The organism is Ideonella oryzae, from assembly GCF_024055665.1.
Taxonomy (GTDB): Bacteria; Pseudomonadota; Gammaproteobacteria; order Burkholderiales; family Burkholderiaceae_C; genus Ideonella; species Ideonella oryzae.
In genome coordinates this window covers 53960-165873 of the sequence record NZ_JAMXMC010000006.1, presented here as the reverse complement: position 1 = coordinate 165873, position 111914 = coordinate 53960, and the positions used below count along the sequence as shown (strand labels likewise).

General features: G+C 69.8%; 102 protein-coding genes (2 of these 102 running past the window's edge). 56 read left to right on the top strand and 46 right to left on the bottom strand.

Annotation, left to right across the window (positions count from 1 at the left end; genetic code table 11):
* The 20 genes from M0L44_RS11560 to M0L44_RS11465 all read right to left on the bottom strand — a co-directional run.
* Positions 1 to 3667, bottom strand: partial view of an eCIS core domain-containing protein gene (locus M0L44_RS11560; RefSeq protein ID WP_252769861.1) — the 5' portion only. Its footprint begins 356 nt before the window's first position; 3667 of the gene's 4023 nt are visible here — the first part of the coding sequence; it begins with the start codon at positions 3665 to 3667; its stop codon lies beyond the left edge, outside the window.
* Positions 3668 to 3677: 10 nt separating this feature from the next.
* Positions 3678 to 5132 (bottom strand): eCIS core domain-containing protein, encoded by a 1455-nt coding sequence (locus M0L44_RS11555; RefSeq protein ID WP_252769860.1) that lies wholly within the window; start codon positions 5130 to 5132, stop codon positions 3678 to 3680.
* A gap of 21 nt (positions 5133 to 5153) precedes the next feature.
* Positions 5154 to 8069 carry a DUF6519 domain-containing protein gene (locus tag M0L44_RS11550; RefSeq protein ID WP_252769859.1) on the bottom strand — a complete coding sequence of 972 codons (2916 nt, stop codon included), beginning with the start codon at positions 8067 to 8069 and terminating at the stop codon, positions 5154 to 5156.
* 32 nt (positions 8070 to 8101) lie between these two features.
* Positions 8102 to 9763 (bottom strand): phage tail protein, encoded by a 1662-nt coding sequence (locus M0L44_RS11545; RefSeq protein WP_252769858.1) that lies wholly within the window; start codon positions 9761 to 9763, stop codon positions 8102 to 8104.
* The gene (locus M0L44_RS11540) at positions 9760 to 12732 is read right to left on the bottom strand and encodes a baseplate J/gp47 family protein (protein WP_252769857.1); all 2973 of its coding nucleotides are present in this window, start codon (positions 12730 to 12732) and stop codon (positions 9760 to 9762) included. The genes M0L44_RS11545 and M0L44_RS11540 overlap by 4 nt, the downstream gene beginning before the upstream one ends.
* 4 nt (positions 12733 to 12736) lie before the next feature.
* Complete coding sequence (locus tag M0L44_RS11535; RefSeq protein WP_252769856.1) at positions 12737 to 13945, bottom strand: baseplate J/gp47 family protein; 1209 nt, start codon at positions 13943 to 13945, stop codon at positions 12737 to 12739.
* Between the two features lie 77 nt (positions 13946 to 14022).
* A complete protein-coding gene (locus M0L44_RS11530; RefSeq protein ID WP_252769855.1) occupies positions 14023 to 14409 on the bottom strand; it encodes a GPW/gp25 family protein in 387 nt (128 codons plus the stop codon).
* 35 nt (positions 14410 to 14444) lie between these two features.
* Entirely contained in the window at positions 14445 to 15263 is an 819-nt protein-coding gene (locus M0L44_RS11525; RefSeq protein WP_252769854.1) for a phage baseplate assembly protein V, read from the bottom strand.
* Positions 15263 to 16411 carry a phage late control D family protein gene (locus tag M0L44_RS11520; RefSeq protein WP_252769853.1) on the bottom strand — a complete coding sequence of 383 codons (1149 nt, stop codon included), beginning with the start codon at positions 16409 to 16411 and terminating at the stop codon, positions 15263 to 15265. Before M0L44_RS11520 ends, M0L44_RS11525 begins: the two co-directional genes overlap by 1 nt.
* Positions 16412 to 16431: 20 nt before the next feature.
* Complete coding sequence (locus tag M0L44_RS11515) at positions 16432 to 16722, bottom strand: LysM peptidoglycan-binding domain-containing protein (RefSeq protein ID WP_252769852.1); 291 nt, start codon at positions 16720 to 16722, stop codon at positions 16432 to 16434.
* Positions 16722 to 17375, bottom strand: coding sequence for a hypothetical protein (locus M0L44_RS11510; protein WP_252769851.1), 654 nt, complete (start codon positions 17373 to 17375; stop codon positions 16722 to 16724). Before M0L44_RS11510 ends, M0L44_RS11515 begins: the two co-directional genes overlap by 1 nt.
* 15 nt (positions 17376 to 17390) lie before the next feature.
* On the bottom strand, positions 17391 to 17675 hold the full coding sequence (locus M0L44_RS11505; RefSeq protein WP_252769850.1) for a hypothetical protein: 285 nt from the start codon (positions 17673 to 17675) through the stop codon (positions 17391 to 17393).
* Positions 17665 to 19011 (bottom strand): ATP-binding protein, encoded by a 1347-nt coding sequence (locus M0L44_RS11500; protein WP_252769849.1) that lies wholly within the window; start codon positions 19009 to 19011, stop codon positions 17665 to 17667. The genes M0L44_RS11505 and M0L44_RS11500 overlap by 11 nt, the downstream gene beginning before the upstream one ends.
* Before the next feature lie 13 nt (positions 19012 to 19024).
* A complete protein-coding gene (locus tag M0L44_RS11495; RefSeq protein WP_252769848.1) occupies positions 19025 to 20047 on the bottom strand; it encodes a Pvc16 family protein in 1023 nt (340 codons plus the stop codon).
* Positions 20048 to 20063: 16 nt separating this feature from the next.
* Complete coding sequence (locus tag M0L44_RS11490; RefSeq protein ID WP_252769847.1) at positions 20064 to 20609, bottom strand: hypothetical protein; 546 nt, start codon at positions 20607 to 20609, stop codon at positions 20064 to 20066.
* Positions 20610 to 21139: 530 nt separating this feature from the next.
* Positions 21140 to 21991 (bottom strand): hypothetical protein, encoded by an 852-nt coding sequence (locus M0L44_RS11485; protein ID WP_252769846.1) that lies wholly within the window; start codon positions 21989 to 21991, stop codon positions 21140 to 21142.
* A 26-nt stretch (positions 21992 to 22017) separates the two neighbouring features.
* Complete coding sequence (locus M0L44_RS11480) at positions 22018 to 22527, bottom strand: phage tail protein (RefSeq protein WP_252769845.1); 510 nt, start codon at positions 22525 to 22527, stop codon at positions 22018 to 22020.
* Between the two features lie 68 nt (positions 22528 to 22595).
* A complete protein-coding gene (locus M0L44_RS11475; RefSeq protein ID WP_252769844.1) occupies positions 22596 to 24509 on the bottom strand; it encodes a phage tail sheath subtilisin-like domain-containing protein in 1914 nt (637 codons plus the stop codon).
* Between the two features lie 326 nt (positions 24510 to 24835).
* Positions 24836 to 28342, bottom strand: a complete 3507-nt coding sequence (locus tag M0L44_RS11470) for a response regulator (RefSeq protein ID WP_252769843.1) — start codon at positions 28340 to 28342, stop codon at positions 24836 to 24838.
* Positions 28339 to 29139: a transporter substrate-binding domain-containing protein gene (locus M0L44_RS11465; RefSeq protein WP_252769842.1), complete on the bottom strand. Its 801-nt coding sequence runs from the start codon at positions 29137 to 29139 to the stop codon at positions 28339 to 28341. The genes M0L44_RS11470 and M0L44_RS11465 overlap by 4 nt, the downstream gene beginning before the upstream one ends.
* A 408-nt stretch (positions 29140 to 29547) precedes the next feature.
* Here M0L44_RS11465 and M0L44_RS11460 point away from each other — a divergent pair, with 408 nt between their 5' ends.
* The 13 genes from M0L44_RS11460 (at position 29548) to M0L44_RS11400 (ending at position 42871) form a co-directional block, all read left to right on the top strand.
* On the top strand, positions 29548 to 30390 hold the full coding sequence (locus tag M0L44_RS11460; protein ID WP_252769841.1) for a hypothetical protein: 843 nt from the start codon (positions 29548 to 29550) through the stop codon (positions 30388 to 30390).
* Between the two features lie 14 nt (positions 30391 to 30404).
* Entirely contained in the window at positions 30405 to 30764 is a 360-nt protein-coding gene (locus M0L44_RS11455) for a hypothetical protein (RefSeq protein WP_252769840.1), read from the top strand.
* A 2-nt stretch (positions 30765 to 30766) separates the two neighbouring features.
* The gene (locus M0L44_RS11450) at positions 30767 to 31279 is read left to right on the top strand and encodes a GNAT family N-acetyltransferase (protein WP_252769839.1); all 513 of its coding nucleotides are present in this window, start codon (positions 30767 to 30769) and stop codon (positions 31277 to 31279) included.
* Positions 31280 to 31384: 105 nt separating this feature from the next.
* Positions 31385 to 32824 carry a sensor domain-containing diguanylate cyclase gene (locus tag M0L44_RS11445; protein WP_252770041.1) on the top strand — a complete coding sequence of 480 codons (1440 nt, stop codon included), beginning with the start codon at positions 31385 to 31387 and terminating at the stop codon, positions 32822 to 32824.
* 113 nt (positions 32825 to 32937) lie between these two features.
* Positions 32938 to 33687, top strand: a complete 750-nt coding sequence (locus tag M0L44_RS11440) for a YkgJ family cysteine cluster protein (protein ID WP_252769838.1) — start codon at positions 32938 to 32940, stop codon at positions 33685 to 33687.
* Positions 33688 to 33760: 73 nt separating this feature from the next.
* The gene (locus M0L44_RS11435) at positions 33761 to 34069 is read left to right on the top strand and encodes a 4a-hydroxytetrahydrobiopterin dehydratase (protein ID WP_151122625.1); all 309 of its coding nucleotides are present in this window, start codon (positions 33761 to 33763) and stop codon (positions 34067 to 34069) included.
* A complete protein-coding gene (gene phhA, locus M0L44_RS11430) occupies positions 34066 to 34974 on the top strand; it encodes a phenylalanine 4-monooxygenase (protein ID WP_252769837.1) in 909 nt (302 codons plus the stop codon). The genes M0L44_RS11435 and phhA overlap by 4 nt, the downstream gene beginning before the upstream one ends.
* 51 nt (positions 34975 to 35025) lie before the next feature.
* The gene (locus M0L44_RS11425; protein WP_252769836.1) at positions 35026 to 36105 is read left to right on the top strand and encodes a CE1 family esterase; all 1080 of its coding nucleotides are present in this window, start codon (positions 35026 to 35028) and stop codon (positions 36103 to 36105) included.
* 240 nt (positions 36106 to 36345) lie between these two features.
* On the top strand, positions 36346 to 38364 hold the full coding sequence (locus M0L44_RS11420; RefSeq protein WP_252769835.1) for a TonB-dependent receptor plug domain-containing protein: 2019 nt from the start codon (positions 36346 to 36348) through the stop codon (positions 38362 to 38364).
* A gap of 13 nt (positions 38365 to 38377) precedes the next feature.
* Positions 38378 to 39742, top strand: coding sequence for an ABC transporter substrate-binding protein (locus tag M0L44_RS11415; RefSeq protein WP_252769834.1), 1365 nt, complete (start codon positions 38378 to 38380; stop codon positions 39740 to 39742).
* Positions 39743 to 39769: 27 nt separating this feature from the next.
* A complete protein-coding gene (locus M0L44_RS11410) occupies positions 39770 to 41161 on the top strand; it encodes a di-heme oxidoreductase family protein (RefSeq protein ID WP_252769833.1) in 1392 nt (463 codons plus the stop codon).
* A 32-nt stretch (positions 41162 to 41193) separates the two neighbouring features.
* The gene (locus M0L44_RS11405; RefSeq protein WP_252769832.1) at positions 41194 to 41559 is read left to right on the top strand and encodes a TfoX/Sxy family protein; all 366 of its coding nucleotides are present in this window, start codon (positions 41194 to 41196) and stop codon (positions 41557 to 41559) included.
* Between the two features lie 316 nt (positions 41560 to 41875).
* Entirely contained in the window at positions 41876 to 42871 is a 996-nt protein-coding gene (locus M0L44_RS11400) for an isopenicillin N synthase family dioxygenase (RefSeq protein ID WP_252769831.1), read from the top strand.
* 40 nt (positions 42872 to 42911) lie between these two features.
* Here M0L44_RS11400 and M0L44_RS11395 read toward each other — a convergent pair whose 3' ends face one another.
* Positions 42912 to 44447: a methyl-accepting chemotaxis protein gene (locus M0L44_RS11395; RefSeq protein WP_252769830.1), complete on the bottom strand. Its 1536-nt coding sequence runs from the start codon at positions 44445 to 44447 to the stop codon at positions 42912 to 42914.
* Positions 44448 to 44629: 182 nt separating this feature from the next.
* Here M0L44_RS11395 and M0L44_RS11390 point away from each other — a divergent pair, with 182 nt between their 5' ends.
* Positions 44630 to 45046 (top strand): GFA family protein, encoded by a 417-nt coding sequence (locus M0L44_RS11390; RefSeq protein WP_252769829.1) that lies wholly within the window; start codon positions 44630 to 44632, stop codon positions 45044 to 45046.
* Positions 45047 to 45065: 19 nt separating this feature from the next.
* Here M0L44_RS11390 and M0L44_RS11385 read toward each other — a convergent pair whose 3' ends face one another.
* The 14 genes from M0L44_RS11385 to M0L44_RS11320 form a co-directional block, all read right to left on the bottom strand.
* Positions 45066 to 45530 (bottom strand): hypothetical protein, encoded by a 465-nt coding sequence (locus M0L44_RS11385; RefSeq protein WP_252769828.1) that lies wholly within the window; start codon positions 45528 to 45530, stop codon positions 45066 to 45068.
* The gene (locus tag M0L44_RS11380; RefSeq protein WP_252769827.1) at positions 45527 to 45922 is read right to left on the bottom strand and encodes a nuclear transport factor 2 family protein; all 396 of its coding nucleotides are present in this window, start codon (positions 45920 to 45922) and stop codon (positions 45527 to 45529) included. The genes M0L44_RS11385 and M0L44_RS11380 overlap by 4 nt, the downstream gene beginning before the upstream one ends.
* Before the next feature lie 28 nt (positions 45923 to 45950).
* Positions 45951 to 46511, bottom strand: coding sequence for a hypothetical protein (locus M0L44_RS11375; RefSeq protein WP_252769826.1), 561 nt, complete (start codon positions 46509 to 46511; stop codon positions 45951 to 45953).
* Between the two features lie 76 nt (positions 46512 to 46587).
* Complete coding sequence (locus tag M0L44_RS11370; RefSeq protein ID WP_252769825.1) at positions 46588 to 46854, bottom strand: DUF6156 family protein; 267 nt, start codon at positions 46852 to 46854, stop codon at positions 46588 to 46590.
* Entirely contained in the window at positions 46851 to 48242 is a 1392-nt protein-coding gene (locus M0L44_RS11365) for a (Fe-S)-binding protein (RefSeq protein WP_252769824.1), read from the bottom strand. Before M0L44_RS11365 ends, M0L44_RS11370 begins: the two co-directional genes overlap by 4 nt.
* 23 nt (positions 48243 to 48265) lie before the next feature.
* Positions 48266 to 48706, bottom strand: a complete 441-nt coding sequence (locus tag M0L44_RS11360) for an OsmC family protein (protein WP_252769823.1) — start codon at positions 48704 to 48706, stop codon at positions 48266 to 48268.
* A 12-nt stretch (positions 48707 to 48718) separates the two neighbouring features.
* Positions 48719 to 48967, bottom strand: a complete 249-nt coding sequence (locus M0L44_RS11355) for an FmdB family zinc ribbon protein (RefSeq protein ID WP_252769822.1) — start codon at positions 48965 to 48967, stop codon at positions 48719 to 48721.
* Between the two features lie 3 nt (positions 48968 to 48970).
* Positions 48971 to 49435 carry an ArsC/Spx/MgsR family protein gene (locus M0L44_RS11350; RefSeq protein WP_252769821.1) on the bottom strand — a complete coding sequence of 155 codons (465 nt, stop codon included), beginning with the start codon at positions 49433 to 49435 and terminating at the stop codon, positions 48971 to 48973.
* A gap of 11 nt (positions 49436 to 49446) precedes the next feature.
* Complete coding sequence (locus tag M0L44_RS11345) at positions 49447 to 50286, bottom strand: ankyrin repeat domain-containing protein (protein WP_252769820.1); 840 nt, start codon at positions 50284 to 50286, stop codon at positions 49447 to 49449.
* On the bottom strand, positions 50283 to 51974 hold the full coding sequence (locus M0L44_RS11340; RefSeq protein WP_252769819.1) for a nitroreductase family protein: 1692 nt from the start codon (positions 51972 to 51974) through the stop codon (positions 50283 to 50285). Before M0L44_RS11340 ends, M0L44_RS11345 begins: the two co-directional genes overlap by 4 nt.
* A complete protein-coding gene (draG, locus tag M0L44_RS11335; protein ID WP_252769818.1) occupies positions 51967 to 52917 on the bottom strand; it encodes an ADP-ribosyl-[dinitrogen reductase] hydrolase in 951 nt (316 codons plus the stop codon). Before draG ends, M0L44_RS11340 begins: the two co-directional genes overlap by 8 nt.
* Positions 52910 to 53758, bottom strand: a complete 849-nt coding sequence (locus M0L44_RS11330) for an NAD(+)--dinitrogen-reductase ADP-D-ribosyltransferase (RefSeq protein ID WP_252769817.1) — start codon at positions 53756 to 53758, stop codon at positions 52910 to 52912. Before M0L44_RS11330 ends, draG begins: the two co-directional genes overlap by 8 nt.
* Positions 53759 to 53776: 18 nt before the next feature.
* Complete coding sequence (locus tag M0L44_RS11325) at positions 53777 to 54367, bottom strand: hypothetical protein (protein ID WP_252769816.1); 591 nt, start codon at positions 54365 to 54367, stop codon at positions 53777 to 53779.
* Positions 54364 to 54924, bottom strand: coding sequence for a group II truncated hemoglobin (locus M0L44_RS11320; RefSeq protein ID WP_354004124.1), 561 nt, complete (start codon positions 54922 to 54924; stop codon positions 54364 to 54366). Before M0L44_RS11320 ends, M0L44_RS11325 begins: the two co-directional genes overlap by 4 nt.
* Positions 54925 to 55376: 452 nt before the next feature.
* Between M0L44_RS11320 and nifH the strand changes: the two genes are divergently transcribed.
* The 7 genes from nifH (at position 55377) to M0L44_RS22100 (ending at position 65157) form a co-directional block, all read left to right on the top strand.
* On the top strand, positions 55377 to 56258 hold the full coding sequence (nifH, locus tag M0L44_RS11315; protein ID WP_252769815.1) for a nitrogenase iron protein: 882 nt from the start codon (positions 55377 to 55379) through the stop codon (positions 56256 to 56258).
* 87 nt (positions 56259 to 56345) lie between these two features.
* Positions 56346 to 57812 carry a nitrogenase molybdenum-iron protein alpha chain gene (gene nifD, locus M0L44_RS11310; RefSeq protein ID WP_252769814.1) on the top strand — a complete coding sequence of 489 codons (1467 nt, stop codon included), beginning with the start codon at positions 56346 to 56348 and terminating at the stop codon, positions 57810 to 57812.
* Positions 57813 to 57862: 50 nt separating this feature from the next.
* Positions 57863 to 59422, top strand: a complete 1560-nt coding sequence (gene nifK, locus M0L44_RS11305) for a nitrogenase molybdenum-iron protein subunit beta (protein ID WP_252769813.1) — start codon at positions 57863 to 57865, stop codon at positions 59420 to 59422.
* A gap of 69 nt (positions 59423 to 59491) precedes the next feature.
* Entirely contained in the window at positions 59492 to 59812 is a 321-nt protein-coding gene (locus M0L44_RS11300; RefSeq protein ID WP_252769812.1) for a hypothetical protein, read from the top strand.
* A 13-nt stretch (positions 59813 to 59825) separates the two neighbouring features.
* The gene (locus M0L44_RS11295) at positions 59826 to 60311 is read left to right on the top strand and encodes a hypothetical protein (protein WP_252769811.1); all 486 of its coding nucleotides are present in this window, start codon (positions 59826 to 59828) and stop codon (positions 60309 to 60311) included.
* Between the two features lie 121 nt (positions 60312 to 60432).
* A complete protein-coding gene (locus M0L44_RS11290; protein WP_252769810.1) occupies positions 60433 to 63513 on the top strand; it encodes a ligand-binding sensor domain-containing diguanylate cyclase in 3081 nt (1026 codons plus the stop codon).
* Between the two features lie 99 nt (positions 63514 to 63612).
* Positions 63613 to 65157, top strand: coding sequence for a methyl-accepting chemotaxis protein (locus tag M0L44_RS22100; protein WP_290429050.1), 1545 nt, complete (start codon positions 63613 to 63615; stop codon positions 65155 to 65157).
* Positions 65158 to 65183: 26 nt separating this feature from the next.
* Here the strand turns inward: M0L44_RS22100 and M0L44_RS11275 are convergent, their stop codons facing one another.
* Positions 65184 to 65810, bottom strand: a complete 627-nt coding sequence (locus M0L44_RS11275) for a hypothetical protein (RefSeq protein ID WP_252769809.1) — start codon at positions 65808 to 65810, stop codon at positions 65184 to 65186.
* 286 nt (positions 65811 to 66096) lie between these two features.
* On the opposite strand from M0L44_RS11275, the gene nifE reads away from it, so the two are divergent.
* Positions 66097 to 67542, top strand: a complete 1446-nt coding sequence (gene nifE / locus M0L44_RS11270; protein ID WP_252769808.1) for a nitrogenase iron-molybdenum cofactor biosynthesis protein NifE — start codon at positions 66097 to 66099, stop codon at positions 67540 to 67542.
* 317 nt (positions 67543 to 67859) lie between these two features.
* Here the strand turns inward: nifE and M0L44_RS11265 are convergent, their stop codons facing one another.
* Positions 67860 to 69035 carry a GGDEF domain-containing protein gene (locus M0L44_RS11265; protein ID WP_252769807.1) on the bottom strand — a complete coding sequence of 392 codons (1176 nt, stop codon included), beginning with the start codon at positions 69033 to 69035 and terminating at the stop codon, positions 67860 to 67862.
* Positions 69036 to 69276: 241 nt separating this feature from the next.
* Here M0L44_RS11265 and nifN point away from each other — a divergent pair, with 241 nt between their 5' ends.
* From nifN to modD, 10 genes are all read left to right on the top strand, one after another.
* Entirely contained in the window at positions 69277 to 70710 is a 1434-nt protein-coding gene (gene nifN, locus M0L44_RS11260; protein ID WP_252769806.1) for a nitrogenase iron-molybdenum cofactor biosynthesis protein NifN, read from the top strand.
* Positions 70711 to 70741: 31 nt separating this feature from the next.
* On the top strand, positions 70742 to 71137 hold the full coding sequence (gene nifX / locus M0L44_RS11255) for a nitrogen fixation protein NifX (protein ID WP_252769805.1): 396 nt from the start codon (positions 70742 to 70744) through the stop codon (positions 71135 to 71137).
* A 4-nt stretch (positions 71138 to 71141) separates the two neighbouring features.
* The gene (locus M0L44_RS11250; RefSeq protein ID WP_252769804.1) at positions 71142 to 71630 is read left to right on the top strand and encodes a NifX-associated nitrogen fixation protein; all 489 of its coding nucleotides are present in this window, start codon (positions 71142 to 71144) and stop codon (positions 71628 to 71630) included.
* On the top strand, positions 71623 to 71823 hold the full coding sequence (locus M0L44_RS11245) for a CCE_0567 family metalloprotein (protein WP_225864774.1): 201 nt from the start codon (positions 71623 to 71625) through the stop codon (positions 71821 to 71823). The genes M0L44_RS11250 and M0L44_RS11245 overlap by 8 nt, the downstream gene beginning before the upstream one ends.
* Before the next feature lie 14 nt (positions 71824 to 71837).
* Positions 71838 to 72143, top strand: a complete 306-nt coding sequence (fdxB, locus tag M0L44_RS11240) for a ferredoxin III, nif-specific (RefSeq protein WP_151122677.1) — start codon at positions 71838 to 71840, stop codon at positions 72141 to 72143.
* Between the two features lie 3 nt (positions 72144 to 72146).
* Positions 72147 to 72599: a nitrogen fixation protein NifQ gene (locus M0L44_RS11235; RefSeq protein ID WP_252769803.1), complete on the top strand. Its 453-nt coding sequence runs from the start codon at positions 72147 to 72149 to the stop codon at positions 72597 to 72599.
* A 75-nt stretch (positions 72600 to 72674) separates the two neighbouring features.
* Positions 72675 to 73352 carry a molybdate ABC transporter permease subunit gene (gene modB / locus M0L44_RS11230; protein WP_252769802.1) on the top strand — a complete coding sequence of 226 codons (678 nt, stop codon included), beginning with the start codon at positions 72675 to 72677 and terminating at the stop codon, positions 73350 to 73352.
* A 30-nt stretch (positions 73353 to 73382) separates the two neighbouring features.
* Positions 73383 to 74162 carry a molybdate ABC transporter substrate-binding protein gene (modA, locus tag M0L44_RS11225; protein WP_252769801.1) on the top strand — a complete coding sequence of 260 codons (780 nt, stop codon included), beginning with the start codon at positions 73383 to 73385 and terminating at the stop codon, positions 74160 to 74162.
* Between the two features lie 36 nt (positions 74163 to 74198).
* Entirely contained in the window at positions 74199 to 74987 is a 789-nt protein-coding gene (locus tag M0L44_RS11220) for an ABC transporter ATP-binding protein (protein WP_252769800.1), read from the top strand.
* Complete coding sequence (gene modD, locus M0L44_RS11215; protein WP_252769799.1) at positions 74984 to 75862, top strand: ModD protein; 879 nt, start codon at positions 74984 to 74986, stop codon at positions 75860 to 75862. Before M0L44_RS11220 ends, modD begins: the two co-directional genes overlap by 4 nt.
* A gap of 6 nt (positions 75863 to 75868) precedes the next feature.
* On the opposite strand, the gene M0L44_RS11210 is transcribed toward modD, so the two are convergent.
* The 3 genes from M0L44_RS11210 to M0L44_RS11200 are packed head-to-tail and all read right to left on the bottom strand — an operon-like array spanning position 75869 to position 77096.
* A complete protein-coding gene (locus tag M0L44_RS11210; protein ID WP_252769798.1) occupies positions 75869 to 76465 on the bottom strand; it encodes a globin family protein in 597 nt (198 codons plus the stop codon).
* Positions 76466 to 76504: 39 nt separating this feature from the next.
* Complete coding sequence (locus tag M0L44_RS11205; RefSeq protein WP_252769797.1) at positions 76505 to 76876, bottom strand: hypothetical protein; 372 nt, start codon at positions 76874 to 76876, stop codon at positions 76505 to 76507.
* Positions 76869 to 77096 (bottom strand): hypothetical protein, encoded by a 228-nt coding sequence (locus M0L44_RS11200; protein ID WP_252769796.1) that lies wholly within the window; start codon positions 77094 to 77096, stop codon positions 76869 to 76871. Before M0L44_RS11200 ends, M0L44_RS11205 begins: the two co-directional genes overlap by 8 nt.
* 157 nt (positions 77097 to 77253) lie before the next feature.
* Between M0L44_RS11200 and M0L44_RS11195 the strand changes: the two genes are divergently transcribed.
* The 3 genes from M0L44_RS11195 to M0L44_RS11185 are packed head-to-tail and all read left to right on the top strand — an operon-like array spanning position 77254 to position 81546.
* The gene (locus M0L44_RS11195) at positions 77254 to 78852 is read left to right on the top strand and encodes an ATP-binding protein (protein WP_252769795.1); all 1599 of its coding nucleotides are present in this window, start codon (positions 77254 to 77256) and stop codon (positions 78850 to 78852) included.
* Positions 78849 to 79592 carry a response regulator gene (locus M0L44_RS11190; RefSeq protein ID WP_252769794.1) on the top strand — a complete coding sequence of 248 codons (744 nt, stop codon included), beginning with the start codon at positions 78849 to 78851 and terminating at the stop codon, positions 79590 to 79592. The genes M0L44_RS11195 and M0L44_RS11190 overlap by 4 nt, the downstream gene beginning before the upstream one ends.
* Before the next feature lie 52 nt (positions 79593 to 79644).
* On the top strand, positions 79645 to 81546 hold the full coding sequence (locus M0L44_RS11185) for a potassium transporter Kup (protein ID WP_252769793.1): 1902 nt from the start codon (positions 79645 to 79647) through the stop codon (positions 81544 to 81546).
* A 10-nt stretch (positions 81547 to 81556) separates the two neighbouring features.
* On the opposite strand, the gene M0L44_RS11180 is transcribed toward M0L44_RS11185, so the two are convergent.
* From M0L44_RS11180 to ilvA, 4 genes are all read right to left on the bottom strand, one after another.
* Positions 81557 to 82543, bottom strand: coding sequence for a zinc-dependent alcohol dehydrogenase family protein (locus M0L44_RS11180; protein ID WP_252770040.1), 987 nt, complete (start codon positions 82541 to 82543; stop codon positions 81557 to 81559).
* A 72-nt stretch (positions 82544 to 82615) separates the two neighbouring features.
* Entirely contained in the window at positions 82616 to 83236 is a 621-nt protein-coding gene (gene mobA / locus M0L44_RS11175; protein WP_252769792.1) for a molybdenum cofactor guanylyltransferase MobA, read from the bottom strand.
* 10 nt (positions 83237 to 83246) lie between these two features.
* Positions 83247 to 84341, bottom strand: a complete 1095-nt coding sequence (apbC, locus tag M0L44_RS11170) for an iron-sulfur cluster carrier protein ApbC (RefSeq protein WP_252769791.1) — start codon at positions 84339 to 84341, stop codon at positions 83247 to 83249.
* 115 nt (positions 84342 to 84456) lie between these two features.
* Positions 84457 to 86043: a threonine ammonia-lyase, biosynthetic gene (gene ilvA / locus M0L44_RS11165; protein WP_252769790.1), complete on the bottom strand. Its 1587-nt coding sequence runs from the start codon at positions 86041 to 86043 to the stop codon at positions 84457 to 84459.
* A gap of 337 nt (positions 86044 to 86380) precedes the next feature.
* On the opposite strand from ilvA, the gene M0L44_RS11160 reads away from it, so the two are divergent.
* Positions 86381 to 86806 carry an OsmC family protein gene (locus tag M0L44_RS11160; RefSeq protein ID WP_252769789.1) on the top strand — a complete coding sequence of 142 codons (426 nt, stop codon included), beginning with the start codon at positions 86381 to 86383 and terminating at the stop codon, positions 86804 to 86806.
* Between the two features lie 15 nt (positions 86807 to 86821).
* On the opposite strand, the gene coq7 is transcribed toward M0L44_RS11160, so the two are convergent.
* Complete coding sequence (gene coq7 / locus M0L44_RS11155; RefSeq protein WP_252769788.1) at positions 86822 to 87451, bottom strand: 2-polyprenyl-3-methyl-6-methoxy-1,4-benzoquinone monooxygenase; 630 nt, start codon at positions 87449 to 87451, stop codon at positions 86822 to 86824.
* Positions 87452 to 87783: 332 nt separating this feature from the next.
* Here coq7 and M0L44_RS11150 point away from each other — a divergent pair, with 332 nt between their 5' ends.
* Both M0L44_RS11150 and cyaY read left to right on the top strand, forming a co-directional pair.
* Complete coding sequence (locus tag M0L44_RS11150) at positions 87784 to 88764, top strand: porin (protein ID WP_252769787.1); 981 nt, start codon at positions 87784 to 87786, stop codon at positions 88762 to 88764.
* Between the two features lie 337 nt (positions 88765 to 89101).
* On the top strand, positions 89102 to 89452 hold the full coding sequence (gene cyaY, locus M0L44_RS11145) for an iron donor protein CyaY (protein ID WP_252769786.1): 351 nt from the start codon (positions 89102 to 89104) through the stop codon (positions 89450 to 89452).
* 14 nt (positions 89453 to 89466) lie between these two features.
* Here the strand turns inward: cyaY and M0L44_RS11140 are convergent, their stop codons facing one another.
* Positions 89467 to 91827 carry a penicillin-binding protein 1A gene (locus tag M0L44_RS11140; protein WP_252769785.1) on the bottom strand — a complete coding sequence of 787 codons (2361 nt, stop codon included), beginning with the start codon at positions 91825 to 91827 and terminating at the stop codon, positions 89467 to 89469.
* 296 nt (positions 91828 to 92123) lie between these two features.
* On the opposite strand from M0L44_RS11140, the gene M0L44_RS11135 reads away from it, so the two are divergent.
* From M0L44_RS11135 to M0L44_RS11050, 18 genes are all read left to right on the top strand, one after another.
* Complete coding sequence (locus tag M0L44_RS11135) at positions 92124 to 93161, top strand: pilus assembly protein PilM (RefSeq protein ID WP_252769784.1); 1038 nt, start codon at positions 92124 to 92126, stop codon at positions 93159 to 93161.
* The gene (locus M0L44_RS11130) at positions 93158 to 93802 is read left to right on the top strand and encodes a PilN domain-containing protein (protein ID WP_252769783.1); all 645 of its coding nucleotides are present in this window, start codon (positions 93158 to 93160) and stop codon (positions 93800 to 93802) included. Before M0L44_RS11135 ends, M0L44_RS11130 begins: the two co-directional genes overlap by 4 nt.
* Positions 93803 to 93809: 7 nt before the next feature.
* The gene (locus M0L44_RS11125; protein ID WP_252770039.1) at positions 93810 to 94520 is read left to right on the top strand and encodes a type IV pilus inner membrane component PilO; all 711 of its coding nucleotides are present in this window, start codon (positions 93810 to 93812) and stop codon (positions 94518 to 94520) included.
* Positions 94517 to 95047: a pilus assembly protein PilP gene (locus M0L44_RS11120; RefSeq protein ID WP_252769782.1), complete on the top strand. Its 531-nt coding sequence runs from the start codon at positions 94517 to 94519 to the stop codon at positions 95045 to 95047. The genes M0L44_RS11125 and M0L44_RS11120 overlap by 4 nt, the downstream gene beginning before the upstream one ends.
* Positions 95044 to 97206, top strand: a complete 2163-nt coding sequence (locus M0L44_RS11115) for a type IV pilus secretin PilQ (RefSeq protein WP_435526411.1) — start codon at positions 95044 to 95046, stop codon at positions 97204 to 97206. The genes M0L44_RS11120 and M0L44_RS11115 overlap by 4 nt, the downstream gene beginning before the upstream one ends.
* Before the next feature lie 38 nt (positions 97207 to 97244).
* Complete coding sequence (locus M0L44_RS11110) at positions 97245 to 97964, top strand: hypothetical protein (protein WP_252769781.1); 720 nt, start codon at positions 97245 to 97247, stop codon at positions 97962 to 97964.
* A gap of 3 nt (positions 97965 to 97967) precedes the next feature.
* Positions 97968 to 98555 carry a shikimate kinase gene (locus M0L44_RS11105; RefSeq protein WP_290429049.1) on the top strand — a complete coding sequence of 196 codons (588 nt, stop codon included), beginning with the start codon at positions 97968 to 97970 and terminating at the stop codon, positions 98553 to 98555.
* 10 nt (positions 98556 to 98565) lie between these two features.
* Positions 98566 to 99669, top strand: a complete 1104-nt coding sequence (gene aroB / locus M0L44_RS11100) for a 3-dehydroquinate synthase (RefSeq protein WP_252769780.1) — start codon at positions 98566 to 98568, stop codon at positions 99667 to 99669.
* 6 nt (positions 99670 to 99675) lie between these two features.
* Positions 99676 to 100821, top strand: a complete 1146-nt coding sequence (locus tag M0L44_RS11095; protein WP_252769779.1) for a deoxyguanosinetriphosphate triphosphohydrolase — start codon at positions 99676 to 99678, stop codon at positions 100819 to 100821.
* A 35-nt stretch (positions 100822 to 100856) separates the two neighbouring features.
* Complete coding sequence (locus tag M0L44_RS11090; RefSeq protein ID WP_252769778.1) at positions 100857 to 101555, top strand: transposase; 699 nt, start codon at positions 100857 to 100859, stop codon at positions 101553 to 101555.
* Positions 101556 to 101675: 120 nt separating this feature from the next.
* A complete protein-coding gene (locus tag M0L44_RS11085) occupies positions 101676 to 106430 on the top strand; it encodes a glutamate synthase-related protein (protein ID WP_252769777.1) in 4755 nt (1584 codons plus the stop codon).
* A 27-nt stretch (positions 106431 to 106457) separates the two neighbouring features.
* Positions 106458 to 107924, top strand: coding sequence for a glutamate synthase subunit beta (locus M0L44_RS11080; RefSeq protein ID WP_252769776.1), 1467 nt, complete (start codon positions 106458 to 106460; stop codon positions 107922 to 107924).
* Between the two features lie 142 nt (positions 107925 to 108066).
* Positions 108067 to 108876: an ABC transporter ATP-binding protein gene (locus M0L44_RS11075; RefSeq protein WP_252769775.1), complete on the top strand. Its 810-nt coding sequence runs from the start codon at positions 108067 to 108069 to the stop codon at positions 108874 to 108876.
* The gene (mlaE, locus tag M0L44_RS11070) at positions 108873 to 109655 is read left to right on the top strand and encodes a lipid asymmetry maintenance ABC transporter permease subunit MlaE (protein ID WP_252769774.1); all 783 of its coding nucleotides are present in this window, start codon (positions 108873 to 108875) and stop codon (positions 109653 to 109655) included. Before M0L44_RS11075 ends, mlaE begins: the two co-directional genes overlap by 4 nt.
* A gap of 28 nt (positions 109656 to 109683) precedes the next feature.
* A complete protein-coding gene (gene mlaD / locus M0L44_RS11065) occupies positions 109684 to 110172 on the top strand; it encodes an outer membrane lipid asymmetry maintenance protein MlaD (protein WP_252769773.1) in 489 nt (162 codons plus the stop codon).
* Positions 110169 to 110954 (top strand): MlaA family lipoprotein, encoded by a 786-nt coding sequence (locus M0L44_RS11060; protein ID WP_252769772.1) that lies wholly within the window; start codon positions 110169 to 110171, stop codon positions 110952 to 110954. Before mlaD ends, M0L44_RS11060 begins: the two co-directional genes overlap by 4 nt.
* A gap of 102 nt (positions 110955 to 111056) precedes the next feature.
* Positions 111057 to 111692: an MlaC/ttg2D family ABC transporter substrate-binding protein gene (locus tag M0L44_RS11055; protein ID WP_252769771.1), complete on the top strand. Its 636-nt coding sequence runs from the start codon at positions 111057 to 111059 to the stop codon at positions 111690 to 111692.
* 1 nt (position 111693) lies between these two features.
* A protein-coding gene (locus tag M0L44_RS11050) for an STAS domain-containing protein (RefSeq protein WP_252769770.1) crosses the window boundary here: on the top strand, positions 111694 to 111914 show its 5' portion. The gene runs 64 nt beyond the window's last position; only the first 221 of its 285 coding nucleotides appear in the window; it begins with the start codon at positions 111694 to 111696; its stop codon lies off the right edge, out of view.

Sequence of the window (111914 nt, the reverse complement as noted above, 5' to 3'; positions counted from 1 at the left end):
TCACCTGCTTCTCGAAGCCGTGCAGCATCGAGTCGTCGCGCCGGTTGTTGGCGCCCTGGGACAGGGGCACCAGGTTCTGCCAGGTGGTGCCGGGCCCACCCAGGTTGTGGTTGAGCAGGTGGCCCAGCACGTAATAGCTGCCGCTGCTGCCCAGGCGGTAGCGGCGCTGGTTCAGCCGGGTGTAGGCCTCGGTGTGCAGCCCGCGGTCGGGCCCGCTGCCCTGGAAGCTGCGCTGGCGCGTGAGCCGCAGCACGGTGGCGCTGCTGCCGTAGCCGGCGGTGTTGGTGCCGCCATAGACCGGCAGGGTGGAGGCCGCGCCGTCGCCCGCGGGCATCAGCCGGGCCGTCACCTGGGCCAGCTCGGCCAGCTTGGCGTCGATCACGGCGGCGTGGTCCACCGCGGCCGCGCCACCGGCCGGGGCCGCAGCGCTGGCCGCACCCACCGGGGCGTTGGCCGCCGCCTGGATGGCCGCGTCCAACTCGCCGGCCAGGCGGGTGGCCAGGCTGCGGTCGGCCTGCGAGGCGTGGCTGGCGCGTTCGCTCAGGCGGGCGATGAAGCGCGCATAGCTCATCTCCTCCGAAGCCACCATCAGCTGCGCGCCCCGGCCGCTGCCCTGGATGAACACATGGTGTTCCTGGCCATCGGCCGAGCGGAAGGCCTGGCGGGCCCGCCACCAGTCGCGCAGCCGGCCCACGGCCCCCCGCACCGCGCTGGCACCGCGGCGGGCCAGGTCCAGCACCGCGCGGCCGGCGCGCAGCGCGCGCTCGATCAGCCAGTCGATGGCGGCGTTGACCCGGCTTTGCACCCGCTCGATCATCTGCCCGATGCGCCGGCCCAGGCCGTCCAGGCCCAGCTGGTGGGCCAGGAAGCCGATGGCCACCGGCATGGCCCGGCCCAGCGCGTTCTCCAGGAAGCCGGCGGCCGTGTCGATGCTGCCGCGGGCGATGTCCAGCACCCCGTCCAGCACCCGGCTGACGATCTCCAGCATCTCGCGCAGGTACTGGAAGAAGGACTCGATGGCGTTGTAGAGCGCCACCAGGCTGTTGACCACGGCCATGATGCCGGTCGGGTCCAGCAGGGCGGTGAGCCAGCGCTGCGCGCGGGCGATGACGACCTCGGTGATCCAGCCGCCCACGCCCTGCAGCACCTGGTCCCACAGCCCGCTCAGACGCTCCTGCAGCTCGCGCCACAGCCCGGCCACGCCCTCGGTGGCCAGCACCGAGACGAAGCGCCAGACGCCGGTGGCCAGGTCCAGCATGCGGCGCAGCCGGGCCACCACCTCGGGGCCCACCCGCTCGGCCAGGCGACGGAAGATGTTCTCCACCGTCAGGCCCAGCACCTCCAGCACAAAGCCCAGGATGGACCGCAGCGAGAAGTCGGCCGGCGGGCGGATGCCGGCCTCCTGCAGCTGGCCGAAGAGCCAGCCGGTGACGCCGCCCAGCAGGTGGGTGCCGATGTTGGAGAAGAACAGTAGAAAGCCCGCCTTGGCCGCGCGCAGCAGGTTGAGCAGGAAGCCGATCGGGTTGGTGAGGATGTCGCCGATGGCCCGCGCGGCCTTGGCCAGCACCTGCACCACCAGCTGGGCCGGCAGGCCCAGCACCCGCAGCACCGCCTGGAAGAAGGCCCAGGCCGCGCCCGCCAGGTCGCCGTCGACGAAGATGCGGCGCAGGATGCCCAGCGCGGTGGCCTGCACGCGGGGCCAGAGCTCGGGGTCGCTGAAGAACTGGCCGAAGACCGGGATGCGGGCCAGCACCTGTTCTTGGATGAAGCGCTCTATGGGCTCGCGGATGCAGGCCGGCACCCGTCGCCACACCCCGCCCAGGATCAGCAGCGGCAGCTGCATCAGGTCACCGGCCACGGTGATCAGCTTGTGCACCGTCTCCAGCACCAGGGTGAGGAAGGGCGAGAGCGCGTCGAAGCCCTGCAGCAGGCCGGCGAACAGCGCGGCCACCTGGTCGCGGGCCCAGGCCAGCAGGGTGTCCAGCGCCTCGGTCAGCCAGCCGAAGGCGCTGGCCAGCCAGGACAGCCATTCGCTGGCCTGCAGCCGCCCCACCAGGCCGGTGATCACCCCGGCCACGCCGGCGATACGTTCGCCCAGCCAGGCGCCGGCCCCCTGGATCAGCCCGCGCAGCGCGGCCACCACCGTCTGGATGCCCGGCAGCACCGCGGCCAGGGATTGGCGCGCCGCGGGCACGCCGTCACCGCCTTCCATGCCGGCGGCCGCGCTGTCCAGGCCACCGGCCAGCTGTTGGGCCCGCTCGCCCATCTGCCGCACGAAGGCCGGCGGGATCAGCGCCGCCACCCGCTCGGCCAGGGCCGCCACCGGCTGCCAGACCGGGCGGGTGCGCTCGCGCACCGCATCCCAGGCCGCGCCCGCCTTGGCGCTGAGCCAGCCCACCACGCCGCCGGCACTGCCGGTGGTCTCGTCGCCGGTGGCGGGGCCGAACAGCAGCTCGGAGAACCAGTTCCAGACGCGGGCCGCGGCCTCGCGCACCGGGCGCACCCAGTCCCACAGCCGCCGGCCCAGATCCTGGATGCCTTCCCACACCGCGCCGCCGAAGTTCTGCAGCCACTGCAGGGCCGGCGCACCGAAGTCGGCCCACAGCCGGCTGAAGAACTCGCCGATGGGGCGCAGGAAGTCGCTGAGCTTGTCCCAGGCCACGCCCACCGCCTCGGTGACGAAGGTCTTGAGCTCGCCGATGGCGGCCATCAGCGGTTCGCAGCGGCCGGCGACCAGCGCCGCGGCGATGCCCGCGGCCCGCCGCACCAGGCCGTCGAACAGGGTGATCAGCTGGCGCGGGCCCTCGAAGGGCACCAGGGCCCGCAGGCCGCCGATGAAGCCGTCCCAGGCCCGCGCCACCTGGCGGCCCAGCCAGTGCAGCAGGCCCTCGTCGACGATGGCGCGCACCGTGCGCGCGAACTCGGGCGAGATGCTCTCCAGCAGGCGCCAGCCCAGCTCCTGCACCTTGTCGATGGCCCAGTCGGCAATGTCGCCCAGGGTGCCGGACACGCTGTCGTAGAGGTCGCCCCAGAAGCCGCCGCGCACGGTGGCGGGTGCGTGGGCGGCGGTGCCGGTCGGGGCGTCGCCCGCGCCGCGCTGCTGTGCCACATGGGCCAGCTCATGGGCCAGCAGGAAGCGGCCGGCCGGCTCGCCCGGCTGGAAGCGGCCGCTGTCGAAGGCGATGTGCTCGCCCAGCGCAAAGGCATGGGCGCCCAGGGCCTGGTTGATCCGCGCGGCCCGCGCGCCGGTGTGCAGGCGCACGCCCGACAGGTCCATGCCGAAACGGGCCTCCATCTCGGCCCGCAGCGGGGGCGGCAGCGGCTGGCCACCCGCCTGCAAGGCGTGGAGCTCTCGCTCCAGGGCCTCGGGCAAGGCGGCGTCCTCGTCCGGCGCGGGCGCGTCGGCCGCCGGCGGGGTGGGCTGAGTCGACTGCGTGGTGGCCCGCGGGGCGTGGCCCAGCACCTGGCGCAGCGCCGCCCGCTGGGCCTGGGCATCGCCTGCGGGCAAGGCCACCGGCCCGGCCAGACCCAGGGCGCGCGCGGCCAGGCGGTCGGCCTGGTGTTCGGCCTCGTCCTGTGCGTGGCCCAGCCGCAGCTTGGGTCGCAGCGCCGCCAGGGCCGGCGCGCGTGCGGCGGACACCGGGGGCAGGCGGGCCAGCGTCTGCATGGGGCCCCGCTCAGGGCTGGGGTGCGGGTGCGGGGCTGGGCGCGGGGGCAGGCGACGGTGCCGGGGCCGCGGGCGGCACAGGCCCCGAGGCGTGGGCCGGCGCCGTGGTGGCCGCGCCGCCTCCCGCGGTGTTCTGCTGCCGCCAGGCGATCAGCTCCTCGATCGTCATGCGCCGGCCCTTCTTGTCCAGCGCATAGGTCTCGGCCGGCACCCGCTCGCGCTGGAAGTGGCGGAAGACCTTGACGATGCGGTAGCCCTCGCGGCTGCCGAACACCACCCGCCAGGTGCCCGGCGGGTTTTCCTCCGAGTAGCGGTAGGTGAGGGTGTTGTCGCCGATCTCGTCGCGCAGCACCCGGGTCTCGGCCTGGTAGGCCCGCCCGTGGGCCCGCTCGTACTCGGCCAGGGTGAAGGTGGACGAGCCGATGCGGGCCGCGTAGTTCCGCGTCTCGGCCCGCTCGGTCAGGATGTGGACCATCTGGGTCTTGAAGCCCAGGGCATCCGAGGCCAGCAGGTCGTCCAGGTCCACATAGGCCCGGGTCCAGGTGTCGTGCACCACCGGCTGGAAACCGCTGCCGGGGCTGTCCTCGGTGCGGCCGGCCGAGGTGATCAGGCGCATGGGCAGCACCGCTTCCAGCCCGATCAGGGCCTGCATCTGGCGGTCGAATTCGTTGAGGCGGCCTTCGTCCAGCACCTCGCAGCGCAGCACGCGGCCGTCCAGCGTGTAGTGCAGGGCCCGGGTCAGGCTGTTGAGCCGGTCCACCAGTTCGCCAGCCCGGGCGAAGGCCGAGGCCTCGCCGCGGCCCGGCGGGCGCAGTTCGATGACGCGGCGCAGCGTCTGGCCGGCCCCGCGGCCTTGCTGCAGCACATGGGTCAGCTCGTGGGCCAGCAGGCGGCGCCCTTCCAGCGTGCCGGGGCGGTACTGGCCGGCACCGAAGACCACGTCCGGGCCCACGGCGAAGGCCCGGGCCGACAGGCTGCCAGCCAGCCGGGCGGCCGGGGTGCCGGTGTGCAGCCGCACCTGGGACAGGTCGGCCCCCAGCCGGGGCTCGAAGAACCCGCGCTCGCCCGCGGGCAGCGACTGGCCCTGGCCATGCAGGCCGTGGATGGCCTGGGCCTGCGCGCCGGCCAGCGTGGCCGTGGCGGCGGGCGATGTCCCTGGCGTCTCGCGCCGCCGCAGCGTCTCGTCATGGGCTTCCTCGGCGCAGGCCGTGCATTGGCGTCGCACCGTGGCTTGCGGGCTGGGCGGGGCGGAGCGCGGGGCCATCACCTGCCGGGCCACGGCCTCGGCCTCGCGCTCGTGGGCATCGTCCGGGCTGCCCAGGGTGAGCTGCAGTCGCACCGGGCGGCCCAGGGCTTCCTGCAGGGCGGCGCGTTGCTCTGGCGCCGGGGCGAGCGCAGCGGGACGGCCCGGGCGCCCGGCCGGTCGACCGCGCGCCGGCCGGCGCTGCCATTGGAACTGGCTCATGGGGACCTCCGGATCAGAGGGTCACTGGGGCGGGTTCAACTCGATCAGTACATTCAGGCCGCTTTGGTAGTCGCGGGCCGTGCAGGTGATGTGCGTGTTGTCGGTGTAGCCCTCCAGCACATTGCCGGTGAAGGTGGCGCGCTCGCACAGGGCCATGCCGGGGCGCACGCTGTCGTAGACGTCGAAGTCCCAGGTGTTCCCCTGGCCGATCCAGCTGCCGGCGGTGAAGACGCTGCCGGGCAGCTCGAAGCGGCTCTGGTCCAGCAGCAGCCGGCCCAGGCCGGCCAGGCTCTGGTTCAGCGTGCCATTGGCGTCCACCGCCTTGGGGGGCAGGGCACTGCGCACGCCGCTGAGGTTGACGTCCGCGATCTGCAGGGTGGCGCCGCCGGGCAGCACCACCGGGCTGGCCTTGACCGCGTGCAGTGTGGGTGGGGCGGTGGGCGTGCCCTCCTTCTGGCCATTGAGCATCAGCAGCCAACCCTGCAGCCGGCTGTGGCGGATGCTGCCGCCCACCTGCGTGTCGGCCAGGGCCAGCACGTGGTCCGGCTGGCCGGCGGCCACCAGGCGGGCCAGCCCGTCCAGAGCGGTCTGGATCTGCTCCGCCGAGGCAGTGCCGCCACTGCCCAGGAACTGCGGCAGCTGGCTCAGCTGGGCCACCTGCGGCTCGCCCTGGGCCAGGTAGCGCACCCGCGCGATCAACGGTGCCTTGGGGACGGCCGCCGACCAGGCGCGCCAGCGTTCCACGCCCAGCGCCTTCCAGGCCTCCGCCAACTGGGCCAGGCTCTTGTCCAGCGCCTCGGGCGGAGCCTGTTGCAGCAGGCTCTCCACATGCTTCTGCAAGGTCTTGAGGAAGTCCTTGTCGGATGCACCGGCTCCGCTGGGCTTCCAGCTGAACTTCAGATCGGGGGCCACCCAGGCGGTCCAGTCGCTGGCTTCCCAGTGCAGGGTGGCTGTCTGACCCTCGGCCGAGGCCACCTGAACCAAGGGTGGCCCACCGGGCTGTTCGGCCTGGCGCAGGCCGGTGCAGTCACGCACCGTCACCGTGGCGCCCTGCAGGCCCAGCTGGGCCGCCGGCTGCTTGAAGGTCCAGCCCAGATCCTCCAGCACGATTTCCCCGGCCTGCCAGCGCAGCCGCTGGGCGCCGACGATGATCTGGCTGGCCGCGGCGCTCTCGCCGCTCAGGCGCAGGCTGGTGAGACCGCTGAGGCTCAGGTCCTCGGCGATCTCGTAGGTGCCGGCGCAGAGCTTGAGCCACAGGCTGCCCTTCTTGTCCTCGGCCGCCTGCTTCAGTCGCTTCATCAGCTGATCGCTGTCGCGCACGACGACCTCGCAGCCGCCGCTGTGCAGGCACAGGGCCTTGAGCGCGTCCTGCACCGTCACCACCGAGGCGGCCTTCAGATCGCTGCACAGCGCGGCGTCGCTCTTGTCCAGCGGCACATCGTTGGCGCGCAGGCCGCACAGCAGGGCGTCCAGCACCACATCCACGGTGCTGGGGCTGTTGGCCAGGCCCAGCAGGCTGCGCACGCTGGGCTCCACCGCGCAGGCCGGCGGCGTGTAGTGCACGTTCTGCGCGCCCAGGTTGCACAGCGCGTCCAGGGCCTGCTGCACGTTCTGCGCGCCGTGGAACAGGGTGTTGCACTGCTCGGTGAAGCCCACGTCGGCGGCGCGCAGGTCGCTCAGCGGCGGGAAGGCCAGGCGCCGGCGTTCGGCGTCGGTGGGTGGCTGCAGGCTGCCGTCGTCCAGCAGGGTGCCCAGGCGCAGGAAGTGGTGGCGCACGCCGTGCGGCGGGGCCTGGTGGAGCACCACGTCGCCGCTGGCCTGCACCGCCTCGCGGATGGTGGCCAGCCAGTGGTCGCCGGGCACGAACTGGCGTCCTTTGACGCTCAGGCGCAGGGCCAGGTTCTCGAGGTTGACCAGCAGGTCGTTGCCCACCACCCAGCAGCTGCCGTGGGCCGGGTCGTCCGCCGCCGCGGTGGCCAGGGTCACGCCGCGGTCGCGGCCCTTGACCAGGGCGCCGGTGTCGGTGCGGAAGATGCCGTAGCCGTCCCACTGGCGGGCGAAGGCCTGGGGTTCGTTGGCGCCGGTGGGCACGTTCCAGGCCTCGCGGATCAGCCCGCGCAGCTTGGGCGTGGCGCCGCCCAGGTGCAGGCCCAGCAGGCGCTCGGTGTCGGTGTCGAAGTACTCCCAGACCCAGTCGCCCTGGTCGAAGCCGGGCGGCGGCGTGGCGCTGGCGCAGGCCTCGGCGCCGTTGTCGCGTGACCACTTCAGCGTCACCGTCTTGGCGCCCGGGTCCACATCGTGCACCTCGACGCGGAAGAGGTAGTTGCCCAGCCGGTCGTTCACCGCCACCTGGGCGGCGCAGGGGTTGCAGGGATCGCCGCCGCTGTCGATCTTGCGCAGGGTCAGCGTGGCCAGGCCGTTGCCCATCGGCGGGTTGACGGCCGGGTCCAGCGGGTCCAGCGTGTTGGCGCACCACTTGACCTGCAGCAGGGTCTGGCTGCGGGTGGCGGTGTCGGCCCCGTGCAGGGCCGGGTCCATCAGCTCGGGCCGCTCCAGCGCGGTGACCGGACGGTCCCACACATCGGCATAGAGCACCAGCTTCTTGCCCGGGTAGGGGCCGGCCCAGGGATAGTCGGGCTGGGCCGTCAGGGCGGTCAGGGCACTGCCGGGGAAGCGCGCCAGAACCCCGTCCACGTACAGCACGCCGGGCTGCACCTTGACCTTGCCGCCGTCGCTGGCGTCGGCCACCAGGGCCAGGCCGCCGCTGCGCGGGGCGCCGCTGGCGATGGCGTCGCGCAGGGCCTCGGCCAGCCGGTTCTTCTGCAGGTCGCTGAGCTCGTTCCAGTCGGCGTCCAGGATCATCCGGCCCTGTTGCAGGTAGAGGCCGGAGTAGCGCTGCTCCGGGGCGAAGCTGTCTCGGGAGATCTGGGTGGTCATGGTGTTCGTTCCCTGCGGTGGGGCGGCTGCGTTCAATGGCCCTGCGGGGGCAGGCAGGCCAGCGTGGGGTCGAGGATCAGCAGGGCCTCGGTGCCGGCGGGCAGCACCTCGGCGAGCTTGTCGAGCACGGCGCGGCGGCGCAGCACATGGCGGTCTTCGTGGTACGCCCCCAGCTCGCCGCCGTCCTCGGCCCCGCCCTGGATGGCCGCCGGCGAGGCCGGGTGCAGCACACCGCAGCCGGGCTGGCCGAAGTGGGTGTTCAGAAAGACCGGGTGGGCGGTGGTGCAGTTCGTGCGGATGGCGCACAGGGCCGAGCGCAGGCCCTGGGCCAGCCAGTTCGGGTCGTTGGGGCTCTCGGGGTCCAGCGGGTCCGCGTCCAGCGGCAGGTACCCCAGCCGGCTGTGGCGCACGCAGCCGGCCTCGGGCACGTCGTTGTCCGCCAGGTCCTTGCGCAGCGGCGGCATCAGGATGCAGTCGCTGGCGTTCAGGCGCTCGGCCAGCAGGGTGTCCAGCACGGTCACGTACTCCAGCTGCACCAGGCCGCGGGCGGCTTCCAGCTTGCGCAGCAGGCTGGCGCGGGCATCCACCACCGGGGCCAGGCGCTCGGCGGTGCCGATGTGCAACTGGCGGGCGGCGCAGTGGTCCAGCTCCACCGCGCCCTGGCTGACCTTGAGCTGGTTGTCCAGCCAGAGGTTCTCGAAGCGGTAGACCGCGCGCTCGTCCAGTTGCATCACGCCGCGCAGCTTGACGGGCACGCCGTCCAGCCCGGTCCAGACGTGGCGCACCACCGTCTCGCCGTTCCAGCGGTAGCCCTCTTCGCGGCGGTAGCGCAGCTTCTCGTGCGTGAAGCCGTCCCAGCTGGCCGCCGGTGGCCAGTTCAGGCTCAGCGCATGGGCCGAGCAGTGGCCCTCGGGCGGCGGCAGGAACAGCGGCACGCGGCGCGGGTGGTAGGGGCCGATGCCCAGCTCGGGATCACCCGGCGGACGGCGCAGGTCCACCGTGCGGCGCGAGACATCCTGGTAGCTGCCGGGCAGGCAGGGCACGCCGTGGCGGTGGGCCTGCCACCAGCTGGCGCTTTGCCCACCAAAGGTGCTGGTGTGGGCGGCCGGGTGATCGGGGCCGCAGCGCAGCGCGCGCGAGCCCTGGCGAAGGTCCGGCGTGGTGGCGGGCAGGCCCGGGTGGCCGGCGCGCAGCGCGGGCGTGGCGGGTTCGGGCACGGGGGCCTCGCCATAGCTGCTTTCGGGCAGCAGCGGGCGGTCCACCCGCGGGGTCAGGGCCACGCGCTTCCAGCCCTCGTGCACCTCCACCTCGAACTGGCCCACCGCCTCGGCGATCTGCTCCACCGCCACCCGGGTGCCCTTGCGCTGGCGCCAGGCCACGGCCGAGGCCAGCTCGGCCCGGCGCCCGGCCTCGTCCGGCGAGACCAGGCGCACGTCCAGCAGGTCGGCGATGTAGGGCAGCAGCCAGGGCTGGCAGTGCCGGCCATCGGCCTGGGCATCGGGGAAGGGGTCGACCCGGCGCTGGGCGATGGTGGCCCGGAAGGCATCGAGCAGGCCGCCGAAGGCGCCCAGCAGCTTGTCCAGGTCGCCTTGGCCGCTGCTGTCGGCGGTCTCGGCGTCGCGTTCGCGCCAGACGGCGGGCAGCCAGGCGCGCAGCAGCTCGGCGTAGCGGGGATCGGAGGTGGGATCGCTCACAGGCTGTACTCCTGGTGTTGCAGCGTCAGGGCGGCCAGGTCCAGCAGCAGGCACTGGCGCGGGGTGGGCGTGACCACCATGGGCACGCCGCCCACCTCGACCACCCGGTCCAGCGCGGCGCGGGTGGCGGCGTCCACGGTGATCAGCGCATCGGCGTTCTCCACGCCGGTCACCGACTCGACCACCTGGTAGACCTCGCCGCGGTAGAGCGGCTGGCCCAGGGCGCGTCGGCGCGGCGAGAAGGCCTCGCCCAGCGCGGCGCGCACGGCGGCCTTGACGGCCTCGGGGTCGAAGGCGTCGCTGCGCACCCGCACGGTGACGTCCAGGCCGAAGCGCTGGGTCTGCACGCCGCTGACGTTCAGGGCCACGCCGGGCAGGGCGCGGGCGGCCAGAAAGGCCTGCAGCTCGGCGGCCAGGGCCGGCGTGGGCGGCTCGCCGCCGGCGGCCATCACCACCAGCTCGATGCGTTCGCTGCGCCCGCGCCCGGGCGGCAGGCGAAAGCTCGCCGCCTGCCAGACGCTGGCATGGCCGCGCGCCAGCTGGGCGAAGTCGTCCAGCGAAACGGCTCGGTCCAGGGCCAGCAGGGTGGAGGGGCCGCGCTGGCGCAGGTCCTCGGGGGCCTCGCGGTCGGCCCCGCCGCTGCTGGGCAGGGCCTGCACCAGGCCATCGATCAGCGGGTGGGGCTTGACCAGCTGGGCCAGGGCGCCGGCCGGTAGGTTGCCCGCCAGGCCCACGCCCTGGCGGTAGCGCACCCGCACATTGTTGGCCCCGCTGGGCAGGCGCCGGCCGTGGCGGCCATCGCCGAACTGCAGGCTCAGAAAGCCGTCCTGGTCCAGCCGCACCTGGTAGCGGGCCTCGGCCGGGCCGGCGTCCTTGAGGTTGGCGATGGGCTGCCAGGTCTCGCCCGCCACGGAGAGCTGCAGGTCGGCCCGCACGCCAGCGGCCATCAGCGGGTCGGCCACCCAACTCACCTCGGCCACCGCCAGCGTGAACTGCTGCAGGTTGCGGGTGGCGTCGCCGCTGCCCAGCACGCGCTCGGGACGGGCCACGCCATGGCCGGTCTCCACCACATTGGCGTAGACGACCAGGTTGCCGGCGGTGCTGCCGGTCGGCAGGGCGTCGGCCAGGCGCAGGCGCTGGCCATCGGGGGTGATCTCCTCGACCGTGGTGGCCACGGCGGCGCTGCCGTTGGTCACCACCACCCGGCGGTGCAGGGGCAGGCCGGGTGGCAGGGGCTCGGTGTCCAGCCAGGTGCCGCTCAGCGGCGTGGTGTTGCGCTGCCAATCCTGCACCCGGGCCTGCAGCTTGAAGTGGGCGAACACCGTGCTGCGGCTGAGGAACCAGGGGCCGCCGCCGCGGTCCTCCCAGGTCTTCTCCGCAGTCAGCGTGGCCTGGGGCCGGTCCGGGTCGGCGGCCACGCTGGCCAGCCGGGCCCAGGCCAGCTGGCCGGCGCGCATCACCACCGCCAGGTCGCCGGCGGCGGCCTGCTTGCTGGCGCTGGTCAGCAGCGCGGGGGGCAGATGGCCCTGCACGCTGGCGTTCAGGAAGCTGTCCACCGCCCAGGCGCCGGCACCGGGCGGCGGGGCCAGCAGGGTCTGGGGGTTGAGGAGCTCGAGCTTGGCGTCGCCGGGCACATCGTCGGTGTCGGGGTGCCAGGTCACGCTCAGGGCGGTGTAGCCCGGCCGGTCGTCGGTCTGCAGGCGCTCGCGGCTGGTGTCCACCGGCACGTACTTGGCGTGCAGGCAACGGTAGGTGGGCCAGACCTCGCGGGTCTGCGGGCCGCTCTGCAGCTGGCAGGCATGCGAGAGCCATTGCCCGGCCAGGCGCGACCAGTCGCCCGCCGCATAGACCAGCAGCACCACCGTGCCGTCTTCCTGCACGGTGCGGCGGCGGGTGGCTTCGGCCATGTCGGTCAGCGGCACGGTGACGGGCCGGTCCACCGTGGCACCCAGCAGGCGCAGCGCGCCCAGGGCCTGGGTGAAGACCAGGCGGTCGTCGTGCACGGCCTTGATGCGGCGGTAGCGGGGCTTGTCGTCCACCGCGCGCACCAGCACCAGGTCGCCCGGGGCCAGGGTGCCCGAGGGCACGGCCAGCTGCAGGCTGTGGCCGGCCTCGGCCACGCCTTCGCTGGCCGGGCCGCGCGGGGCCAGCCGGTCCTTGGGTAGCAGGTGGACGAGGGTGTGGCCGGCCGTGAAGTGCAGGGCCGCGGTCTTGGGCACGGCCGGGCTGATGCTCACGCGGCTGCGCCCGTCGGGCAGGGTGAACACGCCTTCGATGCGATGGGCCGACAGGCGATGGAGCTGCGTGTCCTCCAGCACCAGTGGCTCGCCGGCCTTGAGCTCGTCCACGCCGCGGTCCAGCTCCAGCGTGCTGCCGGCCAGCCAGGCCGGGTTGGCCAGGTGGTCGCGGGCGTAGAGGGTGTTGAAGGCGGCGTCGGCGGCCAGGTCGGCCAGGGTCTCGAAGACCCGCGGGGCGCCGCTGGCGGGCAGGTGCTGCACCTGCAGGCCGGCGGCCACCGTGCCGACCAGGCCGGGCTTGAGCTGCAGGGCCAGCGGGGTGGCGGCCGAGGCCGGCGGGCGCGGCGCCTCGTCCAGCACCGCCAGCAGGCGGCGCAGGCTGTCCCACTGGCTGGCTGTGCGCAGATAGCCCTCGTTGGCCTGGGCGTCCAGGTGCACGCCCAGCACATGGGCCGAGCGGGCGAACTGCCGCACCAGCTGCCAGAGCAGGTCGTCGGGGTCGGCGGCGTAGAGCGCGGCCAGGCGCTGCAGCCGTTCGTCCTCGGTCTCGGTGGACGGGTCGGCCGGTGGCGCGGGCAGCTGGGCCCACACCGGCCAGGCGGGGAAGGCCTGGGCCAGGTCGTGGCGCAGCCGTTCCAGCCAGGCGGCACCGTGGCCGTCCAGGTAGTCGAAGCGCGAGAGGCCAGCGCGGTTCCAGCGGGTCAGGTCCGGGGGCAGGGGGTTCGGGGTCATGGCCTCAGCCCTTGCGCCCGCCGTTCAGGCGCAGTGTGTAGAAGCCGCGCTGCGGCCGGTTGGGCAGGTTGTCGCAGACGGCGATCTCCAGCCCCTCCAGCGCGATGCGGCCGCTGGCCGATTCGTCGGGGTAGCGGTCGCCCAGGCGCTTGAAGCGGTTGATGCAGACGTTCTGTACTCCGTCCAGGGCCATCAGCACCTGGTAGAGGTCGCTGGCCCAGAGGTCCTCGCCAAAGCGCAGCCGGCCCGGCGCGAAGAAGCCGCCCGGGCCGGTGCCCAGGGCCCGCTCCACCGCGCGCCGCAGCTCGGACTGGAAGTAGTCCGGGTCGACCTGGATGGCCAGGCCCAGCACGATGCCCACCTCCACCGCGCGTTCCAGCACCACCTCCTGGCCCACCATGCGCCAGTCCTCCAGGTAGGGGTAGAGCACGCTGCGCACGCTGGGCCGCAGTGCCCGCGCGGGCAGGGCCAGGCCCAGCTCGGCGTGGAAGGCCACCGTCTCGGCCCAGACCGCGTCGTTGAGCGCATCGGTGGCCACGCCCTTGTCGATGGGCTCGTCCAGGTCCAGCAGGGCCCAGGGCACCACGGCCACGTGCACGGTGGTCCAGCTGCCGTCCCAGCGCTCCCAGGCATGGGCGCGCAGCACCAGGGGGTGGTCCTCCAGGCGGGCGGCGTAGTCGTCCACCGTGACCATGCGGTGCTGGTCGTGCACCGCGCGCGGGCCGTCCAGCCGGGCCTGGTCCATCTTCTCCGGGTGGTCCAGCCACCAGGCGTCGAAGCGCTGGGCGTCGCTGCGGGTGTCGCCCGCGGCCGGCGGGGCGTCGAAGGGCGGCAGGCCCAGGCGCTGGGCCCGGCCCAGCACGTCATCGCCGATCAGGCTCAACCAGCGCCTCACCGAGGCGGGTTGGCGGGCGGTTTCCAGCCAGCCCTCGGCGGCGGCGCGGTCCATGGCGTCGGAGAGCTGGTCCAGCGCACAGGCCAGCACCTCCACCAGGGCCACCTCCACATCGGCCGGGGTCCAGCGGCTGCGCTCGGGGTAGCGCGCGGCCAGCTCCTGCAGCATGAACAGGCGAAAGCCGTCGTAGTCGCGCTGGTCCCAGTCGAAGTCGTCGCCCAGCGCGGGCAGCAGGTCCGGCAGGTCCACCTGGCGCTGGCCGCAATCCGGGCAGCAGCCCAGGCCGTACTGCACGACGGGGGTCGGGTCCTGGGCCATGTCAGTCCCGCACGGCCGTTCCGAAGGGACTGAGCGCCCCCTCGGGGGGCAGCGAACGCAGTGAGCGTGGGGGCATTTCAGACTCCTCCCAATGTGAAAGTCTGGCTGTCGCGGTGGCCGATGGCCGCCAGCGTGTAGGCCACCCGGATCTGCAGCGTGGCGTCCTCGCCGTCGACCTCGACCTCCAGACTGCGCGGATCGACCTCGCCATGCAGGGCCTCGGCCAGCGAGGCGAGCAGGCGCCGCCGCGTGACCTGCCACATCGGCGAGTCGTTGGGCTCGAAGACCAAGGCCTTCACCCCGGCGCCGAACTCGGGCCGGAATACCCGCTCGCCCGGCAGCGTGAACAGCACCTGCTCGATCTGGTGGCGGATGTGGGCGCTGCGGTCGGCCAGCACGGGGCCGGCCGTGCCCACCCTCAGCGGGAAGGCCAGGTAAGGTGGGTCGACCAGTCGGCGGGCCATGGTGGGTGTCTCCTGGGGTGCTGCGGTGCCGCCGCTCAGGCGGTCATCACCTTGGTGGACAGGCTGCTCATCTCGCCCTGCGGGATGGGCGGGCCCGAGGGACCCATCGCGGTGGGGTGCACATGGGTGGCGAACAGGGTGAGGAAGCTGGTGCCCTTGATGACGGGCTCACCGCCCGAGCCACCGAGCGTGACCTGGTTGGCCTCCAGCGTGACGACGGCGCTGGAGCTGACCTTGACGCCCGAGGCGCTCATCTCGACGGTGTTGCCGTTGGCGTCCTCCAGCTTGGCGCCGCTGCTGTCCAGGGTCAGGGTGTTGCCGTTGGCGTCCTGCAGCACCACCTTGCCGTTCTTGGCGTCCAGCGTCAGCGTGGCGCCGGCCTGGTCGGTCAGGGCCAGGTTGCCGTCCTTGTTCATCTCCAGCTGGGCGCCGCCCAGGTGGGCCAGCAGCACGTCCTCGTCGCCGGACTTGTCCTCCAGCAGCAGGGTGTGGCCCTGGGGGCTGCGCAGCAGCGTGGTGGTGGGCGGGTCCTGCACTTCTTGCGGGATGTCGCCCGCAGCCTGCCAGAAGGTGCCGGTCCAGATCGGGTGGTCCAGGCTGCCGCCTTCGAACTCCACCCAGAGCTGGGCGCCCACCTGGGGTACGGCGAAGAAGCCCTGGTTGGCCAGGCCGCCGCAGGGCAGGCAGGGCAGGGCCCAGTCGGTCTCGGCCTCGCCCAGCAGGGCCGGCACGCGCAGCTTCACGCGGGCCATCTTCTGCGGGTCCTGGTTGTCCACCACGAAGCCGCGGTACTTGCCCCAGGCGCGGCGCTGGGCGTCCCGCTGGGCGATCTGTTGCAGCAGCGCGTCTTGCATCACAGCACCCCGGCCAGCACGCCGCCCAGGCCGGGCAGCGCACCGAGGTTGTCGCCCAGCGCGTTGCGCAGCAGCGTGAAGCGCTGGCGGTAGCCCTGGGCGTTGAAGGTGTGGGTCACGGTGTCCACGTAGTAGGTGCCCGAGAGCCAGTCGCCCAGCCCGTCCACCCCCACCGGCAGGCCGGCCTGCAGCACATGGCCGTAGAGCGTGCCGTCGAGCTCGCCTTCGGCATGCACGCGCTGGATGTCGAGTTCGTTGGCCTTCTGCTGCGCCAGGGCCTGCAGGCGGTTGGCGTCGGCCCCCGCCTCGGCCTGCAGCCGCCAGACGAAGGGCTCCAGCCCGGCGGCGCGGCTGTCGGCCCGCCGGCGGCCCAGCAGCGGCAGGCTCGGGTCCACCGTGGTGGGGCTCACGCTGTCGCCGCTCTCGGCCGGCGCGTCGTAGGCCACCGCGTCGGCCTGGTGGCCGTTGACCTGGGCGGTCAGCGACAGGCAGTTGGTGTCGGCGCCGGCGTAGACCAGCAGCGTGTCCTGCGGGTCGGCCTCCAGCCGCATCGGGCCGAAGTACACCAGGCCTTCGCGGAAGATCAGCTCGTAGCCGTTGAACTCGGCGCGCGACTTCAGGAACTTGATGTCGGTGTCGTCCTGGGCGATGCCCACCAGCCGGTCCTGTCCGCCCTTGGTGTCCGGGTGGGGCAGGAGACCGTAGCCGGAGAGGATCTCCATGAGCAGCAGGCGATCGCTGCTGGGCAGGGTGCTGCTGCCCCAGGTCTTGCGGTGGTGTTCGCGGTCCAGGCGGATGGAGTCGTCCTGGCATTCCACCCGCACCTGGGCGGCGCCGGCGTCCTGCGGCGTGTCGAGCTTGACCTCGCGGATGTAGCCGCGCATGACCTCCTCGGTGCGGTGGCCAAAGGCGGCGTGGATCTCCACCGGGGCCCAGGGCGTCAGCAGCTCGGCGTCCTGCACCGTCCAGCGGCCCAGCTCGTCGCGCCGGGTCTCGAAGGTGAGCGAGGCGGTGGCGGCCTCGGCGCGGCCGCACTGCACCGTGATCTCCAGCAGGAAGGGGTAGAGCGCGCTGATCTCCTGGCCGTTCACCTTGACCAGGCACTCGGCGGGCGCGCGTTCCTTGGCGGAGAGAAAGTCGAGCAGCATGGCCGGCTCCGTTCCCGCCCTCAGTCCCGCGCCCGCGGGATCAGGATGACCTCGCCGGCGCGGGCGGCCATGGACAGCACCGCGGCGTCGTCCAAATCGGGGTTGGCATCCAGGATGCGCCACCACAGCCGCGGGTCGTTGTAGTAATGGCCGGCCAGCAGGTCCAGGCGGTCGCCCTCGCGCACCACATGCTCGATCACGCCGGGGGCCGGGCCGATCTCGCGGGCGCGGGTGCCCTTGCAGCGCAGGCTGCCGTCGGCCGCGGGCTCGAAGCGGCGGGCGTCCTGGTAGCGGGAGTGTTTCAGGAACATCAGAACAGCCCTCCGATGGCGGCGCCGGCGGTGCGGCCGGTGTTCAGGCCCGAGCCGATGAACTGCTGCAGCTTCTCGGCCTGGTAGAAGGGGTTGTTGCCCTCGATCACCTGCAGGCCCAGCTTGAGCGTGGCGCGGTAGGGCACCAGGTTGGGCAGGTGGGCCGATTCGGTGACCTCGATGCTCTTGAGGAAGACCGGCAGGATGTGCCGGCCCCAGACCCACAGCAGCACCGAGGCGCATTGGGCGCGCTGGAAGGCGCGCTGCCCGCCCAGGCCCAGGCTGGCCAGCACCTGCAGGCCGCCGGGGCCCTGGGTCTTGGGCTCGACCATGCTGCGCAGGGTGTCCAGCTCGGGCTGGATGCCGAACTCGGTGGCGATGGGCTCGCCGTCGTTGAGCCGGTCGGTGGCGTCCAGCAGGATCTCCAGGTCGAAGCTCTCGGGTTCCACCGCCACGCCCTGGGCCACACGGGCAGTTTCGGTGGGCAGGGCGAAGTCGTAGCCGCCGCGGGTGGCCGGGGTGCTGCCCAGGGTCAGCGTGACGCTGCGGTTGCGGGTCAGCGTCTGCGGGTTGAAGTCGAAGGCCAGCACCAGCGGGGGCAGGGCCAGTGCGTACTCGACCAGGAAGCCGCGGGTGGGGGAGAGCAGGGGCATGGGGCGGGCTCCGGGTCAGCGGGCGGGGCCGCCCGCAGGGGATGAGGCTGCCAGGGCGGTGTGCACCTGGGCCGTGACGGCCTGCGCCAGGCGCTGGGCAATGGCGGCGTCACTGTGCCCCGCCTGCACCGGCAGGGCGGGCAGCCGCAGGGCAGGCAGGGCCGCGTCGCGCGCCAGGGTCAGGCCGCCCAGGTGCTCGGGCCGGGCCAGGGCCTCGCCCAGCAGGCGGGCGATGCGCGGCGCGCGGGCCTCGAAGCCAGCGGGCAGCTGCAGCGCCAGGTGGTCGATCTCAAGCCTCATCGCGCAGCTCCGGGGGCAGGTGGCGGGCCAGCGGGCCCAGGTCCTGCGGCGAGAGTTCGCGCCCCTCCTTGGCCAGCTCGCGCCAGACGGCATGTGCCACCTGGCCCAGGCCGATGGGTTGGCCCTGGGCGGCGGCCAGGAAGGCCGCGTGCAGGGCCGCGTTGCGGATGCTCCCGCCACTGAGCGCCACGGCCTCGCCCAGCAGGGCCGGGTCCAGGTCGGCGCTGCGCGGGGCCTGCGGCGGCAGCAGCCGGCGCCACAGCTCGGCGCGCGCCGGCGCATCGGGCCGGGGGAACTCCACCACCATCTGGAAGCGGCGGGTGAAGGCCGGATCCAGCTGCTTGCGCAGGTTGGTGGTCAGGATGCAGGGGCCGTCGTGGGCCTCGATGCGGGTCAGCAGGTGGCTGACCTCCAGGTTGGCGTAGCGGTCGCGCGCCTCCTTCACCTCGCCGCGCTTGGCGAACAGCGCATCGGCCTCGTCGAACTGCAGCACCATGGCCTGGCCCTCGGCGGCGTCGAACAGGCGGTTGAGGTTCTGCTCGGTCTCGCCCACGTACTTGCTGACCAGGCGGCCCAGGTCCACCCGGTACAGGCGCCAGCCCAGGGCGCTGGCGATGACGCTGGCGGCCAGGGTCTTGCCGGTGCCCGAGGGGCCGGCGAACAGGGCCACCGGCCCGCCGCGGGCCCGGCCCCCCCAGCGGCCCACCACGGTGTCGCGCTGGGTGATCCACAGCAGGAACTCCTGCAGCATGGCCAGGCGGCTGGCCGGCAGCACCAGGTCGTCCCAGCCGGCGTGGCCGGGCACCGGGCTGGCGCCGGGCGGGGGCGTGGGCTCGGCCGGCCGGCCGCAGACCCGGGCCAGCAGGGCCGGCGCGGCGCGCAGCGGCTGGTAGGGGTCGTCCGCCTCCAGCCGCAGCCAGCCCAGGCGGCGCAGCGGGGCCTCGGGGGCCAGGGCGCGGCGCAGCCATTCGGCCTGGCTGGCGTCCAGGGCCAGCAGCTCCTGCACCAGGGCGCGGCTGGCCCAGGGCTGGGTGGCGCCGGGCTGCAGGCCCTGGAAGGCCCAGCCCAGTCGCGGCTCCAGCTCGGGGGCCAGAGCGCAGACCAGGGCGTCCAGCGCCACCGGCTCCAGGGTGTGGCCCAGCAGGGCGGCCCAGGGGCCGTCGGGCGCGCGCAGCGCATCCACCTGGGCCTGCTGGGCGCGCAGCGGGGCCAGCTCGGCCTCACCCAGGGTCTGGCCGGCGCGCTGGCGCGACAGGCAGGCCACCAGCGTGTCCAGGCGCTGCCATTCCGGGTCCAGCACGGCCAGCAGGGGCAGGTCGGGGCGCGGGGCGTTCATGGTCGGACTCCGCTCAAGCCGCCGAGAGGCTGATCAGCAGCGGGTTGGAGCGCAGCGTCAGCGGCGCGCCGTCGGCCGGCCGCAGCCAGGTGCGTTCGGCATGCAGGGCCCACTGGCCGGGCTGGCTGGTGTCCGGCAGCGGCAGGGCCAGCAGCGGCGCGCCGGCGGCCTGCTCGGGCCAGATGCCGGGGCTGGCGATGCGGGCCTCGGTGACGGCCGGGTGGTCCACCCAGCCCTGGGTCCGGCTCCAGTGCTGCCAGTGCAGCGTCACCGGCATGCCGGGCTGGCCGGCCAGCCACAGCTGCGGGGTGAAGGCCGCCAGCGCCGGGCTGCCGACGACGAAGCCCAGGCTGAGTGCGCACTGCCCGTCCTGCACCCAGGCCAGGGCGGGGGCCCAGTCGGACTGACGCAGGTCCGGCACCATGGCTGGCACGGCGGGGCCGCGGGCGCTGGGAACGGCGGTCTCTGCCGTCAGGGGCGCCTGCACGCCCAGGCCCAGGGCGCCGGCCCAGGGGCCGGCCAGGGTGGGCTGGGCCGGGATGACGGGCAGCAGCGAGACCTCGAACAGGGCCGAGGGGCGGTAGACCGCGTCGCCCTGGGTGGACCAGAGCTGGTTGAGCGCGTCCAGGCCCAGGGGCTGCAGCATGACCTGCAGCTGCACGACGGTGTCGTCCACCGGCACCTGCAGCATCGGCTGCTCGTGGGCCAGGCGCAGCACTTCGCCCAGCAGGCGCAGGTCGTTTTCGCCTTCGCCCACCGAGTCCTCGCCCACCGCGAAGGGCGTGACCAGGCAGAAGCCGCGCACCCAGGCGGTGTCGCCGGGCAGCGTGTCGGGGAAGAGGCCGGCCGGCTCGAAGCGGTAGAAGAAGAGGTTGACCTGGTGGTGCGGGCTGCCGTCGCCCGCGGCGCTGGCCGCACCGGCGGGCGTGCCCAGCACGACGTTGACCTTGCTGCGGTCCGGGCCGTTGAGCGCGCTGTCCAGGTGGGCGCGCCAGGCCTTGCAGACCAGGGACAGCGGGGAGGTGGCCAGTGCCATCGTCGCGTCCTCGGTCTCAGAGCCGCCGCAGGTAGTGGCGGCTCAGGTAGGCGCTGTCCGCCACGGAGGCAGGGCTGCGGGCGGGCGCACCCGCGGCGGGGCCCTGCACCGTGATGTCGATGCGGCCGATGTGCAGCGTGGCGGGGGCGGGCGGCACTGCGCTGCGGGCCGCTGAAGTGGCCGCCGCCGAACTGGCGCCTGGGCCGGTGGGCCGTTGGCGGTCCGTCATCGTCGGCATGTCCTTCAGTGCCTGCGGCGTGACCGGCCACGGGGCTGTCGGTTGGCCCGCCCCGGCCGCGTGGGCGGTGGCCTCCGGGGAGGGCGCCACGTCTGTCGTGGCGATGCGGGCTGCGTGCGCGGCGCCAGGACCATCGAGGCCCTCGGTGCGGAGGGGGCCACCCCGCTCCTGCTGCAGCTCGGCCCAGGCGGCACGCGTGCGCTGCTGCCGTGCCGCGAGCCAGGCCTGCGCGGGGATGGGCCCCGCCGGGGTGGTGGCATCCGGCGGGGCCTCGGATGCCGAGATGAATTCAGAAGGGGCGCCCCGACCCGGAACCCGGCTCAAGTCCGACACATCATGTCTGCTCGACTTCATTGGCGATGCTTCTGCTTCAGAGAGGCTCGTCGACGCAGGGGAGACCTCAGACCTCGGACCGGACATCCAGGATGACCGGCGACCGTGAACTGCGGACCCTGCACGGGCATCCGTCACATCAGACTCTCGTGGCAATGCGGTCATCCCTGTTTCCAGGGTGCTTTCACTTTGTTCATCCTTCACGGAATGCATTGCAGACGACCTCGGTGTGCCCACCTCGGTGCCTGCCGACCAGGGGTCGCCAGTCGGCGGTTTTCCATCCGCTTTCTGGTGTGACGCCTCCCGGAGGTCTGCCGCAGCCACGGCAGCCCCCGCCTTCTGAAACCGGAACACCGTCTGCAGGCCGCCCTCGGGCGGGGCCGGCGGTTCGATGGGGGACTCCTCGGGCGTTTCGCCCTCGGGCAGTGCGGCCGCGCGGCGCACCCAGCCGCCCCGGTCGGTGGACAGGGGGCGGCGCGCGTCGCGCAGGGTGTCGTGGAAGAGACCCATGGTGCGTGCCCTCAGGCCGACAGGCCGCGGGTCTGGTCGATCAGCTGCAGATAGCGCAGGCGGCGCGGCCGGGGCAGGGCCAGGATCTCGGCCTCCGACCAGTGGTAGTGCCAGGCCAGGCGGTGCACCTGCAGCAGCAGGGCGTCGGGCGCTTGGCGCAGAGCGCCGTAGGGGTCCAGGTCGACCGCATGGGCGGTGCCGCATTCGGGGCAGGCGGCCTGCACCTGCAGCACCAGGGCCGGGGCGATGGCGTCCAGCGCGGCTTCGACCCGCGCCGCCCAGGCGCCGATCTGCGCGGGGTCGTGCAGGGGCAGGGTGTCGGGCGCTTCGGCCAGGCGCCGCAGCAGCCAGGCTTCGACCGTGTCGTCGGGTTGGCGGGCCAGCTCCGACAGGTCGGCGCCCACCGGCAGGCGAAAGCGCCGCAATACGCCGTCCTCGCCGGTCAGTTCGGCCCAGGGGTAGCCGGGGCCGGCCTCGGTGACGGGCAGGGCGGCCGTGTCCAGCGCGAAGTCGAAGCGCGCGCCGCAGGCCGGGCAGCGGCTGCTGAGCCACTGCGGGGTGGGTGCGCCGAGGTCCTCGTCCAGGTGCTGGGCGAGCTGGCGCATCAGGAACTGGCGGTCGGCCAGGCACAGGGCCGCCACCCGGCCAGGCAGGGGCGATTCGCCCGCCAGCCGGGCCAGGGCCTGGCTGAGCACCGCGGTCACGGCGCCGGGGGTGTCCTGGGCACCTTCACTCGCCTCGGCCAGGGCCAGCTCCAGCGCCCCGGTGAGCGGATGGAAGGCCCAGTCCCGCCGGCGCTGGCCGTGCTCGACCAGCCCGCCAGGCAGCGGCGGGAGATCGGTGGGGGCAGCCAGCGCATTCATGACGGGAGACGGTCGGGTCCGGGGGCTCAGCTCTCGACCGGCTCGGCCACCGCGGTGTCACGCTGCCAACCTTCGTGCTGCAGCGTGAGGGTCTGGATGCCCACGGTGTTCATCGCGCCGGCGTCCAGCTCGGGCAGGGCCTGGTACTCGGACACCCAGGCGCGGAAGAGCTTGTAGGACAGCGCGACCTGGCCCTGCAGGTTCAGCACGTTGATGACGATGTCCTTGCGGAAGTTCTTCAGGGACATGGCCGCGTCGCCCTCGACGTTGTTGACCAGGTTGGCCCAGCCCTCGAACACCGGGTCGTGCGACAGGCCCTGCTCCAGCGTGACGGGCTCGTAGCTGGTGCCGCCGGGCAGGATGCGTTCCTTGCTCGGGTCCCCGGCGGTGCGCCACTTGATGGCCTCGGTCTTGCGCTTGAGCGCGCCCATCTTCTTGAGCCCGGCCACGGGCTTGCCGTCGATGAGGATCTGGAACTTGAAGGTGCGGTAGGGGTCGTGCCGGTGCGCGTTGACCGGGAACATCGGAGCGGCCATGGGAGGGTCTCCTCAGGGAAAGGACAGGGGCCAGGATCGGCGCGGGTGGGGTCGGCGGGGCGTGTCCCTCAGGACTGGCCCACCTTCTGCTGGATGCGCACGATCACGAACTCGGCCGGCTTGAGCGGGGCGAAGCCGACGATGGCGATGACCATGCCGCGGTCGATGTCGTCCTGGGTCATGGTGTCACCCAGGCCGCAGCGCACGAAGTAGGCGTCCGAGGCCTTCTGGCCCTGGAAGGCACCGGCGCGGAACAGGCCGTCCATGAAGGCGCCGACATTGGCGCGCAGCGAGGACCAGAGCCGGTGGTCGTTGGGCTCGAACACCGCCCACTGGATGCCGTTGTAGATGCTGCTCTCGATGTAGAGCGCGGTGCGCCGCACCGGCACGTAGCGCCACTCGGGGTTGGCCTTGGTGGACAGGGTGCGGGTGCCCCACAGCACCGCGCCGTAGCTGGGCAGCTTGCGCAGGCAGTTCACGCCCTCGGGGTTGAGCTGGTCCTGCTCGCCGTCCTCGACCTGGAACTCCAGGCCGGCCATGCCGCGCACGGTGGCTTCCACGCCGGCCGGGGCCTTCCAGACGCCGCGGGTGCCGTCGGTGCGGGCCCAGATGCCGGCCGCAAAGGCCGAGGGGGCGGCCAGCAGCGTGGTGGACGCGGTGGGGTGGGTGTCGCGGTTGTAGAAGGGGTTGGCGATGCGCACCCAGGGGTAGTAGAGCGCGGTGTAGGTGGAGGTGGGCGGGCTCAGGGCCTGCACCTTGCCGGCGGTGTCCAGCTCGGTGCCGGCCGGCGGGTCCACCAGCAGCATGCGGTTGGCGGTGCTCTCGCAGTGGGTGATGGCCTGGTCGATCACCGGGTTGGCGGCGCCGCTGGGGTCCAGCGTCTGGCCGGGCAGCAGCACGATGTTGACGTCGCGCACCTTGGCCAGGCGGGTGAAGAAGCTGGCGTAGGTGTCGGCCGTGGGGGCGTCGCCATCGCTGCCCAGCGTGAACGCCTGCAGCCCGTTGTCGCGCGGCACCACGTCGCGGGCGCCGTGCAGTTCGGTGCCGCCGTTGCCCGTGCCCAGCTTCAGCAGGGTGGCCAGCGGGCCGGGACGCACCACCACCGCGGAGAAGGCCGTCTTGCTGCCGGAGGCCAGGTGCAGCTTGTTGTCGCCCCCGAAGGTGCAGGCAAAGCCGGTGTAGGCACTGCCCAGGGCCAGCACCTTGGCGGTGATGGCCTGGGTCACGTCGCTGGCGCTGCTGTAGGCGCCGTCGGCGGCCGGGCCCAGCGTGAGGGTCTGCGGGCCCAGGTTGTCGATGTTGAGCGTCAGGCTCATCGTGGGCAGCACGGTGGACCAGTCCAGGCCGGAGAGATCGCCGCTGACGCTCTCGCCGGCCAGATAGTAGGTGCCCGGGTTGTTCTGGAGCTCGGTGGCCAGCTCGGCCCGCAGGTAGCGCGACCCGCCGTTGATCACCACGGGGGCGTAGGCCGGGTCCGAGCTGTCCATCGACAGGGTGGCAAAGCTTTCCAGCAGGGTGTCGGTGTTGCTGGCGCTGTCGTGCAGCAGCACGTCGAGCTTGAAGCGCACGCCACTGGCGGCGGGCGTGGCCTTCACGCGCAGCGCGTTGCCCCAGACCCCGGCGCTGGTGGCGCTCAGGCTCAGCACGCTGGTGGCGGTGGCCGTGCCGCCGCTGCGGCCGGGCAGGGCGCCGGCGGGCAGCGCGGCGGTGTGGGCGTTGTCGGCGAGGCGGGCGATGTAGGCGTCGCGCCCGCCGTTGAGGAAGAAGTTGAAGGCGGCGATGGCCAGGGCGTCGGTCTCGCTGTGGATGCCGCCGAACCGGGCCTTGTAGTCGTCCCAGCTGTGCACCAGCACCGGCTCGCCGATGGGGCCTTCGGTGGTGCCGCCGATCAGCGCGGCGATCGAGGTGGACACCCCTTCGATCGGCTTGGCGCCACTGGGGATCTCTTCCATGTAGACCCCAGGGTGCAGGTAGCTGGGCATGCTGTGTCTCCTGGCAATGGGCAGGGCCTCCGGGACCCGGGGCCGTGCCGCGGTGGATCGGGACGGTGGGTACTGCATGCCGCCAGAAGAACTGCTGGAGCAGGGCGAGCCAGTTGAAGGCGCGTGCTGCTCGTTCTGCTCGTTCCGGCTGACAGGGGGAGATTAGGTGCGCCGGGCCGTGCTGTGGTCTACCCCCGCTTGGGGGGCTGTCCTGTGTTCAGGGGACACACCCGGGATGCTGCAGTGCAGCGTCCTCGTGGGACGGCTTCTTCAGTGGATGACAGGCTCGGCGAATGAGCCTGTTTGGATCACCTTCTGTTACCGCTTCATGTGGTGCCGGTGACGCCGGCGGCGGGCGAGGGGGGCGCAGGGAGCCACTGAAGAAGGCAGCGGTAGAGCTCGTCCGGGGCCACGGGCTTGCCCAGGTGATCGTTCATGCCTGCGGCCAGGCAGCTCTCGCGGTCCTCGTCGAAGGCATTGGCCGTCATGGCGATGATGGGCAGCGCGGGGCCCAGCGTCGAGCGGATTCGGCGGGTCGCCTCCAGCCCGTCCATCTCGGGCATCTGCATGTCCATCAGCACCAGGGCATGGCCGCCTTGCAGGGCCTTGTGCACCGCCTGCGCGCCGGTGGCCGCGAGGTCCACCTGCAGGCCGGCGCTGGTCAGCAGCTCGGTGGCCACTTCCTGGTTGACCTCGTTGTCTTCGGCCAGCAGCACGGTGAACCCCGGGGCCCGCTGACGCAGCAGATCGAGCAGCTGGGCCCGGTCTGGCGCTGGATCGAGGCGGCGGCGCATGTCCTCGGCACAGAGCGCACGGGCCAGCGTGTCGTGCAGGGCCGAGGGGGTCACCGGCTTGGGCAGCACGAGGGTCGGCAGCCCGGCCTCGTCCAGGGCCCGCCGGGCGTCGTCCTCGTCGAAGGCTGTTACCAGGATGCTGGGGGGCAGGGCGTGGGCCATCTCACTGCGCAGGGCCTGCAGGGTGGCGATGCCGTCCATCCCCGGCATGCGCCAGTCCACCAGCAGCACGTCGTGGGGCTGCCCGGCCCGCATGGCCACCACGGCGCGCTCGACCGCATCGCTGCCATGGGTGCTTGCGTCCACCGTCAAGCCCATCAGCGAGAGCTGTGCGCTCAGGGCCTGGCGGGCCTCGTCCAGATCGTCCACCAGCAGGGCGTGCAGCGATGGGCGCGGCAGGCTCGGTGGCTCGCCCAGCGGGGCGCTGGCGCGCGCCAGGCGCGCCGTGAACCAGAAGGTGCTGCCCTCGCCCTCGGTGCTCTCCACGCCGGCTTCGCCACCCATCAGGCGGGCCAGATGGCGGGTCAACGCCAGGCCCAGGCCGGTGCCGCCGTAGCGCCGCGTGGTGGAGCTGTCGGCCTGTTCGAAGGCCTCGAACAGATGGCGCTGCTGGGCCAGGCCGATGCCGATGCCGGTGTCGGTGACCGCAAACCGCAGCAGCAGCGCGCCATCCTCCTCGCCCTCCAGCTCGGCCCGCAGGCGAACCCAGCCCCGCTCGGTGAACTTCACCGCGTTGGACAGCAGGTTGATCAGGGCCTGGGCCAGGTGCTTGGGGTCGCCACGCAGCTGGGCGGGCAGGTGGTCGGTGTCCACGATCAGTTCGAGCCGCTTGGCCGCCGCGGCGGCGCCCACCACCGAGGTGACCCGGGCGATCAGGGCGTCGCGCGCGAAGTCCACCTGTTCGAGCTGGAGCTTGCCGGCCTCGATCTTGGAAAGGTCCAGGATGTCGTTGATGACCTGCAGCAGGTGGTGGGCCGCCACGTCGATGCGGTGCAGACGGTCACGCTGGTGCGTGTCCTGCAGGTCGCGCTCGATCAGGTGGGTCAGGCCGATGATGGCGTTCATCGGGGTGCGGATCTCGTGGCTCATGTTGGCCAGGAAGGCGCTCTTGGCCCGCGTGGCGGCCTCGGCCTGGTCGGCCCGCTGGGCCAGGGCCTGGTTGGCCCGGGCCAGTTCCTGCTCGGTCTGCTTCAGGCGTGAGACATCGGTCACCACCACGATGAAGCCCCGCACCTCGTCGCTCATGCGGTGCGGCACATAGGTGCCCAGGGTGTGGACGGCGGTGCCGTCCGCGCGCGTCAGGGTGCGCTCCAGATCCTGGCGCTCGCCCCGCAGGGCGGCCTCGACGAAGGATTGGTTGCGGGTCAGGAACGCCTCGCCCAGCACCTCGCGCATGGTGTGGCCGATCACCGCCTCGGCCGGCCGGCCCATCCAGTCCAGGTAGGCCTGGTTGGCGAAGCGGCAGCATTGGCTTTGGTCCCAGTAGGCGATCATGCTGGGCACGCTGTCAGCCAGGCGACGCAGGAACTGCTCGCCGCGGCTGAGGGCTTCGGCCAGGCTCTCGGCCCGTTGGCGGGCCAGGGTCAGTTCGGTGATGTCTGTGCAGGCGGCCATGAAGCCGGCATCGGGGATGTCCGGCCGGCGGTCCGGCACCCGCACCACCAGGAAGTGGCCACGGTGACCATCGTGGCGGGTGAGATCAAGCTCGTCCTGCACGGTGTCGCCAGCCAGGGTGCGTTCGATCTGCCGTTGCTGCTGCTCGCGCATCGACGGCCCCATGACCTCGTCGTAATGGCGTCCGATCAGACCGTCGCGCGGACTGCCGAACCACTCGGCAAAGGCCCGGTTGGCAAAGGCCAGCCGCAGGTCGCGCGTCCAGTAGGCCAGCAGCGTGGGCTGGTGGTCGCTCATCAGCTGGGCGAAGGATTCCAGTGCGAGCTTGGCCTGCAGGGCTGCGCTCAGTTCCTGCGTGCGCTGGGCGACCAGGTCCTCCAGGTGGGTCTGGTGGAGCTTGAGCTGCAGGGCCTGCTGACGCAGCTCGGTCACATCGGTGAAGGAGACCACGGCCCCCACGGGCAACGGCTCGTGCGGCTCGAACAGAGGCTCTACATTGGTGCTGATCCAGCGCAGAGGCTGGCCGGGCCGGGTGATGCCCAGCAGACGGTCCCGCTGGGCCTGGCCGCTTTCCAGGGAGACCTGCAGCGGGTTGAGCGCGTCGGGCAGGGGACTGCCATCCAGCTGGACCAGCTGGAACCCGGGCTGCGCCAGGATGGAGTCGGGCCCTGGCTCGGCCGCTGGGCCCAGCAGCTGCACGGCCGCAGGATTGCTGTCGAGCACCCGGCCTCGCGCGTCGCAGACGAAGACGCCTTCGGCCATGGCGGACAAGGTCGAGCGCATGCGGCTCTCGCTCTGCACCAGGGCCCGTCCGGCTTCGCGCCGCCGCTGCTCGGCCCGCAGGGCACCCAGGCACAGGCCGCAGAACAGCAGCCCGGCCACGGCTACCGAGAGCAGGCCGATCTGCCGCAGGTGCAGCGTGCGCTCGGCGTCGGCGGCACGCACCTCCGCACTGAGCGTGTCCAGGCGGGTGCTCAGGTCATGCATCAGCTGGCGGGCCTGCAGTTCCTGGTCGGCCTGGGCCGACTGCCCGCTGTTCCAGATGGTCAGCAGTTCCTCGACGATGGCCTGCAGGGCGCGGGTCTCCTCGGTGCTGTGGCTCAGCTGGGACAGCGGGGCGAGCTCCTCCTGGGCCTGGCGCAACAGGGCCCGCCCCTGCTCCTGCTGCCAGGGGCTGTCCGGCGCTCCGCCCAGGCGCAGGTGCATGGCGCCCAGGAAGAGATCATCGGTGGCCCGCTTGATGTGCAGCAGGCTGTTCGTGGTGCGATGGGCCTCGTTCTGCTGGGCGCGGTCCAGCAGCAGCAGGGTGACCATGACCGCGATCGCTCCCAGCACGGTGGCCAGCAGCCACCGGCGCCCCGCCGTGGTGGCCAGGTCGTGGGGGGTGCTGCGACGAGAGGGCAGGGACGGTTCGAGGGACGTCATGGGGATGTCGGGAGATCCTCGGGGCCCAGGCCGAAGCGGGCCAGCAGGTCCAGATGAGCGGGGCTGCCCAGGTAGCCGGCCAGGGCCTGGTCGATGGCATCGGCCAGCGCGGTGTCGGTCCGGCGCAGGGCCAGGGCGACCTGCTCGGTCGGCGTGCCGGGGCCCATGGCGGGGCGGGCGGCCAGGCGCCCCTCCGAAGACAGGGCCATGGCCCGCACCGTGGGCAGCGACAGGGCCAGGGCGCTGGCCTGCCCCAGCAGCACGGCCGTCTGGCCACTGCGGGCATCGGCCACCGACAGCAGGCCGGCCTCCGGCACCCGGCGTTGACGGAACAGCGTCTCCTCGGCCGAGCCCTGCAGCACCGCAATGCGGAAGCTGGCGCTGGGCTGGACCGCCGAGTAGTCCAGGGTCAGCGACCGGCTCGACAGGGTCAGCCAACCGGGCCGTACCCGCAGGGTGGGGCGGGAAAAGCGCAGCAGGCTGGACCGCTCCGGGGTGATGAACATGCCCGCGGCGATCAGGTCGAAGCGATCGGCCAGCAGGTCGGGAATGAGGTGGTCGAAGCTGGTGAGGATCCACGCCGTGCGCAGGCCCAGATGCCGGGCCACGGCGCGCGCTACCTCCGGCGATTCACCGGTGGGCTGCCCCAGGGGATCGAGCAGTGCATAGGGGGCTTCCAGCGCGTAGCCGACGCGCAGCACGCCGGCTTGTCGCACGCGGGCCAGGGAGTCGTCCTGGCCCAGGTACTCCCACCAGGCCACGGCGCCGCCCGTGGCCAGCACGGCGAAGGTTCCCAACAGAGCTCGTCGTCCGATGCGCGGCATGTGGATCTTGGGCGCTGGGCACAGCGCCTGGGTCTTGGGGGACGCGGCGCCGACCGTCGGCTGCAAGGGCCTGGTCTCGGACGCCGGCCACCCAGGGGTGGCTCATGACCGAGTCTGGGCCGTCAGACGGGGGCTGCGCAGGGGGGGCCTCCTCTATCGGGGGGATGTCCTGCGCGTTCATCGCACATGTGATGCGGCCGGGCCACGAACAGCCTCACTTCTGGCGCGGTTTCTGCTTGGTGGCTGCTGCAACTGCGGACCGGGGGCGCCCCCGAGGCCGCGGTGTGCGGAATGTGGCCAAGCCGACAAGAAGAAGACCCTGCCCATGTCACGCCCGCTTCTTCCCACCTGAAGCGTTGCGCCGGTCCGGCGGCTCCTGTCATGACCTCTTCTTCCTGGCCTTTCCTGCTGTGGCGTCTGGCGCTGACTGCGGCACACCGGGATCCGCCCGGCATTCCCGCGCAGGAACGACCCGCCTGGGCCGAAGTGGCGCTGGGCCTGTCGCTGCAGCCCCTGTCACCCGAGCAGGGCTGGGCCCTGCTGGCCGAGGGCCTGATGGCGCCGCAGCCCGGGCATTTCGTGCAGGCCTTGCGCGAGGGCGGGGTGCTGCGCCAGTGGCTGCCCGAGGTGAACGCCTTGTTCGGCGTGCCCGAGCTGTGCGACCTGCCCACCCCGGTGGATGCGGGCGAGCACCTGCTGGCCCTGCTGAGCGAGACCGCGCGGGCGGACGCGCCCTTGTCCGTGCGCCTGGCCGCGCTGCTGGTGCCCCTGGGCAAGCCTGGCAGCCCGCGCGAGATCTGGCCCAGCCACTACAAGCACGAGCAGCGCGCCCAGGCGATCGTGGACGACCTGTCGACCCGACTGGCCTGGCCCGGGGCCACGCTGGACCTGGCCCGCCTGGCCATCGACGAGATGGAGCGGGTGCACCGGGCCAGCGACCTGCGGGCCGGCGCCATCACGGCCCTGCTGGAACGGCTGGACGCGCTGGGGCGGCCCGAGCGCTTCGAGGACCTGCTGCTGCTGTGCACCTGCGACTTCGCGGCCTACCCCGGCCATCGGCCGCAGGACTACCCCAAGGCCGAGCGCTTGCGCCGGGCGCTGGCCGCCTGCCGCGCCACCCCGGTGGCCGGTCTGGATGCCGAGGCGGCCCAGCTGCGCCGCGCCCAGGCCGTGCACCAGGCCCTGAGCGGCGGCCTGACCGCCACCCTGCCTCCCCAGTCCTGAGATCGGAGCCCCCCATGTACGCCAAGGCCCTGTTCGACATCGTGCACACCAGCGGGCAGCAGGCGCTCAAGCTGGTGGTGGCCCTGGAAGGCGGGGCCGACGAGCTTTTCGCCAGCCCCAACACGCTGGCCGCCATCGAGGACCACCTGCTCAACGTGGCCACCACCCTGGCCCACCTGCCGCCGGTGGTCATGCTGCGCCTGCCCCAGGTGGACTGGACCGGCTGGGGGGCGCTGCTGCAGGCCCTGCGGCAGCGCGACCCGCAGCGCCGCGACATCGTCTGGTACGCCGTCTGCGGTCTGTTGCCCGCCACCCTGGTGCTGCTGGACCAGCTGCGAGCCCAGGAGCCCGACTGGTTCGAGATCCAGTACTGACCTTGGCGGAGGCCGCGCCCTCGACCCCCGCCTGGACGCTGGCGCCGGCGCAGCCGGCCGACCGTGCCGCACTGGCGGCGCTGATCGACACCGTGCTGGCCGCCAGTCCGGCCCTCACGCGGGCCCAGCAGGCCCTGCTGCGCGCCCATGCCGAAGACCACCTGCACGGCTGGCTGGATGCCGCCCAGGCCGGCGGGGTCAGCTGCCACCTGCTGGCCCGCGGTCCGCAGGGCGAGGTGGTGGGCATGGTGCTGGTGCGTGAGCACTGGCAGCTCTGCAGCCTCTATGTGGCGCCGGACTGGCAGGGCCGGGGCCTGGGCCGTGCCCTGGTGCAGGCGGCCTGGCGGGCCAGCCACGGCCGCACCGACCGGCCGCTGCTGCGCCTGGTGGCGGCGCCCGGGGCCGAGGGCTTCTACCGCCGCCTGGGCTTCCGGACGGTGCGCAGCCTGCAGGCCCTGCCGGAGGGCTTTGTGGCGATGGGACGGCCGCTGGACGGTGGCGATCCCTTCACATGAACATGCGAGACTGTTGGCCCGCTGCGCCAGCCCGGTGCGGCACCGTGCTGATGCCTCGCCGTGACCTCTGCTGAATCGCCTGTTGCCACCCCCGAAGACGCCCTGATGTTCGAGCTGGCGCCGGTTTCGCTGTGGCTGGAGGATTTCAGCGGCGTGGCGGCCCTGTTCACCCAGTGGCGGGCCCAGGGCGTGAGCGACCTGCGCGCCTGGCTGCGTGCCGACCGTTCGCGCGTGGCGGTCTGCACCCGCGCCATCCGGGTGCTGCGGGTCAACCGCCGCACGCTGGACCTGTTCGGCGCGGCCAGCCAGGACGAGCTGCTGAGCCAGCTGGGCCGCGTCTTCCGCGACGACATGCTGGACCACCACATCGAGGAATTGGCCCAGCTCTGGGCCGGTGCGCTCAGCTACACCAGCCAGACCGTCAACTACACGCTGGACGGCCGCCGCCTGGACGTGGCGCTGCAAGTGCGGGTGCTGCCCGGCCATGAGCAGGACTGGGCCCGGGTGCTGTTCTCGCTGGAGGACATCAGCGCCCGCGAGCAGGCCCTGCAGGCCCGCCAGCACAGCGAGCGCTACGCCCAGGGCCTGTTCGAGCACTCGCCGGTCTCGCTGTGGGTGGAGGACTTCAGCGCCGTCAAGCGCCTGATCGACGACGTGCGGCTGCAGGGCATCACCGATTTCCGCGTCTTCACCGACGTGCATCCCGAGTTCGTCGAGCGCTGCATGGCCGAGATCCGCGTCGTCGACATCAACCGGCAGACCCTCACCCTGTTCCGCGCGCCGGACAAGGCCACGCTGCTGCACCGCCTGCCCGACATCTTCCGCGACGAGATGCGACGACCCTTCACCGAGCAGCTCATCGAACTCTGGGAGGGCAAGCTCTACCAGCAGCGCGAGACGGTGAACTACGCGCTGGACGGCGAGATGCTGCATGTGCACCTGCAGTTCGCGGTGCTGCCCGGGCATGAGCACGACTGGTCGCTGGTGCAGGTCTCGCTGACCGACATCACCGCCCGCAAGAAGGCCGAGGCCTATCTGGAGTTCCTGGGCAAGCACGACGCGCTGACCCGGCTGCGCAACCGCTCCTTCTTCGACGACGAACTCAACCGCCTGGAGCGCAAGAACGTGCAACCGGTGGCCCTGCTGCTGCTGGACCTCAATGGCCTCAAGCAGATCAACGACGAGCAAGGCCACCGCGCGGGCGACACCCTGCTGCGCCGCGTCGGTGAGGTGCTGAGCCAGGCGGTCGAGGCCCCGTCCACGGCGGCCCGCATCGGCGGTGACGAGTTCACCGTGCTGATTCCTGGCGGCGACCAGGCCGCGGCCGATGCGCTGATCGCCCAGCTGCAGGGCCTGGTGGACATCAACAACCAGTTCCATGCCGGCACGCCGCTGGCCTTTTCGGTGGGGGTGGCCATCTCCCGACCGGGCGAGCGGCTGGAGGCTGCGCTGCACCGGGCCGACAAGCAGATGTACCAGCAGAAGAAGGCCTACTACGAAGGCCTGCCGCACGACCGCCGCGGCCAGGACGCCACGCCGGGCTGAGCTTCGTCCCCGCCTGCCGCAGGGGCTTGCGTCAGATCAAGCCGGGGCAGGGGGCGCGCCACCAGACTTGCCGGCTTGGGCGGGCCAACGGGGGTCCGCGCGGAGCGTTGTCGATGAACACCCCCCACGCGGCCGCCGGCGGGCCGCAGGACTTCTACCAGGATCTGCACCGGGCTTTTGACGCCACGCTGGCGCTGCACCAGGGCCGGCCCGATCTGCTGCCCGCCCTGCTGGTCCAGGCCTTCGACAGCTTCCATGGCAATGTGGCCATCCAGTGCGAGGACGAACCCCCGCTGGCCTGCCACCGTGGCTGCGCCACCTGCTGCACCCTGCGGGTGACGGCCACCGTGCCCGAGGTCATGCTGGTGGCGCGCTTTCTGCGCGCGGTGCAGCCGGCCCTGCAGGCCCGCGGCATCGACCTGGTGGCCCAGCTGCGTGAGGCCAACACCCAGACCGAGGGCCTGGACGAGGCCCGGCGCGTGGGCCTGCGCCAACGCTGCCCCTTCATCGCCCAGGGCGTCTGCGTCATCTACCAGGTGCGGCCGCTGGCCTGCCGCGGCCATGCCTCGCACGACGTGAAGGCCTGCGTGGACGCGGCCCGCGGCGCGCGCGACGAGGTGCCCTACAGCGCCGGCCACCACCTGGTGCGCGCGCTGGTGCAGAACGCGCTGCAATCGGCCCTGCGCGAGGCCGGCCTGCCCTGGGGCAGCGTGGAGCTCAACCAGGGCCTGCTGCTGGCGCTGGACACGCCCGAATCCGAGGCCCGCTGGCTGGCCGGCGAGGACGTGCTGGCCGCTGCCGCGGTGCATGAGGTGCCGGCCGAGGAGATGGCCGCCGCTTTCGACCGCCTGCGCCCGCATTGAGCGCGGTCCCGGGCCGCAGACGCCAGGGTTCCCCCGGAGGAGTCGGCCGCTGGCGCCGACCTAGCATGCTGGCATGGACAAGCTCGATGCCTCTACCCTGCGCGCGAGCCTGGAAGAACTGCCGCACTGGCAGCTGGAAGAGGGAGGCCTGGCCATCCGCCGCAGCCTCCGCTTTGCCGATTTCAACCAGGCCTTCGGCTTCATGACCCAGGTCGCCCTCCATGCGGAGCGGCACGACCACCACCCGGAGTGGTTCAACGTCTACAACCGCGTGGACGTGCGCCTGACCACCCACGACGCCGGCGGCGTCTCCGGCAAGGACCTGGCCCTGGCCCGCCACATCGACGCGGTGCATGCCGCGCTGACCGGGGGCCAGCCATGAAGACCCAACTCCCCCCGGTGCGGCCCGAGCCGCCCACCCTGCACGGCCTGGCCGCCGGCGAGGCGGGCCGCCCGCACAGCGCCGACTGGACCATCCCCCAGGACTGTGCGGCCTACACCCCGGCCGAACACGCCACCTGGGCCACCCTGTTCGAACGCCAGTGCCGGCTGCTGCCCGGCCGCGCCTGCGACGCCTTCCTCAAGGGCCTGGACGCCCTGCCCATCGCGCCCGACCGCATCCCCGACTTCGAGGCCCTCAGCGACGTGCTGATGAAGGCCACCGGCTGGCAGGTGGTGGCCGTGCCCGGCCTGGTGCCCGACGAGGTCTTCTTCGACCACCTGGCGCACCGGCGCTTCCCGTCCGGCCAGTTCATCCGCCGGGCCGACCAGCTTGACTACCTGCAGGAGCCCGACGTCTTCCACGACGTCTTCGGCCATGTGCCGATGCTGATGAACCCGGTCATGGCCGACTACATGCAGGCCTATGGCGTGGGTGGGCTGCGGGCCCAGCGCCTGGGCATGCTGGCCGAGCTGGCCCGGGTCTACTGGTACACGGTGGAGTTCGGCCTGGTGATACAGCCCGAGGGCCTGCGGCTCTACGGCGCGGGCATCGCCTCGTCCTACAGCGAAAGCCGCTTCTGCCTGGACGACCCCTCGCCGCACCGCGTGCGCTTCGTGCTGGAGCGGGTCATGCGCACCCGCTACCGCATCGACGACTTCCAGGAGTGCTACTTCGTGCTGCAGGACCTGGATGAACTTCTGGCGCTGGCGCGGGTCGACTTCGGGCCGGTGTATGCGCAGGTGGCCGGGGCCCAGACCTTCGAGCCCGGTGCCCTGCAGCCCGGCGACACCGTGCTGCACCGCGGCACGGGCGCGTACCATCGCGACCGCCGCCCGCCGCACTGACGCCGCCCCGGGCGGCGCCGGCAGCAGGTCCGGGCGGCGCACGGAGCAGGCATGAGGCAAGGGATCGGTGAAGGCGCCCGCGGGCGTGGATGGGGCGGGCGCACAGGGCTGACCGGTGCACGGGCCCTGCTGGGCGCGTGCTTGCTGGCCGCGGCCACGGTGGCCAGCGGGGCGCCCGCGGCCGCATCCCCGGCCCCGAGCTCCGCAGCCGCTGCGTCCCCGGCGCCGCAGGCCCTGACCCTGCCCCGCCCCGAGGGCCCGCGCCGCGTGCTGCTGGCCGTGCCCGCGCATGCGCCGGCCGGCCCGCGCCCGCTGGTCATCCTGCTGCACGGCCATGGCGGCTCGGCCGCCCAGACCCTGGCCCAGGAGCGCACGGCCGCCCCCTTGTCGCAGTGGCTGGCCATCGGCCAGCGCGAGGGCCTGCTGGTGGCCGCCCCTGACGGCCTGGCCGGCGGCGACCAGAAGTCCGGCTGGAACGACTGCCGACGCGACACCCAGACCAACCCCACGTCCGACGACGTGGGCCTGATCAGCGCCCTGATCGACGAGGCCGTGGCCCACCATGGGGCCGACCCGGCGCGCGTCTACCTGATGGGCATGTCCAACGGCGGCATGATGGCCCTGCGCTACGCGATGGAGGCCGGCGACCGCTTGGCCGGCGTGGCCGCGGTCAGCGCCTCCATGGCCACCGACAGCCGCTGTCCGTCGATCAAGGCGCCGCTGTCGCTGCTGATGGTGGGCGGCACGGCCGACGGCATCGTCCCCTGGGATGGTGGCCCGGTGGGCAAGCGGCAGGAAGGGCGCCGCGGCCGGGTGATCGGGGCCGAGGCCACGGTGATGCGCTGGCGCGAGCGCGACAGCCTGTTCGGCGAGCCGACGCGCAGCGAGTCCTTGCCCCACCGCGATCCGGCCGATCCCACCCGCGCCCAGCGCACCGTCTGGGGCGCCCAGCCCGGCGGCCTGCAGATCGAGCTGCTGCGCATCGATGGCGGTGGCCATGTCGAGCCCAGCGTGGCCCACCGCGTCTCGGCGGCCTACAGCCTGCTGGTGGGCCGCCAGAGCGGCGATCTGGAGGTGGCCGACGAGGCCTGGGCCTTCTTCCGCGAGAAGCGGCGCGGCCTGAGCCGCTGAGTCACCACAGGCCCGGCGGGACCGGACTTCGATCCGTGTTCGCTATGTTGTAAACAATACAACGTGACCGGCCCGATGTCGTGTTGTCAACGCCTTCCGGGGCGTCATGAACGCAGCAGCAGGCCGGTCTTTCCGAGGGAGAACTGGCCTCTGGTGTGATCTCTTGAGGTGGATCGTTATATTGGTATGTATATTGCGCTTCCTCGGTGTCCCCACACTTCACACGAGAGGAAGAGTTCCATGCAGCACCCGAGGATCCTGAACGCCGTGGCCGCGGCCATCGCGCTGACCTTCGGTCTTCACGCCGCGGCCCAGGACGCCGCCACCCCGGTCTTCACGCTGGGCCAGATCAGCGTGGTGGGCCAGACGCCCGCCAGCCCGGCGCTGGCCACCGACACGCTGGATGCCCAGCAACTGCAGGACTTCAGCAAGGACGGCCTGGCCGATGCGCTGAACCTGGTGCCCGGCGTGGCCAGCACCGCCGGCTCGGGCCGGCGCAACGAGGCGCTGATCAGCGTGCGCGGCTTCGACCGCTGGCAGGTGCCGCTGCTGATGGACGGCATCCGCCTGTACCTGCCGGCCGACAACCGCATCGACTTCGACCGCTTCCTCACGCCGGACCTGGCCGAGATCCAGGTGTCCAAGGGCTATGTCTCGGTGCTCAACGGGCCCGACGGCATGGGCGGTGCCATCAACCTGGTGACCCGCAAGCCGGTCAAGCCCTTCGAAGCCGAGGCGCGCACGTCGCTGCTGCTGGGGGGCTCGGGCCAGTACAACGGCAGCACGCTGTACGCCAATGTGGGCACCCGCCAGGAAGGCTACTACCTGCAGGCCAGCGCCGAGCAGCGGGTGGTGGACCAGTGGGCGCTGTCGCACAACTACCTGCCCACCGCCTACGAGGACGGCGGCGACCGCGACCACAGCCACAAGCGCGACTGGCGGGTCAACCTCAAGGCCGGCCTCACACCCAATGCGGTGGACGAGTACTCGCTGAACTTCGTGACCCAGAGTGGCAAGAAGTCCCAGAGCGGCTCGACCGAGGCCGCGGACAGCCAGTGGTGGGACTGGCCCAAATGGGACACCTGGAGCCTCTATGCGCTCACCCGCACCGAGCTGGCATCGGGTTGGGAGCTCAAGACCAAGCTTTACTACAACGCCTTCGTCAACGACCTGCTGGCCTACACCGTCAAGACCGGCGCGCAGAACTGGATCAGCCACTACGACGACAACGCCAAGGGCGCCAGCGCCGAGCTGGGCACCACCGTGCTGCCGCAGCAGACGCTCAAGGCCGCGCTGCACTGGCGGCGCGACGACCACAGCGAATGGCAGACCACCTACGCCACGGACTTCACCGAACCCAAGCAGAACACGGTGGAGGATGTCTATTCCGTCGCGCTGGAGGACAGCTGGCGCTTCGCCCCTGGCTGGCAACTGGTGGGGGGCCTGAGCCGCGACCAGCGCAAGACCCTGGAGGCCCAGGAATACGCCAGCGGCACCGGCCTGTTCGATCAGCCCACCGCCGACAGCCATGCCACCAACGGCCAGGCCGCGCTGCTGTGGCAGTACCGGGCCAGCGGCAAGCTGCATCTCTCGGCGTCGGACCGTACCCGCTTTCCCACCATGTTCGAGCGCTTTTCCTCGCGCTTCGGCGGGGCCATCTCCAACCCGGGGCTGAAGCCCGAGCGCGCGCTCAACCTGGAGCTGGGCATCGAAGACGATCTGAGCCCAGGCTGGCATGGCACGGCCACGCTGTTCCACAGCCAGGTCAAGGACGCCATCCAGTCGGTCAACATCGACTACAACGGCAGCACCTACAGCCAGAGCCAGAACGTGGGCGAGGCCACCTACCGGGGCCTGGAGCTGGCGTTGAGCGCCACCCTCACACCCACCCTGGCCTGGGGCGGCAACTACAGCTACGTGGTCACGTCGCTGGACAACCCCAACGACGACACGGCCCGCCTGACCACCACCCCGCGCAACAAGGCCTTGTTGTGGGCACGCTGGCAGCCCACGCCCGAGTTGAGCGTGATGCCCAACCTGGAATATTCCGGCGCCCGTTGGTCCAGCGCCGCCACAGGCAGCGGCTACACCCGCTTGGGCGCCTACCCGCTGTGGGGGCTGAAGGCGGCGCTGCAGCTCACGCCGACGGTGGAGTTCTCGCTGGCCGCGCGCAACCTGCTGGACCGCAACTACGCCACCACGGCCGGCTACCCGCAGGAAGGTCGCAACTTCGTGCTGACGGCGCTCGGGCGTTTCTGATCGGAGGCCACCCATGACATCCACCTCACGATGGACCCGCCGCGACTGGCTGCGCGGCCTGGCCGCGGGCCTAGCCGGCGGCACCGGTTGGGCCCAGGGGGCCGAGCCGGGCGCCGGCATCGGCGCCGGCACCGTGGTCGTGCTCACCAGCTATGCCGAGGAACTCAGCGTGCGCTACCAGGCGCTGTTCGAGCGCCTGCACCCCGGCACGCGGGTGGAGATCCTCTGGCGTCAGTCGGCCGACGCCCTGGCCTACCTGCGCCGCAGCCGGGGCGAGGTGGATGTCTACTGGGCGCCCGCGCCCGGCAACTTCAGCGCGCTGGCGGGCGAAGGGCGCTTCGCCCCGCTGCAGGCCACGCGGCGCGAAGGTCGGGCGCTGGCCCATGCGGTGGCCGGCCGGCCCATCGACGACCTGCAGGGTCGCTACGCCGCCTTCGAGCTGGCCGGCTACGGCATCGCCTACCACCCGGCGGCGGTGCGGCGGCTGGGTCGGCCAGCGCCCCGGGACTGGGCCGATCTGGTCCACCCCGCCTACGCTGGCCAGATCCAGATCCCCATCCCCGGCCGGATCGGCTTTGCCCCGGTGCTGATCGAGACTCTGCTGCAAGGCTCTGGCTGGGACGCGGGTTGGGCCCTGCTGGCCGCGCTGGGTGCCAACGCCGACTTCGGCGCCGCCAGCGATGCCAGCCCCGGGCCCGACCAGGTGGTCAGCGGCGCGCGCGCGGCGCGGCTGACGATCGACTTCTTCGCCAACCAGGCCATCGCCGGCGGCGCGCCGCTGGCCTTCGTCTACCCCCGGCGCACCGCCTACAACCCGGCGCAGATCGGGGTGCTGGCCGATGCGCCGCACCCGGTGCTGGCCCAGGCCTTCGCGGCGCTGTGCCTGTCCGAGCCGGGTCAGACCCTGCTGCTGCACCCGGACGTGCGCCGGCTGCCGGTGCGGCCGGGCCTCTATGGCGCCCATCCGGACCTGCCGGCCCGGCCCTTCGCCCCCGGCAACCTGGCCTACGACGGCAGCCTGACCCGCGAGCGCAACGGCCTGGTGGCCGCGCTGTTCGACCTGGCCCTGGTGCAGCGCCATGGTGAGCAGGCGGCGCTGTGGGCGGCCCTGCACCGGGCGGAGGCCGCCCGTCCGGGCGCCGGGGCGCTGCGCGAGGCCCGGGCCCTGCTCAGCGCCCCGCCGGTGTCACAGGCTCAGCAGGACGATCCGGCGCTGCGCCAGCGCTTGGCCTGGCCCGAGCGCCGTCCCGGTCAGGACGAACCCGCACCCGACCCGGCCCGCGGCGTGCTGCTCGCCCACTGGGCGGCCGACCGCGACGCGCGGCTGCAGGCGGCACGGCAGATCCTGGCGCGCGAGCCCGCGGCCGGGCTGGCGTGAGGGGGGCGCCGCATGTGCCATGTGCTGATGAAACGGCTGCGTCGTGCGCTGGCCGGGTTGGCGGCGCTGGCCGCCTGTGGTGGCCTGCTGGCCCTGACGTCGGGGCCCGTCCCTGGTACCGGTGCCGGTGCCGTGCTCACCGTGGCCGTTGCCGACCGCGAGGCCTACAGCCGCATCGTCTGGGCGGCCGTGCCGCCCGAGGCCCAGGCCAGCGTGGCCCAGGGCCGTGGCCTGGTGCGCCAGACCTGGGTCGTCTCGCCTTCGCTGGACCCGGGCATCGCCGGTCTGGGGCCCACCTACAACCGGCCGGCCTGCACCGCCTGTCACGCCCGCAACGGCGGCGGCGCCCCCCCGGACAGCCCGGCCGAGCCGATGCGTTCGCTGCTGGTGCGGCTGTCGGTCCCCGGCCAGGACACCCACGGCGGCCCCCGGCCCGAGCCCCGCTATGGCGACCAGCTCAACGAACAGGGCGTGCCCGGCGTGCCGGGCGAGGGCGAGGCCGTGCTGCGCTGGGCCCCGGTGCCGGTGACGCTGGCCGACGGCACGCCCATCACCCTGCGCCGCCCCAGCCTGGCCTTTGAGCACCTGGCCTTCGGGCCGATGGCGCCGGATGTGCTCACTTCCCTGCGCGTGGCGCCGCCCATGTTCGGTCTGGGCCTGCTCGAAGCCGTGCCCGAGGCCGACATCCTCGCCCTGGCCGAAGCCCAACGCCGGGCCGGCCAGGGCGTGGCCGGCCAGCCCAACCGGGTGTGGGATGCGGTGGCCGGCCGCATGGTGCTGGGCCGCTTCGGCTGGAAGGCCAACCAGCCCAGCGTGCGCCAGCAGGTGGCCGGCGCGCTGGCGGGCGACATGGGCATCACCACCCCGGTCTTCCCCATGCCCAACTGCCCGCCGGCGCAGACCGCCTGCGCCGCCTGGGCGGCCGACCGCCACCCTGAGCTGTCCGACAGCGGTCTGGACGCGATGACCCTGTACCTGCAGGCCCTGGGCGTGCCGGCCCGGCGTGAGGCCGATGTGCCGAAGGTGCGCCGGGGCGAGGCCCTGTTCGCCCAGGCCGGCTGCACGGCCTGCCACCAGCCCGTGCTGCACACCGGCCGCTTCGAGGCGCTGCCGGCGCTGTCGGGCCAGGCCATCCAGCCCTACACCGACCTGCTGCTCCACGACCTGGGCCCCGAGCTGGCGGATGGCCGACCGGACTTCCAGGCCACCGGCCGGCAGTGGCGCACGTCGCCCTTGTGGGGCCTGGGCCTGCGCGCGGTGGTGGACGAGCGGGTGGGCCTGCTGCACGACGGCCGCGCGCGCGATCCACTGGAGGCGGTGCTCTGGCACGGCGGCGAGGCCGCGCCGGCCCGCGAGGCGGTGCGCGCGCTCAATGCGGCCGACCGCGCCGCGCTGCTGGCCTTCCTGGCTTCGCTCTAGGCGGGGGGCTGCAGCCGGCTTAGCATGCCGCCATGGCCACCGATGTCGATTTCCTCCAGTTCGTGCTGGACCAGCTGGCGGGCACGCCGGGCATCACCCACCGCAAGATGTTCGGCGAGTACGCGCTCTACCGGCACGGCAAGGTGGTGGCCTTTCTGTGCGACAACCAGTGCTTCCTCAAGCCCACCGAGGCCGGCCGCGCCCTGCTGGACCCGGTGGTGGACGGCTTTCCCTACCCCGGGGCCAAGCCGCACTTCCTGCTGAGCGACGAGCTGGAGGACCGGCAGCGCCTGGCCCAGCTGATCTGCGCCACGGCCGACGCGCTGCCCGAACCGAAGCCCCGGCCCGCCCGCCAGCCGCGCGCCGCCACGGGGCAACGCCCCAAGCCGGCGCGCTGACCCGGCCCGCGGCCGCGGCGCCCGCACTGCCGCAGTGCCTTTTCAGCCGCCGGGCGGCCCGCGGGCCATGGCCCGGTTCCTGCTAGATTCCGGTCAAGAGTAGAAGCGTTCAGTCGCGCAGCCGTCCTCCCCGGAGGCGGCGGCCGGCGGGTCATTGCTCTTGGAGCGGCAGGGTCCTTCGGGCCCCGGCCAAACACTTCAAGAGGCCACCTGCCGGTGGACGCGACCCCCTGTCCCCATTCCCGGGGGCGGTGGACGTGCCGATCGGCACCGTGCCTCCCATCACGGCCCGCACCCCGGGCCCAGGAGCACCGAGATGAACGATCGAGTCAACAACGACACCCTGGACGAACTGAAGCTGGAAGCCCGCATGGGCGGCACCGGCAGCCTGCAGGCGCGCGAGGTGCGCCGCATCGATGTGAGCGACTTCGAGGCCCGCCGCGCCGAGATCACCGAGCAGCTCTGGTCGGCCGCGGTGGAGGTGGGCTTCTTCCAGCTGGTGAACCACGGCATCGACGTGGCCCGCGTGCGCCAGATGTTCGCCGATTCGGCCCGCTTTTTCGCCCTGCCGCAGGACGTGAAAGCCCGGTACCCGATGGCCAAGGGCACCAACGCCGGCTGGGAATACCGCGCCCAGGTGCGGCCGTCCACCGGCACGCCGGACCAGAAGGAGAGCTACCAGATCACCCGCCCGCGCATGGCCCAGCTCTGGCCCAGCGAGGCCGAGCTGCCGGGCTTCCAGGCCGCGGCGCTGGACTTCGAGCAGCGCTGCTGGACGCTGGCCATGCAGGTGCTGTCCTGCTTTGCCGACAAGCTGGGCTTCGCGCGCGACTTCTTCGCCCGTGCCCATGCCTACGATGCGCCCGACTACCAGAGCACCCTGCGCCTGCTGCACTACTTCGCGGTGCCCGAAGGCGAGGCCCTGCCCGAGGGCGTGTGGCGCGGTGGCGCCCACACCGACTTCAACTGCCTGACGCTGCTGTTCCAGCGCAGCGGCCAGGGTGGCCTGCAGGTGCTGCCGGGCAAGGAGGCCGAGGGCCAGGCCTGGACCGAGGTGGAGCCCGCCGACGAGGTCATCACCTGCAACATCGGCGACATGCTGATGCGCTGGAGCGACGACCGCCTGCCCTCCAACTTCCACCGCGTGCGCAACCCGCGCCCGGACGAATACCAGGGCGCGCGCTACAGCATCGCCTACTTCGCCCAGGCCAACCAGGGCGTGGTGGTCGACGGGCCGCAGCACCGGCACGCGCCCATCACCGCGGGCGAATTCCTGACCCAGCGGGTGATGGCCAACTACGGCAAGTACTGAGCAGCCGGCGCGCCGGGTGGGGGAGGGCCTGTGCGGGCCCTCAGCCCACCTGGAACACGTTGACCGTGCGCGAGAGGTTGGCGGCCTGGCTGGACATCTCCTGCGCCACCGAGGCCGTCTCCTCCACCAGCGCGGTGTTCTGCTGGGTGGCGTGCTCGATCTCGGTCATGAAGCCGTTGACCATCAGGATGCCCTCGCTCTGCGAGGTGGTGACCTGGGTGATGTCCTCGATCATGCCGTGGATGCGGTCCACGCTGGCCACGATCTCGTCCATGGCCTGGCGGGCGTGGCCCACCAGCGTGCTGCCGGTCTCGGCCTTGGCCACGCTGGTGTCGATCAGGGTCTTGATCTCCTTGGCGGCCTCGCCGCTGCGCTTGGCCAGGCTGCGCACCTCGGCGGCCACCACCGCGAAGCCGCGGCCCTGCTCACCCGCGCGGGCGGCCTCCACCGCGGCATTGAGCGCCAGGATGTTGGTCTGAAAGGCGATGCCATCGATCACGCCGGTGATCTCGCTGATCTTGCGGGCCGACTGGTTGATCTCCTCCATCGTCACCACCACCTGCGACACCACCTCGCCGCCGCGGGCGGCCACGCCGGTGACCTCGGTGGCGTACTCGCGCGCATGGTGGGCCGATTCGCTGCTCTGCTGCACCGTGGAGGCGATCTGGCTCACGCTGGCGGCGGCCTGCTGCAGGCTGGCCGAGGTTTTCTCGGTGCGCTGGCTCAGGTCCATGTTGCCGGTGGCGATCTCTTGGCTGGTGGAGGAGATCTGCCGGGCCACCGACTGCACCCCGCCGACCAGGCCCGCGACCTTGTCCAGGAAGCTGTTGAACACCGCGGTGACCTCGTGCAACTCGGCCTGGGCGGGCGGCAGCCGGCGCGACAAGTTGCCGTTCTCGGCATTGAGCTCATGCACCGCCTGCTGCATGCGGTCCAGCGGCTGCAGGATGGCCCGCACCGTCACGGCACCCAGGCCCAGTAGCAGGCCCAGGCTGGCGGCGATCACGCCCCAGGTCAGGTGCTGGCCCTGGGCCAGCTGGGCCTCGGTCTCGGTGCGCAGGCTGCCGGCCGTGGCTTCGATGGCATCGCCCGCCGCACCCATCGAGGTCTCCAGCGCGGCAAAGGCCTTGGCGAAGGCCGCTTGCGCGGGCGCCTGATCCGGTTGCGCCAGCGCCGTGCGGGCTGCGGCCAGGTAGCGCTCCGCGTCGGCCCGGGCCGTGTCCAGCGCCGTCAGCGCGGTCGGGGGCAGGGCGTCGATCCGGGCGGCCGCCAGGCTCTTCTGCAACGTGGCCATGTGGCGTTCGCCATCGGCCCGCGCCTCCTTCAGTGCGTCGGCCTCGCCCTTGCCCTGGGCGTCCGAAGCCCCCATCACGTCCGCCCGGATGGCGTCGTGCATCATGTCCGCGACCATCGCGTCGCGCACCGCATCGGCCGTCTGCTGCAGGGCCAGCGTGGCGTGCCGGGCCTGCTCCGCATTGCGGTGGGCCAGGGTGGCCACGCTCAGGGTGGCCATCACGGCCAGCGCCACCAGGGTGTACAGCCGGTGGCGGATGCTCATCTCGCGCAGAATCGTCATGTTCGTCGTCCCTCCATGCGGCCGCCAAGCCGCCACCTGGCGGGTGGGGGGACCACGGACCTCAGGGAAGTCTGAGGCAGGCGTCATCCTCTCAGCCTCTGGAAAAGCGCCTGCGCGCCGGTCAGTTGTGTCGCTCGGGTTGATGGAATTCACGGTGCCCCAACGGGAATCCAGGAGCACGCATGCCTCTTTCGTTCAGCGGCCACTGCCTGTGCGGCGCGGTGGGCTTCCGTGCCCAGGGTCCCAGCCTGTGGATGGCGCATTGCCATTGCCAGCGCTGCCAGCGCGCGCATGGCGCGGCCTTTGTCACGTGGGTGGGCTGGACGACGGCGCAGGTGACTTGGCAGGATCCGCAGCAGGCCCTGCACTGGTACCTGGCGGAGGCCACCGGTGCCGAGCGCGGCTTCTGCCGCCACTGCGGCAGCCCCATGGCCTTCCGCTCACCGCGCTACCCGGGTGAGCTGCACCTGGCCCGCGCCCTGTTCGACGGCCCGCTGGACCGCCCCCCCGAATCCCACGCCTTCCACGCCAGCCATGTGGACTGGGTGCATGTGGCGGAGGAGCTGCCGGTGGATGAGGATCCGCCGGAGGCGAGTTGACGGGGCGTCAGTGTGGCGATTACTTCGCAGGCCAGATCACAGGGCGTGCGTACTGCCGCAGTGCTTCGATGAATGCGTCCCGACAGTCCGGGACGCTGCCATAGACATCGTGTCGCGCCAAATAGAGGGCGTCGTCCAGCTCATCAAACGCGTAGCACGCGTCCTCGGTCATGGCGCAATGGCGGCATACGCGCAGCGCTGTTTGAATGCAGCGCGCCAGATCCTCTGTGGAGGCAATGTCTGCTTCCAGCAGCAAGGCCAAAAGTCCGGGTCCCGCGGACGGGAAGCCGGCACCTTCGGTCAGATCGCGGAGTGCACAGATCAGCGCCGGAGTGGTTCGGTTCAGCGCCATGTCGATGAAGGCTGACGCGGGCTGATCTTCCTTTGCAATCACGGCTTCGGCCCATTGACGCGCATGCTCGGGTGTCAGCAGCCCTGTTTCGATCCCCTTGCAAAAGAAGTCGGCCAGTTCGGCATCGGTCATGGCTTCGATGGCAAGGGCCGCGCCTGCCCGATGGCGAAGCTGGCCTTGATGATCTTGCCAGCCTGAACCTCGTAGATGCAGATCATCTCGACGACGGCCAGGCCGTCGGGGAAGGTGCGCGTCACCAGTTCATGGTCGACCACGATGTTCTCCATCGTGGTCCGGTGCACCAGCCGGGCATGCAGATGGGGATCGCGGAAGCGCTCCTCCATGCGTTGGCGGATGGCCTCGCGGCCCTTGGCCAGCGAGCCCATGTGCAGCATGAACTGCTCGGCATCTTCGCTGTAGGTGTCGAGCCAGGCCTCCAGGTTCCGGGCGTTGTAGGCGTCGAGCTGGGCCTGGACCACCTGCTCGGAGGCGATGGAGAAGGGCGATGGTGGATAGGTCTTCACGGCTGGCTGGCCCTGTGTCTGTGGGGTGTCAGGACCTCGGCGCTGCCGGGGCCTGGCAGCCGGCGGACTGACCCAGGCCCTTGAGGTAGGCGCGCCGGACGGTGCCGGCGACGATGGCCGACGCGACCTCGCGGGCATGGCGCTCGGCGCCGGTGAGCTTACGCACCCAGCCCCGGAAGGGGATGACACCTTCGGTTGTGTTGCGCACTGCGCTGATGGCCGCGTCGCCGGCGGCCCCGGTGCCTTGCTCGAGCAGGCTGGGGTCGTCTTCGCTGCGGGGGGCGTCCAGGTCGGCGCCCAGCACCGCGTCCAGGGCCTGGACGTCGGCGGCCAGGGCTGGGCAGGACCGGTCGGCCGGCAGCGCGTAAGGCGCCTTCTGGGCCGCCTGCAGCAGTGCCGGGATCTTGTCCTTGACCAGGTTCAGGTCGCTCAAGGGGGCGACGGCGGCCTGGGTCAGCCGGGTGTCCGCCCCGGGCTCCGCGGGGGTGGCGGGGGCCGGGCCCGACGAAGCCGGGTGGCTGGGCGTCGATGCGCAGGCCGCGACCAGGGCCGTGAGGGCGAACAGGGGCAGGACTTTCAGGGCGGACATGGGTGGGATCGGGGGGTAGCGACGGATTTCCCGAGGTTACCCCCGCGGGCCGGGGGGCGGGCTTGCGCCAAGTCGCTCAGAACGTCCGCACCACCGGTTCGTCCTCACCGAGGGTGACGGTGGCGCGCCACAGGCGGCCATCGGCGTCGTAGTCGTAGCGGTGCTGCATCTCGATGTCCCCATAGACGCGCTTGTCGATGGCGACCAACTGGCCGGCACCGTTGTAGCGGGCCTCGAACCAGGTGTTGCGATGGCGCAGGTCGGCTTCGGCCAGTTCCTCGGTCAGCGTCAGTGGCAGGCCGGCGCCCCGGTAGGTGAGGAAGTAGCGCAGCGTGTCGCTCATGGTGCGGGGGCTCTCTCGGTCGGGGGCGTGGCCGGCAGGGCGGCGCGCAGCAGCTGGGCCAGGTGACGGGCCTGGCGGCCGGCGCCGTCGTGGATCTGGTGGCGGCAGCTGGTGCCGTTGGCCAGCAGCCAGGTGTCAGGCGTGGCGGCGCGCACGGCGGGCAGCAGCTCGGCTTCGGCCATGGTCATGGAGATGGCGTGGTGCTCGGCCTCGTAGCCGAAGGCGCCGGCCATGCCGCAGCAGCTGCTGTCGATGAACTGCACCTGCAACCCCGGCACCCCGCCCAGCACCTTGCGCAGCGCCTTCATCGCGCCAAAGGCCTTCTGGTGGCAGTGGCCGTGCACCAGCACCGGCGGGCTGGGTTCGGGCAGGGCCTGCCAGGGCAGTTCGCCAGGCTTGAACTCGCGGGCCAGGTACTCCTCCAGCAGCCAGGCCTGTCGGGCCGTGCGGGCGGCCGCTTCGCCCAGACCCAGGGCCAGGTGTTCGTCGCGCAGGGTCAGCAGGCAGGAGGGCTCCAGGCCGATGATGGGCAGGCCGCGCTCGACATAGGGCGCCAGCGCGCGCTGCAGCCGGGTGGCCGCGGCCCGGGCGGTGGCCACGTCGCCCACGGCCAGGGCGCTGCGGCCGCAGCACAGGGGCTCTTCGCCAGCGGGCGGGTGCAGCACGTGCACGCGGCAGCCGATGGCCTGCAGCACCTCCAGCGCAGCCTGGGCGGTGGTCGGGTCCAACTGGTTGTGGAAGGTGTCCACCAGCAGCACCACCTCGCGCGGGCCGGTGCCGACGGGGCCGGTGGGCGCGCCGTCCAGAAAGGCCTGCGCGGCCGGGCGGGGCAGGCTGCGGTCGGCGGCCAGGCCCAGCCGGGCCTGCACCTGGCGCGCCAGCCAGGGCCAGCGCTCACGCAGGGTCATCAGCGGGTTCAGCAGCGCGCGCCAGCGGCGCAGCCGCGGCAGCCACTGGGGCAGCTGGGCGATCAGGCGCTCGCGCAGCGGGCGGGGCGTGCTGGCCCAGCGCTGGGCCAGGGCCTCGGTGCGCAGCAGGGCCATGTCCACGCCGTTGGGGCATTCGCGCTTGCAGCCCTTGCAGGCCACGCACAGGTCCAGGGCCTCGTGCAGGCGCGGGTCCTCGAAGGGGCGCTCGCCCAGCTCGCCGTCCAACGCGGCGCGCAGCATGGCCGCGCGGTGCTGGGTGCTGTGGGTGCCGTCCTGCGTGGCCCGGAAGCTGGGGCACATCACACCCTTGGCGTCGGCGCGCTGGCAGGTGCGGCTGCCGATGCACACCGCCGCGGCCTTGCCGAAGCCCGCGCCGTGGGCCGGCAAGTGGGCATAGGCATCGCCGGCGCCGTAGGCGTCGTAGGCCGTCCAGTCCAGTTGGAGCGAGGGTTCCTGCATGGCGGGCGGGCTCGGTGGCGGTGTCAGGCCGGCGTGTCCAGCACGGCCTTGAGGTTGACCGTGACGTTGTTCTTGATGGCGGCCTGGAAGGGGCAGATGCCCTGGGCGCGCTGCACCAGGTCGTCGGCGGTGGGCTGGTCCAGCGGGCCGGCCAGGTAGACCACCATCGACAGGGCCATGCGGTAGCCGCCCTCGAAGTCCTGGAACTGCGAGAGCTTGGATTCCACATAGCAGCCCTTGACCGGCAGCCTGCCCTGGCGGGCGATGTGGCGCACCGAGTGATCCAGCGCGGCGGCCAGCGCGCCGCCCACCAGCATCTCGGGGTTGGGGCCGGGGGTGGCGTCGGGGGCGCCGCCCATCTCGGGGGGCACGCTCAGCTTGAGCTTGAAAGCGCCGTCGTCGCTCTGCATCTGGCCGCCGCGGCCGCCCTGGCTGAGCATGGTGGTGGCATAGACAAGGTCCATGGTGTGCTCCGTTCAGACGGTCTTGCCCTTGAGCAGGCGGGCCCGCTCGCTGGGCGAGTAGTGGTTGAACAGCCCCTGGGCGTCGGCCGCGCGGCGGTTGGACAGGCGGATGGCCTCGATCTTGCCGGCCGGGGCGATGCGCGAGACGGTCTTCTCCAGCGTGGTGCTGCCGCAGTGCGGGCAGGTGGGGGTGGTGCTGGCGCGCACCAGCAGCTCGAAGTCCGACCCGCATTGCGGGCAGTGGTAGTCGAAAAGCGGCATGGCTCAGGCTCCTGCAACAGGGGTGGATGGGACGCGCTGCGCGGCGGGCGCGGCACAGTGTTCGAGCGGCGAGGCGCAGCCCTCCAGGCTGGCGCGGGCGGTGCTGGCGGGCGTCAGGCCCACCCAGGCATCGACCTCGGCGGTGTCGAAGCCGACGCAGCGGCTGTCGTTGTCCAGGCGCTGCATCAGCGGGCGGCGGATCAGCAGCGGCTCGGCCAGCAGCAGGGCCAGGGCGGCGTCGGCGCCCAGGGCCTCGGGCTGCACCTCGCCGTTCTTCACGCGCGGGGCGGCCCGGTTGAACCACTGGGCCACCGGCAGTGGGGCGAGAAAGGCCAGCAGGCGCTCGCGGGTCCAGGGCTCGGCCAGCAGGCTGCGCACCTGCAGGGTGTGGCCGGCGGCCAGCAGGGCGGCCTTCTGGCGGGCGTTGCCGCCGCAGCCGGGCTTTTCAAAGAAGAGCAGGGCGGTCATGCGGGTCTCCTTCAGGCGGCCTGCCGGGTGGCGTGGCGCAGCAGGCGCAGGCACTCGAGGGTGGCGGCCATGTCCAGGGCGCTGAAATCGTCCTGGGTGCGCTGGTGCGGGTCGGCGCCCAGGGCCAGCAGGGTGGCCACCACCTCGGCCTTGCCGGCCGAGGCGGCGTACATCAGCGCGGTGGCGCCGGTCAGGTTGGCGTGGTCCAGCGGCACGCCGCGGGCGGCCAGCGCGCGGATCAGCCCGGGCTCGCCGTTCACGCAGGCCAGCCACAGGGCGTTGTTGCCGTCGCCGTTGGTGGCGTCCAGCGGCACGTCCAGGGCCAGCAGCTCGTCCAGCACATGGTGGGCACCGCGCCAGGCGGCGTGCATCAGCGGGGTGTTGCCGTGCGGCCCGGGCGCGGCGGGGTCGCTCGGGTCGAAGCCCTGAGTCGTGAGCCAGGCGGCCAGGCCCACGGGCACCGGGCGGGTGGCGGTCGGGGTGGGTGCCGTGGTCGGCGCCGGCGGAAAGACGGCCTGCAGCGGCTGCGGGCCGTACAGCCGGCCCCCGCCATCCACGGCGCTCCAGCCGCCGATCAGGTCGGCCACCTCGGTGAAGCCGAAGTCGGCGAACATGCCGGCCCAGGTCTGGCTGGCGTTGCCGTGGTAGCAGTAGATGAAGACCGGCCGGCTCTTGCGCTCGCGCATCAGCAGGGCTTCGTGGTTGCGGCCGTCCAGCCGCGTGCAGCCGGCGAGGTGGCTCATGGCGTGATGCCGAGCCTCCCGAGCGTCCAGCAGCAGGGCGTCGGGCCGGGCCTCCAGCCAGGCACCGGCCTGGGCCGCCGTCAGGCGGTGAAAAGATCGCTCGTTCATTCGGGGCTCCTGGAGGCGTCGGCCAGGCGCTCGGGCCAGGCCGGCAGGTGGGCGTAGGGCGCGGTGGTGGCGATGCGGCTGTCCGTCAGCGCCCGGCCGATGGTGAAGTGGTAGACCGATTGCAGGGCGGCCTGTGGCGCGGCGGTGGGCGTCAGGCCGATGAGCTGGTGCAGGGCATCGTCGAAAAAGCAGCCGATGCCCGTGCCGGCCAGGCCCAGGGACTCGGCCTGCAGATAGAGCGCCTGGCCCAGCAGGCCGGCTTCCATCAGGCGCTCGCGGTAGGCCCAGGGCGTGGGCAGGGGCTGGAACTCGGCCAGCAGGGCCAGGCCCAGGATGGCGTCCGAGCCCAGGGCCTGGTGGCAGTTCAGGGTGCGCAGCGTGCCGGCCAGGGCGGGGTTGCGGGCCAGGCGCCACAGTGGCACATCGGCCGGCGCCTCGGCCACCGGGGCCCAGTCCATCGAGACCGGCAGCTGGCGGCGCAGCAGTGTGGCCCCGGCTTCGCTGCGCGGCAGCAGGTAGGCGCCCGGCTCCAGGCCGTCCACCCGGTGGGCGAACAGCAGCACATGCACATGGTCGGCCCCCGGCAGGGCGGCAAAGGGCAGGCGCCCGGGCAGCAGGGCCCGCAGCAGGGGCCACAGCGCCGGCAGGTCCAGCCGGGCCTGGGCGTCGAAGCGCTGGGCGCTGCGGCGCCGGCGGATCAGGCTGGCGGCCGGCTCGGGTGCGGCCTGCGGCGAGGGGGTGGTGGCTGGCGGCAGGGGGCCCTCGGCAGTGGCCGCGCCCGCCGTGGGCCGGGTGGCCGCCAGGGTCTGGTCGATCACCGGCCAGCGGTACATCGGGTGCGCGTCCAGCCGGTTGGCCTGGCCCTGCCACAGCGGCTGGGTCAGCCAGTCGCCCGGCAGGGGGGCAGCGGGGGTGTCGGGTGGCCGCAGCTCGAACAGCAGCTCGGGCTCCTCGCGCTCGGCGCCGCCGGGGAAGTCCATGTCGCGGTCCAGACCCAGCCAGGCGGCCAGATCCGCCGCGGCCACCGGGCGGGGCTGCAGCTGCCAGCCCTGCAGCGCGGCGGCATAGGCCAGGGCACCGGTGGCGTGGCCGGCGTCCAGCAGGCAGTAGCGCAGGGCGCGCTCGCCGTACTTCCAGGCCTCGCGCCAGGCGATGCTGCTCAGGGCGATGAAGACCCGCGCCTGCGACTGTGTTGGCGCGGGCGCCGGGCCGGCCGGCAGCGCGGCGCGCAGCTCCAGCGCGTGTTCGTGCGGGGCGTAGTGGTGCACGCCATCGGCCAGGCCGGGCACGCCCTGGCACAGCAGCCAGCCTTCGGTGGGGTGCAGGTTGCCGCTGGAGGGGTTGATGCGCACCGACCAGCGGTCCGGCCCGGCCTGCTTCCAGGCGGCCAGGGCCAGGCTCAGCTCGAACAGCGCGCCCAGGCTGGCCAGGCCGAAGGGTTGGGCCGCCACGGCGCCGGGCCGGTGCAGCGCGTCCCAGGGCGTGGCCGGGTCCTGGGCGAGCAGGGGCAGGGCCTGCAGCGGGGCCCCGCGGTAGCGGCGGAAGGGGTCGGGCTGGGCGTCCCAGTCCAGGGTCTCGGGGCCGTTGGCATAGCGCTCCAGCCGGTGCTTGCTGCGCTCGTGGTAGGCCGCGGTTAGCGCCGTGCGCTGCACGCGCAGGGCTTCGTCGGCTGAGACGATGTCAGGCATGGGGGACCTCCGCCACGCGCTGGGACAGGGCCAGCAGGCCGCTGGTCTGGTCGGTGATGGCCTGGACGGTGACGGGCTGCAGGCGCTGCAGCCAGCGCGGCGGCAGGCCGCTGGCGCCGCAGCGGGCCCCGGCCAGCATGCCGACCAGGGCGCCGGTGGTGTCGGCGTCGTCGCCCTGGTTCACGGTGGCCACCAGCGCGTCCTCGAAGAAGGGGTGTTGGGTCAGATGGTGCAGCACGGTCTGCACCGTGTCCACCACATAGGCGGTGGCGCGGCCGGGGTAGGGCGTGAAGCGGAAGGCCGGCTGGGCCTGCACCCAGGCCGCCGCCCAGCGGGCCGGCAGGGCCGGGTCCTCGCTGTGCAGCAGGGCGCGCAGCAGCTGGCCCAGGCCCAGCGTGGCGGCGTCGGACAGCGGGTGGTGGTGGGTGATGCGGGCCTGGGCCAGCGAGACCTGCTCGAACAGCGCGTCGTCGCCCAGCGTTGCCAGGGCGGCGGGCAGGTTGCGCATCAGCGCGCCGTTGCCGCCATCGCCCTCGTTGGGCGGGCCGGCCAGCGTGCCCTCGTTCACATAGCGCAGGATGCCGCGGCGGCAGGTGTGGCCGCAGTCCACCGGCTTGCCACGCCACCAGCGCACATAGGCCTGGGCGATGCCCTCGGTGAGGGCGGTGTCGCCCGCGGCCAGGCCGCGCAGCGCGCCTTCGCTTCCCAGCAGCAGGGCGTCGCCCAGGGCCAGGCTCATGGTGGTGTCGTCGGTCACCTGGCCGCGGGCCAGGCGCAGCCAGCCGCCGCCCACGATGTCGCGGTGCACACCGTACTGGGCCTGGATCTCGCGCGGACGCATGAACTCGACGGTGGCGCCCAGGGCGTCGCCGATGGCCAGGCCCAGGTAGGCGCCCAGGGCCTTGTCGTAGAGCCGGGCGAAGCGGCTGTCGGTATCAGACATGGACGATCTCCACCTCGACATCGCCGCCCAGGGCCAGCACCTCCTGTTCGCCCTGCAGCACCTGGCCCGGCAGCAGGCCGGGAAAGACCAGCAGCTTGCAGGCCGGCAGGGCGGTGCGAAAGACCGTGTCGCCGAAGCAGCCGGCCTCCGTCGCATCCAGGCTGAAGGAGACCAGGTTGTTCAGGCGCAGCGTGCCCGGGCGGCGCAGCGGGCCGGGGCCCACGCGCTGCTCTTCGCTCAGCAGGGTGCCGCGCCAGAGCGTGATGTGGCGCGCGCCGGGCGCGCTGTGCCCCGGGATGCCGAAGCGCGCCAGGGCCCATTGGCAGAACTCGTACAGCAGGTCGAGCTGCTGGTGGATGTTGTTGTTGTGGTAGCGGCTGGCGGCCTTCTCTTCCAGGTAGCGCACCCAGGCCGGGGAGGGAAAGCGGCCCAGCGGCGCGCGGTGAAAGCGCGGCACCAGGCCGAAGCGGCTTTCCACCCAGCCCTTGAGCACGGCGCCGGCCGGGCCGTTGGCGTCCATGCCCCAGCCCTGCAGCAGCTTGCGCCAGCTGCTGCGCCAGCGCCGCTGTTCGGCCGGGCCCAGGCGGGCCAGCTCGGCCGGGTCGGGCTTGCGCAGGCCGAAGGCGGTGCCCAGGTAGTGGTCGAACATCTCGCGCGCCTCGTTCAGGCTGTCGGCGCGGGCCAGCAGCGCGAAGAGGCCCGGGTGGGCCTCCCGCGTGCCGGCGATGTGCAGGGCCTGCGGATGCGCATGGAAGGCGACGCTGGCCAGCACCGGGGCGGGCACGCCGACCAGGTTGGTGCTGTACCAGCGGTGCGGCTGTTCATCGTCCACCTCGGCCATGCCTGCCCTGCGGGGACATCAGACCGGACGGTTCTCGTACAGGTTGCGCACCGGGCCCATCAGCGCCAGGCCTTCCTCGTAGGTGATCTTCGGGAAGCTGTCGTTGAACTGCAGGGCCTTGTCGGCCACCGCGTCGGTCTTGCCGGCGGTGTCGAGCTTCTTGAGGTCGCCCTTGTTGATGTAGAGCAGCTGCAGCAGCTCGTTGTAGACGGTGGATTCGTCGATCGGCAGGATGTAGAAGGTCGCACCGCCGTACTCGCACTGGTATTTCTTCGAGATGTCGATGTTGTCGACGAAGAGGAAGTACTTGCCGGTGGGTGACAAGGTGTCGCCCAGCACCTCGGCCAGCATCTTCAGGTACTCGAAGCTCAGCAGGAAGCCGGTCAGGAAGGGGATGGTGCTCTCGCCGGCCTGGGCCACGGCGATGACCTGGTCGGAGGACGTCTCCGGCGGGCGGGCCTCGTCGGCCTTCTTGACCTGGAACTTCAGGGCGATGTCACCGCGGAAGCCGAAGCGGCCGGGCTTGTGGGTCGCGGCCTTGAGCACGCTGTTGAGCAGGCGGCCTTCTGACTCGAGGCGGGCGAGGGCGGTTTCCTGGATGGTGGTCATGTCGAACTCCGGGTGGGGGGTGGAACGGTTGCGGCAGGGGAAACAGACACTCCGGCGGCGGCCGCCGACGCATGCGTGGCCGGGGTGGCATGGGGGGCGACTTCCATCGGACGGCCGGGGTGCGGGCGCGTGGCGCCGCCGTCCTCGGTGTTGCGGATGAAGTCGGCGATCTTCCAGAAGGCGGCGTCCAGCTCGGCGCGCAGACCTTCGTCGTCAATGCATTCGGCCAGAGCCTGGCGCATGCAAGCCATCCAGGCGTCGCGCGCGGCGCTGTCGATGGCAAAGGGTTGGTGGCGCCGGCGCAGCATGGGGCTGCCCCGCTGGCCGCTGTAGTCCTTGGGGCCACCCATCCATTCGCACAGGTACTGCACCAGCACGGCCTTGGTATGGCTCAGGTCGGGCGCATGCATCGCGCGGATGGTGGCGGCATCGGGCCGGCTGTCCATCGCGCGGTAGAAGGCGTCGACCAGACGCACCACGGCCGCACGGCCGCCCACACGCGCCCAGTGCGGGTTGGCGGGAGGAGCCGGTCGAACGGGGAGGGCGGGCGTGTTCATGGCCCTGAAGACTGCAAACCCCGTACCACCTGCGCCACCCAGGTTCCAAGGACGTGCGCAGCGGCCGGGTCCGGCATTCGCAAACCCCTGTGTTTCCCTGGGAGAACACCCGCGCCCGGCGCGTTGGCCCGCACGCGCGAGGGCCGCCGTCGGGCCTGCGTCACAGGCCCGACAGGCTCACGTCGCGAACCTGTCTTTGTCGGGTTTCGAACATTCCCTGTCGCGCTGGCTTGTTCGCGGTCAAGACAGCGTTTTCCCAGGAAAAACAAGCACTTGGCGATGCGGCGCAAACATGGCACGGCCGTTGCAATGACGAGGCTGCGCGGCACCCGTGTACGTCCCGACGAGGCTTCAGAAGAAGACCATAGAGGCACCCAAGGCTGCAACGAGATCGCGACAAAAGCATGAGCCCTCAACCTCGGTTTCGCTAGATCACTTACTTGGAGATCGCAATGGCTGCACTTCGTCAAATCGCCTTCTACGGCAAGGGTGGGATCGGCAAGTCCACCACCTCGCAGAACACCCTGGCCGCTCTGGCCGAAATGGGTCAGAAGATCCTCATCGTCGGCTGTGACCCCAAGGCCGACTCGACCCGCCTGATCCTGCACGCCAAGGCCCAGGACACCATCCTGTCGCTGGCTGCTGAAGCGGGCTCGGTGGAGGACCTGGAGCTCGAAGACGTCATGAAGGTCGGATACCGCGACATCCGTTGCGTGGAATCCGGCGGCCCGGAACCCGGCGTCGGCTGCGCCGGCCGCGGCGTGATCACCTCGATCAACTTCCTGGAAGAAAACGGCGCCTACGACGGTGTGGACTATGTGTCCTACGACGTGCTGGGTGACGTGGTGTGCGGCGGCTTCGCCATGCCCATCCGCGAAAACAAGGCGCAGGAAATCTACATCGTGATGTCCGGCGAGATGATGGCCATGTACGCGGCCAACAACATCTCCAAGGGCATTCTGAAGTACGCCAACAGCGGTGGCGTGCGCCTGGGCGGCCTGGTCTGCAACGAGCGCCAGACCGACAAGGAACTGGAACTGGCCGAGTCCCTGGCCAAGATGCTGGGCAGCCGCCTGATCCACTTCGTGCCGCGCGACAACATCGTGCAGCACGCCGAGCTGCGCCGCATGACCGTGCTGGAGTACGCCCCGGACAGCAAGCAAGCCGGTGAGTACCGCACCCTGGCCAACAAGGTGCACGCCAACGCCGGCAACGGCACCATCCCCACCCCCATCACCATGGACCAGCTGGAAGACCTGCTGATGGAGCACGGGATCATGAAGTCCATCGACGAGTCGCAAGTCGGCAAGACCGCCGCCGATCTGGCCGCCTGATCACGGCCCCGGCCCGCACCGGGCGGCGGCGTCCACCGCCGCCCGGTGCCCCAAACCCCTGCGCTGGAACCTGACGGAGCATCCACCATGAGCATCACTGTTGAAGACCGCAAGGCCGAGAACAAGGCCCTGATCGACGAAGTCCTGAAGGCCTATCCCGAAAAGATGGCCAAGCGTCGCGCCAAGCACCTGGGCACCTACGAAGAAGGCAAGCCCGACTGCGGCGTGAAGTCCAACATCAAGTCGCTGCCGGGTGTGATGACCATCCGCGGCTGCGCCTACGCCGGCTCCAAGGGCGTGGTGTGGGGTCCGATCAAGGACATGATCCACATCTCCCACGGCCCGGTGGGCTGCGGCCAGTACAGCTGGGCCGCCCGCCGCAACTACTACATCGGCGTGACCGGTGTGGACACCTTCGTGACGATGCAGTTCACCTCCGACTTCCAGGAGAAGGACATCGTCTTCGGCGGTGACAAGAAGCTCGACAAGATCATCGACGAGATCCAGGACCTGTTCCCGCTGAACAAGGGCATCTCGATCCAGTCGGAATGCCCGATCGGCCTGATCGGCGACGACATCGAAGCCGTCTCGAAGAGGAAGTCCAAGGAATACGAAGGCAAGACCATCGTGCCGGTGCGCTGCGAAGGCTTCCGTGGCGTGTCCCAATCGCTGGGCCACCACATTGCCAACGACGCGATCCGCGACTGGGTCTTCGACAAGACCGATCCGAACAAGCGTCCGGACTTCGTCTCGACCCCCTACGACGTGGCCATCATCGGCGACTACAACATCGGTGGCGACGCCTGGTCCAGCCGCATCCTGCTCGAAGAGATGGGTCTGCGCGTGATCGCCCAGTGGTCTGGCGACGGCACCATCGCCGAGCTGGAGAACACCCCCAAGGCCAAGCTCAACGTGCTGCACTGCTACCGCTCGATGAACTACATCAGCCGGCACATGGAAGAGAAGTACGGCATTCCCTGGGTGGAATACAACTTCTTCGGCCCGAGCATGATCGAGAAGAGCCTGCGCGAGATCGCCAGCCACTTCGACGACACCATCAAGGCCAACGCCGAAGCGGTCATCGCCAAGTACAAGCCGATGGTCGAGGCGGTGATCGCCAAGTACAAGCCGCGCCTGCAGGGCAAGAAGGTCATGCTGTATGTGGGCGGCCTGCGTCCGCGTCACGTGATCGGCGCCTACGAGGACCTGGGCATGGAAGTGGTCGGCACGGGCTACGAATTCGCCCACAACGACGACTACCAGCGCACCACCCACTACATCAAGGACGGCACGCTGATCTATGACGACGTGACCGGCTACGAGTTCGAGAAGTTCGTCGAGAAGGTCCAGCCGGACCTGGTCGGCTCGGGCATCAAGGAGAAGTACGTCTTCCAGAAGATGGGCGTGCCCTTCCGTCAGATGCACAGCTGGGACTACTCCGGCCCGTACCACGGCTACGACGGCTTCGCCATCTTCGCCCGCGACATGGACATGGCCATCTCCAGCCCGATCTGGGGTCTGTCCAAGTCGCCCTTCAAGAAGAAGGCGGCCTGAAGCCCGGCTCGTCCCCTGCCCATCCAACCTGAATCGTCTGGAGCGCCACCATGCCTCAAAACGCCGACAAGGTCATTGACCACGAAATGCTGTTCCGCGAGCCGGAATACCAGGAGCTGTTCAAGAACAAGAAGGAGAACTTCGAGTTCAACCACAGCGACACCAAAGTCCAGGAGATCCGCGACTGGACCAAGTCCCGCGAGTACATGGAGAAGAACTTCGCCCGCGACTCCCTGGTCGTGAACCCGGCGAAGGCTTGCCAGCCCCTGGGCGCGGTCTACGTGGCCAATGGCTTCCACAAGACCCTGTCCTTCGTGCACGGCTCGCAAGGCTGCGTGGCGTACTACCGTTCGCACTTCAGCCGCCACTTCAAGGAGCCGACCAGCTGCGTGTCTTCGTCCATGACGGAAGACGCAGCCGTGTTCGGCGGCCTGAACAACATGATCGACGGCCTGGCCAACACCTACAACCTGTACAAGCCGGACATGATCGCCGTCTCGACGACGTGCATGGCCGAGGTGATCGGTGACGACCTGAACGCCTTCATCAAGACCTCGAAGGAGAAGGGCAGCATCCCGGCCGAATTCGACGTGCCGTACGCCCACACCCCGGCCTTCGTCGGCAGCCACATCACCGGCTACGACAACGCGCTGCTGGGCGTGCTCCAACACTTCTGGGACGGCAAGTCGGGCACCACCGCGCCGCTGACCCGCGTGCCCGATGCGTCGATCAACTTCATCGGTGGCTTCGACGGCTTCGTCGTGGGCAACATGCGCGAAATCAAGCGCATCTTCGATCTGTTCGGTGCCAGCTACAACATCATCTGCGACCCGTCCGAGGTGTGGGACACCCCCACCGATGGCGAGTTCCGGATGTACGAGGGCGGCACGACCAAGGACACCGTCGAGAAGGCCCTGCACGCCAAGGCCACCATCGTGTTCCAGGAGTACTGCTCCGAGAAGACGATCAAGTACCTGAAGGAAAAGGGCCAGGAAGTTGTCGTGCTGAACTGCCCGGTGGGCGTGGCCGGCACCGACCGCTTCATCCAGGCCATTGCCGACCTGACCGGCAAGGACGTGCCCGAGCAGCTGATCAAGGAACGCGGCCGCTTGGTGGACGCGATGGCCGACAGCCAGGCCCACCTGCACGGCAAGCGCTTCGCGATGTACGGCGACCCGGACCAGCTGCTGGGCCTGACCGAGTTCATCCTGGAACTGGGCGCCGAGCCAGCCCATGTGCTGTCCACCAACGGCACCGAGGACTGGGCCGGCAAGGTCCAGAAGCTGTTCGACGCCTCGCCCTACGGTGCCGGCTGCAAGGCCTACCCGAAGCGCGACCTGTGGCACATGCGCAGCCTGATGAACGTGGAGCCGGTGGACTTCCTGATCGGCAACACCTACGGCAAGTACCTGGAACGTGACACCAGCACCCCGCTGATCCGCATGGTGTTCCCGATCTTCGACCGTCACCACTACCACCGCTTCCCCACCTGGGGTTACGAGGGTGCCCTGCGCACGCTGGTGATGTTCCTGGACGAGTACTTCGAAACCCTGGATGCCAACACCATCATCCCGGGCAAGACGGACTACAGCTACGACATCATCCGCTGATGTCCCCCACCGGCCCGCGGCCTGCCGCGGGCCGGTCCCGTTTTCCTGCTTCCCTCCAAGGAGCCCGCGATGTCCGAACGAGTTTGGGTCAAGACCACGCTGGACGGCCGTCCGGTCGAGGTGATCAACGGCTGGATCTGCCTGGCTGGCCAGCCCGAGACCGACGAGATCGTCGTCCTGGAGGAGCATCCCAACCGGCAGGCCATCCTCCAGGCCGTGCCCAATGCCACCCACATGGCCGGCCGCCTGCCGCTGACGCTGGCCGAGGCCTCGGTGGCCCAGGCGGCGCTGCGGCGCCACCATGACTCCTTCGACGGCACGCCGCTGGCGGTGTCCGAGCGGCTGCGCCAGGCGGTCTGGAAGAAGGCCTGCGCCGAAGGCGTGGAATAAGGGGAGGCCGGCCATGATCTTCGTGGTCGAACAACCCGAGTCCGCACCGGCGAACTGCTGGTTCGCTTATGACGCCGACGACTTTCTGCGCAAGGTCTGCGCCCAGGATCCGCTGGAGCCCTGGGCCGTGCACGATGTCATCACCGCCCGCGAGCTGCTGGACCTGAGCGACCGCACGCCCGAGAGCGCCGATGCCCGCAGCGCCTGCCCCGCCGTCTGCGCCCTGGCCGACACCCACGGCTGGGACACCCCGCTGTACCGGGCCGACCACCTGCTGGGGCTGGGCCAGCTGCGGCCCGAACCGGTGACGCCGCTGGACGCCGGCCTGGCCGCGCTGCAGGCCCGCGGCGGTCAGTGGCGGGTCTATGGCCACGAGGACGTGGCCCTGGCGGCGGTGGATGCCCCCGACGCCCTGTTCGATGCGCCCGGGGGCTGGCGCGCCCGCTGGGCCCTGCGCGAGCAATTGATCGCGGTCGAAGTGCTGGCCGACGACTACTGACGCTCTTCAGGGCTCAGGTTTTCAGCTGGCGGGCCGATAGGACGGAGAATCCCGCGAATCTGTCGGGAGGTGCGTGCGTTCGCATATGGCGGACGCCGGTTCCCCTTCCATCGTTTCCCGCATGCTCCGAGGTCTCCTGCTGTTCCTGTGCCTCGCGCTGTCTGGTCTGACGGCGCGGGCGGAGCCGTTCGGGCGCTGGAACAGCTGGGACGACCGCCTGTTCCAGCGCATTGCCAACACCAATGGCGAGCCCAACGACCTGGGCGTGATGACCATGGCCCAGGACACCACCGGCTTCCTGTGGGTGGGCACGCAGCAGGGGCTGGTGCGCTGGGATGGTTACCGCCTGCGCACCTATTCCGCCGATCTGAACGACCCGCATGGCCTGCCCGATGGTTACATCCAGTCGCTGTGGGTCGGGCCGGACGGCACGCTCTGGGTGGGCACGGCCTCCCATGGCCTGGTGCGTTACCGGGCCGCGACCGATGACTTCCAACCCGTGGGCGGCGGGCCGGATGGCCTGCGCCATGTGGGCGTGAATGCACTGGCCGGGGCCCCAGGCCGACAGCTCTGGGTCGGCACCGAGGCGGGCCTGGACCGTCTGGATCCGGTCAGCGGCCGCGCCCAGCCGGTGAGCCTGGGCGGCACGGTGAAGATCGGACAGGTCAACGCCATCCTGACCGACCGCGCCGGTCGGCTCTGGGTGGGCACGGCGCAGGGCCTGTTCCGGGGCAGTGCCGAGGGCGCCGACCTCCAGGCCGTCAGCCTGCCCGGCGTCCCGGCAGGCGACCGACGGGTCAGCCGCCTGCTCGAGGACAGCCGGGGCCGCCTCTGGGTGGCGGTGGACCACCACGGCTTGCAGGTGCTGGACCCCGTCGCCGACACGGTCCAGCAGGTGGACGGCGCCGAACTGCGAGGCCAGGGCCTGCGCGCCGAGAACATCCGCGACATGGTCGACCCCGGCCACGGCCAGATCTGGGTCGGCACCCAGGCCAAGGGCCTGCTGCTGGTGGACGAGGCCACGCTGGCCACCCGCAGCATCCACCGCAACGTCGGCAGCCCCTACGGCCTGGACAGTGACGGCATCTGGTCGCTCTTCAAGGACCGCTCCGATGTGCTGTGGGTGGGCACGGCCCGCAGCCTGCTGCGCCACAACCTGCAGACCAGTTTCGTCCACACCATCCTCGGTGGCGATGGCCCCCGGGACACGCTGCGCAGCGAGGACGTTCCCTCCGTCAACCAGATGCCCGACGGGCGCCTGTGGCTGGGCGTGGGCACCGAGGGGGTCGACATCGTGGACCCGGCGCGCGGTGTGGTCGGGCGCATCCGGGCCGATCCTTCGCGCCCCCGCACCGCCTTGCCCAATGAGTGGGTCACGTCGGTGCTGCCCTTGCCCGCAGGACGGGCCCTGATGGGCACCCGCAAGGGCCTGTACACGGCCACCCTGGACGGCCGGCAGGTGCGCCGCCTGGAGGTGCCCGGGCGCCGTGCCACCGAGGACGCGCAGTACCTGGTGGCGGGCTGGACCGGCTACTGGGTCGGCGGCGGCGACGGCATGTGGCGGCTGACGCTGCCACCCCGGGGGCCGGCGCGTGCGGACACGCCCGAGGCCCAGCCGCCGCTGAGTGATCGCCGGGTGCGCGCCCTGACCCGAGGTTCGACCCATCACCTCTGGGTCGGCACCTCCAACGGCATCAACCTGCTCAATGAGGTGACGCGGGAGGTGAGTCACCTCGGGACCCGCGCGCCGGCCCTGAATCCGGCGCTGGCCAGTGCCAATGTGATGGCCCTGCTGGTGGACCGGCGGGGCTGGCTGTGGGTGGCCACCGGAGGGACCGGGCTGTTCGTCATCGAAGACCCGGAGGGGCTGGCGCCGCGCGTGCGGCATCTGGGCACCGCCCAGGGCCTGCCCAAGGACTTCGTCAACCAGGTGCTGCAGGACGATGGCGGCCAGATCTGGGCCAGCACCGACCAGGGCATCGTCCAGATCGACCCGGCCACGCTGGGCGTGCGCAGCTACGGCGCCAAGGACGGTGTGTCGCTGGCCCTGTACTGGGGCGGCTCCGGCGGGCGCACCGCGCAGGGCGAGATGATCTTCGGCGGCCTGGGCGGCGTCAGCGTGGTGGTGCCCCAGGTGGTGGGTTGGCGTGCCTTCCAGGCCCCGGTGGTGGCCACCGAGGTGTGGGTGGGGGGCAAGCCCCAGCCCCTGGGGGACTTCAACCAGCCCGGGCATCCCGGGCTGCTGCGCCTGCCGCCGGGGGTGCATGATCTGGCGGTGGAGTTTGCGGCGCTGGACTTCCTGGCGCCGTCGGCCAACCGCTATGCCTACCGGCTCACCGGCTATGACGAGACCTGGGTGAACACCGATGCCAGCCGGCGCCGTGCGGCCTACACCAACCTGCCGCCGGGCGAGTACCGGCTGGAGCTGCGCGCCTCCAACGCCGACGGGCTGTGGACCGAGCCGCCGCTGACCATCCGGGTGGATGTGGAGCCCGCCTGGTACCAGCATGCTGCGGCCCGGGTGGCGATGGGGCTGCTGGCGCTGCTGGCCCTGTGGGGACTGCTGCGGGCCCGCACCCACTGGCTGACCCGTCGGCAGCATGAGCTGGAACAGCTGGTGGCCGAACGCACGGCCGAGCTGCAGCAGCGCACCGCCGAGCTGCAGCGCAGCCAGGCCAAGCTGGCGGAGATGGCCTATTTCGATGCGCTCACCGGCCTGCCCAACCGCCGCATGCTGGCCGAGCACTTCGAGCGTCTGGCCAGCGCCGCACGGCGCGAGGGCCGGGGCGGCTTTGCCCTGCTGCTGCTGGACATGGACCGCTTCAAGCAGATCAACGACAGCCTCGGGCATGCCGCGGGGGACGCGCTGCTGCAGGCCACGGCCGAGCGCCTGCGCCAGGCCGTGCGCGAGGTGGACACCGTGGCCCGCATCGGGGGCGACGAGTTCGCCATCCTGCTCTCCGGGCTGACCGAGCCGCAGGCCATCGAGCCCGTGTGCCGTCGCATCGTCCAGGCCTTCGAGGCCCCGGTCATGTTCCACGGCGAGGCCATGCGCAGCAGCCCGAGCTTTGGCGTGGCCTGTTATCCGACGCAGGGGCGCACGCTCGACGAACTCTCCCGCGAGGCCGACCGGGCCCTGTACGAGGCCAAGGACGCCGGGCGCAACACCTGGCGTTTCGCGTCGGCCGACCCGGGCCACTGAGGGCACCCGATCGGCGGCTTCCCCGCGCGTCACCATCAAGTTGTCAGGGTCTTTTTCCGATACCTGAAGACGTGACGTGAACAGTGGAAGGACGCTCGAATGAATGCGCTGAGTCGGATGAAGGTGGGTCGACAGCTTGCCCTGGGCTATGGGCTGGTGATCCTGCTGATGGTCGTCATGGCTGGCCTGACCTTCCGCGAACTGCTGAGGGTGGAGGCGGACAGCCATGTGCTGCTGACCGAGCAGGCCGAGCGCCTGGCCCTGGCCCAGGAGTGGCGCGAGAACATCGTCGTCAACTCCCAGCGGGCCCTGGCCATCGGCGTCACCGCCGACGCCCGCCTGGCCGATTTCTTCAAGGATGCGGTCAAGACCACCACGACGCGCACTTCCGAGATCCAGAAGCGCTACACCGAGATGGAGACCTCGCCCGAGGGTCTGCAAGTCCAAGCCCGGTTGGGCGAGGCGCGCAAGCTGTACCTGGCCGAGCGTGACGCCGTGCTCAAGGCCCAGGGCGATGCCGATGTCCGTCTGGTCGCGGGCCAGAAGTTCCGGGCGGTGGCCGACGGCTACATCGTCGAGGCCACCGAGATGGTGAAGTTCCAGCTGGGCCGCAGCGCCGCGCTGGGCCGGCAGATCGACGCCGAGCTGGCCGCCGCCCGCAACACCCTGTGGGGGGTGACGGCGGTTTGCGCACTGCTGGCGGCGGCCCTGGGCTGGAGCCAGGTGCGCAGCATCACCACGCCGCTGGCCCGGCTGCAGGACGCCGCCCAGGCCATCGCCCAGGGTGACCTGAGCCGCGAAGTGCCGACCCTGGCGGGCGATTCCGAGGCTGCGCGCCTGATGCAGGACGTGGCGCAGATGCAGGTCGCGCTGCGCAACCTGGTCAGCCAGGCCCGTCAGGCGACCGATTCGATCGAGGTGGCCAGCCGCGAGGTGGCCGCCGGCAACACCGACCTGAGCGCCCGCACCGAACAGGCCGCCTCCAGCCTGGAGGAGAGTGCCAGCTCGATGGAGGAGCTCACCGGCACCGTCAAGCACACCGCCGAGGCCGCCCAGACCGCCAACCGCCTGGCCGATGGCGCCGAAACCGTGGCCCAGCAGGGGGGGGCGGTGATGCAGCAGGTGGTGGCCACCATGGATGGCATCCACCAGGCCAGCCAGAAGATCGCCGACATCATCGGCGTGATCGACGGCATCGCCTTCCAGACCAACATCCTGGCCCTGAACGCGGCGGTGGAAGCCGCCCGCGCCGGCGAGCAGGGCCGCGGCTTCGCGGTGGTGGCCGGCGAGGTGCGCAGCCTGGCCCAGCGCAGCGCCGAGGCCGCCAAGGAGATCAAGACCCTGATCGGCGCCAGCGTCGAGCAGGTGGGCAGTGGCTCACGCCTGGTCAGCGATGCGGGGCAGACGATCCGCCAGGTGGTGGACAGCGTGGCGCAGGTGCGCCAGATCGTCAGCGAGATCTCGGTGGCGGCCAGCGAACAGAGCCGCGGCATTGCCGAGATGAACACCGCCGTGTCCCACCTGGACCAGATGACCCAGCAGAACGCGGCCCTGGTCGAACAGTCGGCCGCGGCCTCGGAAAGCCTGCGGCAGCAGGCCGGTCAGCTCGCGCAGGTCATCAGCGGCTTCCGCTTGCCGGCCTGAGCCTGCCCACCGGCCCCGCCAGTGCTTCAGTGCGCGGTGGCCGGGTCGATCGGCTCGTAGCGCTGGCCCTGCAGCAGGGCGATGGGCGAGCGCCAGTAGACGTCGATGTTGTGCAGCGGGTCGGTCAGGATCTTGGTCATCCAGGCCAGGCCCCAGGCCGGGCTGCGCAGGAAGCACAGTTGCAGCGTGCGCAGCAGCACGCCGCCGCTGCCCAGGGCCAGCCACAGCAGGCCCAGGTCGTGCCAGTAGCCGTTGAGGCCCAGCACGCCGACGGTGCCGGTGCTGGGCGTGATCAGACCGAACAGGTCGCGCCGGGCCCACAGCAGCAGCGGCAGCGCCAGCCACACGCCGATCAGGATGGCCTTGCGCCGCATGTTGTAGCCGGCCTTGAAGCCTTCCTTGGCCGCGTAGCTGCAGCCGTTGATGCTGTCGTAGCCCTTGGGCTCGAAGAAGATGTGGCCCGACTGGCGGCTGACCATGCCCACGCACCAGCCGACGATGGCGGCGGCGGCCGGGTCCACGAACAGCAGGCCATAGGCCAGCAGGAAGCTGAAGGCGCTGATCAGGTGCAGCGTCTGGTTGATGCGGCACTGGTGGTAGTAGCGGTGGTCGTCCCAGCGCAGGGTGCGCACCTTGTCGAGGAAGTCATGCACGGTGTGTGGCTCCGCAGAGATTGAAACCCCGCCAGCGTGACCACGCGCTGTGACGGTTGCGGGTCGTCTGCATGACGGCTGCGTGGCACCCGGTGGGCCTCTGCGCCAGATCAAACCCGGTGAGGCCGCCGATGTGGGCTTTGTCGCAAACACGCCAAGGCGCGATCGTCCCGCCACGGCGCCAAGTGCTTGATCTGCCACGGCTTCCGTGGCGCGGCGGGGCTGGCACCGAAGCTGCATAGAGACCGACACCGCACCACGCTTGCACTGCGTCAGGAGGCTCCCCATGTCCGCGTCGCTCAAAGCCAAGATCGCCCAGGTCTTCGATGAACCCGGTTGCGACAAGAACCAGGGCAAGGGCGAGAAGGAGCGCAAGAAGGGCTGCACCAAGCAGCTCACGCCAGGGGCCGCGGCCGGCGGTTGCGCCTTCGACGGCGCCAAGATCGCGCTGCAGCCCATCGTCGACGTGGCCCACCTGGTGCACGGCCCCATCGCTTGCGAGGGCAACAGCTGGGACAACCGGCACAGTGCCTCCAGCGGCTCGCAGGTCTATCGCACCGGCTTCACCACCGACATCAACGAGCTCGACGTGATCTACGGCGGCGAGAAGCGCCTGTTCAAGTCCATCCGCGAGATCGTCGAGAAGTACGACCCGCCGGCCGTCTTCGTCTACCAGACCTGTGTGACCGCGCTGATCGGCGACGACATCGAGGCCGTTTGCAAGCGCGCCACCGAGAAGTTCGGCAAGCCGGTCATTCCGGTCAACGCGCCGGGCTTTGCGGGCCCGAAGAACCTGGGCAACAAGCTGGGCGCCGAGAGCGTGCTGGACTATGTCATCGGCACCGAAGAGCCGGCGACCACCACGCCCTACGACATCAACATCATCGGCGAGTACAACCTCTCGGGCGAGCTCTGGCAGATCAAGCCGCTGCTGGACGCGCTGGGCGTGCGCATCCTGTCCTGCATCTCGGGCGATGGCCGCTACCACGAGATCGCCACCGCGCACCGGGCCAAGGCCAACATGATGGTCTGTTCCAAGTCGATGATCAACATCGCCACGCGGATGCAGGACCGCTACGGCATCCCGTACTTCGAGGGCTCGTTCTACGGCATCTCCGACATGAGCACCACGCTGCGCGAGATCGCGCGGCTGCTGGTGGAGCGCGGTGCCGACCCCGAGCTGAAGGACCGCACCGAGGCCCTGATCGCCGCCGAGGAAGCGCGGGCCTGGGAGCGCATCCGCGCCTACCGCGAGCGCCTGGCCGGCAAGAAGGTGCTCTTGATCACCGGCGGCGTGAAGAGCTGGTCGGTCGTCTCGGCGCTGCAGGAGGCCGGCCTGCAGGTGGTGGGCACCTCGGTGAAGAAGTCCACCAAGGAAGACAAGGACAAGATCAAGGAGATCATGGGCGACGATGCCCACATGATCGACGACATGACCCCGCGCCAGATGTACGCCATGCTGCGCGAGGCCAAGGCCGACATCATGCTCAGCGGCGGGCGCAGCCAGTTCATCGCCCTCAAGGCCCGCATGCCCTGGATGGACATCAACCAGGAGCGCCACCACGCCTTCGCCGGCTACGAGGGCATGGTGACCATGGTGGCCGAGATCGAGAAGGCCCTGTTCAACCCGATGTGGGCGCAGGTGCGCACGCCGGCGCCCTGGGAGCTGGAAGACCCGCTGCTGCGCGAGCAGGACGCGGCGCAGCTGGCCAGCGAGGCGGCGGCGGGCTGAGGCCTTTGTTGCTGGTGGTGGGCTGTTGAAGGGGCTGCCTGCGCAGGGCAGTGGCGGGGGCGGCGGATGGGGCATGTCCCGCCCTCATGTCCCCCGCCCCCGGACGGTGTCCGAGGGCTCCTCCTTGACTTCGGGCGGAACACGCCCCATCCGCCGCTGGCCATCGGTGTGCCCTGTTGACCGGGCCAGTGAGATACGTGTGCCTGGCGTCCTCGCCCTCGCGGACAACTCCGCAGTCAGCCTCTCCGCAGTCCAACGTCTGCAGTGCGATGACCGCAGTTCGCTGACCGCAGTCCGATGATCCCGATCGAACCGTCTCAGGCCGCGTGCAACACCGGCGCCGGTCCCGCCAGGCAGACCCGGTCGCGCCCTTCGCGCTTGGCCTGGTAGAGCGCCGCATCGGCGCGGCGCACCAGGTCCACCTCGGCCACGTCGCTGGGACGCAGCAGGGCCACACCGAAACTGGCGGTCAGTGGCGTCTTCAGCTGCTCATGTGCCCGCAGGGCCAGCGATTCGCGCAGCCGTTCGCAGCTGCGCAGCACGCCCTCCACCGACGGGCTCAGCCAGATCAGCAGGAATTCCTCGCCGCCCCAGCGGCCCACGCTGTCATAGGGGCGCAGCTGCTCGCGCAGGGTCTCGCCAGCCAGGGCCAGGGCGTGGTCGCCGGCTTCATGGCCCTGCAGGTCGTTGATGCGCTTGAAATGGTCCAGGTCCATCATCGCGATGGCCAGGCCGCAGCCGGTGCGCCGGTGCTGCTCCCAGGCCGCTTCCAGCCGCTCCTCGATGGCGCGGCGATTGAGCACCCCGGTCAGGTGATCCACCCGGGCACCTTCGCGCAGTCGGGTCAGCAGCCGGCCCACCAGCAACACCAGGAAGGCGATGTTGAACACGCCCGACATCACCATCGTCAGAATGGCATTGGGCGTGCGGGCCGCGGCCCGCATGGCCTGCAGGTCGGCATCGTCGAGCTCGGTGCGGCCCCACAGCGAGAGCAGGCCCAGCAGGGCGGTGCTCCACAGCGGCGCCAGCAGCACCGTGGTGGTCCAGGCGCGGTGGCTGCGCCGCAAAGGATTCCAGCTGAGCGCCGCATAGGACAGCAGCATCAGCGACAGGCCCAGGCTGTAGGGCACGCCTTCCCAGCGGGCTTGGATGGCTGGTCCCCGGCCCAGCACGGCCACCGCCGCGATGCCTGTGCCCGTGGCCAGCAGCAGGGGCAGACCCCAGCGGTCCAGGCGGGCCCGGCCCGACACGAACACGTCCAGGCCCCTCACCGCCGCGGCAAAACCCAGCACCGAGGTCAGCAGGGCGGCCACCGGCGGGGCCGTGCCTGCGCTCAGGGCCGGCAGGGCCAGGAACACCGAACCCGCCTGCAGGGCCCCATAGGCCATCCAGTGCAGCATGGCCGGGCGTTCCTCGACGATCAGCCAGGCGGCCAGGGCCCATCCCGCGGCATAGAGCGCGAGCTGGATTCCGCACAGGGCTTCGATGGGCATGGTGGGTCTTTTTCCGATCTCACCCTATTTCGGCAGGGTGGGGGGTCACTGAAGGTGTCGGGGCGTGACAGAGGCTGCACAGGTGGACTTTGTCTCAAATCCGCCAATCCCTCGCTCCATGCTCGCCTGATCAGCGGCATCCTGGGCCGCCCAGTTTTCCAAGTGATTGATTTTGCTCACTTTCAGAGCCTGGCACCAAACCTGCGATGCAGCGTCTGAACCCGCTTGTGCAGGAGTGCCCATGGCCCATGTCAGCGAATCCAAGAAGGCGTGTGCGGTCAACCCGCTGAAGATGAGCCAGCCCCTGGGCGCGAGCTACGCCTTCATGGGCCTGCAAAGCTGCATGCCCGTCATGCACGGCTCGCAGGGTTGCACCTCCTTCGGCCTGGTGCTGCTGGTGCGCCACTTCAAAGAGGCCATCCCGCTGCAGACCACGGCGATGAACGAGGTCACCACCATCCTGGGTGGCTACGAGAACATCGAGAAGGCCATCCTCAACATCCGCCAGCGGGCCAAGCCGCAGCTGATCGCCATCTGCTCCACTGGGCTGACCGAGACCAAGGGCGACGATGTGGAGGCCTACATCGAGCTGGCCCGCCAGAAGCACCCGGAACTGGCCGACACCGAGATCGTCTACGTCTCCACGCCCGACTACGTGGGCGCCTTCCAGGATGGCTGGGCCCACGCGGTGACAGCGTTGGTGAAGCACCTGCCCGAAGCCGGCCGCCCCACCGTGGCCGGCCGCGTGGCCGTGCTGCCGGGCGTCCACCTGACGCCGGGCGACCTGGAAGAACTGCGCGAGATCATCGAGTCCTTCGGACTGACGCCGCTGATCGCCCCGGACGTCTCCGGCTCGCTGGACGGCCACATCCCGGACGACTGGCTGGGCACCACCTTGGGCGGCACGCCGCTGGCCGACCTGAAGGCCCTGGGCACGGCCGAACACTGCCTGGCCCTGGGCGAGCAGATGCGCGAGGCTGCCGAGAAGCTGCAGGCGCGCTGCGGCGTGCCCTTCACCCTGTTCGACCGCCTGACCGGCCTGACCGCCACCGACGCGCTGATGCAGCGCCTGTCCGAGCTCTCCGGCCGGCCGGTGCCCGCCAAGTGGCGGCGCCAGCGCGGCCAGCTGGTCGACGCGATGCTGGACGGCCACTTCCACTTTGGCAACAAGCGGGTGGCCCTCGGCGCCGAGCCCGACCTGCTGTGGGACGCGGGCAGCTTCCTGGCCGAGATGGGCGTGGAGCTGTCGGTCTGCGTCACCACCACCCAGAGCCCGGTGCTGGCACGCATGCCCGCCAACGAGGTGGTGATCGGTGACCTGGAAGACCTGGAGCTGGCGGCCAAGGCGGCCGGCTGCGATGTGCTGATCACCCACGCGCACGGCCGCCAGGCCTCTGAGCGCCTGGGCCTGCCGCTGTTCCGCCTGGGCATCCCCATGTTCGACCGCATCGGCAATGCCCACATCTGCCACGTTGGCTACCGCGGCACGCGCAACTTCGTCTACGAGCTGGGCAACCTGTTCATCGACCTGATCCACCACCACCACGCCGACGACTGGCCGCTGCCGGCGCTGTCGCTGGCCGCCGCCCAGGGGCAGGTGGCTGCGGCCATGCCCGGCGTGGCCCATGTGCCGGCCCAGATTCCCCGTGCACGGCCTGCCGACGCGGCGGTGTGACCCTCCCTTCCATCCACCCGAGGAGCCTGCCATGAAAGTGGCTTTCGCAACCCAGGACGAGCAGCGTGTCGACGCCCACTTCGGCTGGGCCAAGCACCTGGCGATCTACGACGTGACGCCCGAGGGCTTCAGCTTCGTGCAGACCTTCCACTTCGGCGAGGACCTGGCCGAGGACGGCAACGAAGACAAGCTCGCGCCCAAGCTGGATGCCATCCACGACTGCGCCATCCTCTACGTGGCGGCCATCGGCGGCAGTGGCGCGGCGCGTGTGGTGGCGATGAAGATCCACCCGATCAAGGTGCCCCAGCCTGAACCCATCCTGGACATCCTGGAGAAGCTGCAGGAGGTGCTCAAGGGCACCCCGCCGCCCTGGCTGCGCAAGGCGCTGGTCAAGGGCCAGGAAGTGACCCACGACTTCGAGGAGTGAACCCATGAACGACGCTGTCGCGACCCCCGCCGCGGAGGCCTCTGACGAGGCCCTGCTGCAGCAGGACCCCTTCATCCGCGAGCTGGTCAAGCAGCTGCGCGCCCAGGACACCCACGGCACCTGGGAAGGCAAGCCCGACCTCAAGCTGCTGGAGCCCTACATCCTGACCGCCGAGCAGCGCAAGGCGCTGCCGATGATGGGCGATCCGGACCCCGAGACCCTCTGGCGCGTGGACCTGTTCCACAACGCCATTGGGCTGTGCATCGAGCGGGCCACCGGCTGCATGGTCAGCCCGATGATGAAGATGAGCCACGAGGGCTTCGGCCGTGCGGTGCTCACCACCGGGCGCCTGATCGTCGTGAACCGCTACCTGCGCGATGTGCACCGCTTCGGCTATGCCAGCCTGGCCAAGCTGGCCGAGGCCGGCAACAAGCTGGTGGCCGAAGGCGTCGGCATGGTCGAGAAGTACAAGGAGGTGGCCACCTATGGCTGACATCGACACCCTCAAGACCGAGGTCAAGAAGCTCAACGCCAAGGCCACCCAGGCCAAGATGGATCTGCACGACCTGTCCGAGGAACTGCCCACCAACTGGGAAAAGATCCTCGAGGTGGCGCAGACCGCCCACGATGCCCACGCCAAGCTGATGGCCGCCCGCAAGGCGCTGGCCGACGCCACCCCCGCCTGAGCCGGAGCCCCACCATGTCCGCCTTTCAAGTCACCCTGCCCAGCGGCGCCGAATGGACGCCCACCTTTGTGCAGGAACTTAACGAAGACAAGTGCATCGGCTGCGGCCGCTGCTTCAAGGTCTGCCCCCGTGGCGTGCTGGAACTGGTCGGTCTGACCGAGGACGGCGAACGCATCCACGTCGATCTGGACGACGACGAGGACGAGGAATACGAGAAGAAGGTGATGACCATCGCGCACCAGGAGTTGTGCATCGGCTGCACCGCCTGCGCGAAGATCTGCCCCAAGAAGTGCTACACGCACGCCGCGGCCGAGGTCTGAGCCATGGCCCAGCCGGCACTGCGCACCGACTTCGCTGACCGCCTGGCCCGCCGGGGCGATGAGGTGGAGGATGTGCGTGGCCTGCTGCTGGCCCATGCCGACCCGGCAGCCGGCCCGGCCGAGATGGCCTGGCTGGTGGCCCAGGCGGTGGCCGTGGCCTGCCTGGGCGACGACCACCTCTGGCAGGACCTGCAGCTGGCCCACCGCGGCGAGCTGGGGGCCCTGCTGCGCCACTGGTTCCCCTCGCTGGTGGCGCTGAACACCGGCGACATGAAGTGGAAGAAGTTCTTCTACCGCCAGCTCTGCCAGCAGGCCGAGATCCTGATCTGCAAGTCGCCCAGCTGCGCCGTCTGCTCGGACCACGCGCAGTGCTTCGAGGCCCCCGAGGACACCGCGGCCGCCCCCATGCCGCTGCCGGCTGCCACCGTGGGTGGCCTGGGCGTGCACCCTCACTGACCCCATCGACCGACGGCGGGTCGGCATTGGCCCGCGGTTTGCTTGTCCTTCGTTATATACGTCAAAATACAGCGAATGTGGCAAACCCTACAGACCCTGGACTGGGCCCCATTCTGGCTCTCGCTGAAGGTGGCGGGCGTGGCGACGGCGCTGGCCTGGTTCTTCGGGGTGGGCCTGGGCTGGGTCTTCGCCCGCACCCAGCTGCCCGGGCGGGGCGTGCTCGAAGCCATCTGCATGCTGCCGCTGGTGTTGCCGCCCACGGTGATCGGCTACGCCATCCTGCTGGCCGCCGGCCGGCGCAGCCCGTTGGGCAGCTGGCTGCACGAGCACCTCGACTACTCGATCATCTTCAGCTGGCACGGGGCGGTGGTGGCCTCGGCCATCGTGGCCCTGCCGCTGGTGCTCAAGTCGGCCAGCGCGGCCTTCGGCCAGGTGGACCACCAACTGGAGGCGGCGGCCCGCACCCTGCGGCAGTCGCCCTGGTCGGTCTTCCTGCGCGTGACGCTGCCGCTGGCCGGGCCGGGCATCGTCGCCGGCACCCTGCTGGCTTTCGCCCGCGCGATGGGCGAGTTCGGCGCCTCGCTGATGGTGGCGGGCTCCATCCCGGGCAAGACGCAGACCCTGTCGATGGCCATCTACGACTCGGTGCAGGCCGGCGAGGACGACATCGCGCTGGCCCTGGTGCTGGTCACCTCGGTGCTGTCGGTCTCGGTGCTGGTGCTGTCGAATGGGTTGCTGGCCCGCAAGAACTGAATGTCCTTTCCATTTCTGGAGGTGTTGTCCATGTCATTCCGTGAAACCGCGCTGCGCCGCCGCTCCCTGGTGAGCACTCTGGGGGCGCTGGCCCTGGGCCTGTCCAGCCTGGCGGCCTCGGCCCAGCAGCTCACCGTCTCGGCCGCGGCCAGCATGACCAATGTGCTCAAGGACCTGGGAGCCAAGTACGAGGCTGCCCATCCGGGCGTGAAGCTGCAGTTCAACTTCGCCGCTTCGGGCGTGCTGTTGCAGCAGATCAGCCAGGGTGCGCCGGTGGACCTGTTCATCAGCGCTGACGAGGCGACGGTGGACAAGGGCATCGGCCAGAAGCTGTTCGATGCCCCGTCCCGCAAAACCCTGGCCACCAACACGGTGGTGCTGATCCTGCCGGCCCAGGACCCGAAGCCGGTGACCGGTCTGGCCGACCTGTACGGCAGCGGCGTGAAGCGCATTGCCGTGGGCAAGCTGGCGAGCGTCCCGGTGGGCCGCTACACCAAGGAATCGCTGGAGTCGGTGCACCTGTGGAACGCGCTGGAGCCGAAGTTCGTCTTTGCCGACAGCGTGCGCCAGGTGCTGGACTATGTGTCGCGCGGCGAAGTGGACGCCGGTTTCGTCTATTCGACCGATGCGGCCATCATGCCCGACAAGGTCAAGGTGGTGATGACGGTGGGGGGCCACAAGCCGGTCACCTACCCGATGATCCTGGTCAGCGACAGCAAGCAGAAGGCCGCCACCGAGAAGTTCGCTGCCTATCTGCTGAGCCCGCCGGCCCAGAAGGTGCTGGCTGCCGCGGGCTTTGGCAAGCCCTGAGGCCGCGAGGGCGGATCGGACCGAGGCAGTACCCGCATGATCGACGTTGACCTGCAGCTGGCCATGGCCGACCGCCACCGGCATTTCGAGCTGGCGGTGCGCTTTGCCAGCGATGCGCCGGTGCTGGCCCTGTTCGGCCCCTCGGGCGCGGGCAAGTCGTTGACTCTGCAGGCCATCGCCGGGCTGATCCAGCCGCAGGGCGGCCATGTGCGCATCGGTGGCCGCACGCTGTTCGATGCCCAGACGCGCGTGGACCTGCCCGCCGCCCAGCGGCGTGTGGGCTACCTGTTCCAGGACTACGCACTGTTTCCCCACCTCACCGTGCTGCAGAACGTGGGCTTCGGGCTGACGAGCTGGCGCCAGCGCCGGCTGCGACCGGCCGACGCCGAGCGCGTGGATGGCCTGCTGGAGACCTTCGGCCTGACGGGTCTGGCCCAGGCCCGGCCGGGGGCGCTCTCGGGCGGCCAGCGGCAGCGTGTGGCCCTGGCCCGCGCCCTGGCCTGCGAGCCCGAGCTGCTGCTGCTGGACGAACCCTTCGCGGCACTCAACCCGATGCTGCGCCAGAGCCTGCGCCAGGAGCTGGCGCTGGTGCGCGAGCGCTGGCGCGTTCCGATGCTGCTGATCACCCACGACGTGGAGGACGTGCTGGCCCTGGCCGACGTGGCCTGCGTGCTGGAGCAGGGGCGGGTGGTGCGCGAAGTGAACGTCCACCGGGGCATCAGTCGCGAGGTGCTGCACGGCGGCCTCGGCCTGTCACCGCCCCCTGTGGAAGACGACCGCACCCGTGCCGTGCGCCGCTTGCTGGCGCAGGCGGGGCCACCATGAGCCCGGCCCTCGCAGGCCCCTGGGCCGGCGGACTGGAGGACGAGCGCCTGCGCGCCCTGCTGCGCGAGGACGCGCCCCACGGCGACCTCAGCACGCGGTCGCTGGGCTTGGCTGGCCGGCCGGCACAGATCCACTTCCACGCCCGAGGGCCGGGGGTGGTGGCCGCCATCGAGGCCGCCACACGCCTGCTGCAGCTCTGCGGTGTGGCCGCCCAGCCCGCCGTGGCCAGCGGCGCGCGGGTGGACGATGGCGCGCTGCTGCTGGCCGGACAGGGGCCGGCCGAGGGCGTGCTGCTGGGCTGGAAGGTGGCCCAGAACCTGGTGGAAGCGGCCAGCGGCATGGCGCGCGGCGCTGCTGCCATCGTGGATGCCCTGCGGGCTGAGGGCTCGGACATTCCGCTGGCCTGCACCCGCAAGGCCCCGCCGGGCACCCACTGGTGGGCGGCGCAGGCCATCGAGGCCGGGGGCGCGGTGATGCACCGGCTGGGGCTGTCGGAAACGCTGTTGGTCTTTCCGGAACACCGGGCCTTGCTGCCGGCCGGCGAGGTGAGCGCGCGCCTGCAGGCCCTGCGCCATCAGCAGCCGGAAAAGCGCCTGGTGGTGGAGACCGGGGACGAGGACGAGGCCCTGGCCCTGGCCCGGCTGGGCGTGGATGTGCTGCAGCTCGAACGCTTCACCCCCGAGGCGGTGGCCCGGCTGCACCAGGCCCTGCGGGCCGAGGGCCTGGCCACGCGCCTGGCGCCCGCCGGCGGCGTGAACCGGGGCAACGCCCTGGCCTATGCCCGCGCCGGGGCCGATTTGCTGGTCAGTTCGGCGCCGTACTTCGCGCCGCCGGCCGAGGTGCAGGTGCACATCGGCCCGGCTGACGCGGCCTGAGGGCGCTCAGGCCGGCGTGCGGAACCAGGCGCGCACCTCCTCGAAGGGGTAGCGGCGCAGCGGCGCGCGCCGGGCCCGGGGCGCCAGCAGATGCAGCGACAGCGGCTCGGCCCAGCGCCACAGATCGGCCCGCAGGCTGCGCGGCCAGCCCACATCGTCGAAGCTGTGCCAGAGCTGCACCAGCCAGATCTCGCGCCCCACCTCGTCCAGCAGCACCGGCAGACCGCCACCGGCCTGCAGCCGGCTGTGGTGCTGGCTGTAGTACAGCGGGCCGCCGCAGGACTCGATCACGAAATCGGCCACCCGGTCGGCCACGCAGTCGAAGCAGTCCTGCACGTCGGCCAGCAAGGGGGTCAGGCGCAGGCGGGTCATGTGGCGGTGCACCAGGCGGCGGATGCCCGCCTCGCCGCACAGGGCCAGCACGCTGTGCGCGGGCAGGGGCACCTCGGGCAGCAGGCAGGGGGCCGCCGTGACGAAGCCGTCCGCGAGCCGGGTGGGCCCGGCGTCCTGCCGCACCGGCCACCGCAGCGTGCGCTGGCAGACGTGGTCACAGGGCTGCCAGCGTGCGGGGACGGGGAGATCGGGTGGAGACTGCGAAGCCATCGGGGGCGTGTGTCGTGTTTGTCGGGTTGGGTGCAGGCCTCAGGCCGATGGCAGCGGGCTGGGGGCGGGATGGGGGCCTTCGCGCACCACCCGGGGGCGACAGCTGTCCAGCCGGTCCGCCCGGTCCAGCAGCGTCAGCCACTGGCCGTTGGACAGACGCCAGGCGATGCGCCGCTCACGCAGCACCGCCACCTCCAGCGGGAACTCGTCGATGTCGAAGCGGTCTTCGGTCACGGTGTGGGTGTGACGCAGGTAGCAGCGCTGCCCTTGCGCATCCAGCCCCACCACCATGCGGGCATGGGCCGGCGCGTCCTCGTGGCTCTCGTAACGGATGGGCGGCACCACCTGCACCGCGTAGTCCGCAGGCAATTCGTCCAGCCAGGCCAGGGGGTCGATGGCGGTTTCAGGCATGACGGGGCCCCTGCGCGGGCCGCAACCGGCGGGCCTCCAGATCGACCTGCACAGCCTGCCCCACGCAGGGGCGCCAGAGTGCGGCCTCGCCGGCCGTCAGCGGCAGGCGCAGGAACTGCCAGCCGGCCAGGGCCAGCACGGCTTCGGCGCCGCCCGGGCGCGGGTGGATGCCCCGCAGGCAGGCGGTCTGCAAGCGGGGGAGGGAGCTGACCTGGGGCATGGGGCCTCCTTGTCGCGTTATATACATGAAACTATAGCGAAACGAATCATGCAATGCCCGTGCCAGTGGATGTCGAAGGTGGTCGCCGCCATCGCGGACCGCGCCGACGCCTGCTTCCTGATGCCTTTCTGACGGGGGTGCCGTTATCGTTGAGGCCATGCACGCATCCCCTTCTTCCGACCCGGGGCCCACCGGGGCGCTCCCGGCCTGGCGCCTGGCGGCGGCACTGGGTCTTTGGCTGGCTGGCTGGGGCGCCTTGCTGCTGGGGGGTGGCCGGCTGGACCTGGCCAACCAGGCGCTGATCCTGCTGGCCTGCGGGGCCCTGGCCGCCGTCTGGCTGCCCGTGGGCCTGAGCATTGCGCTGGGTGGGCTGGGCACGCTGCTGTTCAACTGGCGCTTCGTGCCGCCGCAGGGCACCTTCCGGGTGGATGGGGGGCAGAACCTGGGCCTGCTGCTGGGCATGCTGCTGATCCATGCCGAGGTGGCCCTGCTGCTGGGTGCGCAGCGACGCGAAGCCGCGCGGGCCCGCCGCCATGCCCGCGAGGCCGAGGCCCTGCGCCGCTGGAGCGAGCGCCTGCGCGAGGGCGACGAGGAACCCCTGTCCCTGCTGCCGGAGCTGGGCGATCAGCTGCACCAGGCCTGTGGGGCGGCTGTGAGCGTGATGGCCTGGCCGCCGGGGCCCCGGGCGCCAGGGGCGGAGCCGGCCGGGGGCGACTGGGCCGTCGCGGGCGAAGCCGGCGATGATGAAACCCGCGCCGCCCTGCGTCACACCCTGGCCGAAGCCCGCCCGATGGGGCCGGGCACCGGCTACCACGAAGGGCTTGGCTTCTGGGTGCTGCCCCTGCGTGGCACGCGCCAGGCCTGGGGCGCCGCGGCCCTGCGGGGCGAGGCCGTGCAGGCCGAGGCCCAGGCGCTGCGCCTGCACCTGCAGGCCCTGTGCGACCTGTGGGGTGCGGCCCGCCAGCGGGCCCAGGCGGCGGCCGACGAGCAGGCCGCCCGGGGGCGCGAGCAGGCCCAGGGCCTGCGCAATGCCCTGCTGGCGGCGGTCTCGCACGACCACCGCACGCCGCTGGCCACCATCCTGGCCGCGGCCTCGTCGCTGGAAACCCAGGGCGAGCGCATGGCGCCGGCGCAGCGCCAGCGCCTGGCCCGCACCATCGTCGAGGAGACCGAGCAGCTCGGCCGGCTGACCGACAACACCCTGCAGCTGGCCCGGCTGGAGGCCCCGGGCCTGCAGCTGCGCCTGGACTGGGAATCTCCGGAGGAGGTGGTGGGCGCGGCCCTGCACCGCCTGCGCCGCCGCTGGCCCGAGGCCCGGGTGAGCGGCCGCACCGAGCCCGATCTGCCCCTGCTGCACTGCGACGCGCTGCTGCTGGCGCAGCTGCTCGACAACCTGCTGGACAACGCGCTGCGCCACAGCCCGCCGGAGGCCCCGGTGGAGGTGCTGGCGCGGCGGCAGGAGGGGCGCATCGTGCTGGCGGTGCGCGACCGTGGCCCCGGCGTGCCCGCGGCCTGGCGTGACAAGGTTTTCGAGCCCTTCCAGCGCGGCCCGGATGGGGTCGTGCCAGCGGGCCACCGGTCCGGGGCCGGCCTGGGGCTGGCCGTCTGCCGGGCCATCGCCCGGGCGCATGGTGGCGAGATGCGGGTGCGGCCCCGCGCCCATGGCGGCAGCGCCTTCGAGTGCTGGCTGCCGGTGCAGCCGCAGCCGGCCGGGCCGGAACCCATGGCGACGAACGAGGCCGGAGGCCCGGCATGAGCCGCCGCGTGCTGCTGGTGGAGGACGACCGCGAGCTGCGCAGCACCTGGCAGGCCGCGCTGGCGCTGGAGGGCTTTGCGGTGCGCACCGCGGCCAGCCTGGCCGAGGCCCAGGCCCTGTGGCGCCATGCCGGTGAGGCGCCGCCCGAGCTGGTCATCCTGGACCTGGGCCTGCCCGATGGCGAGGGCGAGGACTTCCTGGCCCAGGTGCGCCGCCAGGGCCAGGTGCCGGTGCTGATCGTCTCGGCGCGCCAGGCCGATGCCCACAAGATCCGCCTGCTGGACGCCGGGGCAGACGACTACCTGGTCAAGCCCTTCAGCGTGGGCGAGCTGCTGGCCCGCATGCGGGTGGCCTGGCGCCACCGCGGCACCACGGTGAACCCCGCGGCCCTGCACTACCGGCACGGCGAGGTCTGCATCGACCTGACCGAGCGGCGGGTGACCCGGGCCGGCGAGCCGGTGCGGCTCACGCCCACCGAGTTCGGCCTGCTGGCCCGGCTGGTGCGCAGCGCCGGCCAGGTCGTCACCCACCGGCAACTGCTGGCCGATGTGTGGGGCCCCGAGGCGGTGGAGCAGACCCAGTACCTGCGCCTGTACATGGGCCAGCTGCGCGCCAAGCTGGAGGCCCAGCCCTCGGCCCCGCGCTGGCTGCTGACCGAGCCCGGCGTGGGCTACCGTCTGGCAGATCCGGCAGATCCGGCCGATCCGGCGGAGCCCGCCGAGGACGCCGCCGCCGGCTGAGGCCCGGATGCCGCTTATGCGTTCCTGATGTCGGCCGGCCCACACTGCCGACATGAGTTCCGACCCACGATCCTCCTCCGGCGCGCCTGCGGCGCATGGCCCGCTGGGCGCCCTGGTGCTGAGCGCCATCGGCGTCGTCTACGGCGACATCGGCACCAGCCCGCTCTACACCATGGCCGAGGTGTTCTCGCCGGCCAACGGCGTGCCGCTGACGGCCGAGGCCGTGACCGGCGCGGTGTCCACCCTGTTCTGGGCCCTGATGTTCGTCGTCACCCTCAAGTACGTGGTGCTGGTGCTGCGGGCCGACAACCGAGGCGAGGGCGGCATCCTGGCCCTGACCGCGCTGGCGGCCCAGGTGGCGGGTGGCCGGCCGGGGCGGCGGGCGGCCCTGCTGATGCTGGGCGTGTTCGGCGCCACCCTGTTCTACGGGGACAGCGTGATCACCCCCGCCATCTCGGTGCTGGGTGCGGTGGAGGGCCTGGTGGTGGTCGCGCCTGGCCTGTCGCATGCGGTCCTGCCGCTGTCGCTGGTGGTGCTGGTGGCTCTGTTCGCCATGCAGCGGCACGGCACGGCCGCGGTGGGGCGGCTGTTCGGGCCGGTCATCGTGCTGTGGTTTCTGACGCTGGGGGGCACCGGCCTGTGGCAGATCCTGCGTGAGCCGGCCATCCTGGCCGCGCTCAACCCGCTGCACGCGGCCCGCTTTCTGGCGGAGCGGGGCTGGCATGTGTTCGCTGCGCTGGGGGCCATCGTGCTGGCGCTGACCGGTGCCGAGGCCCTCTATGCCGACATGGGCCACTTCGGTCGCCGCCCCATCCAGTTGGCCTGGACTGGGCTGGTGCTGCCCGCGCTGGCCCTGAACTACCTGGGTCAGGGCGCGCTGCTGCTGCAGGACCCGGCAGCCCTGGCCAACCCGTTCTTCCACATGTTCCCGCCGGCCTGGCAGCCCGCGGCGGTGGTGCTGGCCACGCTGGCGGCGATCATCGCCTCGCAGGCGGTGATCTCGGGCGCTTTCTCGATGACCCGGCAGTCGATGCTGATGGGCTTTTTGCCGCGCATGGCGGTGCGCCACACCTCGGCCCGTGAGCAGGGCCAGATTTACCTGCCGCTGGTGAACTGGGCCCTGCTGGTGGGGGTGCTGGCGGCGGTGCTGGCTTTCCGCAGCTCGGCCGCGCTGGCCGGGGCCTATGGCGTGGCGGTGACGCTGACCATGCTGATCACCACGGTGCTGGCCTACGTGGTGGTGCGCCGGGCCTGGGGGCTGCCGGCCTGGGTGGTGGGGCCGGTCACGGCCCTGTTCCTGGTGGTGGACGTGGCGTTGTTCGCTGGCTGCGCGATCAAGTTCGTCGACGGGGGCTGGTTCCCGCTGGCGATGGCGGCGCTGTTCTTCACCCTGATGAGCACCTGGCGCCACGGCCGTGCCCTGGTGCTGGAGGCCATTCGCCGCGATGGCCTGGAGCTGGCGCCCTTCGTGCAGGAGCTGGCCGCCAGCACCACGCCGCGGGCCAGCCGGGTGGCCGTCTACGCGGTGGCCGACCCGAGCACCGTGCCGCAGGCTCTGCTGCACAACCTCAAGCACAACCAGGTGCTGCACGAGCGCAACGTCATCCTGAACGTGCGCTTTGCCGACCAGCCCTGGGTGGACCCGGCGCAGCGCGCTGAGGTGGAAGCGCTGGCGCCCGGCTTCTGGCGGGTGCGGCTGCTGTTCGGCTTCATGGAGACGCCCGACGTGCCGCATGCCCTGGCGGCCTGCGCGGCCCAGGGCCTGGACGTGCCGCTGTTCGACACCAGCTACTTCCTGAGCCGCGAGACGGTGGTGCCCACGCCGGGCGAGGGCATGGTGGCCTGGCGCGAACGCCTGTTCGCCGCGATGAGCCGCAATGCCGGCAATGCGGCCGGTTTCTTCCAGCTGCCCGACAACGCGGTGGTGGAGCTGGGCACCCGGGTGCAGATCTGAGCGGAGCCGCTCAGGGCACCAGCACCGCTGCGCCCACCAGCTCACCGGCGCGCAGCTGGCGCAGGGCCTCGTTGGCCTGCGTCAGCGGGAAGACGGTGGTCGTCACGTCCAGCTTCAGCGTGCGGGCCGCGGCCAGGAACTCCTCGCCATCGGCCCGGGTGAGGTTGGCCACCGAGCGGATCTGCCGCTCTTCCCACAGCAGGCGGTAGCGGAAGGCCGGGATCTCGCTCATGTGGATGCCGGCGCAGACCACCGTGCCGCCCTTGCGCAGCTGGGCCAGCGAGATGGGCACCAGCGCGCCCACGGGGGCGAAGATCAGCGCGGCGTCCAGCGGCTCGGGTGAGGGTTCGTCCGAACCGCCGGCCCAGACAGCGCCGAGCGACCGCGCCAGGGCCTGCGCGGCCGTGTCGCCCGGCCGGGTGAAGGCCAGCACGCGGCGGCCCTGCTGGCGGGCCACCTGGGCGATCAGATGGGCGGCGGCGCCGAAGCCGTACAGGCCGATCGCCTGTGCATCGCCGGCCATGCGCAGCGCGCGCCAGCCGATCAGTCCGGCGCACATCAGCGGCGCGGCGTGCACGTCGTCCAGGGCCAGGCCTTCGAGTGAAAAGCAATATTGCGCGTGGGCCACGACATGGGTGGCGAAGCCGCCGTCGCGCCCGTAGCCGGTGAAGACCGGCGTGTCGCACAGGTTCTCCTGGCCGCGCCCGCAGTAGAAGCAGTGGCCGCAGGTGCCGCCCAGCCAGGGCACGCCCACCCGCTCGCCCAGCGCCAGGCCGCTCACGCCCGGGCCGAGGGACTCCACCGTGCCGACGATCTCGTGGCCGGGCACGATGGGCAGGGGGCCGGGCGGCAGGTCGCCGTCGACCACGTGCAGGTCGGTGCGGCAGACGGCGCAGGCCCGCACCGCCAGGCGCACCTCACCGGGGCCGGGTTCGGGCCGGGGGCGGGTCTGGGGGACCAGGGGTTGGCCGATGGCCGGTAGCGTCATCGCGAGCATCGTGTGCACCTCGGGCAGGGCAGGGATGCGGACGATTGTGCGACGTCCCCTCGGGCCGGGGGCTGCGCAGCGTCAGCCGGCGTGGCGCCGGGCCAGGTCCTCGGGGGTGTTGACGTTGAGGAAGGCGGCGCCGTCGTCGAAGGCGACCTCCACCGTGCGGTGGCGGCCCAGCCAGTCGCGCACGCGGCGGCCGCCCTGGCCCAGGTAGGCGGCCAGGTCCTCGCGCAGCGCGGTGCGGGCCAGGCAGAAGACCGGGTGCAGCTTGGGGGCCCAGGTGCCGGCCTCGTCCGGTGCCGGGGCCACGGCCACCGCCAGGTCGGCCTGCTGCGCGGCGACTGCGGCGGCCAGGCGGGCCACCAGGTCGGTTGGAAAGTCCGGGCAGTCGCAGGGCACGCTGGCCAGCCAGGGCGTCTGCGCGTGGGTCATGCCGGTGAGCAGGCCGGCCAGGGGGCCGGGCTGGTCGGGCAGGGTGTCGGGCCACACAGGCACGCCCAGGGCCTGGTAGTGCGCCAGGTGGCGGTTGGCGCTCAGGGCGGTGGCGCCCACCTGCGGGGCCAGGCGCTGCAGCGCCCGGGCCGCCAGGGCCTGGCCGTGCAGGGTCAGCAGACCCTTGTCCTGCCCGCCCATGCGCCGCCCCTGGCCGCCGGCCAGCACCAGGCCGGTGATGGCCTCGCGGGCGATCGCATCCGGCACAGGCGCTCGCTCAGGTGTTCTTCGAGACGGTGATGGTGGGGAACTTGGACGAGAAGTCCTTGGCCCGCTGCGCCACCTTGACCGCCACCTGGCGGGCCACGCTCTTGTAGAGGCCGGCGATTTCGCCGTCGGGCTGGGCGACTACCGTGGGGTTGCCCGCGTCAGCCTGCTCACGGATGGACAGGTTCAGCGGCAGGGCGCCCAGGTAGTCCACGCCGTACTCGGTGGCCATCTTCTTGCCACCCTCGGCGCCGAAGATGTGCTCGGTGTGGCCGCAGTTGGGGCAGCAGTAAACGGCCATGTTCTCGACGATGCCCAGGATGGGCACGCCCACCTTCTCGAACATCTTCAGGCCCTTCTTGGCGTCCAGCAGAGCGATGTCCTGCGGCGTGGTGACGATGACCGCGCCGGTGATGGGCACGCGCTGGCTCAGGGTCAGCTGGATGTCGCCGGTGCCCGGGGGCATGTCCACCAGCAGGTAGTCCAGCTCCTTCCAGTTGGTCTGGCGCAGCAGCTGGTCCAGGGCTTGGGTGGCCATGGGGCCGCGCCAGATCATGGCCTCGTCCTGTGCCACCAGGAAGCCGATGGAGTTGACCTGCACGCCGTGGTTCTGCAGCGGCTCCATGCTCTGGCCGTCCAGCGTCTCGGGGCGCTGGCCCGACAGGCCCATCATCATCGGCTGGCTGGGGCCGTAGATGTCGGCGTCCAGGATGCCGACGCGGGCGCCTTCGGCCGCCAGGGCCAGGGCCAGGTTGACGGTGGTGGTGCTCTTGCCCACGCCACCCTTGCCGGAGGCCACGGCGATGATGTTCTTCACGCCTGGCAGCAGGGCCACGCCGCGCTGCACCTGGTGCGGGGTGATTTCGCTGCGGATGTCGATCTCGACCGGGCCGGCGAGGCCGGCCTGGCGCAGGGCGCCGGTCAGTTGCTGGCGCAGGTTGTCGTGCAGGCTGCGGGCCGGGTAGCCCAGCACCAGCTCGAAGCTGGCGCCTTCGCCGCCCAGGCGCAGGTTCTTGATCTGCCGGGTGCTGACGAAGTCCTTGCCGGTCAACGGGTCGATGACGGCTTGCAGGGCTTGGAGGACGGCGGGTTCGGTCAGGGCCATGGCGTCGGGTGCGCAGCGGTGTGGGTCAAACAGGACGCCAGTCTAGCGAGCCGCGGACACCCGAGTGCCCGGCGGGGCCGAAGCCCCTGCCGGTACCGTGCCGACGCCGCGCCGCTCAGCGCAGGAACAGGCGGTAGATCGGGTTGTCCGTCTCGTCCACGCAGGGGTAGGCCAGGCCGTCCAGGAAGGCCTTGAAGGCCCTCTTGTCCGACTTGGGCACCTGCAGGCCCACCAGGATGCGACCGTAGTCGGCGCCCTGGTTGCGGTAGTGGAACAGGCTGATGTTCCAGTCCGGGCTCATGGCCGAGAGGAAGCGCATCAGCGCGCCCGGGCGCTCGGGGAATTCGAAGCGGTAGATGCGCTCGTCCTCGGCCAGGTCGCTGCGGCCGCCGACCATGTGGCGCACATGCTCCTTGGCCAGCTCGTCGTCGGTGAGGTTGACGGTGGCGAAGCCGTGGCGCTGGAAGCTGCGGGCGATCTTGTCGGCCTCGTCGGGCTTGCTGATCGAGATACCGACGAAGACGTGGGCCTGGCGGGTGTCGGAGATCCGGTAGTTGAACTCGGTGACGCTGCGCGAGCCCACCAGTTCGCAGAAGCGGCGGAAGCTGCCGCGCTCCTCGGGGATGGTGACGGCGAACAGGGCTTCGCGCTGCTCGCCGTACTCGGCCCGCTCGGCGACGAAGCGCAGGCGGTCGAAGTTCATGTTGGCGCCGCAGGCGATGGCCACGAAGGTCTGGCCCTTGCACTTGTGGGTGGCCACGTACTGCTTGAGGCCGGCCACGCCCAGGGCACCGGCGGGTTCGACCACGCTGCGGGTGTCCTGGAAGATGTCCTTCATCGCCGCACAGAGCTCGTCGGTGGTGACACGCACATAGTCGTCCACCAGCTCGCGGGCCAGGCGGAAGGTCTCCTCGCCCACCAGCTTGACGGCGGTGCCGTCGGAGAACAGACCCACGTCGCCCAGCGTCACGCGCCGGCCGGCCTCGACCGAGCGCGCCATCGCGTCGGAGTCGATGGTCTGCACGCCGATGACCTTGATCTCCGGGCGCACGGCCTTGATGTAGGCGGCCACGCCCGAGATGAGGCCGCCGCCGCCGATGGCGACGAAGACCGCGTCGATCGGGCCTTCGTGCTGGCGCAGGATCTCCATCGCGATGGTGCCCTGGCCGGCGATGACGTCCGGGTCGTCGAAGGGATGGACGAAGGTCAGGCCTTGTTCCTGCTGCAGCTCGACGGCACGGGCGTAGGCGTCGGAATAGCTCTCACCAGCCAGCACCACTTCGCCGCCCAGCGCGCCCACGGCGTCGATCTTGAGCTTGGGTGTGGTGGTGGGCATCACGATGACCGCCCGGCAACCCATGCGCTTGGCACTCAGCGCCACGCCCTGGGCGTGGTTACCGGCGGAGGCGCAGATCACGCCGCGCTTCAACTGCTCGGGCGTGAGGTGGGCCATCTTGTTGTAGGCCCCGCGCAGCTTGAAGCTGAACACGGGCTGCAGGTCCTCGCGCTTGAGCAGCACCTGGTTGCCCAGGCGGCGACTCAGGGTGCGGGCCGCGTCCAGCGGCGATTCGATCGCCACGTCATAGACCTTGGCGGTCAGAATTCGGCGGAGGTAGTCGATGCGGCTGGGCGCGGGGCTGCGGGACGGGGTTGCTTTCTGGGGCGCGCGCGAACTGCGGCGCGCCGGGGTGGCGCCAGCCATGGGAATCTCCTGGATGCGGTGAGGGACGAGGGATGTCGCATCGCCCGGCGTGTCCAGGCGATGCCCAAGGACCGCATGGTAGTCGGCCGGAACCGCCCAGAAAAAAGCCCGGAGCCGCGAAGCTCCGGGCTGAATCCACCAATGGAGGAGGTGGAGGAGACAACCGGGGCATTGATCGGTAAACCATCAATGCGATGGCAATCAGTGTACACCCGTGGGATGTTGCGCTGCAATGACGGTGTGTTTTCCCGGATACGGCATGTGACGCAATTCCGGCTTGCCGATAATCGCCGGCCCGGGGGCTCTGCTGGTGCCCGGCTGAACATGAGGAACGACGATGGAGTGCACGATCCACTGGGTGCCGGATGCCGGCATGGCGATGATGGCGGTGACGGGCAGTGGCCACACCCTGGTGATGGATGGCGCGCCGGAAGGTGGCGGACGTAACTTGGCGCCACGTCCGATGGAGACGTTGTTGGCTGGTGCCGGTGGTTGCACCGCCTATGACGTCGTGCTGATCCTCAAGCGTGGCCGGCACGACGTGCGGGACTGCCGCGTGCAGCTCAAGGCCGAGCGGGCCGAGACCGACCCCAAGGTGTTCACGAAGCTGCATCTGCACTTCGTGGTGACGGGCAAAGGCCTGCCGCAGGTGGCGGTGGAACGCGCGGTGGCGCTGTCGCACGAAAAGTACTGCTCGGCCACTGCGATGCTGGGGCGTACCGCGGAGATCACCACCAGTGTCGAGGTGAAGGAGGCGGCCTGAGCCGCCCGCGCTGCCTCAGATGTAGTGCGCGGTGGTGGTCATGACCTTGGCCGCCAGGCGCATGGCCTGACGCATGGGCCAGGGCAGTTCATGGCCACCGGCCGCCTGGGCGGACTCGGCGTGCCGGACTTCGTCGTCCTTCATCTGGGCCACGATGGCCCGCGAGGCGGCGTCTTCCTCCGGCAGGCGTGACAGGTGCTCGGCCAGATGGGCCTCCACCTGGCGCTCGGTCTCGATCACGAAACCCAGGCTCCAGCGGTCGCCGGCCCGGGCGGCCAGGCTGCCCAGGGCAAAGGCGCCGGCGTACCAGAGCGGGTTCAGCCAGCTGCGATGCGTTCCCAGTTCGTCCAGGCGGCGACTGGTCCAGGCCAGATGATCCACCTCGTCCTGCGCAGCTTCGCGCAGGTGCTGGCGCTGCGCGGAAGAACGGCTGCCCAGGGCCTGGGCTTCGTAGAGTGCCTGGGCGCAGACCTCGCCCACATGGTTCACCCGCATCAGGGCGCCGGAAAGGCGCTGAGCCTCTGGCGGCAGGACGGCGGGGGGAAGACCCAGAGCCGGGCTGGTCCGACGCGCCTTCGCACCCCCTGAAACGGTCCGCAACATGGTGTCTGCGGTGCTGATCCAGTCGTCAATCGTGGTGTTCATCGTTGGCCTGTCTTGATCAGCGCCGCCGCGCCTGATCAAAAATCTAGGGAGGGGACTGGTGGAAACACTGATTCCTGGGCTAGGATTATGACAATCCTGCTACAGGCCGATCCCGTTGTGTGTCGGCAACGCCCGCGCCCCGTTTCCGTGGAAAGACTTTGCCAGACGCCGTTGTGCTCTGGTGCAATAGCGTCAGCTTCCGCGATGGGCCGTTCACCCACCTGAGATGTTTCGCAACCGAATGTGTTGCGGACTCTGTTTCTCAGCCTCTTTGTGGTGTGTCGACGAATGCCGGTGGAATCTCTCGTTCTCTCACACTGGAGATAGTTGCAATGAAAAAATCCTTCCTCGCTCTCGCCGTTCTGGGTACTCTGGCCGGCGTGGCTTCTGCCCAATCGTCGGTGACCATCTACGGCCGCGTGGATGAGTCGTTCGCCAAGCCCGTGGTGACCAAGGACAAGCAGATCGCCGACAACGGCGGCGCTGGTGGTAGCCGCCTGGGCTTCAAGGGCACCGAAGATCTGGGCAATGGCCTGTCGGCCGTGTTCCGCTTCGAGCATGGCTTCAATCCTGACACTGGCACCGCTGCCGCGACCCAATTCTGGAACCGCTATGCCATGGTGGGCCTGTCGTCGACCAAGTACGGCACCCTGTCGCTGGGTCGTCTGGAAAACGGCGCCTGGGATGTGATCACTTCCTTTGATCCGTTCGGTGGTGAAACTGGTGCTGAACTGCGTGACACCGGTTCTGCCCTGCGCATCAAGAACTGGGACGCAGGTGCGTTCGGCAGCACGCTGGACAGCCGTCGCATGGACAACTCGGTCCGCTACGACATCGCTTACCAAGGCTTCAAGGGTTCCGCCTCCATCTCGGAAGCGACTGCTGAAGACAAGCCTTACGCTCTGGGTGGCTCCTACACTGCTGGCCCGCTGTACATCGGTGCTGGCTATGAGAAGCTGTCCGACGACAAGGCCAAGATGTGGATTGTCGGCGGCACCTATGACTTCGGCATGGCCAAGCTGTATGCCAACTACGCCGGCGGCAAGACCAAGGCCGACGATGATGTGAAGGGCTTCCTGGCTGGCGTGACCGTGCCCTACGGCGCACTGCTGTTCAAGGCCGGCTACGCCCAGTCCAAGGTGGACGGTGCCGGTACCTACAAGAAGGGTGGCCTGGGCGTGGACTACAACCTGTCCAAGCGCACCAAGCTGTACGCCGACTATGCCCGCATCGCTGGCGATGTGGGTGTGGACAACGGCCCGGCCGACAAGAACAAGAACGGCTACGACGTCGGTATCCGTCACTCGTTCTGATCGATGCGCTGACCGGGTCTTTCCGGTCGCTGCTTCAGAAAGCCGCCCCTCGGGGCGGCTTTTTCATGCCTGTCTGCTTGTGGCAGGTCTCCCTTGTCAGCGGAGACCTCGCCACTCCCGAAATCAGGGAGGTGGTGAGGAGGCCGAGGAGTGGATGGCCGGCGGTGGTGTCTGGTCAGGCAGCACCAAGGGGGCCCGTTGACCGCATGCGCCCAAGCCGCAGCCCGTCACGCAGCAGAGCAACAGGGTCGGGAACAGGGGCCATCGCCTGCGCAGGCACCCTGTCGTGGCTACACTGAGGTCACGTCCTCTGGTGGATGTGCCCGAAAGATTTGTCATGACCATTTCTGTACTTTCCGATTCGGACTATCACCGCTTGGCATCTGGTGTTCTCGGTACGGTCGAAGCCCAGGTCGATCAGTGGCTGGACCAGGACGTGGTGGACATCGACACGCACCGCACAGGCGGTTTGCTGGAATTGTCATTTCCCAATGGCAGCAAGATTGTGCTGAATATGCAGCCGCCTCTGCACGAAATCTGGCTGGCTGCGCGGGATGGTGGTTTCCATTTTCGATTCGATGGCATGCACTGGGTGGGCACGCGGGATGGGCAGGAGTTTTTCGCCAGCCTGTCGCGTCATGTCTCCGCGCAGGCAGGCTGTGCTCTCGTCTTCCTCCAGCCCGTGTGAACCTCGAGGGCAAATCAGCGGAACAGGTCCAGAATGCCCTTCTTTTCGTCCTGTGAAGGGGGCGCCGGAAGGTGTTCGTCGCCGTTCAGCGCGCTCACACCCTGTCCGTTGGCGAATTCTTCGTAGTACCACTCCCCATTCACATTGACCACACCGGCGGGCGGCGTGTACTCGCTCACTGGGGCGCTCTTGATGGCTGTGGTCATGTACTGAATCCAGACAGGCAACGCAAGGCCGCCCCCCGTTTCCCTGGAGCCCAGTTTCCGTGGGGTGTCATAGCCGATCCACACGACGGCGGCCAGGCTGGGTTGAAACCCGGCAAACCAGGCATCCATGGAATCGTTGGTCGTGCCGGTCTTGCCGAACAGGTCCGGGCGCTTCAGTGTGGCCTGTGCCTTGGCGGCCGTGCCGGAGCGGGCCACCTCCTGCAACAGGCTGTCGATCATGAAGGCGTTGCGGGGTTCGATCACCCGCAGACTGTCCCCCGGTGCGGTCAATCGGGTTTCATGCAGAACACGCCCACGGGCATCGGAGACCTTGGCGATCAGCACGGGATCCACGCGGTAGCCGCCGTTGGCGAACACGCTGTAGGCCACTACCATCTGCATGGGGGTGACGGATCCGGCCCCCAGAGCCATGGTCAGGTAGGGGTCGTGTTTCTCCTTCTCGAACCCGAAGCGGGTGATCCAGTCTCTGGCGTAAGGAACCCCGATCGACTGGAGCACACGGATGGACACCATGTTCTTGGACTTGGCCAGGGCGCGGCGAAGCGTCATCGGGCCATCGAAGGTCCCGTCATAGTTCTTGGGTTCCCAGGGCTGGCTGCCCGTCGTGCCGGCATCGAAGAACAGCGGCGCATCGTTCACCACCGTGGCCGGACCGAAGCCTTTTTCCAGTGCGGCCGAATAGATGAAGGGCTTGAAGCTGGAGCCGGGTTGGCGCCAAGCCTGCGTCACATGGTTGAACTTGTTCTTGTTGAAGTCGAACCCGCCCACCATGGCGTGAATGGCGCCCGTGCCGGGGTCCATGGACACGAACGCACCCTCGACCTCGGGCTGCTGGGTCAAGGTCCACAGTCCCTTCCCGTCCTGCAGCACGCGCACGACGGCCCCACGGCGGATCTGGATCTTGGGGTCTGCCTTGTCAGAGAGGCCGGACTGCACGGGCTTCAAGCCATCGCCGGTGATGGTCACGGTCTCACCGGACTGCAGTGCGGCCACCACCTTGCGTTGGGACGCATCCAGAACGACCGCGGCCTTCAGTTCGTCATTGTCCGGATGGTCTGACAGCGCCTCCGCGATGCGCGCGTCCAGTTCCTTGGGGTCTGCGGGCAGGTCGACAAAGGACTCCGGGCCTCGGTAGTGCTGCCGCTGTTCATAGTCCATCAGTCCTTTGCGCAAGGCACGGTAGGCGACGTTCTGCTCGTCGGATCGAACGGTCAGTTGAACCTGCAGGCCGCGGGTGTAGGTGTCCGGACCGTATTCGGCAAAGATCATCTGCCGGGCCAGCTCGGCCACGTACTCGCCGTGGACCGGGATGTTATTGGGCGTGCGGTACACCATCTTCTGGGCGAGTGCCTCATCTCGCTCCTGGGGTGTGATGAAGCCGTTCTCCAGCATGCGATCGATGATGTAGCGCTGCCGGATGGTGGCCCGTTTCGGGTTCGCAATGGGGTTGTAGGCCGAAGGGGCCTTGGGCAGGCCGGCCAGCATGGCGGCCTCTGCGACCGTCAGGTTCTGCAGTGGCTTGCCGAAATAGATCTCACTGGCGGCGGCGAATCCGTGAGCACGTTGCCCCAGGTAGATCTGGTTCATGTAGATCTCAAGGATCTGATCCTTGCTGAGTTGGCTCTCGATCTTCAAGGCCAGCAGTACTTCGTACAGCTTGCGAGTCAGTGTCTTTTCGGTGGAAAGGTAGAAGTTGCGTGCCACCTGCATGGTGATCGTCGATGCGCCTTGGCTGCCAGCAGCGCCCAACTGGGCCACGCCTGCTCGAAGCACGCCCAGGTAGTCGACGCCACTGTGCTGATAGAAGCGGGCATCCTCGATGGCCAGGACCGCGTCGCGCATGACCTTGGGAATCTGCGCAATGGGCGTGAAATGACGTCGCTCGTCGCCAAATTCACCCATCAGCACGCCGTCCGCGGAATAGACCCGGAGTGGCAGCTTGGGCTGGTAGTCCGTGATGGCGTCCAGCTCGGGCAGGGCGGGATAGGCAACTGCCAGGGCGATGCCGCCGCACAGCGCTGCCGTGGCGATCAGCGCACCGATCAGGCCCAGCAGCCAGAGCAGACCGCGGCCCGCCAGCCTGGCCGACCGCGAGGCCAGGCTGGTCGAGGGGAGTTTCTTGGGGGGAGTGTGTTCAGACTCAGTCATGGAGATCCCGGCGGGCGTGCGGGATTATAAAAATCACGGTTCGAATTCCAGGGCGAGTAGCCCTGTCTCAAGCCTGCCTGAGGGTCGGCTGTGCAGGGGGGGATGTAGCGTTTTCTTACCAAACGCGTCGGTGGTGCAACGATCGGTGGCTCGACTTGACCTGAATTCCTTGTTGCGTCAACGGGCTTGCTGCTAGGATTGAAGTGCCTTCTTAACTTTAACGTGGCCATTCTTGGCCGCTGGAGCCGTCTTTCGTGGGTTTTCTAGAACGCCTTGCAGGCCGGAAACATCCTCAGATGATGGGTCTGGACGTCAGCACCTCCAGCGTGAAGCTGGTGGAGTTGGGCCAGACTGCATCGGGGGACTTGGTGCTCGAGCGGCTGGCCAGCGAGCCCTTTGAGAAGGGCTGGATCGTGGATGGCCAGATCGAGAAGTTTGACGAGGTTGCTGACGCGGTGCGCCGTGTGGTGGCACGCAGCGGGAGCCGCAACCGTCAGGTGGTTCTGGCCATGCCGGCCGCATCGGTCATCACAAAGCGGATTGTGCTGCCTGCCGGCCTGAGGGAAGAGGAAATGGAAGTGCAGGTGGAGGCCGAGGCCCACCAATACATCCCGTTCTCCTTGGACGAAGTCAGCCTGGATTTCTGCGTCATCGGTCCCAATGCGAACTCCGCCGGCGATGTCGATGTCCTGATTGCTGCCTCCCGCAAGGACCGTGTCCAGGACCGTCAGGGGCTGGCGGAAGCGGCGGGGCTGGTGCCGGTGGTGCTGGACATCGAGTCGCATGCGTCTCGCCTCGCCATCGGACGGATCATTGCCGCGCTGCCTGACAAGGGCAAGGACGCCCTGGTGGCGCTGTTTGAACTTGGCGCTGACACCACCAGCCTCAAGGTGCTGCGCGATGAAGAACTTCTCTACGACCGTGACCAGTCGTTTGGTGGCTCTCAACTGACGCAACTCATCTCGCGACAATATGGGTTCTCCTATGAGGAGGCCGAGCAGAAGAAGCTCAGTGGTGACTTGCCCGACGACTACGGCCCCACGCTGTTGACTCCGTTTGTGGACAGCCTGGCGCATGAGATCGGCCGTGCGCTGCAGTACTTCTTCACCAGCACCCCCCACCACAAGGTGCATCAGGTGATGCTGGCTGGCGGAACGGCCGCCATGCCGGGGTTGAGTGACAGGGTCAAGGAGGTGACAGGCTTCAATTGCCGCGTGGTCAACCCCTTTGAAGGTATGAAACTGGGACCAGCGGTGCGTGAAGCCAAGCTCAAGCGCGAAGCGCCCTCCTATCTGACGGCCTGTGGCCTTGCGATGCGGAGGTTTGTGCAGTGATCCTCATCAACCTGTTGCCTCACCGCGAGGCAAAGAGACAAGCTCGCAAGCGAGCCTTCTTCTCGACGCTTGGATTGGCTGCGTTGATTGGCGTCGGCGTGCTGATGCTGTGGTACGGACTGCTGCAGCAGATGATCTCGACCCAGGAGGGTCGAAACACGTTCCTGAAAACCGAAATTGCCCAACTCGACCTCAAGATCAAGGACATTGCCGATCTGAAGGCCGAGATTGAAGCCCTCAAGGCGCGGCAGAGCGCGGTCGAGAACCTCCAGACGGACCGGAATGTTCCGGTCTACCTGCTGAACGAGTTGGTGAAACAGACCCCCGAAGGGGTCTACCTGACGGCGGTTCGGCAATTGGGGTCGGTCGTGACGTTGACGGGTAAGGCTGAGACCAACGAAAGGGTGTCCGAGTTCCTTCGGAATGCGCTTTACAACTCGCCTTGGCTCGAGCGGCCCGAACTGGTCGAAATCAAGGCGGCCACTGGCACCGCAGGTCGGGGCAATGACACGCGCAGGCTGTTCGATTTCTCCATGAAGGTTTACATCAAGCAGCCTGCCGGTGCCGCTGACGCGGCCAGCAAGCCCGCTGCCGGCAAGCCTGCTGCTGGCAAGCAGGCGCCCAAGCCGGCTGCATCGTGAGGTTGTGATGGCGGCAAAAGGTAAGAAGATCGACATCGACCTCGCGGCAGTCTTCAAGACGGCGGCGGCCCAGTTCCAGGGTCTGGATCCCAAAGAGCCGGGGCAGTGGCCCTTCCTGCCGAAGGTGGTGGTTTGGGTTTTGGCGACCCTGCTGGTCATCGGGCTGGGGTGGATGGTCTTGCTCAGCGATGAGGCAGATCGGCTGCAGGCCGAGCGCGGCAAGGAGCCCAAGCTCAAGGCGGAGTACAGCCAAAAACTGGCGCAGGCCGTTAATCTGGGTGAGCTGCGCAAGCAGAAGGAGCAGGTCCAGGAATATGTCACCCAGCTGGAAAAGCAGTTGCCGGGCAAGGCGGAAATGGATGCACTGCTCTCCGACATCAACCAGGCTGGCATCGGCCGTGGTTTGCAGATCGACCTGTTCCGCCCGGGGCAGGTGGCGGTGAAAGACTACTACGCCGAGTTGCCGATCGCGATCAAGGTGTCGGGTCGTTATCACGACATTGGAGCCTTCGCTGGCGACATTGCCAATCTGTCCCGGATCGTGACCCTGCACGATCTGGCCATCACGCCGCCGGGGAAGGACAAGGATGGCTCCTCGGGCAATCTGGTGATGGAGGCCACGGCCCGTACCTACCGCTATCTCGATCCCGCCGAAGTGGCGGAGGTCAGGCGTGCCGCGGATGCGAAGAAGAACGGCGCGAAGAAGGGCAAAAAATGAACCCGCGTTCGCTGATTCCGCTGGGTTGCATCGCGCTGATGCTGACCGCCTGCAGCGGTGAAAACGATGACCTCCGGGCGTGGATGGACCAGCAAGCCCAGGCGGCCAAGCCCAATGTCGAGCCCATCGCTCCTCCGCGCAAGTTCGAGCCAGAGCCCTATGCAGGAGCGGCAGGGCAGGATCCCTTTGGCGTTGGCAAGCTGGTGGCTGGCACGCGACTCAACAGCGCGAGCTCGAATGCGCTGCTGGGTGCGGAGATGAAGCGTCGCAAGGAGCCGCTGGAGGCCTATCCGCTCGATGCCATGACCATGGTGGGTACCGTGATCAAGCAGGGGGCCCCCCATGCTTTGCTGCGCGTGGATGGGCTGCTCCACTATGTCAAGGTGGGTGACTACCTTGGTCAGAATTTCGGCAAGATCACTCGAATCACGGAAACCGAAATCGATCTGCGGGAAATCGCGCAGGACGCCTCCGGTGAATGGATTGAACGCACCAGCACCCTCCAGCTTCAGGAGTCGGGGAAATGAACAACAGGTTGGAGTCTCGCAAGATGCGTGCTTGGATTGCCGCTGCCGTGTTGCTGTCCGCAGGCGTGATCGCCCCGGCATGGGCACAGAGCCAGAACATGATCCGTTCCGTGACCGCCAGCCAGCAGGCCAACGGCGAGGTGGTCCGGGTTGAACTCAGCCAACCCTTGGCGACGCAGCCTTCCGGCTTCGTCATTCAGGCCCCGCCGCGCGTGGCCGTGGATCTGCCGCAGGTCGGCAACGGCCTGGGTGTGGGCAATGTTGAAATCAACCAGGGCAATGTGCGGTCCGTCAGTGTGGCCAGCACGGGGGAACGTACCCGCCTGGTGCTCAACTTGAAGCAGACGGCCACCTACCAGACCCGTGTTCAGGGCAATATCCTGACCATTTCGCTGGATGCCGTCGCGTCGTCGACGGCGGGTGGCGGATCGCAGCCGGTTCACTTCGCGAACAGCCAGAATGCGGACCAACTGGCCATTCGCGATATCGACTTCCGAAGGGGGGCCGATGGCTCCGGTCGGGTGATCGTGGGGCTGGCCAGCACGCAGGTCGGTGTTGACCTGCGTCAGCAGGGACAGAATCTGGTGGTCGATTTCCTGAAGTCGACCTTGCCGGAGAGCCTGCGGCGAAAACTGGATGTGTCCGACTTCGGATCGCCTGTGCAGAGCATCACGACGACGCAGAGCGGGGATCGGGTGCGGATGGTGGTGCACCCCACGGGTGCGTGGGAGCACAGCGCCTACCAGACGGACAACCAGTTCGTTCTGGAGGTCCGCCCCGTGCGCATGGACCCGAACAAGGCAGTTCAGGGCCCGGGCTACCAGGGTGAGAAGCTGTCCCTGAATTTCCAGAACATCGAAGTCCGTGCCTTGTTGCAGGTGATCGCTGATTTCACCAATTTCAATGTGGTGACGAGTGACACCGTGACCGGCAATGTCACGCTGCGTCTGAAGGATGTGCCTTGGGATCAGGCGCTGGACATCATCCTGCAGGCCAAGGGCCTGGGCATGCGCAAGTCGGGCAATGTGCTGTGGATTGCGCCGAAGGAAGAGTTGGCCACCAAGGAGCAGGCGGATCTGGAGGCCAAGAAGAAGATCGCTGACCTTGAGCCGGTCCGCACCCAGTCGTTCCAGCTGAACTACACCAAGGCCGAGGAAGTGGCCAAGGCCCTGATCGGTGATTCCACGTCGACCGGGTCCAGCAGCGGCAAGGCCACCCGCATCCTGACGGAGCGCGGTTCCGTGCTCTACGAAACCCGCACCAACCAGCTTTTCGTGTCGGACATCCCGTCCAAGCTGGAAGAGGTGACGATGATGATCAACAAGATCGACATCCCGGTGCGTCAGGTGTTGATCGAGGCCCGTGTCGTCGAGGCTGACGATACCTTTGGGCGTGCATTGGGGGTGAAACTGGGCGCCAGCGATCTGCGAGGCGTCAATGGCGGCATTCCGGGCTACTCGGTGGGCGGCAGCAACTATGTGACCGTCGGCGGCAACTACAACCAGATCGGCTACCAGACCGGGCAGCAGACCACCAATACCGCCTACAACAACACCCAGTTCGTCAGTCTGCCGGCCAACACCAGTGCGTTCACCACCTCCTCGGCGGCATCGTTTGCCCTGTCGCTCTTCAGTGCTTCGGCCAACCGCTTCCTGAACCTGGAGCTTTCTGCTCTGGAATCCGAAGGGCGGGGCAAGGTGGTGTCCAGTCCGCGGGTGATCACGACGGATCAGACCAAGGCCGAGGTGGAGCAGGGGGTGGAGATTCCCTACCAGCAAGCCACGTCCAGTGGCGCGACCTCGGTGAGCTTCAAGAAGGCCAGTCTGCGTCTGGAAGTCACGCCGCAGATCACGCCCGAAGGCAATGTGATCCTGGCCCTGGAGGTCAACAACGACAGCCGTGGCACCGATACCACCGCCGGTCCGGCCATCAACACCAAGCATGTGAAGACGCAGGTGCTGGTGGAAAACGGTGGCACGGTGGTTATCGGTGGCATCTTCACGCAGCAGGATCGTGATGACGTCAACAAGGTGCCTCTGTTGGGTGACATCCCCGTGTTGGGTTACCTGTTCAAGGACCGCACACGCTACACCACCCGCACTGAGTTGCTGGTGTTCATCACGCCCAAGATCGTGACCGACCGGTCCGCCACCCGATAAGAGACAGGCACTGCTCCGCGGCAGGCAGGGAAACAGCTATGCGATATTCGATTTCAATCGCCACGATGATTCTTGTGGGCACGATGTTCACCGGGTGCGGTGGTGGCAGTGATTCCGCAGCCGGAACTCCGGTCATTGGGGGAGGGGATTCCGGCTCCAGTGGAGACGCGGGATCGGCCATCTCCGTGAGCGTCGGGGCCAGCGACCAGATCACGGACGGAGAGACGACCGAGACCTACACCCAAGAGTTCACTGTGCAGGTGGTCGATTCCAAGGGCTACCCCGTCCAGGGGGCGACGGTCACGCCCACATTGTCGTTGCCATACTTTGCCGTTGGCTACTGGACGGCAGGCAGTTCGGCTTGGACGAGAACGCTCACGGACAATCCCTGCGCCAATGAAGACCTCAATGGCAACAACTCGTTGGATGCTGGCGAGGACACCAACCACAACGGGCAGTTGGATCCTCGTGCCGCGGATGCTTCGGTCAGTTGGGAGACCACGCAGAAGACCGATGCCAATGGGCAGGTGAAGCTGCGGATCCAGTATCTCCAGAGTTCCGCAGGCTGGGTGTACTACGGTCTGAAGGTGACAGCCAAGGTGTCCACCACGGAGGGTTCGGCGACCTTTAGCGACTGGCTGGGTATTCCAGCGGCACAGGTGACGGATGTGTCGACCGCGCTGCCTTTCCAGTACAGCCCCTATGGAACCGAGGCATGCGTCACGCCCAGCACAGCGTCTGCATCTTCCGGGTTGTGAGCGTTGACCGGATCTGTTGCTCTGGTCGGCATGCCCGGCAGTGGCAAGTCCACGGTTGGGCGCCAACTGGCCAGGCTGTTGGGATGGCAACTGCTGGATTCGGATGCTGAGATCGAGCGGGAGCTCGGTCACAGCATCCGTTCTCATTTCGAGCAATACGGCGAAGAGAGCTTTCGGGCGCTTGAAGAGGCCATGATTGCCCGGCTGGCGGCCCGGCCCGGTGTGGTGTTGGCCACGGGCGGGGGCGCGGTCCTGCGCGAGGCCAACCGTGTGGCACTCAGAGCCCACGGCAATACGGTGGTGTATTTGCGGGCCGGGGTGGAGGATCTCGTGCGCCGTCTGCGCCACGATACGCAGCGCCCCCTGTTGCAGGATGTCGATCCTGCCATCCGTCTTCGTCAGTTGTTCACCCAGAGAGACCCGCTCTACCGGGCTGTGGCTGACCATGTGGTCGACACGGGCCGCAGTTCGGTGTCGGCCATTGCTCATCTGCTGGCAATGCAGCTGGAACTGGGAGATTTGGGCGGCAACGCTGCGGCGTCTGCCATTCATAAACCTGGCTCCTCTGACGACCCCGCCGACTCCGCTTAAACTGCCACCCATGGTGGAAGTCATTGAGGGCGTGGCAGCGCGAGTGCCCATCGCGTTGGGGGATCGCAGCTACGAGGTGCTGATTGGCGAGGGGCTGATGACCTCGGAGGTGGCCTGGCAGGGTTTGCCTTCCGCCACGGCCGCCGTGGTTGTCACCAACACCGTGGTCGCGCCTCTGTACGCGGAACGCCTCTGCGGCCATCTGCGCCGTCTCTATCCGCGGGTGGAATGTGTGGTGCTGCCAGACGGCGAGAGCCACAAGGACTGGGTTTCCCTGAACCTGATCTTTGACCACCTGCTGGCCGAACACTGTGATCGCAAGACAGTGCTGGTGGCGCTCGGTGGCGGAGTGATCGGGGACATGACCGGATTTGCGGCCGCCTGCTACATGCGGGGCGTGCCCTTCATCCAGGTGCCCACCACCTTGCTGTCTCAGGTGGATTCCTCGGTGGGTGGCAAGACGGCCATCAACCATCCGCTGGGCAAGAACATGATCGGCGCGTTCTACCAGCCTCAGCGGGTGTTCTGCGACATCAGCACGCTGCAAACTCTGCCTGCTCGGGAGGTCTCGGCCGGTCTGGCCGAGATCATCAAGTACGGTCCGATTGCGGATGCGTCGTTCCTGGCGTGGATCGAGGCCAACATGAACGCCCTGGTGGCGCTGGAACCGCAGGCCATCGTGCATGCCGTGCGGCGGTCCTGCGAGATCAAGGCTTCCGTGGTGTCCGCCGACGAGCGCGAGGGGGGGCTGAGGGCCATCCTGAATTTCGGCCATACCTTCGGCCATGCCATCGAAGCTGGACTGGGTTTTGGCACCTGGTTGCACGGTGAAGCGGTGGGCGCCGGACTGGTGATGGCCGCCGACCTGTCGGCGCGCCTGGGCCTGGTGCCCTCCGACTTTGTCACCCGTCTGCGGAACCTGGTGAGCCGCGCGGGCCTGCCAGTGGCTGGGCCGACACTGTCGGCAGACGAGTACCTGCATCACATGCGTGTGGACAAGAAGGCCGAGGCGGGCGACATCCGCTTCGTGCTCATTGATGGCGTGGGCCGGGCTGTGGTGCGTGCTGCGCCGGAAGCGCTGGTGCGTCAGACGATTGCCGCCTGCACGGCCTGAGTGAAGGTGGATCTCGCGCCCTACGCCTCGGACCCGGCGCGCACCCGCGGGCGGCGACAGGCCGAGACGCCTGCGCCCACCCGCACCGAGTTCCAGCGCGACCGTGATCGAATTGTGCACAGCAGCGCCTTTCGGCGCCTGGTCTACAAGACACAGGTCTTCCTGAACCACGAGGGAGACCTGTTCCGCACCCGGCTGACCCACTCGTTGGAGGTGGCGCAATTGGGGCGGTCGATCGCGCGGAGCCTCGGGCTGAACGAAGACCTGGTGGAGGCCGTGGCACTGGCGCACGATCTGGGCCACACCCCTTTCGGACACGCCGGGCAGGACGCGCTGGACGAGTGCATGCAGGGGCATGGCGGGTTCGAACACAACCTGCAGAGCCTGTGGGTGGTGGATCGGCTGGAGCATCGGTATCCCGAATGGGATGGACTCAACCTGTGCTTCGAGACGCGAGAGGGCATCTTGAAGCGCTGCCCCCTGGCCCTGGCCGAGCGCCTGGAGGCCGAGGAGCCGGGTGGGGTCGGGGGACGCTTTCTGAGGGGGCAGCAGCCGAGTCTGGAGGCGCAACTGACCAATCTGGCCGACGAGATCGCCTACAACGCCCACGACATCGATGACGGGGTGCGTTCCGGGCTGCTCTCAATCGAGCAGTTGCAGGACGTGCCGCTGTTCGCTCAGTTTGCCGGCATGGTGGATGCTGCGCATCCCACACTGAGGACGGGCGAGCCCCGCCGCTTTCTGGCGGAGGTCATCCGGCGCATGCTGTCGCAGCAGGTGTATGACGTCATCGACACCACCCGCACTGCCCTCGCGAAGGCGGGCGTGGGCAGTGCGGACGACGTGCGCCAGACCTCGCCTCTGGTGTCCTTCAGCGAAGACATGAAGTGCGCCAGCGCTGAGCTCAAACGGTACCTCTTTCGGCACCTGTACCGTCACCCGCAGGTGATGGCGACGACAGAGATCGGCCGGACGATGGTTCGGGAACTGTTCGCCGCCTACCGGGCAGCACCGATGGAACTGCCACCTGAGCATCGCGGATCAGATGCAGCGCGGGCGGTCGCCGATTACATCGCCGGCATGACGGACCGCTTTGCCTGCCGTGAACATCGGCGGCTCTACGGGCGGGACCTGTTCGCTCTCGCCGACTGATCTTCGCAGCTCCCTGGCTTGGCTAGACTGGCGCCATGGCGCGCCCTCAACGTCTCTTCCTGTCCGGTCATCCCCACCACGTCATCCAGCGCGGTCACAACCAGGGGCCGATCTTCCTGGACGATGAGGACCGTCGCGCCTACCTGCACCACCTGGGCGAGGTGGCCCGCGAATCGCGGGTGGCGGTGCATGCCTATGCCTTGCGGGACGACCGGGTGCACCTGCTGCTGACCCCGCAAACCGACGGCGCGATCAGCCGGATGATGCAGGCGCTGGGCCGTCGCTACGTGGCGGCCTTCAACCGCCGGCATGGGCGCAGTGGCACCCTGTGGGCCGGGCGTTTTGCCTCTCACCTTGTCGACGAGGGGGCGCTGCTGGACTGTCAGTGCTACATCGAAGGGCAGGATGCACCTTTGGTGCCTACGCCTTGGTCGAGCGCAGCGCACCATCTCGGACTGCAGCACGATCACCTGCTCACCCCCCACAGGGTGGTTTGGGCTTTGGGGAACACACCGTTCGAACGCGAGGCGGCCTACCGAGCTCGTCTCGAGCTGGGCCTGTCTGCATCCACACGGACGGCCATCGAGCAGGCGATGCGTCAGGGCTTGCTGCTCGGCAACGACGCGGCCTGGCAGGCTTTGGAACGCGAGTTGCATCGCCCCCTGCGTCCCCGTCCCCGGGGGCGCCCGCAGGGAAGTGGCAGAAAGCACGCCAGCGACTCTGGAACTAATTAATTTGCCTCATCAAAGGTTGATGCAATTAAATGGTGTCTGACACTATTTAATTCCACTTGTCGGCCCACGGGTTTACGCGCAAACTCGCGAAATTCCACGTTTTCTGCCAAGGAGTGCGCCATGACCCAGGCCACCACGGGATCTGCTGTCCGCAGCGAAATCGAAGCACTTGCCGCCGAAGGCCTCTATCAGCCCGAGGCCGAGAAGGACGCCTGTGGCGTGGGCTTTGTGGCGCACATCAAGGGCAACAAGGATCACCGCATCATCGAGCAGGGCCTGAAGATCCTGGAAAACCTGGACCACCGGGGTGCCGTGGGGGCCGACAAGCTGATGGGCGACGGCGCCGGCATCCTGATCCAGATCCCGGACGACTTCTTCCGCGCGGAAATGGCGGGCCAGGGCGTGGAACTGCCGCCGCCTGGCGAATACGGCGTGGGCATGATCTTCCTGCCCAAGGAGCACGCGTCCCGTCTGGCCTGCGAGCAGGAGCTCGAGCGCGCGATCAAGGCCGAAGGCCAGGTGCTGCTGGGCTGGCGTGACGTGCCGGTGGACCAGGACATGCCCATGTCGCCCACCGTGCGCAAGACCGAGCCGATCATCCGCCAGGTCTTCATTGGCCGCGGCCCGGACATCATCGTGCCCGACGCACTGGAGCGGAAGCTCTACGTCATCCGCAAGACAGCCTCGGCCGCCATCCAGCGTCTGAAGCTGACCCACTCCCGCGAGTACTACGTGCCCAGCATGTCGTGCCGCACCATCATCTACAAGGGCCTGCTGCTGGCCGACCAGGTCGGCAAGTACTACAAGGACCTGCAGGACCCGCGCGCCGTCTCGGCCCTGGCCCTGGTGCACCAGCGCTTCTCCACCAACACCTTCCCCGAGTGGCCGCTGGCCCACCCGTACCGGATGGTGGCCCACAACGGCGAGATCAACACCGTCAAGGGCAACTTCAACTGGATGCGCGCCCGTGAAGGCGTGATGAAGTCGCCGGTGCTGGGCGACGACCTGCCCAAGCTCTACCCGATCAGCTTCGAGGGCCAGTCCGACACCGCCACCTTCGACAACGCGCTCGAGCTGCTGACGATGTCCGGCTACCCGCTGGCCCATGCGGCGATGATGATGATCCCGGAAGCCTGGGAGAACCACGAGCTGATGGACGAGCGCCGTCGCGCCTTCTACGAGTACCACGCCTCGATGATGGAGCCCTGGGACGGCCCGGCCGCCATGGTCTTCACCGACGGCAAGCAGATTGGCGCCACGCTCGACCGCAATGGCCTGCGTCCGGCCCGTTACCTGGTCACCGATGACGACCTCGTGGTCATGGCTTCCGAATCCGGCGTGCTGCCTATCCCGGAGAACAAGATCGTCAAGAAGTGGCGTCTGCAGCCCGGCAAGATGTTCCTGATCGACTTCGAGCAGGGCCGCATCGTCGACGACGCTGAGCTGAAGAACCAGTACGCCAGCGCCCGGCCCTACCGCCAGTGGATCGACAACGTCCGCGTGCGTCTGGACGACGTGCCCGCGCCGGCCGATGCCGGTCCGACGGCCTTCAAGGCCGCGCTGCTGGACCGCCAGCAAGCCTTCGGCTACACCCAGGAAGACGTCAAGTTCCTGATGGCGCCCATGGCCATCAACGGCGAAGAAGGCATCGGCTCGATGGGCAACGACAGCCCGCTGGCCGTGCTGTCCGACAAGAACAAGCCGCTGTACAACTACTTCAAGCAGCTGTTCGCCCAGGTCACGAACCCGCCGATCGACCCGATCCGCGAAGCGATCGTGATGTCGCTCAACAGCTTCATCGGGCCCAAGCCCAACCTGCTGGACATCAACGCGGTCAACCCGCCGATGCGGCTGGAGGTGCACCAGCCGGTCCTGGACTTCCAGGACATGGCGCGCCTGCGCAGCATCGAGGCCGAGACGCACGGCAAGTTCAAGACCTACGAGGTCAACATCACCTACCCGCTGGCCTGGGGCAAGGCCGGTGTGGAGGCCAAGCTGGCCTCGCTGTGCGCCGAGGCGGTGGACGCCATCCAGAGCGGCCACAACATCCTGATCATCACCGACAAGGCGATGGACCGCGACAACGTCGCGATCCCCGCGCTGCTGGCGCTGTCGGCCATCCACCACCACCTGGTGCGTGAAGGCCTGCGCACCTCGGCCGGCCTGGTCGTGGAAACCGGCTCGGCCCGCGAGGTCCACCATTTCGCGGTGCTGGCGGGCTACGGCGCCGAGGCGGTCCACCCCTATCTGGCGCTGGAGTCGCTGCTGGCCATGCACGCCGAGCTGCCGGGGGATCTCTCGGCCGAGAAGGCGATCTACAACTACATCAAGGCGATCGGCAAGGGTCTCTCGAAGATCATGTCGAAGATGGGCGTGTCGACCTACATGTCCTACTGCGGCGCCCAGCTGTTCGAGGCCATCGGTCTGTCCAAGGACCTGGTCACCAAGTACTTCCGCGGCACCGCCACCCAGGTGGAAGGCATCGGCGTGTTCGAGGTGGCCGAGGAGGCGCTGCGCAACCACCGCGCCGCTTTCGGCACCGACCCGGTGCTGGCCGCCATGCTGGAAACCGGCGGCGAGTACGCCTGGCGGGCCCGCGGCGAGGAGCACATGTGGACGCCGGACGCCATCGCCAAGCTGCAGCACAGCACGCGCTCGGGCAAGTTCGAGACCTACAAGGAATACGCCCAGATCATCAACGACCAGAGCAAGCGCCACCTGACGCTGCGTGGCCTGTTCGAGTTCAAGTTCGACCCGGCCAAGGCCATCCCGGTCGACGAGGTCGAACCGGCGGCCGAGATCGTCAAGCGCTTCGCCACCGGTGCCATGTCGCTGGGCTCCATCTCCACCGAGGCCCACAGCACCCTGGCCCTGGCGATGAACCGCATCGGCGGCAAGTCCAACACCGGTGAAGGCGGTGAGGACCCGGCGCGCTACCGCAATGAGCTCAAGGGCATCCCCATCACCGCGGGCACCAAGGTGTCGGACGTGGTCGGCAAGGAGGTCATCGAGGCCGACTACGAGATGAAGGACGGCGACAGCCTGCGCTCGAAGATCAAGCAGGTTGCCTCGGGCCGCTTCGGCGTCACCACTGAGTACCTCGTCTCGGCCGACCAGATCCAGATCAAGATGGCCCAGGGCGCCAAGCCGGGCGAGGGCGGCCAACTGCCGGGTGGCAAGGTGTCCACCTACATCGGCCGGCTGCGCCACTCGGTGCCGGGCGTGGGCCTGATCTCGCCGCCGCCCCACCATGACATCTACTCGATCGAGGACCTGGCCCAGCTGATCCACGACCTGAAGAACGTGAACCCCCAATCCGGCATCAGCGTCAAGCTGGTGTCCGAGGTGGGCGTGGGCACCATCGCCGCGGGTGTGGCCAAGTGCAAGGCCGACCACATCGTGATCGCCGGCCATGACGGTGGCACCGGCGCCTCGCCGTGGAGCTCGATCAAGCATGCCGGCACCCCCTGGGAGCTGGGCCTGGCCGAGACGCAGCAGACCCTGGTGCTCAATCGCCTGCGCGGTCGCGTGCGGGTGCAGGCCGATGGCCAGATGAAGACTGGCCGCGACGTCGTGATCGGCGCGCTGCTGGGGGCTGACGAGTTCGGCTTCGCCACTGCGCCGCTGGTGGTCGAAGGCTGCATCATGATGCGCAAGTGCCACCTGAACACCTGCCCGGTGGGCGTGGCCACGCAGGATCCGGTGCTGCGCCAGAAGTTCTCGGGCAAGCCCGAGCACGTGGTGAACTACTTCTTCTTCGTCGCCGAGGAAGCCCGCCAGATCATGGCCCAGCTGGGCATCCGCACCTTCGACGAGTTGATCGGTCGCGCCGATCTGCTGGACACCAAGAAGGCCATCACCCACTGGAAGGCCAAGGGGCTGGACTTCAGCCGCGTGTTCCACCAGCCCGTGGTGCCGGCCGAGGTGCCGCGCTTCCATGTCGATGCGCAGGAACATGGCCTGGAGAAGGCGCTGGACGTGCGTCTGATCGAGAAGAGCCGCGCGGCCATCGAAAAGGGCGAGAAGGTCCAGTTCATGGACGAGGCGCGCAACGTCAACCGCTCGGTGGGCGCCATGCTGTCGGGCGAACTGATCCGCCACCGCCCGGACGGGTTGCCGGACCACACCCTGTTCATCCAGCTCGAAGGCACGGGTGGCCAGAGCTTTGGTGCTTTTCTGGCGCCGGGCATCACGCTGTACCTGATCGGCGAAGCCAACGACTACACCGGCAAGGGCCTGTCGGGTGGTCGCGTGGTGGTGCGCCCCAGCATCGAGTTCCGCGGGGATTCCACCCACAACATCATCGTGGGCAACACCGCACTGATCGGAGCCACCTCCGGCGAGGCCTTCTTCCGTGGCGTGGCGGGCGAGCGCTTCGGCGTGCGCCTGTCGGGTGCCTCGGCGGTGGTCGAAGGCACGGGCGACCATGGCTGCGAATACATGACCGGTGGCACCGTGGTCGTGCTCGGCAAGACGGGCCGCAACTTCGCTGCCGGCATGTCGGGTGGCCTGGCCTATGTCTATGACGAGGATGGCCTGTTCGCCAAGCGCTGCAACACCGCGATGGTGTCCCTGGACAAGGTGCTGCCGGCGGCCGAGCAGGAAGCCTCGGTCGAGCCGGCCATCTGGCACCGTGGCATGACCGACGAGGCCCTGCTCAAGAAGATGGTCGAGGACCACCACAAGTGGACAGGTTCGCTGCAGGCCCGCCACATCCTGGACCACTGGGCCGAGTCGCGCGCCAAGTTCGTCAAGGTCTTCCCGCACGAGTACAAGCGCGCCCTGGGCGAGATCCATGCCGCCAAGGAGGCCGGCGATGTCCTCGCCAAGGCTAAGGGTGAGAAGAAGGCCGAGAAGACGGCGGCCGCTAAGTAACACGCCCCGAACGCGAGGAATCACATCATGGGAAAAGTCACTGGCTTCCTGGAATTTGAGCGCCTGGAAGAGGGCTACCAGCCGATCGAGAAGCGCCTGAAGAACTACAAGGAATTCGTGATCGGCTTGAAGGCCGACGAGGCCAAGGTGCAGGGCGCGCGCTGCATGGACTGCGGCACCCCGTTCTGCAACAACGGCTGCCCGATCAACAACATCATCCCGGACTTCAACGACCTGGTCTTCAAGGGGCGTTGGGCCGAGGCCTTCGCGGTGCTGTCCAGCACCAACAATTTCCCGGAGTTCACCGGCCGCATCTGCCCGGCACCCTGCGAAGCCGCCTGCACGTTGAACATCAACAACGATGCGGTGGGCATCAAGTCCATCGAGCACGCCATCATCGACCGGGCCTGGGACGAGGGCTGGGTCAAGCCCCTGCCGGCCGAAGTGAAGACCGGCAAGAAGGTGGCCGTCGTCGGCAGCGGGCCGGCCGGCATGGCGGCGGCCCAGCAGCTGGCGCGGGTGGGCCACGCTGTCACGGTGTTCGAGAAGAACGACCGTGTCGGTGGCCTGTTGCGCTACGGCATTCCCGACTTCAAGCTGGACAAGGGCCACATCGACCGCCGCGTCGCCCAGATGGAAGCCGAAGGCGTGGTCTTCCGGACGAGCACGCTGGTGGGCGAGATGCCCGCGGACAGCAAGGTCACCAACTGGGCCAAGGACGTGGTGAGCGCCGAGCAGCTGAAGGCTGAGTTCGACGCCGTGCTGCTGTGCGGCGGCGCCGAGCAGAGCCGCGATCTGCCGGTGCCGGGGCGTGACCTGGACGGTGTGTACTTTGCGATGGAGTTCCTGCCGCAACAGAACAAGGTCAATGCCGGCGACAAGCTCAAGGGCCAGCTGCGCGCGGATGGCAAGCATGTCATCGTGATCGGCGGCGGCGACACCGGCAGCGACTGCGTGGGCACCAGCAACCGCCACGGTGCGGCCAGCGTGACCCAGTTCGAGCTGATGCCCATGCCGCCCGAGCAGGAGAACAAGCCTCTGGTCTGGCCCTACTGGCCGATCAAGCTGCGCACCAGCTCCAGTCACGAGGAAGGTTGTGCCCGTGAGTTTGCGATTGCCACCAAGGAGTTCATCGGCAGCAAGGGCAAGGTCACCGGCCTGAAGACCGTCCACCTGGCGTGGAAGGACGGCAAGATGAGCGAGATCCCGGGGACCGAGAAGGAATACAAGGCTGATCTGGTGCTGCTGGCCATGGGATTTGTTTCGCCGGTGGCCTCCATCCTGGAGTCCTTTGGCGTGGACAAGGATGCCCGCGGCAATGTGCGCGCCACCACCGAGGCCGAAGGTGCCTACCGAACCGGCGTGGACAAGGTGTTTGCCGCGGGCGACATGCGCCGCGGTCAGTCCCTGGTGGTGTGGGCGATCCGCGAGGGCCGGCAGGCGGCGCGCGCGATCGACGAGTACCTGATGGGCAGTTCCGTCCTGCCCCGCTGACCGAGGTCAATCTCCCGATGGAGGCGGCGGCCTCCGTGATCCGGTATCCTACGCATTGACTTCCGGCCCGGTGTGGCCTTGCTGCACCGGGCTTTCTTCTGCGTCAACCAAGGTACCGGCCCCAGGGGGGTCGCACTGGCATTTGTCCGACAACCTGATCGAGATCGACCACGTCACCTTCGCCTATGAAGCTGGCGGCAGGACCATCCTGAACGATGTGTCGCTGAACTTCCGGCGTGGCAAGGTGACGGCCATCCTGGGCGGCTCCGGCTGTGGCAAGACCACGCTGCTGCGCCTCATCGGCGGCATGTTCTCTGTGCTGAGCGGCGAGATTCGCTTTGGTGGCGAGGTGGTGAACGCGCAGGACCAGGCGCAGCTCTACCGCCTGCGCCGTCGCATGGGCCTGCTGTTCCAGTTTGGCGCGCTGTTCACCGACCTGGATGTGTTTGACAACGTGGCCTTCCCGTTGCGCGAGCACACCGACCTGCCCGAAGACATGATCCGGGACATCGTGCTGATGAAGCTGCAGGCCGTGGGCCTGCGCGGCGCAGCGCGGCTGAAGATCAACGAAATTTCCGGCGGCATGGCCCGGCGCATCGCACTGGCCCGCACGGTGGCGCTCGATCCCGAGGTCATCATGTACGACGAGCCTTTCACGGGTCTCGATCCGATCTCGATGGGGGTGACGGCCAACCTGGTGCGCCAGCTCAATGACGCCACCGGTGCCACGACCCTGCTGGTCTCGCACGATGTGCAGGAGAGCTTCGCGATTGCCGACCATGTCTACCTGCTGTCCTCTCAGGGCCGGGTGGTGGCCAGCGGTACGCCGGCGGAACTGAGCAGTTCGGACGATCCCGAGGTGCGACAGTTCATCCGGGGTGAGCCGGATGGCCCGGTGCGCTTCCACTACCCGGCCGACCCGCTGGCCCAGGACCTGGGGCTGACCTCATGACTGAACTGCTCCGCCGCATTGGCGCCGCCACCCTGGTCTGGGTGCGCTCGCTGGGCCATGCGGCCTTCTTCTTCCTGGATCTGCTGCGTCATTCGCCGGCTGCCTTGCGCCGCTTCGGGCTGGTGATCGCCCAGATCCATGCGATTGGCAACCGATCGCTGGCCATCATCTGCGCGTCCGGCGCAGCGGTCGGCTTTGTGCTGGCGCTGCAGCTTTACTACGTGCTCAGCACGTATGGCGCCACCAGTTCGCTGGGCCTGGTGATCAACCTGGCCCTGGTGCGGGAACTGGGGCCGGTGGTGGCCGCCCTGCTGTTTGCCGGGCGGGCGGGCACCTCGCTGACCGCCGAGATCGGCTTGATGAAGGCCGGCGAGCAGCTTTCGGCCATGGAGATGATGGCGGTCGATCCGCGCACGCGGGTGCTGGCCCCCCGCTTCCTGGGCGGGGTGGTGTCCATGCCCCTGCTGGCGGCATTGTTCTGCGCCATCGGCATCCTGGGGGCCTACGTGGTGGCCGTGTGGCTGATCGGGGTCGACGAAGGCAACTTCTGGTCAGCCATGCAGTCCCAGGTGGACGTTTGGCATGACGTGGGCAACGGCATGGTCAAGGCCGTGGTGTTCGGCGTGATCTGCACCTTCGTGGCGCTGTACCAAGGCTATGAAGCCGTCGCCACACCCGGGGGCGTGTCTGTCGCGACGACCCGCGGGGTGGTGATCTCCTCCCTGCTGGTGCTGGCCATGGACTTCGTGCTGACTGCACTGATGTTCCGGACGCATTGAGCTGCGGACCGACGACAAGAGAAACGAGATGAACAAGAAGAGTACGGAAATCCTGGTGGGTCTGTTCGTGGTGCTGGGGGCGCTGGCCATGGTGTTCCTGGCCATGAAGGCCGCCAACCTGACCAGCTTCACCAGTGGTGGGGACGGCTACCTCGTGCAGGCCCGATTCGACAACATCGGCGGCCTCAAGCCCCGCGCGCCGGTCCGTTCGGCCGGGGTGGATGTGGGCCGGGTGCGGTCGATCACGCTGGATCCACAGACCTTTCAGGGGGTGGTGACCATGGAACTGCGCAAGGATGTCCAGTTTCCGAAGGACTCCTCGGCCAAGATCCTGACCTCGGGCCTGTTGGGTGACCAGTACGTTGGCATCGAGCCGGGAGCCGACGAAAAGAACCTCGCCGCTGGCGACATGATCAAGCAGACCCAGTCCGCTCTGGTGCTGGAGAACCTGATCGGTCAGCTGCTGTTCAGCAAGGCGGCCGACGCCGGGACGGCGGCTTCGGGAGCGGAGAAATGATACTGCGCACGGGCATCTTGTGGCTGGCGGCCTGCCTGCCGACCGCGGGCGTCTGGGCTGACGAAGTCTCAGCGCCGACAGAAGCTGCGTCGATGGCAGCGGCGGCTTCGTCGCCCGAGGACGAGGCCGATGCCGACGTCCCGACGGTCAACCCGCGCGACCCCTACGAGTCACTCAACCGCAAGGTCTTCGAGTTCAACGACCAGCTCGATGCCCATGTGCTCAAGCCCGCGGCCGAAACCTACCAGAAGGTGGTTCCAGGCATGGTCCGCACCGGGGTGTCGAACGTGCTGGGCAACCTGGGCGATGTCTGGTCGGCGGTGAACCAGCTGCTGCAGGGCAAGCCCGGTCAGGCCGGTGCAATGACGATGCGGGTGATCACCAACACCTTCTTCGGCATCGGCGGCCTGTTTGACCAAGCCACCGAACTGGGCCTGGAACGCCACAGCGAAGACTTCGGCCAGACCCTGGGGCGCTGGGGCGTCCCGCCCGGACCCTACATCGTGCTGCCCCTGCTGGGGGCATCGACTGCCCGTGACACCGTGGCCACGCCGGTGGATTTGTATGCCTCGATGGACACCCAACTGGTCAGCGGAACTTCGGCGACCCTCGGCGTGTCTGCCGTCAAGGTGGTGAACACCCGGGCCAACCTGCTGGGCGCCAGCCAGTTGCTGGATGAAGTTGCCCTCGATCGTTACAGCTTCTTCCGTGACGCCTACCTGGCCCGCCGTCGCAACCAGGTCTACGACGGCAATCCGCCGGACGACGACGAAAACCCCTGACAACAATTTGTCACGTGGGTGCAGGTGCACGCCAGCCCTGCAGTCAGCGTTGAAGAACCACACGGGCTCGCTGCCCGACACACAAGACAAGGAGCGCCATCCATGACGTCCCACACGCCGCTGTTTCCCCGTACCGCCATCGTGCTGACCATCGCGGCCGCCTCGGCTGTATTGCCCACCTTGCATGCCGAGGCCCTGGCGCCCGACACGATGATTCGCCAGCTCTCGACCGATGTCATCGATTCGGTCAAGGGGGACAAGGCCATTCAGGCGGGGGACATCAGCCGCATCAACGCGCTGGTCGATGCCAAGGTGATGCCGGTGGTCGACTTCCAGCGCATGACGGCCTCGGCCGTGGGGCGTTACTGGCGCACGGCCACCCCCGATCAGAAGAAGCGCCTGCAGGACGAGTTCAAGATCCTGTTGGTGCGCACCTACGCCGGTGCGCTCTCTCAGGTGCGTGACCAGACCGTGGCCCTCAAGCCCCTGCGCGCCGCCCCCACCGACACCGAGGTGGTGGTGCGCACCGAGATCCGCGGCCGGGGTGACCCCATCCAGCTGGACTACCGCCTCGAAAAGGACGGTGACGGCTGGCGCATCTACGACGTGAATGTGCTGGGCGTGTGGCTGGTCGAGCAGTACAAGAACAGCTTTGCCCAGGAGATCAATGCCAGCGGCATCGATGGCCTGATCGGCAAGCTGACCGAGAAGAACAAGGCCGTTCCGGCCAAGGGCTGACATGCTGCACCTGCCTGCCCAGATCACACTGTCCGAGGCTCGCCAGGTCCGGGATGCGCTGTTGTCGCAGATGGCCGCTGAAACCGGCCCCGACCTGACCCTCGATGCCAGTGCGCTGGGGCAGGTCGATTCCGCGACATTGGCCGTGCTGTTGGCCTGCCGACGGCAGGCCCAGGGCCGGCGCTGGGTGGTGCGGGGCGCTCCGGCTCAGCTGGCTGACCT

What these genes read in the sequence shown, in the direction of transcription:
- M0L44_RS11115 (WP_435526411.1), top strand. Translation starts at nt 95,044, where the DNA reads ATGAACAACAGGTTGGAGTCTCGCAAGATGCGTGCTTGGATTGCCGCT.
- apbC (WP_252769791.1), bottom strand. Translation starts at nt 84,341, where the DNA reads ATGGCCCTGACCGAACCCGCCGTCCTCCAAGCCCTGCAAGCCGTCATC.
- cyaY (WP_252769786.1), top strand. Translation starts at nt 89,102, where the DNA reads ATGACCATTTCTGTACTTTCCGATTCGGACTATCACCGCTTGGCATCT.
- M0L44_RS11290 (WP_252769810.1), top strand. Translation starts at nt 60,433, where the DNA reads ATGCTCCGAGGTCTCCTGCTGTTCCTGTGCCTCGCGCTGTCTGGTCTG.
- M0L44_RS11350 (WP_252769821.1), bottom strand. Translation starts at nt 49,435, where the DNA reads ATGACCGCCCTGCTCTTCTTTGAAAAGCCCGGCTGCGGCGGCAACGCC.
- M0L44_RS11125 (WP_252770039.1), top strand. Translation starts at nt 93,810, where the DNA reads ATGGCGGCAAAAGGTAAGAAGATCGACATCGACCTCGCGGCAGTCTTC.
- mlaD (WP_252769773.1), top strand. Translation starts at nt 109,684, where the DNA reads ATGAACAAGAAGAGTACGGAAATCCTGGTGGGTCTGTTCGTGGTGCTG.
- nifE (WP_252769808.1), top strand. Translation starts at nt 66,097, where the DNA reads ATGTCCGCGTCGCTCAAAGCCAAGATCGCCCAGGTCTTCGATGAACCC.
- M0L44_RS11210 (WP_252769798.1), bottom strand. Translation starts at nt 76,465, where the DNA reads ATGGCTTCGCAGTCTCCACCCGATCTCCCCGTCCCCGCACGCTGGCAG.
- modB (WP_252769802.1), top strand. Translation starts at nt 72,675, where the DNA reads ATGTGGCAAACCCTACAGACCCTGGACTGGGCCCCATTCTGGCTCTCG.
- M0L44_RS11535 (WP_252769856.1), bottom strand. Translation starts at nt 13,945, where the DNA reads ATGGCCCAGGACCCGACCCCCGTCGTGCAGTACGGCCTGGGCTGCTGC.
- M0L44_RS11515 (WP_252769852.1), bottom strand. Translation starts at nt 16,722, where the DNA reads ATGTTCCTGAAACACTCCCGCTACCAGGACGCCCGCCGCTTCGAGCCC.
- M0L44_RS11345 (WP_252769820.1), bottom strand. Translation starts at nt 50,286, where the DNA reads ATGAACGAGCGATCTTTTCACCGCCTGACGGCGGCCCAGGCCGGTGCC.
- M0L44_RS11325 (WP_252769816.1), bottom strand. Translation starts at nt 54,367, where the DNA reads ATGACCACCATCCAGGAAACCGCCCTCGCCCGCCTCGAGTCAGAAGGC.
- M0L44_RS11405 (WP_252769832.1), top strand. Translation starts at nt 41,194, where the DNA reads ATGGCCACCGATGTCGATTTCCTCCAGTTCGTGCTGGACCAGCTGGCG.
- M0L44_RS11525 (WP_252769854.1), bottom strand. Translation starts at nt 15,263, where the DNA reads ATGCAAGACGCGCTGCTGCAACAGATCGCCCAGCGGGACGCCCAGCGC.
- M0L44_RS11410 (WP_252769833.1), top strand. Translation starts at nt 39,770, where the DNA reads ATGAAACGGCTGCGTCGTGCGCTGGCCGGGTTGGCGGCGCTGGCCGCC.
- M0L44_RS11250 (WP_252769804.1), top strand. Translation starts at nt 71,142, where the DNA reads ATGAACGACGCTGTCGCGACCCCCGCCGCGGAGGCCTCTGACGAGGCC.
- M0L44_RS11415 (WP_252769834.1), top strand. Translation starts at nt 38,378, where the DNA reads ATGACATCCACCTCACGATGGACCCGCCGCGACTGGCTGCGCGGCCTG.
- M0L44_RS11425 (WP_252769836.1), top strand. Translation starts at nt 35,026, where the DNA reads ATGAGGCAAGGGATCGGTGAAGGCGCCCGCGGGCGTGGATGGGGCGGG.
- M0L44_RS11365 (WP_252769824.1), bottom strand. Translation starts at nt 48,242, where the DNA reads ATGCAGGAACCCTCGCTCCAACTGGACTGGACGGCCTACGACGCCTAC.
- nifK (WP_252769813.1), top strand. Translation starts at nt 57,863, where the DNA reads ATGCCTCAAAACGCCGACAAGGTCATTGACCACGAAATGCTGTTCCGC.
- M0L44_RS11370 (WP_252769825.1), bottom strand. Translation starts at nt 46,854, where the DNA reads ATGAGCGACACGCTGCGCTACTTCCTCACCTACCGGGGCGCCGGCCTG.
- M0L44_RS11400 (WP_252769831.1), top strand. Translation starts at nt 41,876, where the DNA reads ATGAACGATCGAGTCAACAACGACACCCTGGACGAACTGAAGCTGGAA.
- M0L44_RS11390 (WP_252769829.1), top strand. Translation starts at nt 44,630, where the DNA reads ATGCCTCTTTCGTTCAGCGGCCACTGCCTGTGCGGCGCGGTGGGCTTC.
- M0L44_RS11120 (WP_252769782.1), top strand. Translation starts at nt 94,517, where the DNA reads ATGAACCCGCGTTCGCTGATTCCGCTGGGTTGCATCGCGCTGATGCTG.
- M0L44_RS11090 (WP_252769778.1), top strand. Translation starts at nt 100,857, where the DNA reads ATGGCGCGCCCTCAACGTCTCTTCCTGTCCGGTCATCCCCACCACGTC.
- coq7 (WP_252769788.1), bottom strand. Translation starts at nt 87,451, where the DNA reads ATGAACACCACGATTGACGACTGGATCAGCACCGCAGACACCATGTTG.
- M0L44_RS11510 (WP_252769851.1), bottom strand. Translation starts at nt 17,375, where the DNA reads ATGCCCCTGCTCTCCCCCACCCGCGGCTTCCTGGTCGAGTACGCACTG.
- M0L44_RS11360 (WP_252769823.1), bottom strand. Translation starts at nt 48,706, where the DNA reads ATGGACCTTGTCTATGCCACCACCATGCTCAGCCAGGGCGGCCGCGGC.
- M0L44_RS11055 (WP_252769771.1), top strand. Translation starts at nt 111,057, where the DNA reads ATGACGTCCCACACGCCGCTGTTTCCCCGTACCGCCATCGTGCTGACC.
- M0L44_RS11140 (WP_252769785.1), bottom strand. Translation starts at nt 91,827, where the DNA reads ATGACTGAGTCTGAACACACTCCCCCCAAGAAACTCCCCTCGACCAGC.
- M0L44_RS11355 (WP_252769822.1), bottom strand. Translation starts at nt 48,967, where the DNA reads ATGCCGCTTTTCGACTACCACTGCCCGCAATGCGGGTCGGACTTCGAG.
- M0L44_RS11110 (WP_252769781.1), top strand. Translation starts at nt 97,245, where the DNA reads ATGCGATATTCGATTTCAATCGCCACGATGATTCTTGTGGGCACGATG.
- M0L44_RS11420 (WP_252769835.1), top strand. Translation starts at nt 36,346, where the DNA reads ATGCAGCACCCGAGGATCCTGAACGCCGTGGCCGCGGCCATCGCGCTG.
- M0L44_RS22100 (WP_290429050.1), top strand. Translation starts at nt 63,613, where the DNA reads ATGAATGCGCTGAGTCGGATGAAGGTGGGTCGACAGCTTGCCCTGGGC.
- nifX (WP_252769805.1), top strand. Translation starts at nt 70,742, where the DNA reads ATGAAAGTGGCTTTCGCAACCCAGGACGAGCAGCGTGTCGACGCCCAC.
- M0L44_RS11505 (WP_252769850.1), bottom strand. Translation starts at nt 17,675, where the DNA reads ATGAGGCTTGAGATCGACCACCTGGCGCTGCAGCTGCCCGCTGGCTTC.
- M0L44_RS11385 (WP_252769828.1), bottom strand. Translation starts at nt 45,530, where the DNA reads ATGACCGATGCCGAACTGGCCGACTTCTTTTGCAAGGGGATCGAAACA.
- modA (WP_252769801.1), top strand. Translation starts at nt 73,383, where the DNA reads ATGTCATTCCGTGAAACCGCGCTGCGCCGCCGCTCCCTGGTGAGCACT.
- M0L44_RS11185 (WP_252769793.1), top strand. Translation starts at nt 79,645, where the DNA reads ATGAGTTCCGACCCACGATCCTCCTCCGGCGCGCCTGCGGCGCATGGC.
- M0L44_RS11555 (WP_252769860.1), bottom strand. Translation starts at nt 5,132, where the DNA reads ATGAGCCAGTTCCAATGGCAGCGCCGGCCGGCGCGCGGTCGACCGGCC.
- M0L44_RS11550 (WP_252769859.1), bottom strand. Translation starts at nt 8,069, where the DNA reads ATGACCACCCAGATCTCCCGAGACAGCTTCGCCCCGGAGCAGCGCTAC.
- M0L44_RS11375 (WP_252769826.1), bottom strand. Translation starts at nt 46,511, where the DNA reads ATGTCCGCCCTGAAAGTCCTGCCCCTGTTCGCCCTCACGGCCCTGGTC.
- M0L44_RS11455 (WP_252769840.1), top strand. Translation starts at nt 30,405, where the DNA reads ATGTACGCCAAGGCCCTGTTCGACATCGTGCACACCAGCGGGCAGCAG.
- nifD (WP_252769814.1), top strand. Translation starts at nt 56,346, where the DNA reads ATGAGCATCACTGTTGAAGACCGCAAGGCCGAGAACAAGGCCCTGATC.
- M0L44_RS11300 (WP_252769812.1), top strand. Translation starts at nt 59,492, where the DNA reads ATGTCCGAACGAGTTTGGGTCAAGACCACGCTGGACGGCCGTCCGGTC.
- M0L44_RS11540 (WP_252769857.1), bottom strand. Translation starts at nt 12,732, where the DNA reads ATGACCCCGAACCCCCTGCCCCCGGACCTGACCCGCTGGAACCGCGCT.
- M0L44_RS11470 (WP_252769843.1), bottom strand. Translation starts at nt 28,342, where the DNA reads ATGACGTCCCTCGAACCGTCCCTGCCCTCTCGTCGCAGCACCCCCCAC.
- M0L44_RS11265 (WP_252769807.1), bottom strand. Translation starts at nt 69,035, where the DNA reads ATGCCCATCGAAGCCCTGTGCGGAATCCAGCTCGCGCTCTATGCCGCG.
- M0L44_RS11330 (WP_252769817.1), bottom strand. Translation starts at nt 53,758, where the DNA reads ATGGCCGAGGTGGACGATGAACAGCCGCACCGCTGGTACAGCACCAAC.
- M0L44_RS11135 (WP_252769784.1), top strand. Translation starts at nt 92,124, where the DNA reads ATGATGGGTCTGGACGTCAGCACCTCCAGCGTGAAGCTGGTGGAGTTG.
- M0L44_RS11485 (WP_252769846.1), bottom strand. Translation starts at nt 21,991, where the DNA reads ATGAATGCGCTGGCTGCCCCCACCGATCTCCCGCCGCTGCCTGGCGGG.
- M0L44_RS11440 (WP_252769838.1), top strand. Translation starts at nt 32,938, where the DNA reads ATGAACACCCCCCACGCGGCCGCCGGCGGGCCGCAGGACTTCTACCAG.
- M0L44_RS11190 (WP_252769794.1), top strand. Translation starts at nt 78,849, where the DNA reads ATGAGCCGCCGCGTGCTGCTGGTGGAGGACGACCGCGAGCTGCGCAGC.
- aroB (WP_252769780.1), top strand. Translation starts at nt 98,566, where the DNA reads ATGGTGGAAGTCATTGAGGGCGTGGCAGCGCGAGTGCCCATCGCGTTG.
- M0L44_RS11150 (WP_252769787.1), top strand. Translation starts at nt 87,784, where the DNA reads ATGAAAAAATCCTTCCTCGCTCTCGCCGTTCTGGGTACTCTGGCCGGC.
- M0L44_RS11320 (WP_354004124.1), bottom strand. Translation starts at nt 54,924, where the DNA reads ATGAACACGCCCGCCCTCCCCGTTCGACCGGCTCCTCCCGCCAACCCG.
- M0L44_RS11435 (WP_151122625.1), top strand. Translation starts at nt 33,761, where the DNA reads ATGGACAAGCTCGATGCCTCTACCCTGCGCGCGAGCCTGGAAGAACTG.
- M0L44_RS11085 (WP_252769777.1), top strand. Translation starts at nt 101,676, where the DNA reads ATGACCCAGGCCACCACGGGATCTGCTGTCCGCAGCGAAATCGAAGCA.
- M0L44_RS11495 (WP_252769848.1), bottom strand. Translation starts at nt 20,047, where the DNA reads ATGGCACTGGCCACCTCCCCGCTGTCCCTGGTCTGCAAGGCCTGGCGC.
- mlaE (WP_252769774.1), top strand. Translation starts at nt 108,873, where the DNA reads ATGACTGAACTGCTCCGCCGCATTGGCGCCGCCACCCTGGTCTGGGTG.
- M0L44_RS11295 (WP_252769811.1), top strand. Translation starts at nt 59,826, where the DNA reads ATGATCTTCGTGGTCGAACAACCCGAGTCCGCACCGGCGAACTGCTGG.
- M0L44_RS11080 (WP_252769776.1), top strand. Translation starts at nt 106,458, where the DNA reads ATGGGAAAAGTCACTGGCTTCCTGGAATTTGAGCGCCTGGAAGAGGGC.
- M0L44_RS11480 (WP_252769845.1), bottom strand. Translation starts at nt 22,527, where the DNA reads ATGGCCGCTCCGATGTTCCCGGTCAACGCGCACCGGCACGACCCCTAC.
- M0L44_RS11245 (WP_225864774.1), top strand. Translation starts at nt 71,623, where the DNA reads ATGGCTGACATCGACACCCTCAAGACCGAGGTCAAGAAGCTCAACGCC.
- fdxB (WP_151122677.1), top strand. Translation starts at nt 71,838, where the DNA reads ATGTCCGCCTTTCAAGTCACCCTGCCCAGCGGCGCCGAATGGACGCCC.
- M0L44_RS11180 (WP_252770040.1), bottom strand. Translation starts at nt 82,543, where the DNA reads ATGCTCGCGATGACGCTACCGGCCATCGGCCAACCCCTGGTCCCCCAG.
- M0L44_RS11500 (WP_252769849.1), bottom strand. Translation starts at nt 19,011, where the DNA reads ATGAACGCCCCGCGCCCCGACCTGCCCCTGCTGGCCGTGCTGGACCCG.
- M0L44_RS11475 (WP_252769844.1), bottom strand. Translation starts at nt 24,509, where the DNA reads ATGCCCAGCTACCTGCACCCTGGGGTCTACATGGAAGAGATCCCCAGT.
- M0L44_RS11195 (WP_252769795.1), top strand. Translation starts at nt 77,254, where the DNA reads ATGCACGCATCCCCTTCTTCCGACCCGGGGCCCACCGGGGCGCTCCCG.
- M0L44_RS11530 (WP_252769855.1), bottom strand. Translation starts at nt 14,409, where the DNA reads ATGGCCCGCCGACTGGTCGACCCACCTTACCTGGCCTTCCCGCTGAGG.
- M0L44_RS11235 (WP_252769803.1), top strand. Translation starts at nt 72,147, where the DNA reads ATGGCCCAGCCGGCACTGCGCACCGACTTCGCTGACCGCCTGGCCCGC.
- M0L44_RS11395 (WP_252769830.1), bottom strand. Translation starts at nt 44,447, where the DNA reads ATGACGATTCTGCGCGAGATGAGCATCCGCCACCGGCTGTACACCCTG.
- M0L44_RS11160 (WP_252769789.1), top strand. Translation starts at nt 86,381, where the DNA reads ATGGAGTGCACGATCCACTGGGTGCCGGATGCCGGCATGGCGATGATG.
- M0L44_RS11205 (WP_252769797.1), bottom strand. Translation starts at nt 76,876, where the DNA reads ATGCCTGAAACCGCCATCGACCCCCTGGCCTGGCTGGACGAATTGCCT.
- M0L44_RS11060 (WP_252769772.1), top strand. Translation starts at nt 110,169, where the DNA reads ATGATACTGCGCACGGGCATCTTGTGGCTGGCGGCCTGCCTGCCGACC.
- nifN (WP_252769806.1), top strand. Translation starts at nt 69,277, where the DNA reads ATGGCCCATGTCAGCGAATCCAAGAAGGCGTGTGCGGTCAACCCGCTG.
- M0L44_RS11340 (WP_252769819.1), bottom strand. Translation starts at nt 51,974, where the DNA reads ATGCCTGACATCGTCTCAGCCGACGAAGCCCTGCGCGTGCAGCGCACG.
- M0L44_RS11445 (WP_252770041.1), top strand. Translation starts at nt 31,385, where the DNA reads ATGTTCGAGCTGGCGCCGGTTTCGCTGTGGCTGGAGGATTTCAGCGGC.
- M0L44_RS11520 (WP_252769853.1), bottom strand. Translation starts at nt 16,411, where the DNA reads ATGCTGCTCGACTTTCTCTCCGCCAAGGAACGCGCGCCCGCCGAGTGC.
- M0L44_RS11460 (WP_252769841.1), top strand. Translation starts at nt 29,548, where the DNA reads ATGACCTCTTCTTCCTGGCCTTTCCTGCTGTGGCGTCTGGCGCTGACT.
- nifH (WP_252769815.1), top strand. Translation starts at nt 55,377, where the DNA reads ATGGCTGCACTTCGTCAAATCGCCTTCTACGGCAAGGGTGGGATCGGC.
- M0L44_RS11200 (WP_252769796.1), bottom strand. Translation starts at nt 77,096, where the DNA reads ATGCCCCAGGTCAGCTCCCTCCCCCGCTTGCAGACCGCCTGCCTGCGG.
- phhA (WP_252769837.1), top strand. Translation starts at nt 34,066, where the DNA reads ATGAAGACCCAACTCCCCCCGGTGCGGCCCGAGCCGCCCACCCTGCAC.
- M0L44_RS11220 (WP_252769800.1), top strand. Translation starts at nt 74,199, where the DNA reads ATGATCGACGTTGACCTGCAGCTGGCCATGGCCGACCGCCACCGGCAT.
- draG (WP_252769818.1), bottom strand. Translation starts at nt 52,917, where the DNA reads ATGTCTGATACCGACAGCCGCTTCGCCCGGCTCTACGACAAGGCCCTG.
- ilvA (WP_252769790.1), bottom strand. Translation starts at nt 86,043, where the DNA reads ATGGCTGGCGCCACCCCGGCGCGCCGCAGTTCGCGCGCGCCCCAGAAA.
- modD (WP_252769799.1), top strand. Translation starts at nt 74,984, where the DNA reads ATGAGCCCGGCCCTCGCAGGCCCCTGGGCCGGCGGACTGGAGGACGAG.